The organism is Paraburkholderia sp. BR14312 (genome assembly GCF_040948675.1).
GTDB lineage: Bacteria > Pseudomonadota > Gammaproteobacteria > Burkholderiales > Burkholderiaceae > Paraburkholderia > Paraburkholderia nodosa_A.
The window spans coordinates 1-112173 of sequence record NZ_JBFPKI010000017.1; the positions used below are offsets into that span (position 1 = coordinate 1).

The 112173-nt window shown below is 65.8% G+C and carries 105 protein-coding genes, 1 tRNA gene, 3 pseudogenes and 1 riboswitch (1 of these 110 only partly in view); of the genes and pseudogenes, 41 read left to right on the plus strand and 68 right to left on the minus strand.

The genetic code is table 11. From position 1 onward, the window contains the following. Positions 1-227 (plus strand): hypothetical protein (locus tag AB3X98_RS36325; protein ID WP_368610402.1); only part of this gene is annotated, 227 nt, incomplete at its 5' end. Between the two features lie 116 nt (positions 228-343). Here the strand turns inward: AB3X98_RS36325 and AB3X98_RS36330 are convergent. Continuing rightward, entirely contained in the window at positions 344-1120 is a 777-nt protein-coding gene (locus AB3X98_RS36330; RefSeq protein ID WP_069269161.1) for an enoyl-CoA hydratase, read from the minus strand. 138 nt (positions 1121-1258) lie between these two features. On the opposite strand from AB3X98_RS36330, the gene paaN reads away from it, so the two are divergent. The 5 genes from paaN to paaK all read left to right on the plus strand — a co-directional run bounded on the left by paaN (position 1259) and on the right by paaK (position 6971). Further along, positions 1259-2959, plus strand: a complete 1701-nt coding sequence (gene paaN / locus AB3X98_RS36335) for a phenylacetic acid degradation protein PaaN (protein WP_368606814.1) — start codon at positions 1259-1261, stop codon at positions 2957-2959. 97 nt (positions 2960-3056) lie between these two features. Next, a complete protein-coding gene (gene pcaF / locus AB3X98_RS36340) occupies positions 3057-4265 on the plus strand; it encodes a 3-oxoadipyl-CoA thiolase (protein WP_368606813.1) in 1209 nt (402 codons plus the stop codon). A 78-nt stretch (positions 4266-4343) separates the two neighbouring features. Beyond that, positions 4344-5135, plus strand: a complete 792-nt coding sequence (gene paaG, locus AB3X98_RS36345) for a 2-(1,2-epoxy-1,2-dihydrophenyl)acetyl-CoA isomerase PaaG (protein ID WP_342949880.1) — start codon at positions 4344-4346, stop codon at positions 5133-5135. A gap of 1 nt (position 5136) precedes the next feature. Next, positions 5137-5607 carry a hydroxyphenylacetyl-CoA thioesterase PaaI gene (gene paaI / locus AB3X98_RS36350; RefSeq protein ID WP_069269165.1) on the plus strand — a complete coding sequence of 157 codons (471 nt, stop codon included), beginning with the start codon at positions 5137-5139 and terminating at the stop codon, positions 5605-5607. Positions 5608-5672: 65 nt separating this feature from the next. After that, on the plus strand, positions 5673-6971 hold the full coding sequence (gene paaK / locus AB3X98_RS36355; protein ID WP_069269166.1) for a phenylacetate--CoA ligase PaaK: 1299 nt from the start codon (positions 5673-5675) through the stop codon (positions 6969-6971). Between the two features lie 85 nt (positions 6972-7056). Here the strand turns inward: paaK and AB3X98_RS36360 are convergent, their stop codons facing one another. After that, positions 7057-8304, minus strand: a complete 1248-nt coding sequence (locus tag AB3X98_RS36360) for a murein transglycosylase A (RefSeq protein WP_368606812.1) — start codon at positions 8302-8304, stop codon at positions 7057-7059. Here AB3X98_RS36360 and AB3X98_RS36365 point away from each other — a divergent pair. After that, the gene (locus AB3X98_RS36365; RefSeq protein WP_233271586.1) at positions 8303-8446 is read left to right on the plus strand and encodes a hypothetical protein; all 144 of its coding nucleotides are present in this window, start codon (positions 8303-8305) and stop codon (positions 8444-8446) included. The two genes, AB3X98_RS36360 and AB3X98_RS36365, sit on opposite strands and share 2 nt — an antisense overlap. A gap of 24 nt (positions 8447-8470) precedes the next feature. On the opposite strand, the gene apaG is transcribed toward AB3X98_RS36365, so the two are convergent. Next, the gene (gene apaG / locus AB3X98_RS36370; RefSeq protein ID WP_028208771.1) at positions 8471-8845 is read right to left on the minus strand and encodes a Co2+/Mg2+ efflux protein ApaG; all 375 of its coding nucleotides are present in this window, start codon (positions 8843-8845) and stop codon (positions 8471-8473) included. A 218-nt stretch (positions 8846-9063) separates the two neighbouring features. Here apaG and rpe point away from each other — a divergent pair, with 218 nt between their 5' ends. The 8 genes from rpe to AB3X98_RS36410 all read left to right on the plus strand — a co-directional run bounded on the left by rpe (position 9064) and on the right by AB3X98_RS36410 (position 16672). Continuing rightward, entirely contained in the window at positions 9064-9762 is a 699-nt protein-coding gene (gene rpe, locus AB3X98_RS36375) for a ribulose-phosphate 3-epimerase (RefSeq protein WP_368606811.1), read from the plus strand. After that, positions 9759-10466, plus strand: coding sequence for a phosphoglycolate phosphatase (locus AB3X98_RS36380; RefSeq protein WP_069269168.1), 708 nt, complete (start codon positions 9759-9761; stop codon positions 10464-10466). The genes rpe and AB3X98_RS36380 overlap by 4 nt, the downstream gene beginning before the upstream one ends. 487 nt (positions 10467-10953) lie before the next feature. Next, positions 10954-12447, plus strand: a complete 1494-nt coding sequence (gene trpE / locus AB3X98_RS36385) for an anthranilate synthase component I (protein WP_368606810.1) — start codon at positions 10954-10956, stop codon at positions 12445-12447. 14 nt (positions 12448-12461) lie between these two features. After that, complete coding sequence (locus AB3X98_RS36390) at positions 12462-13037, plus strand: aminodeoxychorismate/anthranilate synthase component II (protein ID WP_069269170.1); 576 nt, start codon at positions 12462-12464, stop codon at positions 13035-13037. 14 nt (positions 13038-13051) lie between these two features. Further along, a complete protein-coding gene (trpD, locus tag AB3X98_RS36395) occupies positions 13052-14083 on the plus strand; it encodes an anthranilate phosphoribosyltransferase (RefSeq protein ID WP_342949886.1) in 1032 nt (343 codons plus the stop codon). Positions 14084-14112: 29 nt separating this feature from the next. Continuing rightward, complete coding sequence (gene trpC, locus AB3X98_RS36400) at positions 14113-14898, plus strand: indole-3-glycerol phosphate synthase TrpC (RefSeq protein ID WP_368606809.1); 786 nt, start codon at positions 14113-14115, stop codon at positions 14896-14898. 12 nt (positions 14899-14910) lie between these two features. Further along, positions 14911-15537 (plus strand): CYTH domain-containing protein, encoded by a 627-nt coding sequence (locus tag AB3X98_RS36405; protein ID WP_342949874.1) that lies wholly within the window; start codon positions 14911-14913, stop codon positions 15535-15537. Between the two features lie 175 nt (positions 15538-15712). After that, the gene (locus tag AB3X98_RS36410; protein WP_368606808.1) at positions 15713-16672 is read left to right on the plus strand and encodes a uracil-DNA glycosylase; all 960 of its coding nucleotides are present in this window, start codon (positions 15713-15715) and stop codon (positions 16670-16672) included. Between the two features lie 115 nt (positions 16673-16787). Here AB3X98_RS36410 and AB3X98_RS36415 read toward each other — a convergent pair whose 3' ends face one another. From AB3X98_RS36415 to AB3X98_RS36430, 4 genes are all read right to left on the minus strand, one after another. Then, positions 16788-17384: an FMN-dependent NADH-azoreductase gene (locus tag AB3X98_RS36415; RefSeq protein WP_069269174.1), complete on the minus strand. Its 597-nt coding sequence runs from the start codon at positions 17382-17384 to the stop codon at positions 16788-16790. Between the two features lie 197 nt (positions 17385-17581). Beyond that, positions 17582-19372 carry a M61 family metallopeptidase gene (locus AB3X98_RS36420; protein WP_368606807.1) on the minus strand — a complete coding sequence of 597 codons (1791 nt, stop codon included), beginning with the start codon at positions 19370-19372 and terminating at the stop codon, positions 17582-17584. A gap of 135 nt (positions 19373-19507) precedes the next feature. Then, on the minus strand, positions 19508-20239 hold the full coding sequence (locus tag AB3X98_RS36425; RefSeq protein WP_069269176.1) for a DsbC family protein: 732 nt from the start codon (positions 20237-20239) through the stop codon (positions 19508-19510). Positions 20240-20403: 164 nt separating this feature from the next. Further along, positions 20404-21576 (minus strand): UbiH/UbiF family hydroxylase, encoded by a 1173-nt coding sequence (locus AB3X98_RS36430; protein WP_368606806.1) that lies wholly within the window; start codon positions 21574-21576, stop codon positions 20404-20406. A 281-nt stretch (positions 21577-21857) separates the two neighbouring features. On the opposite strand from AB3X98_RS36430, the gene ychF reads away from it, so the two are divergent. The 3 genes from ychF (at position 21858) to AB3X98_RS36445 (ending at position 25963) form a co-directional block, all read left to right on the plus strand. Next, a complete protein-coding gene (ychF, locus tag AB3X98_RS36435) occupies positions 21858-22952 on the plus strand; it encodes a redox-regulated ATPase YchF (RefSeq protein WP_368606805.1) in 1095 nt (364 codons plus the stop codon). 38 nt (positions 22953-22990) lie between these two features. After that, positions 22991-24655: an energy-dependent translational throttle protein EttA gene (ettA, locus tag AB3X98_RS36440; protein WP_368606804.1), complete on the plus strand. Its 1665-nt coding sequence runs from the start codon at positions 22991-22993 to the stop codon at positions 24653-24655. Positions 24656-24808: 153 nt separating this feature from the next. Beyond that, the gene (locus AB3X98_RS36445; RefSeq protein WP_069269179.1) at positions 24809-25963 is read left to right on the plus strand and encodes a DUF748 domain-containing protein; all 1155 of its coding nucleotides are present in this window, start codon (positions 24809-24811) and stop codon (positions 25961-25963) included. 37 nt (positions 25964-26000) lie between these two features. Here AB3X98_RS36445 and AB3X98_RS36450 read toward each other — a convergent pair whose 3' ends face one another. The 3 genes from AB3X98_RS36450 to AB3X98_RS36460 form a co-directional block, all read right to left on the minus strand. After that, complete coding sequence (locus AB3X98_RS36450; RefSeq protein ID WP_069269180.1) at positions 26001-26624, minus strand: HAD family hydrolase; 624 nt, start codon at positions 26622-26624, stop codon at positions 26001-26003. A 76-nt stretch (positions 26625-26700) separates the two neighbouring features. Next, positions 26701-28515: an aminopeptidase P family protein gene (locus tag AB3X98_RS36455; RefSeq protein ID WP_069269181.1), complete on the minus strand. Its 1815-nt coding sequence runs from the start codon at positions 28513-28515 to the stop codon at positions 26701-26703. A 79-nt stretch (positions 28516-28594) separates the two neighbouring features. Next, positions 28595-28852, minus strand: a complete 258-nt coding sequence (locus AB3X98_RS36460; protein WP_069269182.1) for a hypothetical protein — start codon at positions 28850-28852, stop codon at positions 28595-28597. Between the two features lie 195 nt (positions 28853-29047). Here AB3X98_RS36460 and AB3X98_RS36465 point away from each other — a divergent pair, with 195 nt between their 5' ends. The 7 genes and pseudogenes from AB3X98_RS36465 (at position 29048) to AB3X98_RS36495 (ending at position 35387) form a co-directional block, all read left to right on the plus strand. Continuing rightward, a complete protein-coding gene (locus AB3X98_RS36465) occupies positions 29048-29794 on the plus strand; it encodes a response regulator transcription factor (protein WP_368606803.1) in 747 nt (248 codons plus the stop codon). Between the two features lie 27 nt (positions 29795-29821). Continuing rightward, a pseudogene (hemA, locus tag AB3X98_RS36470) lies at positions 29822-31087 on the plus strand (glutamyl-tRNA reductase); the annotation flags it as partial. A 228-nt stretch (positions 31088-31315) separates the two neighbouring features. After that, positions 31316-32398, plus strand: a complete 1083-nt coding sequence (gene prfA / locus AB3X98_RS36475) for a peptide chain release factor 1 (RefSeq protein WP_069269184.1) — start codon at positions 31316-31318, stop codon at positions 32396-32398. Positions 32399-32411: 13 nt separating this feature from the next. After that, a complete protein-coding gene (gene prmC / locus AB3X98_RS36480) occupies positions 32412-33254 on the plus strand; it encodes a peptide chain release factor N(5)-glutamine methyltransferase (protein WP_368606802.1) in 843 nt (280 codons plus the stop codon). A 111-nt stretch (positions 33255-33365) separates the two neighbouring features. After that, a complete protein-coding gene (gene grxD, locus AB3X98_RS36485) occupies positions 33366-33677 on the plus strand; it encodes a Grx4 family monothiol glutaredoxin (RefSeq protein WP_028214777.1) in 312 nt (103 codons plus the stop codon). A gap of 138 nt (positions 33678-33815) precedes the next feature. Further along, positions 33816-34439 (plus strand): UbiX family flavin prenyltransferase, encoded by a 624-nt coding sequence (locus tag AB3X98_RS36490; RefSeq protein WP_368606801.1) that lies wholly within the window; start codon positions 33816-33818, stop codon positions 34437-34439. A 150-nt stretch (positions 34440-34589) separates the two neighbouring features. Next, a complete protein-coding gene (locus AB3X98_RS36495; RefSeq protein ID WP_342949865.1) occupies positions 34590-35387 on the plus strand; it encodes a class III extradiol ring-cleavage dioxygenase in 798 nt (265 codons plus the stop codon). A 107-nt stretch (positions 35388-35494) separates the two neighbouring features. Here AB3X98_RS36495 and AB3X98_RS36500 read toward each other — a convergent pair whose 3' ends face one another. Beyond that, positions 35495-37090 carry an APC family permease gene (locus AB3X98_RS36500; protein ID WP_342949864.1) on the minus strand — a complete coding sequence of 532 codons (1596 nt, stop codon included), beginning with the start codon at positions 37088-37090 and terminating at the stop codon, positions 35495-35497. A 433-nt stretch (positions 37091-37523) separates the two neighbouring features. Here AB3X98_RS36500 and AB3X98_RS36505 point away from each other — a divergent pair, with 433 nt between their 5' ends. Then, a complete protein-coding gene (locus AB3X98_RS36505; protein WP_027797379.1) occupies positions 37524-37727 on the plus strand; it encodes a cold-shock protein in 204 nt (67 codons plus the stop codon). Between the two features lie 157 nt (positions 37728-37884). Here the strand turns inward: AB3X98_RS36505 and AB3X98_RS36510 are convergent, their stop codons facing one another. The 3 genes from AB3X98_RS36510 to AB3X98_RS36520 form a co-directional block, all read right to left on the minus strand. Further along, on the minus strand, positions 37885-39144 hold the full coding sequence (locus AB3X98_RS36510; RefSeq protein ID WP_368606654.1) for an Hsp70 family protein: 1260 nt from the start codon (positions 39142-39144) through the stop codon (positions 37885-37887). Between the two features lie 190 nt (positions 39145-39334). After that, positions 39335-39937, minus strand: a complete 603-nt coding sequence (locus AB3X98_RS36515; RefSeq protein WP_069268276.1) for a nitroreductase family protein — start codon at positions 39935-39937, stop codon at positions 39335-39337. Positions 39938-40094: 157 nt separating this feature from the next. Continuing rightward, complete coding sequence (locus AB3X98_RS36520; protein WP_069268275.1) at positions 40095-41378, minus strand: MFS transporter; 1284 nt, start codon at positions 41376-41378, stop codon at positions 40095-40097. Between the two features lie 174 nt (positions 41379-41552). Here AB3X98_RS36520 and AB3X98_RS36525 point away from each other — a divergent pair, with 174 nt between their 5' ends. Continuing rightward, complete coding sequence (locus AB3X98_RS36525; protein ID WP_368606653.1) at positions 41553-42194, plus strand: TetR/AcrR family transcriptional regulator; 642 nt, start codon at positions 41553-41555, stop codon at positions 42192-42194. 19 nt (positions 42195-42213) lie between these two features. Further along, positions 42214-42783 (plus strand): DUF1415 domain-containing protein, encoded by a 570-nt coding sequence (locus AB3X98_RS36530; RefSeq protein ID WP_368606652.1) that lies wholly within the window; start codon positions 42214-42216, stop codon positions 42781-42783. Between the two features lie 19 nt (positions 42784-42802). Here AB3X98_RS36530 and AB3X98_RS36535 read toward each other — a convergent pair whose 3' ends face one another. Continuing rightward, positions 42803-43666 (minus strand): SAM-dependent methyltransferase, encoded by an 864-nt coding sequence (locus AB3X98_RS36535; protein ID WP_368606651.1) that lies wholly within the window; start codon positions 43664-43666, stop codon positions 42803-42805. A gap of 377 nt (positions 43667-44043) precedes the next feature. Here AB3X98_RS36535 and AB3X98_RS36540 point away from each other — a divergent pair, with 377 nt between their 5' ends. Next, entirely contained in the window at positions 44044-44364 is a 321-nt protein-coding gene (locus AB3X98_RS36540) for a DNA-binding protein (RefSeq protein ID WP_368606650.1), read from the plus strand. 123 nt (positions 44365-44487) lie between these two features. Here AB3X98_RS36540 and AB3X98_RS36545 read toward each other — a convergent pair whose 3' ends face one another. Continuing rightward, positions 44488-45636 carry a methyltransferase gene (locus AB3X98_RS36545; RefSeq protein ID WP_368606649.1) on the minus strand — a complete coding sequence of 383 codons (1149 nt, stop codon included), beginning with the start codon at positions 45634-45636 and terminating at the stop codon, positions 44488-44490. 244 nt (positions 45637-45880) lie between these two features. Between AB3X98_RS36545 and AB3X98_RS36550 the strand changes: the two genes are divergently transcribed. Continuing rightward, positions 45881-48673, plus strand: coding sequence for an N-6 DNA methylase (locus tag AB3X98_RS36550; protein ID WP_368606648.1), 2793 nt, complete (start codon positions 45881-45883; stop codon positions 48671-48673). A 69-nt stretch (positions 48674-48742) separates the two neighbouring features. Beyond that, positions 48743-49693, plus strand: a complete 951-nt coding sequence (locus AB3X98_RS36555; RefSeq protein WP_069268269.1) for a cation diffusion facilitator family transporter — start codon at positions 48743-48745, stop codon at positions 49691-49693. Between the two features lie 85 nt (positions 49694-49778). On the opposite strand, the gene AB3X98_RS36560 is transcribed toward AB3X98_RS36555, so the two are convergent. From AB3X98_RS36560 to AB3X98_RS36590, 7 genes are all read right to left on the minus strand, one after another. Continuing rightward, positions 49779-49854 (minus strand) — tRNA-Thr (locus tag AB3X98_RS36560). A gap of 18 nt (positions 49855-49872) precedes the next feature. Continuing rightward, positions 49873-50379 carry a ClpXP protease specificity-enhancing factor gene (locus AB3X98_RS36565; RefSeq protein ID WP_069268268.1) on the minus strand — a complete coding sequence of 169 codons (507 nt, stop codon included), beginning with the start codon at positions 50377-50379 and terminating at the stop codon, positions 49873-49875. 79 nt (positions 50380-50458) lie between these two features. Beyond that, on the minus strand, positions 50459-51070 hold the full coding sequence (locus tag AB3X98_RS36570; protein ID WP_027797364.1) for a glutathione S-transferase N-terminal domain-containing protein: 612 nt from the start codon (positions 51068-51070) through the stop codon (positions 50459-50461). A gap of 114 nt (positions 51071-51184) precedes the next feature. Then, positions 51185-51985 carry a cytochrome c1 gene (locus AB3X98_RS36575; protein WP_083245573.1) on the minus strand — a complete coding sequence of 267 codons (801 nt, stop codon included), beginning with the start codon at positions 51983-51985 and terminating at the stop codon, positions 51185-51187. An 18-nt stretch (positions 51986-52003) separates the two neighbouring features. Beyond that, on the minus strand, positions 52004-53404 hold the full coding sequence (locus tag AB3X98_RS36580) for a cytochrome bc complex cytochrome b subunit (RefSeq protein WP_342949839.1): 1401 nt from the start codon (positions 53402-53404) through the stop codon (positions 52004-52006). Next, positions 53404-54024 (minus strand): ubiquinol-cytochrome c reductase iron-sulfur subunit, encoded by a 621-nt coding sequence (gene petA, locus AB3X98_RS36585; protein ID WP_069268266.1) that lies wholly within the window; start codon positions 54022-54024, stop codon positions 53404-53406. Before petA ends, AB3X98_RS36580 begins: the two co-directional genes overlap by 1 nt. 237 nt (positions 54025-54261) lie before the next feature. Then, complete coding sequence (locus tag AB3X98_RS36590; protein WP_069268265.1) at positions 54262-55008, minus strand: Nif3-like dinuclear metal center hexameric protein; 747 nt, start codon at positions 55006-55008, stop codon at positions 54262-54264. Between the two features lie 19 nt (positions 55009-55027). Here AB3X98_RS36590 and AB3X98_RS36595 point away from each other — a divergent pair, with 19 nt between their 5' ends. Next, entirely contained in the window at positions 55028-56242 is a 1215-nt protein-coding gene (locus tag AB3X98_RS36595) for a Do family serine endopeptidase (protein WP_069268264.1), read from the plus strand. 128 nt (positions 56243-56370) lie between these two features. Here AB3X98_RS36595 and tatC read toward each other — a convergent pair whose 3' ends face one another. The 28 genes from tatC to AB3X98_RS36735 all read right to left on the minus strand — a co-directional run bounded on the left by tatC (position 56371) and on the right by AB3X98_RS36735 (position 78262). Further along, complete coding sequence (tatC, locus tag AB3X98_RS36600) at positions 56371-57153, minus strand: twin-arginine translocase subunit TatC (RefSeq protein ID WP_069268263.1); 783 nt, start codon at positions 57151-57153, stop codon at positions 56371-56373. A gap of 45 nt (positions 57154-57198) precedes the next feature. Beyond that, positions 57199-57759 (minus strand): Sec-independent protein translocase protein TatB, encoded by a 561-nt coding sequence (tatB, locus tag AB3X98_RS36605; RefSeq protein ID WP_368606647.1) that lies wholly within the window; start codon positions 57757-57759, stop codon positions 57199-57201. Between the two features lie 97 nt (positions 57760-57856). Continuing rightward, a complete protein-coding gene (tatA, locus tag AB3X98_RS36610) occupies positions 57857-58099 on the minus strand; it encodes a Sec-independent protein translocase subunit TatA (protein WP_069268261.1) in 243 nt (80 codons plus the stop codon). 160 nt (positions 58100-58259) lie between these two features. Beyond that, complete coding sequence (locus AB3X98_RS36615) at positions 58260-58628, minus strand: histidine triad nucleotide-binding protein (RefSeq protein ID WP_069268260.1); 369 nt, start codon at positions 58626-58628, stop codon at positions 58260-58262. A gap of 42 nt (positions 58629-58670) precedes the next feature. Beyond that, positions 58671-59063 carry a hypothetical protein gene (locus AB3X98_RS36620; protein WP_069268283.1) on the minus strand — a complete coding sequence of 131 codons (393 nt, stop codon included), beginning with the start codon at positions 59061-59063 and terminating at the stop codon, positions 58671-58673. A 44-nt stretch (positions 59064-59107) separates the two neighbouring features. Next, positions 59108-59476, minus strand: coding sequence for a phosphoribosyl-ATP diphosphatase (locus tag AB3X98_RS36625; protein ID WP_069268259.1), 369 nt, complete (start codon positions 59474-59476; stop codon positions 59108-59110). After that, positions 59473-59910 carry a phosphoribosyl-AMP cyclohydrolase gene (gene hisI / locus AB3X98_RS36630; RefSeq protein WP_069268258.1) on the minus strand — a complete coding sequence of 146 codons (438 nt, stop codon included), beginning with the start codon at positions 59908-59910 and terminating at the stop codon, positions 59473-59475. Before hisI ends, AB3X98_RS36625 begins: the two co-directional genes overlap by 4 nt. A 4-nt stretch (positions 59911-59914) precedes the next feature. Next, positions 59915-60688, minus strand: coding sequence for an imidazole glycerol phosphate synthase subunit HisF (gene hisF, locus AB3X98_RS36635; protein WP_368606646.1), 774 nt, complete (start codon positions 60686-60688; stop codon positions 59915-59917). Positions 60689-60910: 222 nt separating this feature from the next. Continuing rightward, on the minus strand, positions 60911-61663 hold the full coding sequence (gene hisA, locus AB3X98_RS36640) for a 1-(5-phosphoribosyl)-5-[(5-phosphoribosylamino)methylideneamino]imidazole-4-carboxamide isomerase (RefSeq protein WP_069268257.1): 753 nt from the start codon (positions 61661-61663) through the stop codon (positions 60911-60913). Between the two features lie 174 nt (positions 61664-61837). After that, on the minus strand, positions 61838-62479 hold the full coding sequence (hisH, locus tag AB3X98_RS36645; RefSeq protein ID WP_069268256.1) for an imidazole glycerol phosphate synthase subunit HisH: 642 nt from the start codon (positions 62477-62479) through the stop codon (positions 61838-61840). Positions 62480-62736: 257 nt separating this feature from the next. Continuing rightward, on the minus strand, positions 62737-63324 hold the full coding sequence (hisB, locus tag AB3X98_RS36650; RefSeq protein ID WP_028218451.1) for an imidazoleglycerol-phosphate dehydratase HisB: 588 nt from the start codon (positions 63322-63324) through the stop codon (positions 62737-62739). Positions 63325-63378: 54 nt separating this feature from the next. Then, positions 63379-64455: a histidinol-phosphate transaminase gene (gene hisC / locus AB3X98_RS36655; RefSeq protein WP_368606645.1), complete on the minus strand. Its 1077-nt coding sequence runs from the start codon at positions 64453-64455 to the stop codon at positions 63379-63381. Positions 64456-64664: 209 nt separating this feature from the next. Next, entirely contained in the window at positions 64665-65984 is a 1320-nt protein-coding gene (hisD, locus tag AB3X98_RS36660; protein ID WP_368606644.1) for a histidinol dehydrogenase, read from the minus strand. A 95-nt stretch (positions 65985-66079) separates the two neighbouring features. Beyond that, positions 66080-66778: an ATP phosphoribosyltransferase gene (gene hisG / locus AB3X98_RS36665; protein WP_069268253.1), complete on the minus strand. Its 699-nt coding sequence runs from the start codon at positions 66776-66778 to the stop codon at positions 66080-66082. Next, on the minus strand, positions 66775-68037 hold the full coding sequence (gene murA / locus AB3X98_RS36670; RefSeq protein WP_342949835.1) for a UDP-N-acetylglucosamine 1-carboxyvinyltransferase: 1263 nt from the start codon (positions 68035-68037) through the stop codon (positions 66775-66777). The genes hisG and murA overlap by 4 nt, the downstream gene beginning before the upstream one ends. 108 nt (positions 68038-68145) lie before the next feature. Beyond that, on the minus strand, positions 68146-68385 hold the full coding sequence (locus tag AB3X98_RS36675) for a BolA family protein (RefSeq protein WP_028206568.1): 240 nt from the start codon (positions 68383-68385) through the stop codon (positions 68146-68148). 15 nt (positions 68386-68400) lie between these two features. Continuing rightward, positions 68401-69156, minus strand: a complete 756-nt coding sequence (locus AB3X98_RS36680) for an ABC transporter permease (RefSeq protein WP_042269663.1) — start codon at positions 69154-69156, stop codon at positions 68401-68403. Further along, on the minus strand, positions 69153-70079 hold the full coding sequence (locus AB3X98_RS36685) for an ABC transporter ATP-binding protein (RefSeq protein ID WP_368606643.1): 927 nt from the start codon (positions 70077-70079) through the stop codon (positions 69153-69155). Before AB3X98_RS36685 ends, AB3X98_RS36680 begins: the two co-directional genes overlap by 4 nt. A 277-nt stretch (positions 70080-70356) precedes the next feature. Then, positions 70357-70629 (minus strand): lipid asymmetry maintenance protein MlaB, encoded by a 273-nt coding sequence (locus AB3X98_RS36690; RefSeq protein WP_069268249.1) that lies wholly within the window; start codon positions 70627-70629, stop codon positions 70357-70359. Continuing rightward, positions 70626-71258, minus strand: a complete 633-nt coding sequence (locus AB3X98_RS36695; RefSeq protein WP_069268248.1) for a phospholipid-binding protein MlaC — start codon at positions 71256-71258, stop codon at positions 70626-70628. The genes AB3X98_RS36690 and AB3X98_RS36695 overlap by 4 nt, the downstream gene beginning before the upstream one ends. Before the next feature lie 177 nt (positions 71259-71435). Then, the gene (locus AB3X98_RS36700) at positions 71436-72446 is read right to left on the minus strand and encodes a VacJ family lipoprotein (protein ID WP_368606642.1); all 1011 of its coding nucleotides are present in this window, start codon (positions 72444-72446) and stop codon (positions 71436-71438) included. Between the two features lie 14 nt (positions 72447-72460). Continuing rightward, positions 72461-73030 (minus strand): outer membrane lipid asymmetry maintenance protein MlaD, encoded by a 570-nt coding sequence (gene mlaD, locus AB3X98_RS36705; protein WP_342949831.1) that lies wholly within the window; start codon positions 73028-73030, stop codon positions 72461-72463. Between the two features lie 73 nt (positions 73031-73103). After that, positions 73104-73880 carry a lipid asymmetry maintenance ABC transporter permease subunit MlaE gene (mlaE, locus tag AB3X98_RS36710; protein ID WP_342949830.1) on the minus strand — a complete coding sequence of 259 codons (777 nt, stop codon included), beginning with the start codon at positions 73878-73880 and terminating at the stop codon, positions 73104-73106. After that, a complete protein-coding gene (locus AB3X98_RS36715; RefSeq protein WP_028206560.1) occupies positions 73877-74698 on the minus strand; it encodes an ABC transporter ATP-binding protein in 822 nt (273 codons plus the stop codon). Before AB3X98_RS36715 ends, mlaE begins: the two co-directional genes overlap by 4 nt. A gap of 170 nt (positions 74699-74868) precedes the next feature. Continuing rightward, positions 74869-75981: a thiamine phosphate synthase gene (gene thiE / locus AB3X98_RS36720; protein ID WP_368606641.1), complete on the minus strand. Its 1113-nt coding sequence runs from the start codon at positions 75979-75981 to the stop codon at positions 74869-74871. Then, the gene (locus tag AB3X98_RS36725) at positions 75978-76793 is read right to left on the minus strand and encodes a thiazole synthase (RefSeq protein WP_069268246.1); all 816 of its coding nucleotides are present in this window, start codon (positions 76791-76793) and stop codon (positions 75978-75980) included. The genes thiE and AB3X98_RS36725 overlap by 4 nt, the downstream gene beginning before the upstream one ends. Before the next feature lie 80 nt (positions 76794-76873). Further along, positions 76874-77071 carry a sulfur carrier protein ThiS gene (gene thiS / locus AB3X98_RS36730; RefSeq protein WP_069268245.1) on the minus strand — a complete coding sequence of 66 codons (198 nt, stop codon included), beginning with the start codon at positions 77069-77071 and terminating at the stop codon, positions 76874-76876. Between the two features lie 42 nt (positions 77072-77113). Then, positions 77114-78262, minus strand: coding sequence for an FAD-dependent oxidoreductase (locus tag AB3X98_RS36735; RefSeq protein WP_069268244.1), 1149 nt, complete (start codon positions 78260-78262; stop codon positions 77114-77116). Positions 78263-78526: 264 nt separating this feature from the next. Then, positions 78527-78641, minus strand: a riboswitch (TPP riboswitch). A 311-nt stretch (positions 78642-78952) separates the two neighbouring features. Between AB3X98_RS36735 and AB3X98_RS36740 the strand changes: the two genes are divergently transcribed. The 4 genes from AB3X98_RS36740 (at position 78953) to AB3X98_RS36755 (ending at position 84474) form a co-directional block, all read left to right on the plus strand. Beyond that, complete coding sequence (locus tag AB3X98_RS36740; protein ID WP_342949825.1) at positions 78953-80710, plus strand: ABC transporter ATP-binding protein/permease; 1758 nt, start codon at positions 78953-78955, stop codon at positions 80708-80710. Continuing rightward, positions 80707-81474 carry an SDR family NAD(P)-dependent oxidoreductase gene (locus tag AB3X98_RS36745; protein ID WP_368606640.1) on the plus strand — a complete coding sequence of 256 codons (768 nt, stop codon included), beginning with the start codon at positions 80707-80709 and terminating at the stop codon, positions 81472-81474. The genes AB3X98_RS36740 and AB3X98_RS36745 overlap by 4 nt, the downstream gene beginning before the upstream one ends. A 290-nt stretch (positions 81475-81764) precedes the next feature. After that, positions 81765-83060 carry an MFS transporter gene (locus AB3X98_RS36750; RefSeq protein ID WP_368606639.1) on the plus strand — a complete coding sequence of 432 codons (1296 nt, stop codon included), beginning with the start codon at positions 81765-81767 and terminating at the stop codon, positions 83058-83060. Between the two features lie 49 nt (positions 83061-83109). Next, complete coding sequence (locus AB3X98_RS36755; protein WP_368610403.1) at positions 83110-84474, plus strand: D-amino acid dehydrogenase; 1365 nt, start codon at positions 83110-83112, stop codon at positions 84472-84474. 33 nt (positions 84475-84507) lie between these two features. On the opposite strand, the gene thpR is transcribed toward AB3X98_RS36755, so the two are convergent. The 4 genes and pseudogenes from thpR to AB3X98_RS36775 all read right to left on the minus strand — a co-directional run. Beyond that, positions 84508-85068 (minus strand): RNA 2',3'-cyclic phosphodiesterase, encoded by a 561-nt coding sequence (thpR, locus tag AB3X98_RS36760; protein WP_368607184.1) that lies wholly within the window; start codon positions 85066-85068, stop codon positions 84508-84510. 157 nt (positions 85069-85225) lie between these two features. Next, positions 85226-86692 (minus strand): glutamate synthase subunit beta, encoded by a 1467-nt coding sequence (locus AB3X98_RS36765; RefSeq protein WP_069268240.1) that lies wholly within the window; start codon positions 86690-86692, stop codon positions 85226-85228. Between the two features lie 104 nt (positions 86693-86796). Beyond that, a complete protein-coding gene (locus AB3X98_RS36770; RefSeq protein ID WP_368610404.1) occupies positions 86797-91497 on the minus strand; it encodes a glutamate synthase-related protein in 4701 nt (1566 codons plus the stop codon). Positions 91498-92147: 650 nt separating this feature from the next. Next, positions 92148-92837, minus strand: a pseudogene (locus AB3X98_RS36775) (transposase); the annotation flags it as partial. 189 nt (positions 92838-93026) lie between these two features. On the opposite strand from AB3X98_RS36775, the gene AB3X98_RS36780 reads away from it, so the two are divergent. Both AB3X98_RS36780 and AB3X98_RS36785 read left to right on the plus strand, forming a co-directional pair. Beyond that, positions 93027-93746: an OmpW family protein gene (locus AB3X98_RS36780; RefSeq protein ID WP_133186264.1), complete on the plus strand. Its 720-nt coding sequence runs from the start codon at positions 93027-93029 to the stop codon at positions 93744-93746. 374 nt (positions 93747-94120) lie between these two features. Further along, positions 94121-94495: a YqjD family protein gene (locus AB3X98_RS36785; protein ID WP_069268237.1), complete on the plus strand. Its 375-nt coding sequence runs from the start codon at positions 94121-94123 to the stop codon at positions 94493-94495. A gap of 36 nt (positions 94496-94531) precedes the next feature. Here AB3X98_RS36785 and ugpQ read toward each other — a convergent pair whose 3' ends face one another. From ugpQ to pilM, 8 genes and pseudogenes are all read right to left on the minus strand, one after another. Beyond that, on the minus strand, positions 94532-95290 hold the full coding sequence (ugpQ, locus tag AB3X98_RS36790; protein ID WP_368606217.1) for a glycerophosphodiester phosphodiesterase: 759 nt from the start codon (positions 95288-95290) through the stop codon (positions 94532-94534). 49 nt (positions 95291-95339) lie between these two features. Further along, positions 95340-96473: pseudogene (locus AB3X98_RS36795) on the minus strand (deoxyguanosinetriphosphate triphosphohydrolase); the annotation flags it as partial. A gap of 127 nt (positions 96474-96600) precedes the next feature. Next, a complete protein-coding gene (gene aroB / locus AB3X98_RS36800; RefSeq protein WP_368606219.1) occupies positions 96601-97692 on the minus strand; it encodes a 3-dehydroquinate synthase in 1092 nt (363 codons plus the stop codon). A 66-nt stretch (positions 97693-97758) separates the two neighbouring features. Continuing rightward, positions 97759-98313 (minus strand): shikimate kinase AroK, encoded by a 555-nt coding sequence (aroK, locus tag AB3X98_RS36805; protein WP_069268233.1) that lies wholly within the window; start codon positions 98311-98313, stop codon positions 97759-97761. Positions 98314-98444: 131 nt separating this feature from the next. Beyond that, positions 98445-100055, minus strand: a complete 1611-nt coding sequence (locus tag AB3X98_RS36810; RefSeq protein ID WP_368606216.1) for a type IV pilus secretin PilQ — start codon at positions 100053-100055, stop codon at positions 98445-98447. Then, entirely contained in the window at positions 100052-100924 is an 873-nt protein-coding gene (locus AB3X98_RS36815) for a hypothetical protein (RefSeq protein WP_368606215.1), read from the minus strand. The genes AB3X98_RS36810 and AB3X98_RS36815 overlap by 4 nt, the downstream gene beginning before the upstream one ends. Beyond that, positions 100921-101610: a fimbrial assembly protein gene (locus AB3X98_RS36820; protein ID WP_342949814.1), complete on the minus strand. Its 690-nt coding sequence runs from the start codon at positions 101608-101610 to the stop codon at positions 100921-100923. Before AB3X98_RS36820 ends, AB3X98_RS36815 begins: the two co-directional genes overlap by 4 nt. Further along, positions 101607-102587, minus strand: coding sequence for a type IV pilus biogenesis protein PilM (gene pilM, locus AB3X98_RS36825; RefSeq protein ID WP_368610405.1), 981 nt, complete (start codon positions 102585-102587; stop codon positions 101607-101609). Before pilM ends, AB3X98_RS36820 begins: the two co-directional genes overlap by 4 nt. 288 nt (positions 102588-102875) lie before the next feature. Between pilM and AB3X98_RS36830 the strand changes: the two genes are divergently transcribed. After that, the gene (locus AB3X98_RS36830) at positions 102876-105311 is read left to right on the plus strand and encodes a penicillin-binding protein 1A (RefSeq protein ID WP_368606213.1); all 2436 of its coding nucleotides are present in this window, start codon (positions 102876-102878) and stop codon (positions 105309-105311) included. Positions 105312-105432: 121 nt separating this feature from the next. Here AB3X98_RS36830 and cyaY read toward each other — a convergent pair whose 3' ends face one another. Next, entirely contained in the window at positions 105433-105750 is a 318-nt protein-coding gene (gene cyaY, locus AB3X98_RS36835; protein ID WP_342949811.1) for an iron donor protein CyaY, read from the minus strand. Between the two features lie 35 nt (positions 105751-105785). Between cyaY and AB3X98_RS36840 the strand changes: the two genes are divergently transcribed. Then, on the plus strand, positions 105786-106145 hold the full coding sequence (locus AB3X98_RS36840; protein WP_368606212.1) for a lipoprotein: 360 nt from the start codon (positions 105786-105788) through the stop codon (positions 106143-106145). Positions 106146-106155: 10 nt separating this feature from the next. Continuing rightward, positions 106156-107427: a diaminopimelate decarboxylase gene (lysA, locus tag AB3X98_RS36845; protein ID WP_069268226.1), complete on the plus strand. Its 1272-nt coding sequence runs from the start codon at positions 106156-106158 to the stop codon at positions 107425-107427. 76 nt (positions 107428-107503) lie between these two features. Here the strand turns inward: lysA and msrQ are convergent, their stop codons facing one another. From msrQ to AB3X98_RS36865, 4 genes are all read right to left on the minus strand, one after another. Next, positions 107504-108229 carry a protein-methionine-sulfoxide reductase heme-binding subunit MsrQ gene (msrQ, locus tag AB3X98_RS36850; RefSeq protein WP_368606211.1) on the minus strand — a complete coding sequence of 242 codons (726 nt, stop codon included), beginning with the start codon at positions 108227-108229 and terminating at the stop codon, positions 107504-107506. A gap of 12 nt (positions 108230-108241) precedes the next feature. After that, positions 108242-109243: a protein-methionine-sulfoxide reductase catalytic subunit MsrP gene (gene msrP / locus AB3X98_RS36855; protein ID WP_368606210.1), complete on the minus strand. Its 1002-nt coding sequence runs from the start codon at positions 109241-109243 to the stop codon at positions 108242-108244. Between the two features lie 206 nt (positions 109244-109449). Next, positions 109450-110694, minus strand: coding sequence for a c-type cytochrome biogenesis protein CcsB (gene ccsB, locus AB3X98_RS36860; protein WP_069268224.1), 1245 nt, complete (start codon positions 110692-110694; stop codon positions 109450-109452). A gap of 46 nt (positions 110695-110740) precedes the next feature. Beyond that, positions 110741-112173, minus strand: the 3' portion of a protein-coding gene (locus tag AB3X98_RS36865) for a cytochrome c biogenesis protein ResB (RefSeq protein WP_368606209.1). Its footprint extends 805 nt past the window's final position; the window shows 1433 of its 2238 coding nt (coding positions 806-2238); the start codon falls outside the window, past its right edge; the stop codon is at positions 110741-110743.

Below are 112173 nucleotides of genomic sequence, written 5' to 3' on the forward strand. Positions count from 1 at the left end.
ATCAAGCGCCCACACTTATCGGCTGTAAATTTTTAAAGATCGATCGCGAAAGCGCCGTTAAAACTGCTCAACTACCGGCTTCTTTCTGCGTTGCTGCGTCAGCAGCAGAGAAACGAGATTATGAAGAATCTTTTCCGCTTCGTCAACCCCTTTTTTTCGCTCACCGCTTGAAAAAGCTTGCTGACTCCTGCGTCCGCCGGTTTCCGCGGCGGCCTTCGCTGCCCTGACGTCGGAGACATCGAACTGCGAAGGGGGCGAATCTTATCGCCCCCGCCGGCCCTGTGCAAGGGGGTGGCGAAAATAATTTCGATCGCCGCTCGCGGCGATCGAATCTCCCGGGCATTTACTTGTTCTTGAACACAGGCTTGCGCTTCTCGACGAACGCAGCCATCCCTTCCTTTTGGTCTTCCGAAGCGAAGAGCGAATGGAATAGACGGCGCTCGAAGTGCACGCCTTCAGCAAGCGTCGTCTCGTAGGCGCGGTTCACCGACTCCTTCGCCATCATCACGGCGGGCAACGAGAATTCGCAGATGGTCGTAGCCGCCGCCAGCGTTTCGTTCAGCAATTCCGCAGCCGGAATCACGCGCGATACGAGACCGGCGCGCTCCGCCTCCTCCGCACCCATCATCCGGGCGGTCAGGCACAGGTCCATCGCCTTCGCTTTCGACACCGCGCGCGGCAGACGCTGCGTACCGCCCGCCCCCGGAATCACGCCCAGCTTGATCTCTGGCTGGCCGAACTTCGCCGTATCGGCCGCGAAGATCATGTCGCACATCATGGCCAGTTCGCAGCCACCGCCGAGCGCGAAGCCCGCGACCGCCGCGATGATCGGCTTGCGAATCGAGCGGATCGTTTCCCAGTTGCGCGTGATGTAGTCGCCTTTGTACACATCCATGAAGGTGTAGCTCGCCATCATCCCGATGTCGGCGCCCGCGGCGAACGCCTTTTCGCTACCCGTGATGACGATCGCGCCAACGCCCTCATCGGCGTCGAACGCCTTTAGTGCCGCGCCCAGTTCGTCCATGAGCGCATCGTTTAGCGCGTTGAGCGCTTTTGGCCGGTTCAGCGTGATCAATCCGACCTTGCCACGCGTCTCGACCAGGATGTTTTCGTACCCCATAACTCCTCCTTCCATCAAAAGAAAGTCCCCGAAAAAATTTTTTACGCCGAACTTTGACTAATGCTAACATTGGCCAACCAACCGGTCGGTCAATTAATTGGCGCGGGCCCTGTCCAACCTCTCAATCAACGTTGAGCCATGACACATTCGCTGTTTGCCAAGCATGAGGGCGCGCTTCAAAAAGCGCTTGCCGCCATCGAGACCCGCGGCTACTGGAGCCCGTTCGCCGAAATGCCCAGCCCCAAAGTGTACGGGGAAACCGCCAGCGCAGATGGCGAAGGCGCGTTCAAGGCTCACCTGAATCGCGCCTTCGAACTCGACCAGCCGTCGACGGGCGAAACCGTCGGCAGCGAGGCCTCGCCGTTCGGCTTCGCGCTCGGCGCGCGCTATCCGAAGTCGACGCCCGACCAGTTGATCGAAGCCGCGCAGCAAGCCCAGCGCGACTGGCGCGCAGCCGGCCCGCAGGCATGGGCGGGCGTGAGCCTCGAAATCCTCGGGCGCCTGAACCGCGCGAGCTTCGAGATCGCCTTTAGCGTGATGCACACGACCGGCCAGGCATTCATGATGGCCTTCCAGGCCGGCGGCCCGCACGCTCAGGATCGCGCGCTCGAAGCCGTCGCCTACGCCTACGACCAGCTGCGCCGCATTCCCGCCGACGCCCACTGGGAAAAGCCGCAGGGCAAGAACCCGCCCCTGGCGATGCAAAAGCGCTTCACGATCGTGCCGCGCGGCACCGGCCTCGTGCTCGGCTGCTGCACGTTCCCGACCTGGAACGGCTACCCCGGCCTCTTCGCAGATCTCGCGACGGGCAACACGGTCATCGTCAAGCCGCACCCGGGCGCGATCCTGCCGCTCGCGATCACCGTGCGCATTGCGCGTGAGGTGCTGCGCGAAGCCGGCTTCGATCCGAACGTCGTGACGCTGCTCGCCACCGACCCCAACGACGGCGCACTCGTTCAGCAGCTCGCACTGCGCCCCGAGATCAAGCTGATCGACTTCACGGGCAGCACGCAAAACGGCGACTGGCTCGAGCGCAATGCGCATCAGGCGCAGGTCTACACGGAAAAGGCCGGCGTGAACCAGATCGTGATCGACTCCGCGGACGACCTGAAGGCCGTCGCCCGCAACATCGCGTTCTCGCTCTCGCTTTACTCGGGCCAGATGTGCACGGCGCCGCAGAACATCTATGTGCCGCGCGACGGCATCCGCACCGCTGAAGGCCAGCTGAGCTTCGAGGCCGTCGCCCAGGCGATTGCCGGCGCCGTGCAGAAGTTCGTCGCCGATCCGGTGCGCGCCGTCGAAGTGCTCGGCGCGATCCAGAACGAAGGCGTGACGGCTCGCATCGACGAAGCCCGCAAGCTCGGTACCGTGCTCGCCGACAGCCAGACGCTCGAACACCCGCAGTTCGCCGGCGCACGCGTGCGCACGCCGCTCGTGCTCTCGCTCGACGCAGCGCGCGACGCCGCCCAGTTCACGCGCGAATGGTTCGGCCCGATCTCGTTCGTGATCGCCACGGATTCGACTGCGCAGTCGCTCAAGCTGGCCGGCGAGACCGCGCGCGACCACGGCGCGCTCACGCTTTCCGTCTACAGCACGGACGACGCCGTGATCGAAGCCGCACATGAAGCCGCCATCACCGGCGGCGTGGCGCTCTCGATCAACCTCACGGGCGGCGTGTTCGTGAACCAGTCGGCTGCATTCTCGGACTTCCACGGCACCGGCGCGAACCCCGCGGCGAACGCCGCGCTCGCCGACGCCGCCTTCGTGGCGAACCGCTTCCGCGTGGTTCAGAGCCGCGTTCACGTCGAACCGAAAGCGGCCCCCGCCGTCGCCAGCTGATCGGCCCACGCCGCTCAGCCGAATGGCGCCCGATTGCCCATCCCTCTAGCATGCAAGGCGTGAGCGCACTTCTGCGCTCGCGCCCCAGGAACCCGAGATGACCGAAGCCTATATCTGCGACGCGATTCGCACCCCGTTCGGCCGCTATGGCGGCGCCCTCAAGGACGTCCGCGCGGACGACCTCGCCGCGGTGCCGATCCGCGCCCTCGTCGAGCGCAATCCCGGCGTGGACTGGAGCGCGCTCGACGACGTGCTCTACGGCTGCGCCAACCAGGCCGGCGAAGACAACCGCAACGTCGCGCGCATGGCCGCGCTGCTCGCGGGCCTGCCGACCGACGCGCCGGGCGGCACGCTCAACCGCCTGTGCGGCTCGGGCCTCGACGCTGTCGGCAGTGCGGCGCGCGCGATCAAGGCGGGCGAAGCGCGCCTCATGATCGCGGGCGGCGTGGAAAGCATGACGCGCGCGCCGTTCGTCATGGGCAAGGCGGCTTCGGCGTTTTCGCGCGAAGCGGCCATCTACGACACGACCATCGGCTGGCGTTTCGTCAACAAGCTGATGAAGCAGCAGTACGGTGTCGATTCGATGCCGGAGACGGCGGAAAACGTCGCGGAAGAATTCGGCATCAATCGCGCCGATCAGGACGCGTTCGCGTTGCGCAGCCAGCAGAAAGCGGCCCGCGCGCAGAAGGACGGCACGCTCGCGCAGGAAATCGTCGCGGTCGAGATCGCGCAAAAGAAGGGCGACCCCGTGCGTGTGACGCTCGACGAGCACCCGCGCGAAACTTCGCTCGAATCGCTCGGCAAGCTCAAGGGCGTCGTGAAGCCGGACGGCACGGTCACGGCGGGCAACGCCTCGGGCGTCAACGACGGCGCCTGCGCCCTGCTGCTCGCCAACGAGGCGGCCGCCAAACAGTTTGGCCTGCGTCGCCGCGCGCGCGTGCTCGGCATGGCGACCGCCGGCGTCGCGCCGCGCATCATGGGGATCGGCCCGGCGCCCGCTACGCAAAAACTGCTCAAGCAGCTCGGCATGACGCTGGACCAGTTCGACGTGATCGAACTCAACGAGGCGTTCGCCTCGCAAGGCCTCGCCGTGCTGCGCGCACTCGGCATTGCCGACGACGATCCGCGCGTGAACCCGAATGGCGGCGCGATTGCACTGGGCCACCCGCTCGGCGCTTCGGGCGCACGTCTCGTGACGACGGCGCTCCATCAGCTGGAGCGCACGAACGGACGCTTCGCACTTTGTACGATGTGCATCGGCGTCGGCCAGGGCATCGCCCTCGCGATCGAACGCATCGAGCCATAACGCGCGCAGTATCGACCGGCCGCCGGGCGATGCATTCGGCGGTCTCAGACAGCTTTGCATGGGACCAGGAGACAACCGATGCCCTACGATGCGATCCGCGTCGAAATCGACGCATCCACCCGCGTGGCCACGATCACGCTGAACCGCCCGGACAAGCTCAACAGCTTTACGCGCGCCATGCACCGCGAGCTCGTCGCAGCGCTCGACGAGGTCGCCGCGGCCGGCGCGCGCGCCCTTGTGCTGACGGGCGCGGGCCGCGGCTTCTGCGCGGGCCAGGATCTCGCCGATCTCGACTTCACGCCGGGTGCGATGACCGATCTCGGCGACCTCATCGATGAGCATTTCAATCCGCTGATCAAGCGCCTGCAGGCGCTGCCGATGCCCGTGATCGCCGCCGTCAACGGCACCGCGGCCGGCGCCGGCGCCAATCTCGCCCTCGCCTGCGACCTCGTGCTTGCAGCGCGTTCCGCAAGCTTCATCCAGGCGTTCGTGAAGATCGGCCTCGTGCCCGATTCCGGCGGCACGTGGTTCCTGCCCAAACGCGTGGGCTTGGCGCGCGCGCTCGGACTCGCCATGACCGGCGAAAAACTCAGCGCGGAAAAGGCGGAAAGCTGGGGCGTCGTCTGGCAAGTGATCGACGACGCGGAACTTGCGCAAACGGCCGGCGCGCTCGCCGCACGTCTCGCGCAGCAACCGACGCGCGCCATCGTCGCCACGCGCGAAGCGCTGCGCGCATCGGCCACGAACACGCTCGACCAGCAACTGGATCTCGAACGCGACCTGCAGCGCGAGCTGGGCGCGTCGCATGACTACGCAGAAGGCGTGCAAGCCTTCATCGAAAAACGCGCACCGCACTTCGAGGGCCGCTGAGATGTCCACGCAAGCCTCGCAACTGCCTGACGACGACGGCCTGTCGCCCGACGAACTCGCTCGCGCCGCCGCGCAGGCGATGTACGAAGCCGACGGCTGCACGCGCGCGCTCGGCATGGAACTCCTCGAAGTGCGCGCCGGTTACGCGCGCCTGTCCATGGCCGTGCGGCCCGAGTTTCTCAACGGCCATCAGACCTGCCACGGCGGGATGATTTTCTCGCTCGCGGATTCGGCGTTCGCCTTCGCGTGCAATTCGTACAACATCAACACCGTCGCGGCCGGCTGCTCGATCGAGTTCCTGCGTCCGGTGCTGCGCGACGAGGTGTTGACCGCCGAAGCCGTCGAACAGGTGCTATCGGGACGCAACGGGGTCTACGACATCCGCGTGACGAATCGGGCAGGCGAAACCGTCGCGCTCTTCCGAGGCAAGTCCGCGCAGATTCGCGGCAATGTCATTCCCGTCGCAACGTGAAGCGGGTTTCCCCTTCTCGATTCCCTACGCGTCACGAGTAAAGTTCTTAGATCCAGGAGACACCCATGAGTACCACGCTGCCGCTCGAACCCATCGAAAAGGCGAGCCGCGACGAGCTTGCTGCGCTGCAGCTCGAGCGCCTGAAATGGTCGCTGAACCACGCTTACGAGAATTCGCCGGTCTATCGCCGCAAATTCGACGAAGCCGGCGTACATCCGTCCCAGGTGCAGTCGCTCGCCGATCTCGCGCGCTTCCCGTTCACCACGAAGAAGGATCTGCGCGACAACTATCCCTTCGGCATGTTCGCAGTGCCGCAAGACCAGATTTCGCGCATCCATGCGTCGTCGGGCACGACCGGCAAGCCGACCGTGGTGGCCTACACGGCGCGCGACATCGACACGTGGGCGAACGTCGTCGCGCGTTCGGTGCGCGCAGCGGGCGCCAGGCGCGGCGACAAGGTGCACATCAGCTACGGCTACGGACTCTTTACGGGCGGCCTTGGCGCGCACTACGGCGCGGAACGTGCGGGCCTCACCGTCATTCCGTTCGGCGGGGGCCAGACCGAGAAGCAGGTCCAGTTGATCCAGGACTTCCGTCCCGACATCATCATGGTCACGCCGAGCTACATGCTCGCGATCGCCGACGAAATGGAGCGCCAGGGCATCGATCCGGCCACCTGTTCGCTGCGCATCGGCATCTTCGGCGCGGAGCCGTGGACCAACGACATGCGCCGGGCCATCGAGCAGCGCATGGGCATCACGGCCGTCGACATCTACGGTCTTTCGGAAGTGATGGGCCCGGGCGTCGCCTCGGAATGCGCGGAGACGAAAGACGGCCCGACGATCTGGGAAGATCACTTCTACCCCGAGATCATCGACCCGGAAACCGGCGAAGTGCTGCCCGACGGCGAATTGGGCGAGCTCGTCTTCACCTCGCTCACGAAGGAAGCGCTGCCCATCGTCCGTTACCGTACTCGCGACCTCACGCGTCTGTTGCCCGGTACGGCGCGCACCATGCGCCGCATGGAAAAGATCACGGGCCGTTCGGACGACATGTTGATCATCCGCGGCGTGAACGTGTTCCCCACGCAGATCGAGGAACTGCTGCTCAAGCAGCCGGCTCTCGCACCGCACTATCAGATCGTCCTGACGAAGGAAGGTCCGATGGACGTGATGTCGCTCAACTGCGAACCGTGCCCGGAAACCGCGCCCGACTACGGTGCGCTCGACGCGGCCAGCAAGGCACTCGCTTACGACATCAAGGCGCTGATCGGCGTGACGTGCAAGGTGAACGTGCTGGAAGTGAACGGCATCGAGCGCTCGGTTGGCAAAGCCCGGCGAGTCATCGACAAGCGGCCGAAGTAACCGCGGCCCGCAACGCGCAGTAAAAGAAAAAGCCGGCGCTCGCCGGCTTTTTCGCTTCACGAGTGCGGCGCAAGCGCCACCGCGATCACGAGTTCGGGAACAGCAGCCACATGCGGCCGCCCTGCTTCATCTTGCCGGCCAGGTCGCCGGCGTCGTCGCCCAAGCCCCAGAAGTAGTCTGCGCGCACGCCGCCCTTGATTGCCGTGCCCGTGTCCTGCGCGAACACGAGCCGGTTGAGCGGCGTATTCGTGAGCGGGCGCGTGGTCTGGAGAAACACCGGCGTGCCAAGCGGAATCGACGACGGATCGACGGCGATCGAGCGTTCCGGCGTGAGCGGCACGCCGAGCGCACCGATCGGACCGTCGGCTCCGCCCTGCGCGTCGCCCTCGGAGCCGCCCATCTCGCGGAAGAACACGAAGCGCGGATTGGTGTCGAGAAGCGCGTCCACGCGCGTCGGGTTCGCGCGTGCCCATGCCTTGATGCCCTGCATGGTCGCCTGCGCGGGCGTGAGTTCGCCGTGGTCGAGCAGCCAGCGCCCGATCGACTTGTACGGCTGGTTGTTGGTGCCGCCGAAGCCCACGCGCATCACGCTGCCATCTTCCATCACGACGCGCCCGGAGCCCTGCACCTGCAGGAAGAACGCTTCGATCGGATCGTCCACCCAGACGAGTTCGTTGCCGCCCAGCGCGCCAGAACGTTCGAGCTGCGCACGCGGCGGCATCGCGGCGCCCGGACGATAGCCGGACGGCCAGCGATACAGCGCGGTCTGGTAGATGCCGTGACGCGTGCGCGAACCGTGCAGCAGCGGCTCGTAGTAGCCGGTCACGAGGCCGTCGAGCGTGCCGTCGTTGTTGGCGAACTGATAGGGCGTGAAATACGTTTCGAAGAATGCACGTGCGCTCGAGGCGTCCAGGTCATCGAGCTGCGAGGCCGCAGTGCACGCGCGCTGCCAGCGAGGATCGCGCGCAAGACGCGTGCAGTTCGCGCGCAGCGCCGCGGTCACGCCGATCAGCGAGTCGTCCTGCCAGCCCGGCACCTGCTGCCAGGCGACCGGCGTGAGACGTTGCGCGGCGAGCTGCGAGGGCAGCGTGGGCGTGCCTTTGGGCGGCACGTTGTGCACGTAGCTCGGGCCGCCGCATGCGGCAAGCAAAGCCGCGAGCGAAGCCGCGCCCAACCAGCCGCCTAACCGCAGACCCAGGCGGCTCCCGCCACGCCGAAGCGCCGACCCCACGCAATATCGCACCTGTGTGAATCCCGGCATCACCGGGACATCGAGACCGGAATCGACGTCAAAATCACGCCTACAATACTGGCTCTCGATGGATGCCGCCATGTCAGAACTGCTCGACGAATACCCGATGCTCATGTTTGGTCTGGAAGCGCTCCTTGCGCTGTTCCTGCTGATTTTCATCGTTGTGTGGACCGCGTCGGGCAGGAAGAAGCAAGCCTCGCGCGACGATCGGCGTCAGAACTAGCAGACCCCGATTTCTCGCGGCGGTTCAATGCAACGTGCGCGGCATGCGCAGCACGAACTCGGGCACGGGCGCCTCGAAGCGCTCGGCGTCCTCGGCCACACAGAAGTACTCCCCGCGCATGGTGCCCACCGGGGTAGCGATCACGGCCCAGCTCGTGTACTCGAACTGCTCGCCCGGCTTCAGAAGCGGTTGATGGCCGACCACGCCCAGCCCCTTCACTTCCTGCACGTGATTTTCGCTGTCGGTGATCACCCAGTGGCGCGCGATCAGCTGGGCGCTTACCTGACCGGTATTGCGAATGGTCAGCGTGTACGCGAAGGCATATTGCCGGCGCTCCGGGTCCGATTCTTCGGGCAGGTAGCGCACCTGCGACGTCACGCTGAATTCGTACTGGCTCATCGTTGTTCCATTCGCTTTGGCGCGGCTGCTGAGTCCGTTGACTGAGACGCCCGCGCGGCAAGGCGCTCGCGGGCGCGCCGCGAGGCGCGGCACATGGTTTGGCATTCTGCTTGATGCAACGGGCACCCGCAACCCGGCGCCGCCCGCGGCGTCCGCCGGGAAACGCTTTGCCACTGACGGTAAAATACGGTTTTTCCGACAGTTTTCCGATTGCCGCCATGACGCAATTCCGCATCGCCCCCAGCATTCTCTCCGCCGACTTCGCGCGTCTTGGCGAAGAGGTCCGCAACGTCGTCGCTGCCGGCGCCGACTGGATCCACTTCGACGTGATGGATAACCATTACGTGCCGAACCTCACCATCGGTCCGCTGGTGTGCGAGGCGATCCGCCCGCACGTGAGCGTGCCCATCGACGTGCACCTGATGGTGCGCCCGGTCGACCGCATCGTGCCCGACTTCGCCAAGGCCGGCGCGAACCTCATCAGCTTCCACCCGGAAGGCTCGGACCATATCGACCGCACGCTCTCGCTGATCCGCGACCACGGCTGCAAGGCGGGCCTCGTGTTCAACCCGGCCACGCCGCTGAACTACCTCGACCACGTGATGGACAAGCTCGACCTCGTGCTCATCATGTCGGTGAATCCCGGCTTCGGCGGTCAGTCGTTCATTCCGGAGGCGCTCAACAAGCTGCGCGAGGCGCGCGCGAAGATCGACGCCTACACGGCCCGCACGGGCCGCGAAATCCACCTCGAAGTGGACGGCGGCGTGAAGGTCGACAACATCGCCGAAATCGCGGCGGCAGGCGCGGACACCTTCGTGGCGGGCTCGGCGATCTTCGGCAAGCCGGACTACAAGACCGTGATCGACGAGATGCGCGCGCAGCTCGCGAGCGCAGCAAGCGCTGCAAACGCAAAATGAACGCGCCCGTCAAGTTCACCGCGCCGCGCATCGAAGCGGCGCTGATCGACCTCGACGGCACGATGGTCGACACCGCCGACGACTTCGCCGCCGGCCTGAACGGCATGCTCGCGCAGCTCGACGCCGATGAAACCACGCGCGAGGAAGTGATGGGCTACGTGGGCAAGGGCTCGGAGCACCTGATCCGCAGCGTGCTCGCGCCGCGCTTTGCCGCGGACAACGTCGAGGCGCGCTTCGACGAAGCGCTCGCGCTCTACCAGGACGAGTACGCGAAGATCAACGGCCGCCACACGCATCTGTACCCGGACGTCGAAGCAGGCCTCGCGGCGCTGCGCGACCAGGGCATCAAGCTCGCGTGCGTGACCAACAAGCCACACCGCTTCGCCGTCGAGCTGTTGCAGCAATACGGCCTCGCGCAGTACTTCGACGTGGTGCTCGGCGGCGACAGCCTCGCGAAGAAGAAGCCCGACCCGCTGCCGATGCTCACCGCCTGCGAGCGCCTGGGCGTCAAGCCCGCGGCGGCGGTGGCGATCGGCGATTCGGAGAACGATGCGATTGCGGGCCGCGCGGCCGGCATGGCCACGCTCACGGTGCCCTACGGCTATAACCACGGCCAACCTGTACAAAAAATTGAATCGGATGGTATAGTTGCCTCGCTGCTCGACGCAGCCAAGGCGGTCGCAGCGCACAATGACCTGACTTAAGTTCTCCACTGAACGTCAACTATCCTCATGTTTCTGAATAAAAAACGGAGTCTGAGCACGATCGACCGGGGAGCCTGGCCCTGGCGTCGCTGGTCGCGCTAACCTCATCCGAGGTTCGCTGAAGTTGCGTATTCGTCCTTCTTCAGCACCGTTTTTTACTTCGCTGCGCACTCGCGCGTGTCTCGACTCTAAACTGTTGCGGTAACCCGTCGGCTGGTCTGGCCGTTGGCTTTCGTGGTCCTTGCGTGTCGTTTCGCCGTTCGCGGCGAGTTGCGCCGGGCGCGAGCGGCTACGCCCTACCTTCCGTCGATGTACCGCACGCCGGCCCGGCAAGCGCTGCCTCATCAGCGCGATCCTGGGCCGCACGAGTGAGCGCCAGCGGCCATCAAGCACTCTAAAACAAACGCCTCGCGCTCACCGCGCGCCCCGTTTTGAGCCGCACTGGGCCCGCACCCGCCGCGACCGGCAGCACGAACAGGATCGGAACATGACCGAACTCGAATTTCAGTCCCTCGCCAACGAGGGCTACAACCGCATCCCGCTGATCGCCGAAGCGCTCGCCGATCTCGAAACGCCGCTCTCGCTGTACCTGAAGCTCGCGCAGCCCGAGCGCGGCGGCGCCAATTCTTTCCTGCTGGAGTCCGTGGTGGGCGGCGAGCGCTTCGGGCGCTACTCGTTCATCGGTCTGCCGGCGCGCTCGCTGATCCGCACGCGCAACGGCATTTCGGAGGTCGTGCGCGACGGCCAGGTCATCGAGACGCATAACGAAGATCCGCTCGAATTCATCGCGAACTACCAGGCGCGCTTCAAGGTCGCGCAGCGTCCGGGTCTGCCACGCTTCTGCGGCGGTCTCGCGGGCTACTTCGGCTACGACGCGGTGCGCTACATCGAGAAGAAGCTCGCCGATACCTGCCCGACCGACGATCTCGGCCTGCCCGACATCCAGCTGCTGCTGACCGAAGAAGTCGCGGTCATCGACAATCTCGCGGGCAAGCTCTATCTCATCGTCTACGCCGATCCGCAAACGCCCGAGGCCTACACCAAGGCGAAGCACCGCCTGCGCGAACTCAAGCAGCGCCTGCGCACCACGGTACAGCCGCCGGTGACTTCGGCGAGCGTGCGTACCGAAACGTTCCGCGAATTCAAGAAAGACGATTACCTCGCCGCCGTGCGCAAGGCGAAGGAATACATCGCCGCGGGGGAGCTGATGCAGGTGCAAGTGGGCCAGCGCATCACGAAGCCGTATCGCGACAATCCGCTGTCGCTGTACCGTGCGCTGCGCTCGCTGAACCCGTCACCGTACATGTACTACTACAACTTCGGCGAATTCCACGTGGTGGGCGCGTCGCCGGAAATTCTCGTGCGCCAGGAAAAGCGCGGCGAGGACCGCATCGTGACGATTCGCCCGCTCGCGGGCACGCGGCCGCGCGGCAACACGCCCGAGCGCGACGCCGAACTCGCGACCGAACTGCTCAACGACCCGAAGGAAATCGCCGAGCACGTCATGCTGATCGACCTCGCGCGCAACGACGTGGGCCGCATCGCCGAGATCGGTTCGGTGGCCGTCACCGACAAGATGATCATCGAGAAGTACTCGCACGTGCAGCACATCGTGAGTTCGGTGGAAGGCAAGCTCAAACCCGGCATGAACAATTTCGACGTCCTGCGCGCCACGTTCCCGGCCGGCACGCTATCGGGCGCGCCGAAGGTTCGCGCGATGGAATTGATCGACGAACTGGAGCCGGTGAAGCGCGGGCTCTACGGCGGCGCGGTCGGCTATCTCTCGTTCAACGGCGAGATGGACCTGGCCATCGCGATCCGCACCGGCCTCATCCACAACGGCAATCTGTATGTGCAGGCCGCCGCGGGCGTGGTTGCCGATTCGGTGCCCGAGTCCGAATGGCAGGAAACCGAGAACAAGGCGCGCGCCGTGCTGCGCGCCGCCGAGCAGGTGCAGGACGGCCTCGACAGCGACTTCTGAGCGGAGAAAAGACCATGTTGCTCATGATCGACAACTACGATTCGTTTACCTACAACATCGTCCAGTACTTCGGCGAGCTCGGCGAAGACGTTCACACGTACCGCAACGACGAAATTACCATCGACGAAATCGCGAAGCTCAACCCCGCGCGCATTTGCCTCTCGCCCGGGCCGAGCAACCCGCAGCACGCGGGCATCACGCTCGACGTGCTGCGCGAATTCGCAGGCAAGACGCCGATTCTCGGTGTGTGTCTCGGCCATCAGGCGATTGGCGAAGCGTTCGGCGGCCGCGTCGTGCGCGCGAAGACCATCATGCACGGCAAGGTGAGCCAGATCGAAACCGACTGCAAAGGCGTGTTCGCCGACCTGCCGAAGCACTTCAACGTCACGCGTTATCACTCGCTCGCCATCGAGCGCGAGTCGCTGCCCGACTGCCTCGAAGTGTCGGCCTGGACCGACGACGGCGAAATCATGGGCGTGCGTCACCGCGAGCTTGCGGTGGAAGGCGTGCAGTTTCATCCGGAATCGATCCTCTCGGAGCACGGCCATGCCCTCTTCGAGAATTTCCTGAAGCAAACCAAGAGCGCTTGACCCGGAGGCGACTAATCATGATTACCCCGCAGGAAGCGCTCCAGCGCACGATCGAGCATCGCGAGATTTTTCACGACGAGATGCTCCACCTCATGCGCCTCATCATGCGCGGCGAGCTTTCGCCCGTGCAATCGGCGGCCATCCTCACCGGCCTGCGCGTGAAGAAGGAAACCATCGGCGAGATCACGGCCGCCGCGACGGTCATGCGCGAGTTCGCGAATCACGTCGAGGTGAAGGACAACTCGAACTTCATCGACATCGTCGGCACCGGCGGCGATGGCTCGCATACTTTCAATATCTCCACGGCCTCGATGTTCGTGGTCGCGGCAGCGGGCGCAAAGGTCGCGAAGCACGGCAACCGGGGCGTCTCCAGCAAGTCGGGCAGCGCGGACGTGCTCGAAGCGCTCGGCGTGAACATCGACCTGCAGCCGGACCAGGTGGCCGCCTCGATCGCCGAAACGGGCATGGGCTTCATGTTCGCGCCCAACCACCATCCCGCGATGAAGAACATCGCCGCCGTGCGCCGCGAACTGGGCGTGCGCACGATCTTCAACATCCTCGGGCCGCTCACGAATCCGGCCGGCGCGCCCAATCAGTTGATGGGCGTGTTCCATCCGGACCTCGTCGGCATTCAGGTGCGCGTGATGGAGCGTCTTGGCGCAAAACACGTTTGCGTCGTCTACGGCAAGGACGGCATGGACGAAGTCTCGCTCGGTGCGGCCACGCTCGTCGGCGAACTCAAGGACGGCCAGATTCGCGAGTACGAGATCCATCCCGAAGACTTCGGTATGCAGATGGTCTCGAATCGTTCGCTCAAGGTCGAGAACGCCGAAGAATCGAAGGCGATGCTGCTCGGCGCGCTCTCGAACGAGGCTGGCACGGCGCGCGAAATCGTCGCGCTGAACGCGGGCACGGCGCTCTATTCGGCGAACTTGGTGGACTCGATCGCAGAAGGCATCACGCTTGCGCGCGAAACGCTCGCCAGCGGCCGCGCGCGCGCCAAAGTCGACGAACTGGTACGCTTCACGCAACAGTTCAAACGCTGATCCAGCACCGTTTTTTGCCTCCGAATATCATGAGTGACATCCTCGAAAAGATCATCTCGGTCAAGCGCGAAGAAGTGCGCGCCGCCGAGCAGAGCGCCCCGCTCGAAGAATTGCGTCTGCAGGCAAGCACGCGCGATCTGCGCGATTTCGTCGGCGCCTTGCGCGCGAAGCACGACAACGGCCAGGCCGCCGTGATCGCCGAAGTGAAGAAGGCAAGTCCGTCGAAGGGCGTGCTGCGCGAAAACTTCCAGCCCGCCGAAATCGCGCGCTCGTACGCCGAGGGCGGCGCGGCCTGCCTCTCCGTGCTGACCGACGTACAGTTCTTCCAGGGCAGCGCCGCGTACCTCGAAGCTGCGCGCGCCGCCTGCAACCTGCCGGTGCTGCGCAAGGACTTCATCGTCGATCCGTATCAGGTCGTCGAAGCCCGCGCGATGGGCGCCGACGCGATCCTGCTGATCGCCGCGGCGCTCCAGCCAGGTGAAATGCGCGATCTCGAAGCGCTTGCGCATTCGCTCGGTCTCGCGGTGCTCGTCGAAGTGCACGACCGCGCAGAACTCACGCACGCGCTCACGCTGAAGACACCGCTCATCGGCATCAACAATCGCAATCTGCGCACGTTCGAAACCACGCTGGATACGACCGTCGGCATGCTCGACGACGTGCCTGAAGACCGCATCGTCGTGACCGAGTCGGGCATTCTCTCGCGTGCGGACGTCGAGAAAATGCGCGCGCTTTCCGTGCACACGTTCCTCGTGGGCGAGGCGTTCATGCGTGCCGAACAGCCGGGCGCGGAACTCGCCCGCATGTTCTTCTGATCGCGCAGCGCCATGGGTATCGAACGCGAAATCAAGCTAGCGCTGCCCCGCGACCAGGTGGACGCGGCGCGGCGTCTGTTCGAGACGCGCGCGGGCAAGCCGGGTCGCGCCATCCGGCTCGAAAACATCTACTTCGACACGCCGGCGCTTGCGCTCGCGCGCGCAAAGAGCGCGCTGCGCCTGCGCCGCGCGCCCGAGGGCTGGCTGCAGACGTTCAAGACCGTGGGTGTGGCGCAAAACGGGCTGCACGCGCGGCACGAGTGGGAAATGCCGGTGGCGGGCGAAGCGCTCGAAATCGACCGGTTGCTGCACGAGTGCGATGAAGCCGGAGTTTCGACGGCGCTCTCGGATGCCGCCGCGAACCTGATCCCGCTCTTTCGCACCGACTTCCAGCGCACGCTGTGGACGCTCGAAGTCGACGGCGCGCAAGTTGAAGCGGCCATCGATCAGGGCGAAGTCACCGCGGACGTGAACGGCGAAACGCGGCGCACGCCGATCTGCGAAATCGAACTCGAACTGAAGTCGGGCGACGAAGCGGCATTGCACACGCTCGCGGCGGAACTCGCGCGGGCGCTGCCAGGCCTTGCGCCGGACGACATCAGCAAGGCCCAACGCGGGTACAAGCTGCGCGAAGGCTGAGAACGGTGCGGCGCGGCTTCAGCGCGCCGCGCAACGCGCTCAATCACCTGTAGATAGCGGATAGCGCCGAAACAGGGCTGTTAGTTGCAATACCAGCGCCGATGCCGCAAGAGGGCACCCGGCCGCGCTCGCGCCGGATTGAATCGCCGCGCAATTGCTGCGACACTTGCCGCCCATGACCTCCACGAAACGCCCGCGCGTCGCGATGCCGGTGCAAGCTTCGCTGTTCGACGACTTTCTGGCCGACGCAGCACAAGCCACGCTCGACGAGCCGCCGCTGCCCGAAATCGACCCGCGCCAGATCACGATCTTCTCGCTGTTCGGCGCCGACGAATTCCCGGCGCCCGAACGCACGCACGCCGTTATGCCCGCCCCCGCCATGCCCCACGACCCCACCGCGCCGCAGGCCGCCATCGACACCACGCGCCTCGAAGACCAGTTCGACGCGCTGCCCGCCGCCTGGCGCGAGCTGCTTGCGCCGTTCATCACGAGCGACGCCTACGCGCCGTTGTGCCGCTTCGTCGATGACGAGCGCGCCGCCGGCAAGACCGTCTATCCCGCCGACGTGTTCCGCGCGCTGCGCCTCACCTCGCCCGACGACGTGAAGGTCGTGATCCTCGGCCAGGACCCGTATCACGGCGACGATCGCGGCACGCCGCAGGCGCACGGCCTGGCGTTCTCGGTGCCGCCTTCGGTGCGCCCGCCGCCTTCGCTGCGCAACATCTTCAAGGAAATCGCGGCGAGCCTCGGCATTCAGGCGCCGACGCACGGCTGTCTCGACGCCTGGGCGCGCCAGGGCGTGCTGCTGCTGAACACGGTGCTCACCGTCGAGCGCGCGAGCGCCGCGAGCCATGCGAAGCGCGGCTGGGAGCGCTGCACCGACACGCTGATCCAGCAACTCGCCGCGCGCCACGAAAACCTCGTGTTCATGCTGTGGGGCGCGCACGCGCAGAACAAGCGCGCGTTGCTCTCTGGTGCGCATTGCGTGCTCGAAGCGCCGCATCCGTCGCCGCTTTCCGCGCATCGCGGCTTTCTCGGCTGCGGGCATTTCGCGCAGGCCAACGAGTATCTGCAGGCGCACGGCCGCCAGCCGATCGACTGGCGTTTGCCGGAGGAAGGCCTCGTGCTCGCCTGAGCCGCTTGAGCCGCTTGGGCCTCGCAACGCGACGACGCGCAATGAAAAACGCCACGAGATCGTTCTCGTGGCGTTTTTGCTTTTACAGCCGTCAAACAGGCAACAAGCGCGAACGTTACGCTGCAGCGATCGCCTCACGCGCGCCTGCGAGCGCGGCGCTTGCTGCGTCCGGGCCCATGTTCAGGCCTTCGGCGAAGATGAAGTTCACGTCGGTCATGCCGAGGAAGCCGAGGAACGACTTCAGGTACGGCGTCTGGCTGTCGTGCGCGGTGCCTTGATACTTGCCGCCGCGTGCCGAAACGACATGGACCTTCTTGCCGTTCACGAGGCCTTCGGGACCGTTCGCGGTGTAGCGGAACGTGATGCCGGCGCGCGCGATCCAGTCGAAGTACGTCTTGAGCTGCGACGAGACGCCGAAGTTATACATCGGCGCACCGATCACGATGATGTCCGCTGCCTGCAGTTCCGCGATCAGCGCTTCGCTGCGTGCGGCGATGGCCTGCTGCTCCGGCGTACGCTGCTCGGCCGGCGTGAAGAACGCGCCGAGCACGGCGTCGTCGAGGTGCGGCAGCGGATCGGCTTGCAGGTTGCGCGTGACGACTTGCGCGCCCGGATTCGATTGTTGCAGCCTGGCCGTCAATTCGTTGACGAGCAGCGTCGACTGGGCGCCTTGCGAGCGGGCGGCGGAATTGATTTGCAGGATCGTGGTCATGGTGGCTCCTTCGGGTCTCAGTTGCGCAACGTTGCGCGAGTGAAGGCATTGTGTTTTTTTACCGCGCTCCGAAAAAGTAGTCCGCCGATGACGGATTGTTGCAACGATAGAACAATCGCGGGCATGAAAAAACGGCGTGGGATCCGTTACCCACGCCGCTTATGGCGCCGCGTGCCGCCGCACCCTGTCCCAGCGGCTTACGCCGCCAGCCAGCGCTCGCGCAATGCGCGCGCGGGCGCACGCTTGTCCGAGGCGGCGAGCTTGTAGCGCGCGACCTCGGGCGCATCGAGGGTCAGACGCGCCACGCGAAGCTCGTCGCGGCGGAACGCGTGGATGTCGACCTTCGTGCCCGGCTGGTAGCGCGAGAGCAGCGCGTCGAGATTCGAACCCGTCACACGCAGGCCGTCGAGCGCTACGAGCGCGTCGCCAGCCGAAAGCCCCGCCTTCTGGGCCGCGCCGCCTTCGTAGACGACGGCAAGCGTCGCTTCGGCGCCGCCACGCAGCCGCGCGCCGAGCGACGGTTTCGCGCCGCGTTCGGGCTCCCCTTCGAGCGTCACGCCGAACGGTTCGAACAGCGCCGCGAGCGGCAGGTCGCGCGTGCCGCGCACGGCGTCGCTAAAGAGCGCGCCCAGTTCCACGCCGGTCGCCTCGGCGATCAGCGCCTCGACATCGTCTTCGCCCACGCCCACCGGCTTGCCGCGATAGAAGTCGCGCCCATAGCGCTGCCACAAGAGGCGCATGACGTCGTCGAGCGATTTGCGGCCGTTCGTCTGCGCGCGAATCGCGAGATCGAACGACAGCGCCACGAGCGAACCCTTGGTGTAGTAGCTCACGATCGCATTCGACGCGTTCTCGTCCTGGCGGTAATACTTCACCCACGCGTCGAACGAGCTTTCCGCGACGCTCTGCTTCAGTCGCCCCGCCCCGCGCAGCACGCCGGCGATCGTCTTGCCGAGCAGGCCGAAGTATTCGTCTGCGGAAATGAGGCCGCTACGCACGAGCATGAGGTCGTCGTAGTACGACGTGAAGCCCTCGAACAGCCACAGCAGCGACGTGTAGTCCTCGCGCGTGAGGTCGTACGGCACGAACGCCGCAGGCTTGATGCGCTTCACGTTCCACGTGTGGAAATATTCATGGCTGCACAGGCCGAGGTAGGTGCGATAGCCGTCCGACGTCTCGGGCTTGCCCTTCACCGGCAGGTCGGTGCGATTGCAGATGAGCGCCGTCGAGGCGCGATGCTCGAGGCCGCCGTAACCGTCGCTCACGGCCTGCGTCATGAACACGTAGCGCTCCATCGGCGCGCGCTTCGTGCGCGGCTCGAACAGCGCGATCTGCGCCTCGCAGATCTTCTTGAGGTCGGCGGCGAGACGCTCGATGTCGAGCGCGACCACACGGCCCGCGATCACGATGTCGTGCGGCACGCCGTGCGCCTTGAAGCTCGCGAGCGTGAACTCGCCGAGCGTGACCGGATGATCGATCAGCTCGTCGTAATTCGTGGCCGTGTACTCGCCGAAGCCGTAACGCTTGGTGCCGCGCGCTTCCGTGAGCGCCGTGCCCACGCGCCAGTGGCGGTAGGCGTGCCCGTCCGGACGCTGAATATCGACGGCGTGCTGCGCCTCCTCATGGCCGAGCGCCGCGAGAAACACGCTCGTGCCGTTGAAGAAGCCCACCGTGTCGTCGAGATGCGCCGCGCGCACGGACAGGTCCCACGCGTAGACCTCGTAGCGCAGCGTGAGCGCGCCCTTCACGGGCGCGGCCTGCCACGAATGCTTGTCGGTCTTCGTCACGCGCACCTTGCGGCCCGCGTCGTTGAAGGCGCGCAGCGTGACGATGTTGCGCGCGAACTCCCGCACCATGTAGCTGCCCGGAATCCACACGGGCAGCATGAAGCATTGGCCGTCCGGCGCGGGGTCTTCCACGGTGAGCGTCACCTCGAACAGATGCGCGGCGGGATTCTTCGGGACGATGGTGTATCGGATCGGCTTCATCGGCGGGATCGGTGAGAGATTCGGTCAGCAGACGCTGCAGTGCAAATTCAGTATGCCCGGCAGACAAAAACGGACAAAAAGCGCCGGGCAAAAAAGTACCGGCCGCGAAAGCGGCCGGCGGGTTCAGGCGAGGCGTCAGTGCGCGCCGTTCAGACCGCGCTCGAGCCGGTCGGCGCTGACGGCGCCCGGCAGGCGCGTGCCGTCCGCGAGGATCACGGTGGGCGTGCCGGTCACGTTCATCTTCTGGCCGAGCGCGAGATTGCTGTCGATGGCGGCCGTGTCGCACGTGCCGGCTGCCGTGGGCGCCTTGCGGTCGACCATCCACGATTCCCACGCCTTGCCACGGTCGGCCGAGCACCAGATCTGCTTGGCCTTCGCCGTCGAATCCGGCGAGAGCACCGGATACAGGAAGGTGTAGACCGTCACGTTGTCGACGGACCTGAGCGTGCTTTCGAGCTGATGGCAGTACGGGCAGTTCGGGTCGGAGAACACGGCCATCTTGCGCTTGCCGTCGCCCTTCACGACCTTGACCGCGTTCTCGAGCGGCAGCTTCGAGAAATCGACCTTGTTGATTTCGTTCAGGCGCGCCTCGGTGAGATTGCGGTGCGCCTTGGTGTCGATGAGTTCACCGGTGAGCACGTAATCGCCGCTGGCGTCGCTATAGACGATCTGCGTGCCGAGGTTGATCTCGTAAAGGCCCGGCATGGGCGCCTTGGTGATGCCCTTGATGTCGCTGGCGTCGATGCCGAGACGCGTCTGCAGCGCCGACTTGATCTTGTCGGTGGTCTGGTCGGCCTGGGCCGAGCAGCCGAGCGCCGAGGTGGCTACCGCGATCACGAGCGCGGCAAATCGAATACGCGTTTGCATGGGATGCATTCCTGATTCAGGCGCGCCGCGCAGGGGCGACGCGCGCAGAGTTCCGTTGAACGGCCGGGGCGGCATGTGCTGCGGGCGCGGCCAATATGTCCATTCTAAGCCGCACTGGCTTCGAGCAACCGAAATGCCTGCTTGCGCAGGCGAGCCCGTCGATACTAGCCGAGCGCCGAGGCCACGAGCCAGCGCTTGAGCAACGGCTGCGCCCCCACGAATGCCATGCCCGTATTGCGCACCGCGCGCGCGAGCGTGCCCGGGAACGAGAAAAGCCGCTGCAGGCCGTCGGTGGCCACGACGAGCTTCTGGATGTCCTCACGGCGGCCGCGTTCGTAGCGGCGCAGCAGCACGATGTCGCCGAGATCGCGAAATGCCTCCTTCTTCGTGACCACGTCGACGAGCGCGGCGACGTCGCGCAAACCGAGGTTCACGCCCTGGCCCGCCAGCGGGTGAATCAGATGCGCGGCGTCGCCGACCAGGGCGACGCGCGGCGCCACGAGCCGGTCGACGGTTTGCAGAGACAGCGGAAAACCGCGCGCGGGCGTGACGCATTCGAGCGCGCCCAGCTGGCTTTGCGAGACGCGCTCGACTTCGGCGGCAAGCTGCGCCGGTTCGAGCTTGAGGAGTTCTTCGGCATGTTCGGTCTGCGCCGACCAGACGAGCGATACGTGCCGATCGGGCAGCGGCAGCAAGGCGACGATCTCACCCTCGCGGAACCACTGGTACGCCGTTTCGCCGTGTGGCTTTTCCGCGCGGAAGTTGGCGACCACGCCGGTTTGCCGGTAATCGCGCCGCTCGACCGTCGAGCCGATCTGCGCGCGCACCCACGAATGCGCACCGTCCGCGCCGATCGCGAGGTCGGCTTCGATCGTGCGGCCATTGGCGAGGCCGATCACGGCCGCGTCGGGTTTCACGTCGAGCGTCTGCGCACGCGTGTCGATCCACGCGAGATTGGGCTGGAAGTGCAGCGCGGCGTCGAGCGCACGCTCGACGATCGACGACTCGGCAATCCAGGCGAGCTGCGCAACCGAGGCCTGATATGCCGAGAAGTGCAACTCCGCCGCGGCGTCGCCGAACACGCGCATGTCGTAGACGGGCGTGAGGCGCGCGGCGTCGGCGGCCTGCCAGACCCGCAGCCGCTCGAACAGCCCCTGCGAACTGCGCGAAAAGGCATACACGCGCGCGTCGAACACGGCTCCCGCAGGCAGCGGCGCGCACGGCTGCGCGAGCAGCGCCACGCGCAGGCCGCTCTGGGTCAGCGCGAGCGCCGCCGACTTGCCGACGAGGCCGCCGCCGATCACGGCGACATCAAAGGTCTGGTTGCTTGCAGTCATGCGCGCATTATAGCCGCGGGCGCTTGTGTGGCCGGGCGGGACGGGCGCGGTGTTGCGGCGCAGCAAGACGTTGCGGGAAGACGGCCCGCCAGCGCGGCGACACCCGCGGCTAACCCTCACCCGGACGAGGTTACAATTACGGTTTTCGTGACTCCCCGTCACGTCCCCCGACGTGCCACCTGCGCCGCCCCGCCCGCCGCTTCCGCTTTCGCGAGACGCCCGGCCCCGGGCCTTCGCGCGCGGCGAGCCACACGTCACCACCCTGACATGCAGAGATTTACATGAGCCTCCAATGCGGCATCGTCGGCTTGCCTAACGTCGGCAAGTCCACCCTCTTCAACGCGCTGACCAAGGCGGGCATCGCGGCCGAGAACTATCCGTTCTGCACGATCGAGCCCAACGTCGGCGTGGTAGAAGTGCCGGATCAGCGCCTGAAGGCGCTCGCCGAAATCGTCAAGCCCGAGCGCGTCGTGCCGGCCGTGGTCGAATTCGTCGACATCGCGGGTCTGGTCGCGGGCGCGAGCAAGGGCGAAGGCCTCGGCAACCAGTTCCTCGCGAACATCCGCGAAACCGATGCGATCACGCACGTCGTGCGCTGCTTCGAAGATGAAAACGTGATCCACGTGGCGGGCAAGATCGATCCGCTCGCCGACATCGAAGTCATCAACACCGAACTGGCGCTCGCCGACCTCGCCACCGTCGAGAAGGCGCTCACGCGCTACTCGAAGGCCGCGAAATCGGGCAACGACAAGGAAGCCGCGAAGCTCGTGGCCGTGCTCGAAAAGGTGCGCGCGCAACTCGATCAGGCAAAGCCCGTGCGCGGGCTCGCACTGAGCGACGACGAGCAGGCGCTGATCAAGCCCTTCTGCCTCATCACCGCGAAGAAGACCATGTACGTCGCGAACGTGAAGGAAGACGGGTTCGAGAACAACCCGCATCTGGAAGCCGTGCGCAAGTACGCCGAAGGCGAGAATTCGCCGGTCGTGGCCGTGTGCGCCGCGATCGAAGCGGAAATCGCCGACCTCGAAGACGAAGACAAGATCGCGTTCCTCGCCGATATGGGCATGGAAGAGCCGGGCCTCGACCGCGTGATCCGCGCGGGCTTCAAGCTGCTCGGCCTGCAGACCTACTTTACGGCGGGCGTGAAGGAAGTGCGCGCGTGGACGATCCATGTCGGCGATACGGCCCCGCAAGCCGCGGGCGTGATCCACACCGACTTCGAGCGCGGCTTCATCCGCGCGCAGACCATCGCGTTCGACGACTACGTCCAGTACAAGGGCGAAACCGGCGCGAAGGAAGCCGGCAAGATGCGCGCCGAAGGCAAGGAATATGTCGTGCACGACGGCGACGTAATGAACTTCCTGTTCAACGTATAAGCGACACCTTTTTCTACCCGTTTCCAAAAGACACTCTCATGGCCCAATACGTCTTCACCATGAACCGGGTCGGCAAGATCGTGCCGCCCAAGCGCCAGATCCTGAAGGACATCTCGCTGTCGTTCTTCCCCGGCGCCAAGATCGGTCTGCTCGGCCTGAACGGCTCGGGCAAGTCCACGCTCATCAAGATCATGGCCGGCGTCGACAAGGACATCGAAGGCGAAGCCACGCCGATGCCCAACCTGAACATCGGCTACCTGCCGCAGGAACCGCAGCTCGATCCGGAAAAGACCGTGCGCGAAGCGGTCGAGGAAGGTCTGGGCGACGTGTTCAACGCGCAGAAGAAGCTCGACGAGATCTATGCCGCCTACGCCGAACCGGACGCCGACTTCGACGCGCTGGCCGCCGAGCAGGCGAAGTACGAAGCGATCCTCGCGACGACCGACGGCAGCGCGGAACAGCAGATCGAAATCGCCGCCGACGCGCTGCGCCTGCCGGCCTGGGACGCGAAGATCGGCAACCTCTCGGGCGGTGAAAAGCGCCGCGTCGCGCTGTGCAAGCTGCTGCTCGAAAAGCCCGACATGCTGCTGCTCGACGAGCCGACCAACCACCTCGACGCCGAATCGGTCGAGTGGCTCGAACAGTTCCTCACGCGCTTCCCGGGCACCGTGGTCGCCGTGACCCACGACCGCTACTTCCTCGACAACGCCGCCGAGTGGATTCTCGAACTCGACCGCGGCCACGGCATTCCCTGGAAGGGCAACTACTCCAGCTGGCTCGACCAGAAGGAAGAGCGCCTGAAGCAGGAAGAAGCGTCGGAATCGGCGCGCCAGAAGGCGATCAAGAAGGAGCTGGAGTGGGTGCGCCAGAACCCGAAGGGCCGCCAGGCGAAGTCGAAGGCGCGTATCGCGCGTTTCGAGGAACTGTCGAGCTCGGAATACCAGAAGCGCAACGAAACGCAGGAAATCTTCATTCCGGCGGGCGAGCGTCTGGGCAACGAAGTCATCGAGTTCAAGAACGTCAGCAAGTCTTATGGCGACCGTCTGCTCATCGACAACCTGAGCTTCAAGATTCCCGCGGGCGCGATCGTCGGCATCATCGGGCCGAACGGCGCCGGTAAATCGACGCTGTTCCGCATGCTCACGGGCAAGGAGCAGCCGGATTCGGGCGAAATCGTGCAAGGCCCGACCGTCAAGCTCGCCTACGTCGATCAGACCCGCGACGCGCTGGCCGCCAACAAGACCGTGTTCGAGGAAATCTCGGGCGGCGCGGACGTGCTCACGGTGGGCAAGTACGAAACGCCGTCGCGCGCGTACATCGGCCGCTTCAACTTCAAGGGCGGCGATCAGCAGAAGATCGTCGGCAACCTCTCGGGTGGTGAGCGCGGCCGTCTGCACCTGGCCAAGACGCTGATCTCGGGCGGCAACGTCCTGCTGCTCGACGAACCGTCGAACGATCTGGACGTCGAAACGCTGCGCGCGCTCGAAGACGCCCTGCTCGAATTCGCGGGCTCGGTGATGGTGATTTCGCACGATCGCTGGTTCCTCGACCGTATCGCCACGCACATCCTCGCGTTCGAAGGCGACTCGCAGGTCACGTTCTTCGACGGCAACTACCAGGAGTACGAGGCCGACAAGATCAAGCGCCTCGGTGAAGAAGCCGCACGTCCGAAGCGTCTGCGCTACAAGCCGATCAGCCGCTAAGCAGGCGCGATCGATAGCAAACAACGGCGGCCCGCGGGCCGCCGTTGTCGTTCTGGCAGGTTCAAGCACACACGGCATGGCGGTTGCTCGAAAGCCGCTACGCTTAGGCTCACTTGGGGCTTGATCATGCCCAGCTCCCGCGAGGAATTCCGTATGGCGACGCCGCTGCGCAACCGTGTTGTCCTTATCGTGGCGATCGTCGTCGCGCTGCTCGTGCTCGCGGCGCTGGGCACGCTCTACGCGCTGCAGCGCGAGGCAAAGGCGTACGTGGAGCGCGCGCTCGCGCCCGTCGGCACGGCCGCGAGCGTGAACGTGGCGTTCAATCTCTCATCCGTCGAGCTCACCGACGTGCGCCTGAAGCCGCCCCCGAACTGGCCGACTGCCGACACGCTGCGCGCCGCCCGCATCACCATCACGCCCGACTTGCGCGCGCTGATCTCGCACCGCGTGCATATTCGCGACGTCACGGTGAGCGATTTCACGATGACGGTGCTGCGCCGGGAAAGCGGTTCGATCCTGATCCTGCCGAATCTGCGCGAAGCGATGGCGCAAAGCGCCACGCCCTCGAACGGCGCGCAGGGCGAAAGCAGCCTGCCGCAGCAAAAGGTCATCGACCATATCGGCTTCGAGAACGGCACATTCGACTTCTACGACCGTTCGGTGAGCAATCCGCCGTGGCGCGTCACCGTGAACCGCGCGCAGGCGAGCGTCGACAATGTCCAGTTGCCGGCGCTTACGGAGCCCACCCGCGTTTCGGTCGTGGGCAATGTCGTCGGCCCGGCGCACACAGGACGCGTCACTTTCGACGGCTGGATGCAAATCGCGAACAAGGACTCGCAACTCCGCACGACGCTGCGTGGCGTGGATGTGCGCACGATCGATCCCTATCTGCTTAAAAAGGCCGGCGCGAAGGCCAATGTGACGGGCGGTACACTCGACCTCGATCTCAACTCGACCGTGCGCGGCTATCACCTGCACGCGCCGGGCATCGTCACGCTGCACAACCTGCAACTCTCGGATAGCGGCGACGCGGTGGACACCTTCCTGTCGATCCCGACGCGCGCCGCCGTGGCCGCATTGAAGGCACACAAGGGGGAAATCACGCTGCATTTCGTGCTCGACGGCAACCTGCGCGACCCTAAATTCAAGCTGAACGAAAACCTGATGACGGAGTTGCGCGCAGGGTTTGCGCAGGCGCTCGGGGTGAGCGCGGAAGGGGTGGCGAAGGGCGCCGGGCAAACCGCAAAGGGTATCGCTGACGCGCTGCGCAGTCTGCTGCAGCCGGTGCCGGCGCCCGCTTCGAAATAGCGCGGGACGCCGGCTTTAGCCTGCCTGGATGAGCTGCTTAGACCGGCAAGCCGAGTTCGCGCAGCTTCGCGTCGGTGGTGGCGTTGCTCGTATGGTGCACGCCGTGCCAGCCGAGCGCCGTGGCCGCCGCGGCGTTGTGCGCGTTGTCGTCGATGAAAACGAGTTCCTCGGGCTTCACGCCCGGCAACTGTGCCTCGATGCGGCGGAACATCTCGTGGAAGATCGCCGGATCGGGCTTCACGAGCTTCACGTGGCCCGATACGACGATATCGCGGCAGCGCCGCAGGATGCCAAAACGCTCCCACGCCCACGGAAACGTCTCGGCCGACCAGTTCGTGAGACCGAAGATCGGCATGCCCGCAGCCTCGAGGCGCTCGAACGTCGCGACGCCGCCGGCGAGCAAGCCGCCGATCATCTCGTGCCAGCGCTCGTAGAACGCGCGAATGAGCGCTTCATGCTCGGGAAACGCCGCGACCAGTTCCTCCGTGCCCACGGCAATGGGCTCGCCGCCGTCCTGGCGGACCACCCAGTCCATCTTGCAGACGTGCGTGAGAAACCAGCGGCGCTCGTCGTCGTTGGGAATCAGCTTGCGATAGAGATACTCGGGACTCCAGTCCACGAGCACCCCGCCGAAATCGAACACCACGGCCTTGATCGTCATGCGCTTCTCGCTCCACTTGATCGTTATCCGATCGTTATCCGATCGTTATCTGATCGTTGTCGGGATGACAGGGAAATCAGATCGGCTGCGTGCGCTTTTCGAGCCACGCGAGCGCATCGCCGCTCACGTGCGGCGCCACGCGCACGCGCACCGTCTGGTGATACGCATTGAGCCACTCGCGCTCGTCCGCACGCAGGAGCGCGAGATCGATGCATCGCGTGTCGATCGGGCAGAGCGTAAGCGTCTCGAAGCTCAGGAACTCGCCGAACCCGGTAGTTTCGGCGCGCTGGTTGAGCACGAGATTCTCGATACGCACGCCCCATTTGCCCGGCCGGTAGATGCCCGGCTCGACCGAGGTGATCATGCCTTCTTCCATCGCGGTCCAGGGCTCGGCCGGCGCGTAGTGCGAAATGACCTGCGGACCTTCGTGCACGTTCAGGAAGTAGCCCACGCCGTGGCCCGTGCCGTGGCCGTAGTCCGCGCCCGCTTCCCAGATCGGCGCGCGCGCAATCGCGTCGAGCATCGGCGAACGAATGCCGCGCGGGAACTTCGCGCGCGAGAGCGCCATCATGCCCTTGAGCACGAGCGTGAAATCGCGCTTTTGCTCCGCACTCGGCGAGCCCACGGGCACGACGCGCGTGATGTCGGTGGTGCCGTCGAGGTACTGGCCCCCCGAGTCGATGAGCAGCAGGCCATCGCCTTCGATCACGCTGTGCGACTCGGGCGTGGCGCGATAGTGCGGCATCGCGCCGTTCGCGTTGAAGCCCGCAATGGTCGCGAACGAGAGCGACTTGAAGCCCGCGCGGCGCGCACGCGCGGCGGAAAGCTTTTCGTCGATGGTCAGCTCGGTGATTCGCTCGTGGCCAAGCGCCGCCTCGAACCACGCGAAGAACTCGGCAAGCGCCGCACCGTCGTGCTCCATGGTCGCGCGCACGTGGTCGGCTTCGGCGGCGGTCTTGCGCGACTTGAAGAACGTGCTCGGATTGACCGATTCCACGAGCTTCACCGCCGACGACACCGCCTGCAGCAAGCCATACGTCACGCGGCGCGGATCGACGAGCAGCGCGGCCTTCGCGGGCAGCGCCGCGAGCGCGGCGGCGGCTTCGGCATACGGCGCGACGCGCACCTTGTCTTTCGCGAGCGACTGCACGAGCGCCTCGCTCACCTTGCCGTCGGCGACGAAGAGCGTCGCGTCGTCCGGCCCGATCAGCGCGTGCGCGACGAACACCGGGTTGTAGTTCACGTCCGCGCCGCGCAGGTTGAAGAGCCAGGCGAGGTCGTCGAGCGTCGAGATGAAGTGCCACTGCGCGCCCTTCTCCTGCATCGCGCGGCGCACCTGATCGAGCTTGCCGGCGCGGCTCGTGTCGGCGTGCGGCGCGACGTGCTCGTACACGGGCTCGAGCGGCAGCGACGGGCGGCCTTGCCAGACATCGTCGAGCAGATCGAGGTCCGTGCGCAGCGCGACGTCACGCGCGTTGAGTGCCTCGGCCAGCGCGCGCGCCGAGGCGACCCCGAGCACCGCGCCATCGACGGCGACCGCGCCGCCCGCACTCACGTTCTGCGCGAGCCAGTCGATGTGGGGCGCGCTCTGCTGGCCGCCCATCATCTTCATGAGCTCGATGCCGGTGCCGGCCAGTTGCTGCTCGGCCTGCACCCAGTAGCGGCTGTCCACCCAGACGCCCGCGAAGTCCTTCGTCACCACGAGCGTGCCCACCGAGCCGGTGAAGCCCGACAGCCACTCGCGCCCCTGCCAGCGGCGCGGCAGGTATTCGGACAGATGGGGATCGGCGGAGGGCACGAGGGCGGCATCGACGCCCGCGCGCGTCATCGCGGCGCGCAGGGCGGCAATGCGTTCGGGAATCGAGGAGGTTTCGGGGAGTCGGGCGTTCATGTTTTCACCTGCGAAGAATTCGAAGCGGAAGATGGGAATCTAGCCAAAGGCGGCGCGTTTGAGGACCGGCTGCGCGCGACTAGCTGCGCCGGGCGCGCAATGCTACGCACACGCCCACGAAAACGAGCGCGAGCGCCGTGCAAAGCGGCCACTGGAGCAATTCGCCATCGTAGAAAAGGCCGGTCGCACTGCCCGCCGCGTTCGCGAGCGCCGCGCCGAGCGCGCCGGCCACAGCCGCCAGCGCGAGTCCGTGACGTGCGGCGCGGCGCAAGGGATGGAGCCACCACCCCGCACAGCCCACCGCCAGACCAAGAATAACGATACCGGGCCAGCCCATTAAGGACTTGTCCTATAGGTTTTCGGATAAGTCCGATAGGACCGCCGAAGCACGAGAGCTAGCATTTATAGCCTGATTAGACTCTATTGAAACTGGAAAACGGTCGGCTCGGCGCGTCCCGCGTAGCGGTTGAGTGTAGGGGGCGGGATTGCGCAAGGCAAGCGCGTCCGGGCCGCCCTAGCCGCACTCTCTCGTATGCGAATCGCCCTCGTCGAACCGGACACCCGTCAGGCCGAAACCCTCATCCGCCTGCTCATTGCGGGCGGGCACGCGTGCCACCACTTCCCGCTTGGCGCACAACTCTTCGAAACTCTCGAACAGGAAACCTTCGATCTGCTGATCACAGCATGGTGGTGCGGCGACGCCGGCGCAGACGACCTCATCCCCCAGGCGCGCAAGCTGCTGCCGGGTTTGCCCGCGATCGCGCTGATGCTCGCGCCGCATGAAAGCGAAATCGTCGCGAGTTTGCAGGCCGGCGCGGATGACTGCATCGCCAAGCCGGTGCGCGGCCCTGAAATGCTCGCGCGCATCGACGCGCTCCTGCGCCGCGCCGGCGTGCGCCGGCCGCGCAACCGCGCCCGCCACGGCTTTGGCGACTATCTTTTCGATTCCGGGCGCTACGAGGTGTCGTTTCGGGGTCACACCGTCACGCTCACGCCCAAGGAATACCGTTTCGCGCTGCTGCTCTTCACCAATGCATCGCGCCCCGTTTCGCGGGCGCGCATTCTCGAAACCGTCTGGAATCTGAACCGCGACGTTCGGTCGCGCACGCTCGACACGCACGCCTCCCGACTGCGCAGCAAATTGCAGCTCGGGCCCGAGCACGGCTGGCGTTTGACCACTTTGTACGGCTATGGCTACCAGCTCGAAAGGCTCCCCCTATCACCTACCGGAGTGTCGAACTCTGTCGGCGCGAATGTCGGAAGCGAGGAAAAGTTATAATATCCGCCTAAATCTCGCCCCCATTGTATGCAGCTTCTAACGATCGGAATCAATCACCACACCGCGCCCGTCGCCTTGCGCGAACGCGTGGCGTTTCCGCTCGAACAGATCAAGCCCGCACTCGCCCTGTTCAAGGAAGCGTGGTCCGGGAAGCGTTCGCTGAGCGCGCCGGAAGCCGCCATTCTCTCCACCTGCAACCGCACCGAGCTCTACTGCGCGACCGACGCGCACGGCTCGCGCGACCAGGCCGTGAGCTGGCTCTCCCAGTACCATGGCATCCGCGAAGAGGAACTTGCGCCGCACGTCTATACGCTGCCGCAGTCCGAAGCGGTACGTCATGCATTCCGGGTGGCTTCGGGGCTCGATTCGATGGTGCTGGGCGAGACGCAGATCGTCGGCCAGATGAAGACCGCGGTACGCACCGCGACCGAGGCCGGCGCGCTCGGCACCTATTTGAACCAGTTGTTCCAGCGCACCTTCGCCGTGGCGAAGGAAGTGCGCAGCACGACCGAAATCGGCGCGCAGTCGGTGTCGATGGCCGCCGCCGCCGTACGCCTCGCGCAGCGTATCTTCGACAAGATCGCCAACCAGCGCGTGCTCTTCATCGGCGCGGGCGAGATGATCGAGCTGTGCGCCGCGCACTTCGCCGCGCAGCAGCCGCGCGAACTCGTGATCGCAAACCGTACCGCCGAGCGCGGGCGCTATGTTGCGGAGCGCTTCGGCGGCCGTTCCATTCCGCTCTCCGATCTGCCAGCACGCATGCACGAGTTCGACATCATCGTCTCGTGCACGGCGTCCACGCTGCCCATCATCGGACTCGGCGCAGTGGAGCGTGCCGTGAAGGCGCGCCGTCACCGCCCCATTTTCATGGTCGACCTCGCGGTGCCCCGCGACATCGAGCCCGAAGTCGCCCAGCTCGAAGACGTCTTCCTCTATACCGTCGACGATCTCGGCACGATCGTGCGCGAAGGCAATGCCTCGCGCCAGGCTGCTGTCGCGCAGGCCGAGACCATCATCGAGTCGCGCGTGGCGAACTTCATGCAGTGGCTCGACTCGCGCAGCATCGTGCCGGTCATCCGCCACATGCACACCCAGGCCGACGCGCTGCGTCGCGCCGAGCTCGAACGCGCCCGCAAGATGCTTGCGCGCGGCGACGATCCGTCGGCCGTGCTCGAAGCGCTGTCGCAGGCGCTCACCAACAAGCTGATCCACGGTCCGACGCACGCGCTCAACACGTCGAGCGGCGATCAGCGCGATTCGCTCATCGAGCTGATGGGCGGCTTTTACCGCCACGGCCAGCCGGCCCGGACAGACGACGTCCCGCAGCCCGCGGCGGAGGTCGGCGCCTCGCCGCGCTCCGCCGGCTCTTCTGATTCGTCCAATTCGTCCGATTCCTCCGGTAGTTCGGACCGTTAGCGACGTTCGCGGTCGGGCGCGCGCCATGCGTGCCCTGCACGACCGGGCCGCGCGCCCGCCTCTTCTCTCTCGCAGTCCTATCCGGAGCCCGCTCCGCACCGCCCGATGAAAACGAGCATGCAATCGAAGCTCGACCAGCTGACTACGCGCCTGGCCGAGCTGAACGACCTGTTGAGCCGTCCCGACGTGACCTCGAACCGCGATCAGTACCGCAAGCTCACACGCGAGCACTCGGAACTGGGGCCCGTGGTCGAACACTACGGACAGTGGCGTCAGGCCAAAGACGACGAGGCCGCGGCGAAGGATCTGCTCTCCGACGCCTCGATGCGCGACTTCGCCGAAGAAGAGGTGAAAGCGTCGCGCGAGCGCATGGCGCAACTCCAGCACGAATTGCAGATGATGCTGCTGCCGAAGGACCCCAACGACGACCGCAACGTGTTCCTCGAAATCCGCGCGGGCACGGGCGGCGACGAGTCGGCCCTGTTCGCGGGCGACCTGCTGCGCATGTACCTGCGCTACGCGGAGCGCAACCGCTGGCAGATCGAGATGATGTCGGCGAGCGAGTCGGATCTGGGCGGCTACAAGGAAGTGATCGTGCGCATTGCGGGCGAGGCGGCGTACTCGAAGCTCAAGTTCGAGTCGGGCGGCCACCGCGTGCAACGCGTGCCCGCCACCGAAACGCAGGGCCGCATCCACACGTCGGCCTGTACGGTCGCGGTGATGCCGGAAGCCGACGAAATCGGCGAAGTCGAGATCAATCCCGCCGACCTGCGCATCGACACCTTCCGTGCCTCGGGCGCGGGCGGCCAGCACATCAACAAGACCGATTCGGCCGTGCGCGTGACGCACCTTCCGACCGGCATCGTCGTGGAGTGCCAGGACGACCGCTCGCAGCACAAGAACAAGGACCGCGCGCTCAAGGTCCTCGCCGCGCGCATCAAGGACAAGCAGTACCAGGAGCAGCACGCCAAGGAAGCGGCGACGCGCAAGAGCCTCGTAGGCTCGGGCGACCGCTCGGAGCGCATCCGCACCTACAACTTCCCGCAGGGGCGGCTCACCGATCACCGCATCAATCTCACGCTCTATCGCCTCGAAGCGATCATGGACGGCGACCTCGACGAACTGATCGGCGCGCTCGTCTCCGAGCATCAGGCAGAGCAGCTCGCGTCGCTCGGCGACGCGGATTGAGCGCGCAAGAGACATGAGCGAAGCCGTTACCGCCGAGGCGTTGCTGCGCGCCACGCCGCTGCCCGCGCTAGAAGCGCGCATTCTGCTGATGCACGTACTCGGCTGGCGCCGCACGGAACTCATCACGCGCGGCGATCAGGCGCTCGACGCGGCCCGCGTGGACGCGTACAGCGCGCTAGAAGCGCGCCGCGTACAAGGCGAGCCGATCGCGCAGCTCGTGGGGGCGCGCGAGTTCTACGGCCTCGACTTCGACGTAACGCCCGACGTGCTGATTCCGCGCCCCGATACCGAGCTGCTCGTGGAAACGGCGCTCGCGGCGCTCGAAGGCATTGCTCTGCCGCGCGTGCTCGACCTCGGCACCGGCAGCGGCGCGATTGCCGTGGCGCTCGCCTCGTCACGCCCCGATGCGCGTGTCTGGGCCGTCGATCGTTCGGCGGCCGCGCTCGAGGTGGCGGCGCGCAACGCCGCGAAGCTACTCGACGCCCAGCGTCCCGGCGGCCCGCTCGCGTTCGTGCCGGGCAGCTGGTACGACACGCTCGATGCGGCACTGCGATTCGACGCGATCGTGAGCAATCCACCGTATATCGCGAGCGGCGATCCCCATCTGGAACGAGGCGACCTGCGCTTCGAGCCGCGCGGCGCGCTCACCGACGAAGCCGACGGCCTCACCGCCCTGCGCGCGATCGTCGCGGGCGCACCTGCCCGGCTCGCGCCGGGCGGCGTGCTCTGGATGGAGCACGGCTACGACCAGGCGGCCGCCGTTCGGGCGTTGCTGGAAGACGCCGGTTTCAAGGACGTGCGCTCCGAGCGCGATCTGGCCGGCATCGAGCGCATCAGCGGGGGCCGTCTACCGTAGCCGCCCGACCAGGCACGCTCCCGGCGACGCCGGGCTTGTACGGGCGAAATCCGCTATCATTTCATCCTGCATTCCAACGTATTCAGCATCAATTCAATCGCAAGGTCAGTCATGGACACCCAACAACGCATCAAGCAGATCGTCGACGAAAACGCCGTCGTCCTCTTCATGAAGGGCAACGCGCAGTTCCCGATGTGCGGCTTCTCCGGTCGCGCGGTGCAGATCCTGAAAGCCTGCGGCGTCGATCAGTTCAAGACCGTCAACGTGCTCGAGGACGACGAAGTCCGCCAGGGCATCAAGGAATTCTCGAACTGGCCGACCATCCCGCAACTCTACGTGAAGGGTGAGTTCATCGGCGGCTCGGACATCATGATGGAGATGTACCAGAACGGCGAGCTGCAGCAGCTTTTCGCCGCGGCGTAAGCGCCAGACACGGGGCGGCATCGGGCGCACGACGTTGCGCCTGTTCCGTCCCGAGCGCCCGGTGTGCAACGCCGGCACTTTTTCACGAGGCGCCTTCGCCTCGAACCCGCTTCGCCTTCGCTTCGACTCCCGCCTGACGTGAATACCGCCGCCCCTGCCTCGTCCGCTATCGCACAACTGCCGCAACGCCGGCTGATCGTCGCGATCACGGGGGCCACGGGCGCGATCTACGGCGTGCGCACGCTCGACATGCTGCGACGGCTCGGCGGCGTCGAAACGCATCTGCTCGTTTCGGCGGCAGGCTGGCTCAACATCCAGCACGAACTGCAACTCAGCAAGGACGATCTGCACGCACGCGCCGATGTCGTGCATTCCGTGCGCGACGTCGGCGCGACCATCGCGTCGGGCTCGTTCGCGACCGACGGCATGATCGTCGCGCCCTGCTCGATGAAGACGCTCGCGAGCGTCGCCCACGGTCTCTCAGACAACCTGATCGCGCGCGCCGCCGACGTCACGCTGAAGGAACGCCGCCGTCTCGTGCTGCTCGTGCGCGAAACGCCGTTCAACCTCGCGCATCTGCGCAACATGACGGCCGTGACCGAAATGGGCGGCGTGATCTTCCCGCCGTTGCCGGCCTTCTACAACCAGCCGGCTTCGATCGACGAGATGATCGATCACACGGTCGCGCGCGTGCTCGATCTGTTCGCACTCGGGCCCGCGCTCTCGCCCGCCTGGCCGGGGCTGCGCGGCACCGACGAATAAGTGCCGGGCGCACATTTGCGCAGTGCGCCGATTATCAATACCGGCGACACAATCAATTCCCTTTCCCCCGGTTTAATTCGCGACGGTACGGTCTTATATTGATCGCAATACGATACTTTCGGACCGCCTTGGCGCGGTCAACCCGCGATCATGACCACCCGCACGCCTACCCTCTTCCTCTCGCACGGCGCTCCTACGCTGCCGATCGACCCGTCGCTGCCTTCTGGCGGCTTCACCGTGCTATCGGAGCATTTGCCGCGTCCGCAGTCGGTGCTCATGCTCTCGGCCCATTGGGGCACGATGCGCCCCGTGGTCAGCACCGCCACGCAGCCTGAGACGATCCACGACTTCTACGGCTTTCCGCGCGCGCTCTACGAGATCCAGTACCCGGCGCCCGGAGCGCCCGAGATGGCGCAGCGCGCAGCGGCGCTGCTGCGCGATCAAGGCGTGCCTGTCGACGAGGAAGCGCACGGCCTCGACCATGGCGCGTGGGTGCCCATGCTGCTGATGTTCCCCGACGCGAACGTGCCCGTCGCCCAGCTTTCGATTCAGCCGCGCGCCGACGCCGCCCATCACTTCTCGCTTGGCCGTGCGCTGCGCTCGCTGCGCGACGAAGGCGTGATGGTGATCGGCTCGGGCCAGATCACCCACAACCTGCGCGAGGCGGACTTCTCGGCGCGGCCGGAAGACGCCGATCCGCGCGTGGCCGAGTTCACGCAATGGTTCGAAAATCACCTCGCCGCGCGCGACATCGACGCGTTGCTCGATTACCGCCAGCGCGCCCCGCACGCGGTGCTCATGCACCCGACCGACGAGCACCTGCTGCCCGTCTTCGCGGCACTTGGCGCCGCCGACGACGACTACACGCTCGGCGTGCAGTCGCTTGGCACATACCAGCGCGCGCTCGCGATGACGAACTACGTATTCGGCAGCGCCGCCGTGCAATAAGGCCGCCGCGAGCCGCCACGCCGGCTCCGCTTGCGCTCCAAAAGCAAAAAAGCCCGCCTGAATCGCTTCAGGCGGGCTTTTTGTATTGCGCGACGTTTAGATGATGCTTAGTGCGCGCCGATGCCCTCGAGGACTTCGTCGTGCTCCTGGCGTTCCGCGAGGTACGGCGAGCGATAGCCCGAATTCACGCCCCAGTAATAGAACACGAGCGAGACCAGCGCGACGACCAGCATGTCCCAGCCGTACGGAAGCAGACCGGCGCCGCCGAACTGCTTGCTGCCGACGAGCGAGAGCAGCGCCATGATCGGCAGGTACGCGCACAGCCACCATGCGGCCTTCAGATCCTGGCCCCAGCCGTCAAAACCCTGCTTGCTCTGGAAGTAGAAGTACACCGGCAGCGCGACGACCATCAGCAGAATGATTTCGCCGGTCAGCGGCCACTTCGCCCAGTACAGGATCATCGATGCGCAGACGAATGCGAACGGCGCGATCACTTTCATGAACGGCACGGAGAGCGGGCGCTCGATGTCCGTGGCGGCGCGCTTGAGCGCCATCAGGCTGATCGGACCCGTGAGGTACGAAATCACCGTTGCCACCGAGATCACCGCCGCGAGCGAACTCCAGCCGCGGAAGAAGAACATGAAGATGAACGACACGAGCAGGTTGAACCACATCGCGTTGCGCGGCACGCCGTAGAACGGGTGCACGTTGCCGAACATCTTCGGCATCGTGTTGTTGCGCTCCATCGCGTAGATCATGCGCGAGGTCGTCGCCATGTAGGTCGTACCGGTGCCGCTCGGGCTCACGAACGCGTCGACGTAGAGCAGGATCGCGAGCCAGTTCAGGTTCAGCGCGATCGCGAGTTCCGCGAACGGCGACTTGAAGTTGAACGTGTTCCAGCCCTTCGCGACGTCGGCCGGATTGACCGCGCCGATATAGGCGACCTGCAGCAGCACGTAGATCACGAGCGCGCAGAGAATCGAGCCGATCACTGCGAACGGCACGCTCTTCGCCGGATTGCGCGCTTCACCCGCGAGGTTGATCGGGCTCTGGAAGCCGTTGAACGCGAACACGATGCCGCTCGTGGCAACCGCCGTGAACACCGCCGACCAGCCATACGGGGCGAACGAGGTCGTCTGGCCGAAGTTTTCCTGGTGAAAGCTTCCCGCCATCAGGCCGATGATCGTCAGACCCGGGATGATGAACTTGAAGATCGTGATCGCGCTGTTGGCACGCGCGAACAGTTTCACGCCCCAATAGTTGAGCATGAAGTAGATGATCACGAGAATCGCGGAGAGCCCGAGCCCTGAATGCGTCAACGACCCGTCGACGAAGAGCGCGTGCGCCCAGGCATAGGGCCAGGTGCTCATGTACTGGATCGAGGCTTCGGCTTCGATCGGGATCACCGAGACAATGGCGATCCAGTTCGCCCACGCGCTGATGAAGCCCACCAGTGCGCCGTGCGAGTAGCGGGCGTAGCGGACCATACCGCCCGACTCCGGGAACATCGCACCGAGTTCGGCGTAGGTGAGCGCGATGGCCAGAATGACCACGGCGCCGATGATCCAGGCGCAAACCGCCGCCGGACCTGCAATTTTCGCCGCCTTCCACGCGCCGAACAGCCAGCCCGAACCGATGATCGACCCGAGGCCGGTGAACATCAGCGCGAACGGGCCGATGTTCCGTTGAATAGAACTTTTCACGTCTTCTCCTGTTTCGAGAGCAGCTCGACACCGCGTTTATCCCGTCTGTTGTGCGGGCGGGTTTGCTGCGGTTGTCGTACCTCCGCACAAAAGATTGCGCCTGTAGGCGCAACTTCTGCGCGGCGCGTAGTTTAACCGGTTGCACCATGGAAGGGCGTCGAAAACGACGGCCTAATACAAAAAAGTCATTTGCTTATCAAGCTTTGTAAGGGTTCGTTTCGACCCTGTGGCAAAAAAATACGAACTTTCCCGGGGACCTAGTTGACCTTCCTGCCATTTAGCCGTATAAAGTTCGGGCAGGATTTCAAGCGGCGAGTGTGAATTGGTCTTTCGTAGTTCGCCCATCAACGGTACTCCGGCTGGTCCCATACCCCTTCCTTGATTTTCGTGCACCTCTCGGGCTTCGGCCTTCATTCATTTTTAGGAAAGTAATATGGAAACCGGTACCGTCAAGTGGTTCAATGACGCTAAGGGCTTTGGCTTTATCACTCCGGACGGCGGCGGCGAAGACCTGTTCGCGCACTTCTCGGAAATCAAGGTTGACGGCTTCAAGACGCTGCAAGAGAACCAAAAGGTTCAATTCGAAGTGCGCACGGGCCCGAAGGGCAAGCAAGCTGCCAACATCAAGCCGGTCTAAGTACTGCGCTCATCGGTCTGCTACGGCTTTAGGATCTGAACGCAACTTCTGCGCAGTTCCTCGCTAGCAAGCTTACCGAAAAACCCCATGCTTCTTCCGGAAGGTGGGGTTTTTTCTTGCCTGGCGCTCTAGCGCGAGGTTTAGGCGCCTGGTGCGTTTAGCCGAAAAGGCGCTGCGCGTGAATGCCGAGACCCGTCGCCACGCTGGCGAGACGATCGCCGAACACGGCCTGTGACTGCGGAAACGCCTCGGCCAGCGCCTGCGTCAGGAACGCGAGGCCGGTCGAGCCGCCCGTGAAGTAAAGCGCACTCACCTGAGCCGGCGCGACCCCCGCTGCCTGCACCGTTTCGCGCGCGGCTTGCACGATACGCCGCGTCTCCTCGCGCCCCGCCTCGACGAGTTGCGTGTCGCCGAACGCCAGACGCAAGTCTGCCTCTACAGCCTCGAGGTCGATCATCGTCTCCCCGCCGGCCGAAACGCCGATCTTCGCCTCCTCCGCGCGCGCCGTGAGCGCGTGACCCAGACGTTCGTCGACCACCCGCATCAGCCGGTCGTGATGGCGCGTATCGGTGTACAGGTGGCGCATGAGCTTCAGCTCGGTCGCCCGCCTCGGTGTGTAGATCGTGTTGATGAGATGCCACGTCGCCAGATCGAAATAGATGCGGTTCGGCACCTCGCGGCCTTCGGGGTCGAGCGACTGGTAGCCCAGTTCGCGCAGGATGGTCGCGAGTTCGACGCGGCGGTCGAAGTCGGTGCCCGCCACGTGCACGCCGTGGTGCGCGAGTACGTCGTCTTTGCGTTCGAGCCGCGTCATGCGATCGGGCCCCACGCGCACGAGCGAGAAGTCCGACGTGCCGCCGCCAATGTCGGCGACGAGCACGAGCCCCTCTTGCGCGAGACGCGACTCGTAGTCGAACGCCGCCGCGATCGGCTCGTACTGGAACTCGATCTCGCGAAAGCCCACCCGGCGCGCCGCGGCTTCGAGCTGGTCCTGGGCGAGCTGATCGGCGCGCGGGTCTTCATCGACGAAGAACACCGGACGGCCGAGCACCGCGCGCGAGATCGGCGTGCCCGAGCAACGTTCGGCGCTGCGTTTCAGGTGCTCCAGAAAGATCGTGATGATCTCGGTATAGCGCATCGCGCTGCCGTCGCCGAGGTCGGTCGTGCTCTCGGCGAGCGGCGAGCCGAGGATGCTTTTCATCGAGCGCATCAGCCGGCCGTCGAAGCCGTCGATATAGGACGCGAGCGCCGCACGGCCGAATTCGCGCGTGTGTTCGTCGACGTTGAAGAACACCGCCGTGGGCAACGTGGTGTGTGCGCCTTCCACGGGCGCGAGGCGCATTGCGCCGTCGGCCGCTGCCGGGAGCGCCACCGCCGAATTGGAGGTTCCGAAGTCAATCGCGCAGAAGCTGGTCATGGCAAGAGCGCGCCGCAGCGAATGCGCGCGCAAGAGAGGAAAGGTCGGGGGGATCGGCTTTGTAGCACGAAAGCGCCGCGCGGGGCAACCGCGGGCCCACGATGCGACCCCGCAAGAAAAAACGCGCGGGCCATGCCGCGCGTTTTCGCTAAAGCTCGCAACCTCTCATAAGCGCGGGGTTTCTCCCGGCTCAGCCCTTGAACGGCTGCTTCCAGGCGTTCGCGTAGGCGATGTCGCCCATCGCCGAGCGCGTACGTTCCGCCTTTTCACGGTCGCGCAGGACAGGCTCCAGCTTCTCGGCTTCGCCGTAGTGGCCGATCGAAATGATCGAGAGCGGCTCCACGTCGTTGGGCAGCGCGAATTCCGTGCGGAACGCCTGCACGTCGAAACCGCTCATCTGGTGCGCCGCGAGACCCAGCGCATGCGCCTGGAGCACGAGCGACATGGCTGCGGCGCCCGCATCGTATTGCGCCGTGCGATTGACTTCGCCCTTCGCGTTGAGCGTGTGTGCCGTCACCGCGATCAGCACCGACGCCGGCGCGTTCCACTGCTGGTTGAACGGCACGAGCGTCGCGAATGCGCGCTTGAACGCGACTTCGTCGGCGCTGCGGTCGAACACGATAAAGCGCCACGGCTGCAGGTTGTAGCCCGAGGGCGCCCAGCGCGCCGCCTCGATCACCGCGTGCAGCGCCTCGCGGCTCACCGGCTCGCTCGAATAGGCGCGCGGGCTCCAGCGGCCGGCGATGAGTTCGTGAATGGGCACGGCTGTCGGTGCGGGTTTGTGCTTCGTCATGCCTTGTGTGTCCTTGGGGTGACGGGCGGCTTGCCCGGGGGTCATTAGAATAACCGCAGCGCGTGAAATCCGCTCAAACGCAACAGGCGACGCTGATGCGTCGCCTGTCGGCGTGCGCCGAAGCGCGAACCGGCGCTGCAAAGTCGCTATCGCCGCGTCAGGCCGTTTGCACGCCCACGGCGCGCGGCCCGCGGTTGATGCGCAGCACGAGGAACGACGCCACGAGGCACAGGCCGCCCGAAATCATCGACGCCACCGTATAGGTGCCGAGGCTCGAGCGCAGCAGCCCTGCGCCGAACGCCGCGAACGCCGCGCCGAGCTGATGGCCCGCCACGACCCAGCCGAACACGATCGGCGCGCGCTCCTTGCCGAACACATCGGTGGCGAGCCGCACGGTCGGCGGCACCGTCGCGATCCAGTCGAGGCCGTAGAACACCGCGAAGATCGGCAGCCCGAAGAAGTCGATGCCGAACGCGTGCGGCAAATAGATCAGCGAAAGTCCGCGCAGCCCGTAGTACCAGAACAGCAGCAAGCGGCTATTGAAACGGTCCGAGAGCCAGCCCGAGAGCGTCGTGCCGAACAGGTCGAAAATACCCATCGTCGCGAGCAGCGATGCACCCTGCACTTCGGTCATGCCGTAGTCGCCGCACATGGCGATGAGGTGCGTGCCCACGTAGCCGTTCGTGCTGGCGCCGCAGATGAAGAAGCTGAAGAACAGCAGCCAGAAGTCGCGCGTGCGGCTCGCCGAGAAGAGCGCGTCGAACGCGATCTTCAGCGGATTCTGATGCGGCGCGGGCGGCGCGACGGGGGTGCTCTCGTCCTCGCCGAACGGGCGCAGATTCACGCTCGCGGGCCGCTCGGGCAGCAGGAACAGCACGAGCGGCAGCACCGCGGCGGCGGCCACCGCGACCACGAGCACCACCGACTGCCAGCCGTGCTTCTCCACGATCGCCGCGAGGAGCGGCAGGAACACGAGCTGGCCCGTGGCCGAACTCGCGGTGAGGATGCCCATGGCCAGCCCGCGGTGCGAGTGGAACCAGCGCGTCACGACGGTCGCCGAGAGCGAGAGCGCCGCGACGCCGGTGGCGCCGCCCACCATCACGCCCCAGATCAGGATCATCTGCCACGGATGCGTCATTAGCGCGGAAAGCGCCACGCCCGCTGCCATGGTGCCGAGCGCCGCGAGCAGCGTGGGACGCACGCCGAAGCGCTGCATGGCCGCCGCCGCAAACGGGCCCATGAGGCCGTAGAGCGCGATATTCACCGAGATGGCGAGCGAGATCGTCGCCCGGCTCCAGCCGAACTGATGCTCGAGCGGCACCATCATCACGCTGGGCGTCGCACGCGTGCCGGCCGCCGCCAGCAGCACCAGAAACACCACCGCCACGACGAGCCATCCGTAGTGGAAACGTCCGCCTATTCGCCTCGCTGCCCAGTCCATTGGTGCTCCTGTCGCGGCGCGCCGGATTCGACATGCCGATGTTTTCGTTGGCATGACCGCTCGCCGCGACGTTCGCCATCGCTTTGATTGTTACCGATCGGTCACAAGTGTGTTGCGATACTAGTTACCGCTCGGTAACATGTCAAGCAATCACCCTGATCGCGAGATGCCCTCATGAAACACGAAGGCCACGAGGAAGCCGCTAGCGCCGCTGCCCGCACGCCCCGCCCCCGCGCGCAGACGGCTGGTGCACGCGCGCACGAGCACCTGTTGCGCGCCGCCGATGAGCTGTTCTATCGCGAAGGCGTGCGCGCGGTCGGCATCGAGGCCGTAGTCGAGCGCGCCGGCGTCAACAAGATGAGCCTGTACCGGCAGTTTTCGTCGAAGGACGATCTTGTCGTCGCCTACCTGCAGCGCTGCGACGTGCGCTTTTTCGAGCGCTTCGACGAAAGTCTCGCGAAGCATCCGGGTGAACCGGCAAAGCAGTTGGTGCAGTATTTCGAGGACCTCGCGCGCCGCGCCTCGGTGCCGGATTATCGCGGCTGCCCGTTCGTCAATGTCGCGACCGAATTTCCCGACGCCACCCACCCCGCGCGGCGCAGCGTCGACAACAACAAGACGCGGCTCATGGCGCGGCTCACCGCGCTCGCACAGGAAGCCGGAGCCAAAGACCCGGTCGCGCTCGCCGAGGAACTCGCGCTGCTCGTCGAAGGCATCTATGCCGCAAGCCAGACTTACGGCCCCGGGTGCGGCGCGATTCTCGCTGCGCCGCGCATGGCAAAGCTGTTGATCGAGGCGGCATGTCCCGGGCGCTAGCCGCCCGTAAAATGTCACGATGAACGAAACCGCTGCTCTGTCCCCCGACCACGCCGCCATTCTCGAAGCGACCCGCCACTGGCTCACGCGCGCCGTGATCGGGCTGAACCTCTGCCCATTTGCGAAAAGCGTGCACGTGAAGAACCAGATTCGCTACGTGATCAGCGACGCGACCGATCTGGAAGGTGTCCTCACCGATCTCGAACGCGAGTTGCAAACGCTGGCCCAGGCCGATGCCACCGAGATCGACACGACGCTCCTGATCCTGCCCCACACGCTTGCCGACTTCGCCGATTTCAATGACGCGACCTGGTTTGCCGAGCGCCTCGTGCAGCAGTTGCGGCTCGAAGGTACGCTTCAGGTCGCGAGCTTTCACCCGCAATTCCAGTTCGAGGGCGCCGAGCCCGACGACATCGAGAACTACACGAACCGCGCGCCTTACCCCATCCTGCATCTGCTGCGGGAAGCGAGCATCGAACGCGCAGTCGAGGCATTCCCCGACGCCGCCGACATCTACGAACGCAACCAGGAAACGCTGCGCAAGCTCGGCTTCGCAGGTTGGCAAGACTGGATGAGCAAGGGCGACTGACGCCGCGCTGCCCGCAGGTTCAGCCTTCGATTGCCGCTTCAGGGGCCGCTTCGCCCTCGTCGGCGAAAAAGCGCTCGCGCAGGTCCGCCAGCCCGAACGTCTCGAGAATCTCGTTGAGCCGCTCCGCCGCACGGCGCCGCGGCAAATCCTTGTACTGGGCGATGATGAGTTCGTTCTTCATCGAGTGCTCCCAGCCCACCAGTTCCGTCACGCTCACCTGATAGCCGTGCGCCTCGAGTTGCAGACAGCGCAGCACGTTGGTGATCTGGCTGCCGAATTCGCGCGTATGCAGCGGATGGCGCCAGATCTCCGTGAGTGCCTGGCCGAGCGACTTGCCCTTGTTGCGGCGCAGTACTCCCGCCACCTCGGCCTGGCAGCACGGCACGACCACGATGTAGCGCGCGTGCTTCTTGAGTGCGAAGCGCAGGGCGTCGTCGGTGGCGGTGTCGCAGGCATGCAGCGCCGTCACGATATCGACCGTTGGCGGCAGCTGCGGCGAGGTGATCGAATCGGCGACCGACAGGTTCAGGAACGACATCCCGCCAAAGCCCAGCCGTTTGGCCAGTTCCTGCGAGTGCTGCACGAGCTCGTCGCGCGTCTCGATACCATAAATGTGTGACCTGTCGCGCTGATCCTTGAAGAACAGGTCGTAGAGAATAAAGCCCAGATAGGACTTGCCCGCCCCGTGATCGACGAGGGTCACGTCGCGGCCATCCTGCTTGAGGTCCTTGAGCAGCGGCTCGATGAACTGGAACAGGTGATAGACCTGCTTCAGCTTGCGGCGGCTGTCCTGGTTCATCTTGCCGTCGCGCGTCAGGATGTGGAGCTCCTTGAGGAGTTCGACAGACTGGTTCGGACGGACTTCGTAAGTCTTGCTGGACATCGGCGTGATCGGATGAAAGGCGTGGTATGTCGCGAAACGTGCGACAGGCGACAGAAGGGTTGCAGTAATTCTGTCATTTTACGAAAAAAGCGAGTCCAGGCTGCCGAACCCATGAGAGCGGCCAGTGTCGTAATAGCGTCCCGGCACGCTGACCCACGTGCGGACAGCAGGGAGGGGTTGAATAGAAGAGACACGAGGATTTTTTCGTCCCCGATGCCCAAAAAAAGGACCAAAACGCAGCGCGACCGGTCGGCAACGAATCGACAGGCGCGCATTGGGAGGTCGCACCGGGAGTGCCGGTTGCGATGAATCAGGCTGGCGCAGTCCTCGCTGCGCAAAGAGCGCGCGACGCTGTGCGGCCTTGCATGGGGCATGCAATGAATACGATACCTGACGGAAACGCAGAGCAAAAATTCCAGGAACTGCTTACGAAACTCGTCACGGTTCCCGACTGGACGGAAAAGCAGCAACTGGAGCTGGAAATGGCGCGCGACATCTCGGTGGAGATGTTGCGGGTCGCGGAATGCATGCGCGACGGCCCTTCGGATCTCGAGACCTGCCTGATTCTGCTGAAGTACGCGAAGGTGCTCGATTTCGTGATGTCGGCACTGGCGTCGCGCCGCGATATCAAGCCACAAACGCTGCGCGTGATTTTCAAGCTGGCAGGCCTCAAGGTCGACGAGGCCTATCCGGGCTGAAGCCGATGTAAATCTGACGCACACCCGGCGTGGCAGCCAGGCCGCCGACGCCGATACTCGATACCCGCACGGGCCGTGAGCGGCCCGGCCTCTTCTTTTTTGCCAACGCTTTTTCCGTCCGGCTCACTCTGCGCGCACCTTGAGGCGCCACAGCGACGTCAGTTCGGCCGCGCGCGCACGATAGAGCGGATCGGTCGGATCCGACGCTTTCGGGTGCCGCGGGCGAATGTCCTCCCGGCCCACCACTTCGAGCCCCGCCTCCACGATCATCTCGATGAGCGATTCGCGCGTGCGCAACCCGAGATGCTCCGCGAAGTCGGACAAAATCAACCACCCCTCGCCACCCGTCTCGAGATGATCCTTGAGGCCGCCGAGAAAGCCGCGCAGCATGCGGCTCTCGGGATCGAACACGGCGTACTCGATGGGCGACGCGGGCCGCGCCGGCACCCATGGCGGATTGCAGACGATGAGCGGCGCGCGCCCCGGCGGGAACAGATCCGCCTCGACGACCTCGACCTGCGCGGCGTAGCCGAGGCGGTCAAGGTTCTCGTTCGCGCAAGCCAGCGCGCGGGCATCCTGATCAGTCGCGACCACGTTCTTCACGCCGCGCGAGGCGAGCACGGCGGCGAGCACGCCCGTGCCCGTGCCGATGTCGAAGGCCTTTTCGAGCGACGGCAGCGCCGTGCGCGCGACGAGATCGACGTATTCGCCGCGCACCGGCGAGAACACACCGTAGTACGGATGAATGCGCGCGCCGTTCAGCGCCGCGATCTCGACACCCTTCTTGCGCCATTCGTGGGCGCCGACCAGACCCAGAATTTCGCGCAGCGACGCCGCGGAAGCTTCGCCATCGGCCGCGCCCCACGCCTCTTCGCACGCGACCCGGACGTCGGGTGCGCGGCGCAGGTTGATGCTGTAGTCGCCTTCGAGCGGAATCAGCACCATGCCGAGCGTGCGGGCACGCTGCGCCTGCGCCTGGCGATGCAGATGAAACGCTTCGAGCGGTGAAGCCGGCGCCTTGGGCGGCGCAGCCTTGCGGGGTTTGCGCTCCCCACGGCGCGCCATGGCCTGCAGCAGCTGACGCGCGTTCTGATAGTCGCCGCGCCACAGGAGGGCGGTGCCTTCGCAGGCAAGGCGGTACGCAGCGTCCGCAGTCGTGCGATCGTCGGCGATGACCACGCGTTTGGGCGCCGGCACGCCAGCCTCGGAGCGCCAGCGCACCGTGCGCGGGCCTTCGGTGTCGGGCCAGGTAAGAGTGGGATGTTCGGTCATAGTCGGATATTCGGTGCGGCGGGCCAGTTCGTCGATTCGTACCTGGCCCGCGGGTTGCCGCCGCGGGGCGCCATCATATAGCAGAGCGACGCGGCGCGTTCCGCCACGTCGCCTTCGCAACGATGATCGCTCAGACGGGCGGGCGCGTCGACCAGGCCAGACGACGTAGGACGAAACGCACGCGCCCGGCAGTAAAATGGGCGCCGACCGCGCCCCGTCAGGCCAGGCCCACCCGCACGAGACCATGCCAGCAACCACCCAGCAGACACGCCGCGCGCGCAAACCGCGCACGCGCCGCGCCAGCGCCGGTGCTGGGCTCGACGAAGGCTTTTACGCCGAACTGCTGCATATCGTCGGGTTGCGGGAGAGCGTTTCCGGCATGAGGCGCACCGTCGCGCGACCCGCGCCGCACGAGCGTTTGCCCGGCGCGCTGATCGAACTCGCGCTGTCGCGCCTCGCCGCCTGCGACGGAGAGAGCCCAGGCGAGCGGCCGAAGGCCGACCATTTCGAACTCGCGCTCCGGCTTTGCATCGCCTGGATCAGCCGCCTCGTTTTTCTCAAGGTGCTCGAAACGCGTCTGCTGACGCTCCATGGCGACGATGCGGCCTACGCGTTCCTGAACGCCCAGCGCATCCGCTCGTTCAGCGATCTCGACGCGCTGTGCGACACCGTCCTCGGCGCCGGTGACCACACGCCGCCAGCCCGCTTCGCTCACCTTCCCCGCTTCGACGGTTCGCGGTTCGCGCCGCAAGACCTGGACCGTAGCCTGCTCGGCATAAGCATGCTCGACGATCGCGCCACGCTGCCGCCGTACGAGGCGACCGTGCTCCCCGATGCGAGCGGCGAGCGGCACACGCTTGCCTATCTGCTCGATTTTCTCGCCACCTTCGACTTCTCCGCCGGTCTGGTGGCGCGAGAGCCAACCGTGGCGAACAGGCGTTGCCTCGATGCCTCCTCGCTCGGGCTCGTCTTCGAAAAGCTCAACGGATACCGCGACGGCGCCTGGTACACGCCCGGCAGCGTCGCGATGCAACTCGCCCGTCCCGCCATCACGCATGCGGCGCTCAATCGGCTGAATCGCGCCAAAGGCTGGCACTGCACGAACATCGATCAGCTATCCGAACTGATCGGTGAATCAAGCGGCGCATCGATCGGAAGCCGCGACGAGGCGCGCGCGATTCTGGACTCGCTGCGCATCTGCGATCCCGCCGTAGGCTCGGGGCATCTGCTCGTTTCAGCGCTCAACGAGTTGCTGGCGCTGAAAGTGCGCCTCGGCTTGCTGAACGCGCAGGACCGCGAAGCACTCAGCGCTTGCCGCATCGACGTCACCGCGGACCGGCTTTGCGTGACGCATGCGAACGGCGAACCGCTCACCCGCGAGCGCGATGGCACGACCATCCGCAAGATCGAAGCCGCGCTCTTCAGTGTCAAGCGGGACATCGTCGAGCACTCGCTTTTCGGTGTGGATATCAACCCGGATTCGGTCGGCATGGCGCGCCTGCGGCTGTGGATCGAACTGCTCGAACACGCCGATTTCACCACTTCTCTGCCGAACCTCGAGACCAACCTCAAAGCCGGCAATGCGACGCTCAGCCGTTTCGACTTCGATACGCCGCTGCGCGGCTACGCTGAGCCAGTGGCGAACTATCGTGCCAGCGCGGCTAGACTGCGGGCGACGGCTACAGCCGCGGCGAGGCGCGCCGAAATCGCCCGATGCGCGCAACTGCGCGAAGCGTTGCGCCACGCCCTCGCGAACCACCAGGCCGACACGCCGCCCGAAAACGCCGCGGCGTTCGAATGGCGCATCGAATTCGCCGACCTCCTCACCGACGAAGGCGACTTCGAGCGCTTCGACGCCGTAATAGCGAACCCGCCCTATATCGACTCCGAGCGCATGATCAATCAGGGCCAGCGCGCGTTGCGCGAGCGGCTGGCGCAGCGCTGGCCGAGCGCGCGGGGCAACTGGGACCTCTACATCGTGTTCATCGAGCTCGGCCTCGCGCTCCTGAGGCCAGGCGGCGCGATGGCGTATCTCACGCCCGACAAGTGGCTCTCGAAGCCCTTCGGCAATGCGTTGCGCGCACGGCATCTGGACAAGATCGAACGCATCGTCAGGCTCGGCCGCGACGTATTCGAGCAGGCGCGTGTGGATTCGATCATCACGCTCTTTCGCGAGTCGGGCACGCCTGCCATCGCGACCGCGCGCATCGACCGCGAGACGCTCACCGAGCTTGCGCAAACCGACAAACGCTCGCTCGAGGCGCCATGGCCGCTCGACGCATTGCTCTCGCCGCACGCCGCGTTCGTGCAGCGGTTCGCCGGTGCGCACCCCACACTCGGTTCGCTGCTGCCCTGCGAGAACGCCTGTGCGACGTCGGACGCCTACCGGCTCGCGCCCCTCGTCGAAGCGGCCGACGGCCGATTCCAGCCGGACCAACACTACCGCGTGGTGAACACCGGCACGCTCGGGCGCTACGTCTCGCGCTGGGGCAGCAAGCCGATGACCTATCTCGGGCGACGCTACGAGGCACCCGTGGTCGAGCGCGAGCGCTTCGCGTCGACGTTCGGGAACGGCTACGGCGCGAAAGCCAACGCGAAAAAGGTGATCGTGAAAGGCCTCACACGGCTCGATGCGACGCTCGATCTCGCAGGCGACACGATCCCCGGCAAGACCACACTGATCCTGCGCTCGGACGACGAGAGCCTGCTGAAGTTCGCGGCGGCGTTGCTCAACTGCCCGCTCTCGGTGTTCCTGATCCGCGCGAAGTACGGCGCGTCGAGCTACAACGGCGGCGTGGCGTTCACGACATCGATGATCGACGCCTTGCCCGTGCCGGGCGGCGCTTCGGTGCGCAGCGAAGTCGCCGACTGCGTGACCCGCTTGCTGCGCGCCGGGCAGTCCGCATGCGACGCCGCTGAAGCGGACGGCATCGCGCGCGAGATCGATCGACGCCTCTATGCGGCATTCGGCCTGTCGCAACAGGAGATCGACCTCGTGGAAGGCCGCGCCGACTCGATGGCGCGCGAAGCAAGCTGACCGCGCAACGCCGAGACGGCGTCCCGGCGAGTCGGCTAGTCTTGCTCATCCTCGCGCAGGGCAGACATCATGGAACGGCTTCGCTTCTTCAGTGCTTCCGACGAGAGCAGCGTGCTGACGCTATCGATCGCCACGACGTTGGTGATCGCCCTCATCGGCATTCTGTTCGGCCTGATCTCCGGCTCGTTTTCGATTGTGTTCGACGGAGTCTATTCGCTCGTCGACGCGAGCATGAGCGCGCTCGCACTCGCCGTCGTGCGACTGATCACCTCGTACGCGGTCAACGTCGACCTGCCGCGCAAATGGCGCGAGCGCTTCACCATGGGCTTCTGGCATCTCGAACCCATGGTGCTCGGGCTCAACAGCACGCTGCTCGTGGGCGTGGCCGTCTACGCGCTAATCAACGGCATCACCAACCTGCTCTCCGGCGGCCACGAACTGCACTTCGGTCCCGCACTCGTCTACGCCGTCCTCACCGTGAGTGCCTGCGCGGCGATGGCGGTATTCGAATCGCGCGCGAACCGCCGGATCCACTCGGATTTCGTGCGCCTCGATATCAAGTCATGGATCATGTCCGCGGGCATTACAGCGGCGCTGCTGGTCGCCTTCAGCGTCGGCTATGCAATTCAGGGAACGACATGGGAGCGCTTCACCCCCTATGTCGACCCGGCGGCGCTCGTGGTGGTATGCGTCGTGATCATCCCGATTCCGCTCGCGGAGATCCGCCAGGCCCTGCTGGATGTGCTGCTCGTGGCGCCCCCGGATCTCAAGCAGCATGTCGATGCGGTCGCGAAACGCTTCGTCGAGCGCTACGCCTTCGAGTATTACCGGGCTTATGTCGCGAAAGTGGGCCGCTCCCGCGAGATCGAGCTGTATTTCGTCGTGCCGCCCGACATGCCGGCGAAGCGCATCGCCGAATGGGACGCGATCCGAGACGAAATCGGCCGGGCCATCGGCGGCGACGAGTCGCACCGCTGGCTCACGATCATGTTCACGAGCGATCCGCAATGGGCGGAGTGAGGAATCTGGTGCGGGCGGGTGCAGAAAGCACAAAGGGTCACGTGAATTTCACGTAACCCTTTGTCTTGACGCATTGCTTCGAATATGGTGCCGGCTGCAGGACTCGAACCCGCCACCTGATGATTACAAATCAACTGCTCTACCAGATGAGCTAAGCCGGCGTAGCCCGCTATTCTACTTCATTTAACGATCTTGAGGTGGCCCTTGCCGCCCTTGTTGCCGCCATCGTCATCTTTGTCGGCGGCGCGCGTCGCGACCGGCGCGAGCGGCGCGGCGGGTTCCTCGGCAGGTTCGTCGCGCACTGCAGGCGCCTCATGTGCTTCGGCTTCTTCGTGGTCCTCGGAGGACAGCACGTCGTCGGCGTCGCCGGGCGGCGACTCGACCGGGAACGCCATGCCCTGACCGTTCTCGCGGGCGTAGATCGCGAGCACGTTCGACACCGGCACCTCGATCTTGTGCGATTTGCCCGAGAAGCGCGCGTGGAACTCGATCATCTCGTTGCCCATCTGCAGCTGGCTCGTCGCCTCGAAGCTGATGTTCAGCACGATCTCGCCGTCACGCACGAACTGGCGCGGCACGCGTGTGCGGTTATCGACCCGCACCGCGATGTGCGGCGTGAAGCCGTTGTCCGTGCACCACTCGTACAGCGCGCGCAGCAAATACGGCTTGGTGGAAATCTCTTGCATCAACAATCCTTTCACGAGGCGGCGTCCACACCCACGCTGTGTACGCCGCCTCTGTTACCTGCAACTGCCAGGATACTGCTTAACGGCGCATGACCTTTTCAGACGGCGTCAGCGCTTCGATATACGCCGGACGGCTGAAAATGCGCTCGGCATACTTCATGAGCGGCGCGGCATTCTTCGACAGCTCGATGCCGTAGTGGTCGAGGCGCCACAGCAGCGGCGCGATGGCGACGTCGAGCATCGAGAACTCTTCGCCCAGCATGTACTTGTTCTTCAGGAAGATCGGCGCGAGCTGCGTGAGGCGGTCGCGGATCGCGAGGCGCGCCTTCTCGTGGTTCTTCTCGGCGGCCTTGCCCTTCTCGTTTTCGAGCGTGCTCACGTGCACGAACAGCTCCTTCTCGAAGTTGAGCAGGAACAGACGCGCGCGGGCGCGCTGGACCGGGTCGGCCGGCATCAGCTGCGGATGCGGGAAGCGCTCGTCGATATACTCGTTGATGATGTTCGACTCGTACAGAATCAGGTCGCGCTCGACCAGAATCGGCACCTGACCGTACGGATTCATCACGGCGATGTCTTCCGGTTTGTTGAACAGGTCGACGTCGCGGATTTCGAAGTCCATGCCCTTTTCGAACAACACCAGCCGGCAGCGCTGGGAGAACGGGCAGGTAGTGCCGGAGTACAGAACCATCATGATTTACATTTCCTCAATAAACCCAAAAGGCCAGCGGGCGAAAAAACCGTCTGACGGTCCCTGAACCGTCAGACGGCATCTCGTCGCACCGGCCCCACGTCGGTCAGGACGTGCCTATTTGATATCTTTCCAGTACGCGGCGTTCAATCGCCACGCGAAAAAGCTCAAGACGCCGAGGAACAAGAGCACCCACACGCCAAGCTGCCTGCGGGTTTTCTGCTCGGGTTCGGCCATCCAGCCGAGGTAGGCCACCAGGTCGGCCACGTCGGCATCATAATCCACCGGCGAGAGCGTTCCCGGCGTGACCTGCTGGAACCCGGCAAAGCGACGGACCTTTTCCCCGGTTTCCTCGTCCGTCGTGTCCTCGAACTTCGCCGTGCGGATGCCCTGCAACTGCCACAGCACGTGCGGCATGCTCACGTTTTCGAACACCAGATTGTTCCAGCCAGTCGGCCGCGTATCGTCGCGGTAGAAGCTGCGCAGGTACGTGTACAGCCAGTCGCGCCCTTTCGCCCGCGCTTCCACGGAGAGGTCCGGCGGCGCTACGCCGAACCACGCCTTCGCGTCGTCCGGGCGCATCGCGATGGACATCGTGTTGCCGACCTTGTCGGTCGTAAACAACAGATTATCTTCGATTTGCTTCTGCGGAATGCCGAGAACCTGCAACCGGCTATAGCGCATCAAGTTCGCACTATGGCAATTCAGACAATAGTTTACAAACAATTTGGCGCCGTGTTGCAGCGAAGCAAGATTTTCGCCGTTATCGGGAGCGCGGTCGAGCGGAATGTTTTCCTGCGCCGCGACAGATCCGACCCCAAAGACGCATGAGAACGCCAGCGCGGCCAAGCCGGCCCGGACGCCGGCAGCCCGTATGCTCACCTTCGCGAGCGTCGAAAAAAGAGAACGTTTCGTCATATCTTCCTCGCTCGTCAGTTAATGGGGCTTGAACCGCACGCGCTCGGGCGGCTGCTTGAAAGTGCCAAGCGGCGTCCAGAACGGCATGCCGAGGAAGAAAGCGAAGTAGACGAGCGCGCAGATCTGGGCGATCAGCGTGGCCGCCGGCGATGGCGGCTTCGTGCCGAGGAACGCGAGCGTCAGGAACGCCAGCACGAAGATGCCGAGAAATACCTTGTGGAAGAACGGCCGGTAACGGATCGACTTCACCGGCGAGCGGTCGAGCCACGGCAGGAAGAAGAGCGAGATCACCGCCGTGCCCATCACCACCACGCCCCAGAACTTCGACTCGGTGAAGTACATGGCGAGGATCACGAGCACCGCCAGCACCGGCAGCCCGGCGCGCCATTTGCCGCGGGCGCGCACGAGCGCGAGTAGCCCGAGCAGCGCGATCACGACCATCAGCACGATCTTGAATGGGTCGGTCGTGGCGCGCAGCATCGCGTAGAACGCCGTGAAGTACCAGACCGGCGCGATTTCGGGCGGCGTTTGCAGCGGGTTGGCCGGCACGAAGTTGTTCGACTCGAGGAAGTAGCCGCCCATCTCCGGCGCGAAGAACACGATCGCCGCGAAAATCATCAGGAAGATGCACACGCCCATGAAGTCGTGCACCGAGTAATACGGATGGAACGGGATGCCGTCGAGCGGAACGCCGTTCGCGTCCTTCTTCGCCTTGATCTCGATGCCGTCGGGGTTGTTCGAGCCCACTTCGTGCAACGCGATGATGTGACAGATCACGAGCCCGACGAGCACCAGTGGAATGGCGATCACGTGGAACGCGAAGAAGCGGTTGAGCGTGACGTCCGACACCACGTAGTCGCCGCGAATCCACAGCGAGAGGTCCGGGCCGATGAAGGGAATCGCCGAGAACAGGTTCACGATCACCTGCGCGCCCCAGAACGACATCTGGCCCCAGGGCAGCAGGTAGCCGAAGAACGCCTCGGCCATCAGGCACAGGAAGATCGCGCAGCCGAAGATCCACACGAGTTCGCGCGGCTTGCGGTACGAGCCGTAAAGCAGCCCGCGGAACATGTGCAGGTACACGACCACGAAGAACATCGAAGCGCCCGTGGAGTGCATGTAGCGGATGAGCCAGCCCCACGGCACCTCGCGCATGATGTACTCGACCGATGCGAACGCGAGCGTCGCATCGGGCTTGTAATTCATGGTGAGGAAAATACCGGTGATGATCTGGTTCACCAGCACGAGCAGCGCGAGCGAGCCGAAGAAGTACCAGAAGTTGAAGTTCTTGGGCGCGTAGTACTCAGAAGCGTGAGCGCGCCAGCTCGCCGTCATCGGAAAACGCTTATCGATCCAGCCCTGCAGGCCGGAAGATGCGCCGGTCGTTTCCACCACGTCCTTTTCGGTTCCCGTCGCCATCACGCTTCTCCTTTTTCGTCCTTGCCGATCACGATCTGCGTCGGGGACGCGAACATGTAGCGGGGAATGTCGAGGTTTTGCGGCGCCGGCTTGTTCTTGAACACGCGACCGGAGAGATCGTAGGTGGAGCCGTGGCACGGGCACAGGAAGCCGCCCGGCCAGCTGTCGGGCAGGTTCGGCTGCGGGCCTTCCTGGAAGCGCGCCGTCGGCGTGCAGCCCAGATGGGTGCAGACAGCCACCGCCACGAGAATGTTCTGATGCTCGGCGCGCGAACGGAATTCGTTCATGCAGTACTCCGGCATCGGCATCGAGAACGGGTGCTCGGAGTTCGGGTCGGCCAGATCGGGATCGGCCTTCTTCACGTCGGCCATCATGCGATCCGTGCGATTCAGGATCCACACGGGCTTGCCGCGCCAGGCGACGGTCATCATCGAGCCGGGCTGCAGATTCGTGATATCGGCTTCGACGGGCGCGCCGGCGGCGCGGGCTTTTTCGGATGGTGCAAAGGAACCTACGAAAGGTACGACAGTGGCCACGCCTCCAATGCCACCTGCTACGGACGTCGCAATCAGCCAGGTTCGGCGGCTGCCATCGACGCGGTCATTCTCGTTGTCTCGCATCACATCGCCCCACTTCTGAGTTGGATTTTTCCGTCACGCCAGCTTACCCGCGGTGCTGCCGAACGCTAGTTTGCTCGAATGGAGTTGGCATTTACAAGGGGCGCTCTCGAAAAAGCCTCGGAAGTCCTTGATATCTCGGGGTTTTCCCGCAGAAAAGAGGGCCACTTTCTTTTCAGTTTGTAAATGCCTCATGAATAAAACGATGCTGCGCCACGGCAATTTGCGCCGAATACGCAATCAAACGGGATTGTCGATATCGATGAATAGATGCTCGATGTTGAAGGCTTCCGAGAGGTGCGCGCCCACCGCCTGCACGCCGAAGCGCTCGGTCGCGTGGTGGCCTGCGGCGAGGAACGCCACACCGCTTTCCGCGGAGGTGTGCGTGGTCGGCTCGGAGATCTCGCCGGTGAGGAAGACGTCGGCGCCAGCGTCGATCGCCGCGTCGAAAAGACTTTGCGCCGCGCCCGTGCACCAGGCCACGCGGCGCAGTTGCCAGTCGGGGTCGCCGAGCACGAGCGGCGTGCGGCCGAGCGTCTGCTCGACCTCGGCGGTAAAGTGCGCGAGCGTGATGGGCATGGGCAGCGTGGCCATCCAGCCAAGATCCTGGTCGCCGAAGCGTTGTTCGCCGATCCAGCCGAACCGGGCGCCCAACTGCGCGTTGTTGCCGAGTTCGGGATGGCTGTCGAGCGGCAGATGGTAGGCGAACAGGTTGATGTCGTTCGCGAGCAGCGTCTTCAGGCGACGGTACTTGCGGCCCGTAATTTGCGGGGCTTCGTTCTTCCAGAAGTAACCGTGATGTACGAGCACCGCGTCGGCGCCCCACTCGAGCGCGGCTTCGAGAAACGCGAGCGAGGCGGTCACGCCCGTGGCGATCTTCTCCACGCGCCGCCGCCCTTCGACCTGCAGGCCATTGGGGCAGTAGTCCTTGAACCGCGCGGATTCCAGAAGATTGTTCAGATACAATTCCAGTTCGATCCGATCCATATAATCCTCTAATCTTCAGATGCTTAGACGCTTTTGGCTGTTCTTCGCCCAGGCGGTGACGGTCCTGCTGGCGTTGATGTTCATCATCGCCACGCTCAAACCGCAGTGGCTGCAGCACCAGGGGCAGTTCGGCAAGCAGCTTGCCGAACCGATCGTCGCACTGCGGGAAGTGGCGCCAGGCATCGGTGGAGGCGCCGCCCAGGGCTCCTATGCGGACGCCGCCCAGAAGGCCATGCCCGCCGTTGTCAACGTGTTCTCGAGCAAGGATGGGTCGCTGCCGCCCGACCCTCGCCAGAACGATCCGCTATTTCGCTATTTCTTCGGCGATCGCAACAAAAACCAGAAGCAGCAGGAGCAGCCTGCCGCCAACCTCGGTTCGGGCGTCATTGTCAGTCCGGACGGTTACATTCTAACGAACCAGCACGTAATCGACGGCGCGGACCAGATCGAAATCGCGCTTTCCGACGGCCGCACCACCAACGCCAAGGTGATCGGCATCGACCCGGAAACGGATCTCGCGGTGCTCAAGATCAATCTGCCGAACCTGCCCACCATCACGCTCGGCCGCATGGATCAGACGCGCGTGGGCGACGTCGTGCTCGCCATCGGCAATCCGTTCGGCGTGGGCCAGACGGTCACGATGGGCATCATCAGCGCGCTGGGCCGCAATCATCTCGGCATCAACACGTTCGAGAATTTCATTCAGACCGATGCGCCGATCAATCCGGGCAACTCGGGCGGCGCGCTCGTCGACGTGAACGGCAACCTGCTCGGCATCAACACCGCCATCTACTCGCGCTCGGGCGGCTCGCTCGGCATCGGCTTCGCGATTCCCGTTTCCACGGCGCGCAGCGTACTGGAGAGCATCATCACCTCGGGCTCGGTCACGCGCGGCTGGATCGGCGTGGAGCCACAGGACGTGACGCCGGAGATCGCCGACTCGTTCGGGCTGAAGGAGAAGTCGGGCGCAATCGTCGCGGGCGTGCTGCAGGGCGGCCCCGCCGACAAGGCCGGCATCAAGCCGGGCGACGTCCTGACCTCGGTGAACGGTGAGGCCATCACCGACACCACGCGCCTTTTGAACGTCATCGCGCAAATCAAACCGGGCAGCGACGCGAAGGTCCACCTCGTGCGCAAGAACAAGGACATGGATCTCGACGTACTGATCGGCAAGCGCCCGCCGCCGCCGAAGCAGCCGGCTCAGGAAGACGGCGAAGGCGACGACGGCGGTTGATATCCCACCGCAGGCGGGGCATCGCGCCCTGCCCGCGTCCGGACTCGCAACCGGAAAACGAAAAGGCCGCGAACGTGGGTTCGCGGCCTTTTGCTTTCCTGCGGCTTTCCTCCGCCAGGCCCGCGGGGCTAGCCCGCCGCCTGACTCTCGTCCGCGGGCTTCTTCTCGCCCGTGCCGATGAAGATGCGCGCCGCGATGATGCCCGCCTCGTAGAGGAGGATGAGCGGCAGCGCGAGGATGAGCTGCGAGAACACGTCCGGCGGCGTCACCACGGCTGCGACGATGAACGCGCCGACGATCACGTAGGGCCGGATCTGCTTGAGCTTCTTCACGGTGACCACGCCCATGCGCACGAGCAGCACGACGATGATCGGCACCTCGAAGGTCACGCCGAACGCAATGAACATGGTGAGCACGAAGCTCAGGTAATTGTCGATGTCGGTCGTCATCTCCGCGCCGAGCGGCGCGTTGTAGTGCGCCATCACGCGGAAGATGGTCGGGAACACCACGAAATACGCGAACGCCATGCCGCACAGGAAGAGCGTGTAGCTGCTTGCCACGAGCGGCGCGACGAGCTTCTTTTCGTGCTGGTAGAGGCCTGGGGCGACGAACGCCCAAATCTGGTAGAGCACGACCGGCAGCGCGATCACGAACGCCACGAGCATCGTGACCTTCATGGGCACGAAGAACGAGCCGGTCACGTCGGTGACGATCATCTTGCCGTCACGCGGCAGGTTCTGCATGAGCGGACGCGCGAGCAGCCGGAATATGTCGGGCGCCCAGTAGACGAGCCCGACGAATACGACGATCACGGCAACGCCTGCGCGAATGATGCGGTCGCGCAGTTCGACGAGATGGGAAATGAAGGTCTCTTCGGAGCCTTCTTCCAGTTTTTGCTGGGGGTCGCTCACACCGGCCCTCTGTTGGAAATGGTCGTGCGCAAAGGCGGATCCGCGTCAGAAGAACCGCGTGGGCCGGCGCAGGCTCGCCGGCGTGTGCTGCGCCACGCGTGCAGCACCCGATTGCACCCGCGTGCGGCGCAGCGTGGCGCGTTTGTACCAGACCGGCGCGGCGCTCTGCTTCATGCGCCAGTTCTTGCGTTTCGCGCCGCTTGCGCCCGCGTTGCCGGAGCGCCATCCCGATTGCGTGGCGACGGCATCCGCGGCATTGGCGGCAACGCCTTCCAGGCTGGCAGGATCCGCGCCGCCTGCGATGCTCGGCGACACCGAGGTGCCCGCGTTCCACGCGTCGTTCAACTCGGTTTCATGCTTGCGCAGATTGTCCTGAACGTTCTTCTCGACGTTCTGCGCCGCCGTTTCGAACTCGGTCTTCATGCGGCGCAACTCGTCGAGTTCGATCTCGCGCGTGACTTCCGCCTTGACATCGTTGATATAGCGCTGCGCGCGACCGAACAGCGCGCCGGCCGTGCGTGCGACCCGCGGCAGCCGCTCCGGCCCGAGAACGACCAGCGCGACGACGCCGATCAGCGCCATCTTGGTTAAACCGAGATCGAGCATGAATGGAGTTTTCCGTCAGCCTTGGCTGCCTTAATGGAAACGAACGGGAAACATGCGGAAAAACCTGTGGCGGCGAAAAAGGCGGCCGCCACGCGTTTTAGCGGAAGTCGTTCGAGCGCTGCGTCTTGTCCTTGGCTTCGACGTCGACTGCACCGCCGTCGGCCGGGAGTTCGCGCTTTTGCGTGTCGGCGCCAGCGCCTTCGTTCTCGCGCATGCCTTCCTTGAAACCCTTCACCGCACCGCCCAGATCGCTACCGATATTGCGCAGCTTCTTGGTGCCGAAGACGAGCGCAACGATCAACAAGACGATCAGCCAGTGCCAGATGCTCAACGAACCCATGATTGACTCTCTCCTTAACCCCGCCGCCGCGCGAGGTGCGCGACGCGATAAATTGTGCCTGTTCGATGTTGCATGGTCGTGGCGTGCGACCCTTTAGCGCGACGCTTTAGTGAGAACCACGCCATCCGTCATTTATACCGACTTTCCCCGCCGCCGGCACTCAGCCCATGCGGTGCCACGGACGCGGCCCAGCCAGCAAATGCGCGTGCAGATGGTAGACCTCCTGCCCGCCGCCCGGCCCCGTATTCACCACCGTGCGAAACCCGGTTTCGCCACCCGTGTACGAGACGCCCAGCTCTTTGGCCAGCCGTGCGACCAATACAAACATTCTACCAAGCAGCGGTGCGTCGTTTTCACCGCAATCGGCAAGGGTGGAAATATGTTGGCGCGGAATCACGAGGACGTGAGTTTCGGCTGCAGGCCGGATGTCGCGGAAGGCGACGAACTCTTCGTCCTCGTACACGCGCGTGCTGGGAATGTGGCCGTCGGCGATCTTGCAGAAGAGACAGGTGCTGCGGTCGTGACTCATGGCGCTCCTGGTGAGCAAAACCGCACGCGCGCCCGAAAGCCCTCAGAACCAGGCGCGCGGGTTGTGCAGCGGCTTGTTGTCGTACAAGTAAAGCCAGCCTTTGATGATACGGTACAACGTCCAGATTGCGACAGCCCACAAAATTGGAATGCCGACCAGCACGAAGATGAGCACACCGCCGATCAGATGGCCGGCCAGCCCGAGCCAGAACGTGCGGATTTGCCACGTGAAGTGCTGCTCATAAGGCGTGCCGAGCGATTCGTCGCGTTTGAGGTAATTCAGGATGATGGCCACCAGCACCGAAATGCCGCCGGTCAGCCAGTAGACCGCGTAGAGCGCGTACAGCACGTGCGTGAAAGTCCGCAGGCTGCGCAAACGGTCCGCGTCGACGCCGTTGCGGTACGAAGGGGGCGGGTAATCGCCGGACGTGGACATGTCGTTCATCTCCCTCTGTGGAGCGCTATGCGCAGCGTTGAGCCTCAGTCGCCGTTCTCTTCGCGCTCGCGGCTTTTGCGCAGCGCTTTTTCCTCGAGACCCGAAAGGCCTTCGCGGCGTTCGAGTTCCGCGAGCACGTCGGCAGGACTCAGATCGAAGTGCGAGAGCGTGACGAGGCAATGGAACCACAGGTCGGCCATCTCGCCGACCAGCGCCTTGCGTGCACCGCCCTGGCGCACGTCCTTCGCGGCAAGCACGACCTCGGTCGCCTCTTCGCCGACCTTCTTGAGCACCGCGTCGTCGCCCTTGTGAAAGAGGCGTGCGACGTAGGAGGCGTCCGGGTCGCCGCCCTTGCGGCTGTCGATCACCGCCGCGAGGCGCAGCAAGGTGTCGTTGGTATTCAGTTGCGTCATTTGTAGATGTGTTCGGGGTCTTTCAGCACCGGGTCGACGGCGACCCAGCGGCCTTCGTCGACGGTGCCTTCGAATTGCTGGAAAAAGCACGAGTGGCGGCCCGTGTGGCACGCAATGCCCGAGACCTGCTCGATCTTGAGCAGCACGACGTCTTCGTCGCAGTCGAGGCGGATGTCGCTCACGTGCTGCACATGGCCGGACTCCTCGCCCTTGAACCAAAGGCGCTGGCGCGAGCGGGAGAAGTACACGGCGCGGCGCAGCTCGACCGTCCTGGCGAGCGCTTCGCGGTTCATCCACGCGAACATCAGCACGTCGCCGGTGGTCGCTTCCTGCGCGATCACGGGCACGAGGCCGTTGGCGTCCCAGTTGACCTTGTCGAGCCAGTTGGCGTTGGCAAGGTCGTTGTCGGGTTTGCCGGTTTGAGTGTGGCTCATCGCGTTACATCCTCACCGAAATGCCCTGGTCGGCCATGAAGCGCTTTGCCTCGCCCACCGTGTGCTGGCCATAGTGGAAAATGCTCGCGGCCAGCACGGCGTCGGCACGGCCCTTGACGATACCGTCCGCGAGATCCTGCAGGCCGCCCACGCCGCCCGAGGCGATCACGGGAATCGGCACCGCGTCGGACACCGCACACGTGAGGTCGAGGTCGAAGCCGCTCTTCGTGCCGTCGCGGTCCATGCTCGTGAGCAGGATTTCGCCCGCGCCCAGTTCCGCCATCTTGCGCGCCCATTCCACGGCATCGATGCCCGTGGCCTTGCGCCCGCCGTGCGTGAACACTTCCCAGCGCGCGGGTTCGCCCGGCGCCGACGTTCGCTTCGCGTCGATGGCGACGACGATGCACTGCGAGCCGTATTTGTCGGCGGAATCGCGCACGAGCTGCGGATTGGCGACCGCCGACGAGTTCATGCTGACCTTGTCGGCACCGGCGTTGAGCAGGCGCCGCACGTCCGCCACGGCGCGCACGCCGCCGCCCACGGTGAGCGGAATGAAGACCTGCGAAGCCACCGCCTCGATGATCGGCAGGATCAGGTCGCGCTGGTCGGAGGTCGCGGTGATGTCGAGGAACGTGAGTTCGTCGGCGCCCTGGTCGTCGTAGCGGCGCGCGATTTCGACGGGGTCGCCCGCGTCGCGCAGTTCGACAAAATTGACGCCCTTGACGACGCGCCCGGCGGTCACGTCGAGGCAGGGGATGATGCGTTTGGGTAGAGCCATGATCTTGCCGAAGTTGCCAGTCGGTGTGTGTGCGGCGAGCACCTTTCGCGAGAAGGCTGCCGGCCCCGGTTCGGGCGTGGCGCGCAGCCCATTGTCGCGCGCTTTGCACCGTGCCTTGCGCCCTGAGGCGAAATTATCCCGCGCGAGCGCCAGTCCCCTTGGAGATGGCGGCGCAGCGCCAAAACAAAAGGCCTCCAGTGACGGAGGCCGGCATTCGACGCTTTACGCGTCGTCCGATTCGCGCAGGCTGTCTGCGCGCGTTTGCGCGGCAGCGAAATCGAGGTCGCCCGAGTAGATCGCGCGGCCGCAGATCACGCCTTCCACGCCTTCGTCCTCGACTTCGCACAGTGCGTCGATATCGCCGAGGTTGGAAAGCCCGCCACTCGCGATGATCGGAATCTTCACCGCGCGCGCGAGGCGCACCGTCGCTTCGATGTTGATGCCCTGGAGCATGCCGTCCCGGCCGATGTCGGTGTAGATGATCGACTCGACGCCGTAGTCCTCGAACTTGCGCGCGAGATCGACGACTTCGTGACCGGTGAGCTTGCTCCAGCCGTCGGTCGCGACCTTGCCGTCTTTCGCGTCGAGGCCCACGATGATATGGCCCCCGAATGCGGTGCACGCTTCCTGGAGAAAGCCCGGATTCTTGACGGCGGCGGTGCCGATGATCACATAGGACAGGCCGTCGTCGAGGTAACGCTCGATGGTGTCGAGGTCGCGGATGCCGCCGCCGAGCTGCACGGGAATCTCGTCGCCGACTTCGCGGATGATCTCGCGAATTGCGTCTTCGTTCTTCGGCTTGCCGGCGAACGCGCCGTTGAGGTCGACGAGGTGCAGGCGCCGCGCGCCGCGCTCGACCCAGTGTCGGGCCATAGCCGCCGGTTCCTCGGAGAAAATCGTCGCCTGGTCCATATCGCCTTGTTTGAGGCGCACGCAGTGACCGTCTTTGAGATCGATGGCCGGAATCAGCAGCATAGCTTCGGGTGTGTCTGGGAATGGGGTTGAAGTCTGCAGCGCCGGCGGAAAAAAGGCCCGATCCGACGCCGTTTCGCTAGTTTAGTACAACTCTTTCGGCAGCCTTGCTAACGCAAATCTAATGCCGCGGCGCGCGTGCGCGAAGGCGGCTGTGAGCGTCAGCGCCGCAGGAAATCAGGGGTTCCAGTGGACGAAGTTGCGGTAGACGCGCAAACCCGCAGCGGCGCTCTTTTCCGGGTGGAATTGGGTGGCGAAGATGTTATCCCGCGCCACTGCCGAGGTAAAGGCCGCGCCGTACGGCGTTTCGCCTACGGTGTGCGACGCATCCGCCGGAACCACATAGTAGCTGTGCACGAAGTAGAAGAAGCTTTCGTCGGGCACACCGTCCCACAGGGCGTGCGCGCGTGCCTGACGCACGCGGTTCCAGCCCATTTGCGGGACCTTGAAGCGCGAGCCGTCGTCCTGCAGCTGGCCTTCCAGATCGAAGCGCACGACCTTGCCGGGCAGCAGGCCCAGGCCCTTCGTGCCGCCTTCCGCGCTCCAGTCGAACAGCATCTGCTCGCCCACGCACACGCCCATGAGCGGCTTCGTGCGCGAGGCTTCGAGCACCGCGTCCTGCAGGCCCGACTCGGCGAGGCTGCGCATGCAGTCGGGCATCGCGCCCTGCCCCGGCAGCACCACGCGGTCGGCAGCACGGATCGCCTCGGGACGCTCGACGATGGCCACGTCGGCTTCCGGCGCGGCCTGCCTCAGCGCCTGGGCCACCGAACGCAGGTTGCCCATTCCATAATCAACAATCGCAATTGAAGTTTTCATCTCGAATCCGGCCTGCTCAAAAGGCCTTGCCCTTGGCTGTGTGGACGCATGTGCGCCGCGATGTGCCCTGATCTGCCTTCGAAGCCGTCAATGTACGCCAGTCGGCGCGTGCGAGCCCATAAGCCGAATGGCTAATGTGGCGCGCACGCCGCATGTGGGCGACGGCCCCGGCGCGGCGCGCTCGAAGTCCTGCCCAGGCATGCGCCCGGCACAGTGCACGTAGCGCGGCCGGCCTTCTGGTCGGTGAAAGGCGTCGCCTAGAGGCTGCCCTTCGTCGACGGAATCTTGCCCGCCTGACGTTCGTCCAGTTCGGCGGCCTGGCGCAGCGCGCGGCCGAATGCCTTGAACACGGTTTCCATCTGATGGTGCGCGTTGAGGCCGCGCAGATTGTCGATGTGCAGCGTCACGCCTGCGTGGTTCACGAAGCCGCGGAAAAATTCGATCGACAGGTCGACGTCGAACGTGCCGATGCGCGCGCGCGTGAACGGCACGTGGAATTCGAGGCCCGGTCGGCCCGAGAAGTCGATCACGACGCGCGAGAGCGCTTCGTCGAGCGGCACATAGGCGTGGCCGTAACGGCGAATGCCCTTCTTGTCGCCGATGGCCTGCGCCACCGCCTGGCCGAGCGTGATGCCGACGTCTTCCACCGTATGGTGGTCGTCGATATGCGTGTCGCCATGCGCCTCGACCTCGAGATCGATCAGACCGTGTCGTGCGATCTGGTCGAGCATGTGGTCGAGAAACGGCACACCGGTCGCGAGCTTTTGCTCGCCGGTGCCGTCCAGATTGAGTTTCACGCGGATTTGCGTTTCGCTGGTGTTGCGAACGACTTGCGCGACGCGCATGGCAATATCCTTCAAACAGCCCGTAACAGGAGAGTGGGAGAACGAAGCATCGGCCTAACGGAGCACGAGCTTCAGGGCGGCGAGCAATTGCGCGTTTTCGTCGGGGGTGCCAACGGTCAGGCGCACGCAGTTCGCAAGCAATGGGTGCATTTTACCCACGTTTTTGATCAGAATCCGGGCAGACAGCAGCGTGTCGAAAACTGCCGCCGCGTCGGGCACGCGCACGAGCAGGAAATTGCCCGCGCTTTCGAACACCTCGGCGCCCGGCAGCTTCGCGACTTCGGCGGCCAGCGTCGCACGTTGCGCGCGCAATTCGGCGGCCTGCGCATCGAGCACGTCGACATGATCGAGCAGCAGATCTGCCGCCGCCTGCGTGAGCACGTTCACGTTGTAGGGCGGACGCACCTTGTCGAACTCGTTGAGCCATGACGGCCGCCCGGCCAGATAGCCGAGGCGGATGCCCGCGAGCCCGAGCTTCGACATCGTGCGCATTACGACCACGTTGTCGAACTCGCCCGCGCGCGGCATCCAGCTTTGCATCGCGAACGGCTGGTAGGCCTCGTCGATCACCACGAGGCTCTTCGCTTCTTGCGCCGCCGCGATCAGGCGCTCGATGTCGGCGTCGTCGAACAGCGTGCCCGTGGGGTTGTTCGGGTAGGCCAGCCAGATCACCGCAGGCGTGTGCTCAGCAATGGCCGCGAGCGTCGCTTCGAGGTCGAGCGTGAAGTCGCTCTTGAGCGGCACGCCGACGAATTCCAGCTGCGCGAACTTCGCCGACATCGCGTACATGACGAAGCCCGGCACCGGCGCGAGCACCTTCGCGCCCGGCTTCGCGCACGCCATGGTGATCATGCTGATGATCTCGTCCGAGCCGTTGCCGAGCAGCACGTCGCAGTCCGCGGGCACGCGCATCGTCTCTTTGAGCTTCGCGATCAGCGCCTCGGGGCGCGGCGCGGGATAGCGGTTGAGCGCGACCGCCGCGAGGCGTTCGCCCAGAAGCGCTGCGAGGTCGGCGGGCAGGGCAAACGGGTTCTCCATGGCGTCGAGCTTCACGAAACCGGAAGCGTCGGGCACGGGGTAACTCGTCATCGCGAGCACGTCGCGACGGATGATGTCTTGTGGTGTCGTCATGTCGAAAGGCGGCTCGCGAAAGCGGGGCCGCCGGCACGGGCAGCTCGGCAAGCCGGCTGCCCTGGTTATCGTCGTGGTCTCTGCTGCGTGCGGGTCAAACTGAAGGCCAACTGCTGCGCCCCGCGCACTCGCGGGACTTGCTGCCGCGCAACGTCTCCATGCTGCGCGGCGGCGCATTCAACCGGCTTCCGCCAGTTGCGAGGCGTGCCTTACACCTGCTTCATGCGGAATTCGGCACTGCGCGCGTGGGCTTGCAGGCCTTCGCCGTAGGCCAGCTCGGCCGCGATCTCGCCGAGCGTTTGTGCGCCTTCCGCGCTCACCTCGATGAGGCTCGAACGCTTGATGAAATCATAGACGCCAAGCGGCGACGAGAAACGTGCGGTACGAGACGTAGGCAGCACGTGATTCGGCCCCGCGCAGTAGTCGCCGAGGCTCTCGCTCGTGTAGCGGCCAAGGAAAATCGCGCCCGCGTGGCGGATTTCGGCGCCCCACTTCTGCGGCTCCAGCGCCGAGATCTCGAGGTGCTCCGGCGCGATCTCGTTGGCGATGGCGCAGGCCTCGGCCATGTCGCGCACCTTCACGAGCGCGCCGCGATCCGTGAGCGACGTGGCGATGACTTCGGCGCGCGGCATGGCGGGCAGCAGCTCGTCGATGGCGTCTTCCACGCGCTTGATGAAGCTCTCGTCCGGGCACAGCAGGATGGATTGCGCGAGCTCGTCGTGCTCGGCCTGCGAGAACAGGTCCATCGCCACCCAGCGCGGATCGGTCGTGCCGTCGCAAATCACGAGGATTTCCGAGGGGCCCGCGATCATGTCGATGCCGACCGTGCCGAACACGCGGCGCTTGGCCGACGCGACATAGGCGTTGCCCGGTCCGCAGATCTTGTCGACGGCGGGGATCGTATCCGTGCCGTACGCGAGCGCCGCCACGGCCTGCGCACCGCCGATCGTGAACACGCGATCGACGCCGCCGAGCAGCGCCGCCGCCAGCACGAGCGGGTTCTTCACGCCGTCCGGCGTGGGCACGACCATGATGATTTCGCGTACGCCCGCGACCCGCGCGGGAATGGCGTTCATCAGCACGGACGACGGATACGCGGCCTTGCCGCCGGGCACATAAAGGCCCACGCGGTCGAGCGGCGTGACCTTCTGGCCGAGCACCGTGCCGTCGGATTCGGTGTACTGCCAGCTATGCGAGCCGCACTCGATGCGCTGCTTCTCGTGGTAGCCGCGCACGCGCGCCGCCGCGGCTTCGAGCGCCGCGCGCTGCTTGGGCTCGAGGCTTTCCAGCGCCGCTTCGAGTTCGCTGAACGGCAGTTCGAGCGCCGCGACGCTCGGGGCGGCAAGGCGGTCGAAGCGGTTCGTGTAGTCGAGCACGGCGGCGTCGCCGCGCGCCTTGACGTCGGCGAGAATCTGCGCGACGGAGCGCTCGATGGCCTCGTCCTCGCTCGCCTCGAAGGCGAGCACCGCGTGCAGCGCCTTTTTGAAGCCTTCGGCGCCGGAATCGAGTTTGCGCATCGTGATAGCCATGCTGGTATCCATCCGTTACGTTGTGCGCGCCGCGCCTTTTGAGGCGCACTGCGCGCGAGGCGGCGCGTCATTGCGCCTGCCCTTTGCTCTTGGTGTCAGCTCGCCTGCGTGCCGCGCGATGCGCGTTCGAACGCGTCGATGATCGGCCGCAGCGCGGCGCGCTTGAGCTTGAGCGCCGCCTGATTCACGACGAGGCGCGAGGAGATCTCCATGATCTCCTCGACCTCGACCAGATTATTCGCGCGCAGCGTGCCGCCCGTGCTGACGAGGTCGACGATCGCGTCGGCGAGGCCCACGAGCGGCGCGAGTTCCATCGAGCCGTACAGCTTGATGAGGTCGACGTGCACGCCCTTGGCCGCGAAGTGCTGGCGCGCGGCTTCCGTGTACTTGGTCGCCACGCGCAGGCGCGCGCCCTGGCGCACCGCGTTCGCGTAGTCGAAGCCGCCCTTCACGGCCACCGAAAGACGGCAGCGCGCGATGTCGAGATCGATCGGCTGATACAGGCCGCCGCCGCCGTGCTCGTTGAGCACGTCCTTGCCCGCCACGCCGAAGTCCGCGGCGCCGTACTCCACGTAGGTGGGCACGTCGGTCGCGCGCACGATGATCACGCGCAGGTTCGGGTCGGTCGTCGGCAGAATGAGCTTGCGCGAGGTTTCCGGGTCTTCCGTCACATGCACGCCGGCCGCCGCGAGCAGCGGCATCGTCTCTTCGAAGATGCGGCCCTTCGAGAGCGCAAGCGTGAGCGGCGCGCTGGCCGCGGCCGCCGGCGTGGGCCTCGACTCGACCGTGCTCATTGCGCGCTCCCCTTGATCCGCTTCACGTTCGCGCCGATCTTCGTGAGCTTCTCTTCCATGCGGTCGTAGCCGCGGTCGAGGTGATAGATGCGGTCGATCAGCGTTTCGCCGTCCGCGCACAGGCCCGCGATCACGAGGCTCGCCGAGGCGCGCAGGTCGGTTGCCATCACCTTCGCGCCCGAGAGCTTCTCGACACCGGCGACGAGCGCCGTCTTGCCGTCGATCGTGATGTGGGCGCCCAGGCGATTGAGTTCCTGCACGTGCATGAAGCGGTTTTCGAAGATGTTTTCGACCACTTGCGAGGTGCCGTCCGCGATCGTGTTGAGCGCCATGAACTGCGCCTGCATGTCGGTCGGGAACGCCGGATATTCGGAGGTGCGCACGTTCACGGCGCGCGCGCGCTCGTGCATGCGCACGCGCATCCAGTCGTCGCCCTCTTCGATCGTCACGCCCGCTTCGCGCAGCTTGTCGGTGACGGCGTCGAGGATGTGCGGACGCACGTGGCGCAGCGTGACGTCGCCGCCCGCGGCCGCGACCGCGCACAGGAACGTGCCCGCTTCGATACGGTCCGGAACGACGGTGTGGTGCGCGCCGTGGAGCTTGTCCACGCCCTGGATCACGAGGCGGTCGGTGCCGATGCCTTCGATCTTCGCGCCCATCGCCACGAGCAGGTGCGCGAGGTCGCCCACTTCGGGCTCGCGCGCGGCGTTCTCGATCACCGTTTCGCCATCGGCGAGTACGGCAGCCATCAGCAGGTTTTCCGTGCCGGTGACCGTGATCATGTCGGTGACGATGCGCGCGCCCTTCAGGCGCTTCGCGCGCGCCTCGATGAAGCCGTGCTCGATGTTGATCTCGGCGCCCATCGCCTGCAGGCCCTTGATGTGCTGATCCACGGGGCGCGCGCCGATCGCGCAGCCGCCCGGCAGCGACACCTTCGCCTCGCCGAAGCGCGCGACGAGCGGCCCGAGCACGAGGATCGACGCGCGCATGGTCTTCACGAGCTCGTACGGCGCCACGAGATTGTTGACCTTCGAGGCGTCGAGCTGCACGCGCGCGCCGTTCTGCTCGGTACGCACGCCCATCTGGCCAAGCAGCTTGAGCGTGGTGCGCACGTCCTGAAGGTCGGGCACGTTGTCCAGATGAACGGGTTCCGCGCTCAGAAGGCCCGCGCAGAGAATGGGCAGCGCCGCATTCTTTGCACCGGAAACAGCCACTTCCCCTGCGAGCTTCTGCCCGCCGACGATGACGAGTTTATCCATGCCTGAGGTTTCCTGATCGGTGCGGCCGGTTTGCAGGGTCGCTTGGTGTTGAGCTGCGCCGCTCGCGGCGGCGTCTTTGTCCTGGGTAATTCGCACTGAGATTCCAGATTATGCGTTCTGCCATTCGGCGGGCGTGAGCGTCTTCATGCTGAGCGCGTGGATTTCCTCGCGCATGCGGTCGCCGAGCGCCGCGTAGACGAGTTGATGGCGCTGGATCAGGCGCTTGCCGTCGAATGCTGAGGAGACGATCGTCGCGAAGAAGTGCTGGCCATCGCCTTCGACTTCGAGGTGCTCGCACGCGAGCCCTGCCGAGATGTACTGCTTGATCTGTTCCGGAGTCGGCAACATGAGTATGGCTCCTGCTTAGTGACGCAGCTTGTACCCGCTCGCGAGCAAACGCATGGCGAGCGTGGCCAGCGCCACGAAAAACACGAAAACGATCGACAGGCTCACGAGCGGGTTGATGTCGGACAGGCCGAAGAACCCGAAGCGGAAGCCATCGATCATGTAAAAGAACGGATTGAGCCGCGACACTTCGCGCCACAGGGGCGGCAGCGTATGCGTCGAATAAAACACGCCCGAAAGAAACGTGAGCGGCATGATGAGAAAGTTCTGAAACGCCGCGAGCTGGTCGAACTTCTCCGCCCAGATCCCGGCGATCAGGCCGAGCGTGCCGAGGATCGCCGAGCCGAGCACCGCGAACGCGAGGATGTAGAACGGCGCGGCGAAGCTCATCGGAATGAACCAGATCGTCACGACGAACACGCCCGCGCCAACGGCGAGGCCGCGCACGATCGAGGCGAGCACGTAGGCGCCGAACATCTCCCATGCAGCGAGCGGCGGCAACAGCACGAACACAAGATTGCCCGTGATCTTCGACTGGATCAACGACGACGAGCTGTTCGCGAAGGCATTCTGCAGCACGCTCATCATCACGAGGCCGGGAATCAGGAAGCTCGTGTATTCCACGCCCGGATACACCTCGACATGGCCGCGCAGCGCATGGCCGAAGATCGTGAGATAGAGCAGCGCGGTAATGACGGGCGCGAGCACGGTCTGGAAAGCGACTTTCCAGAAACGCAACACTTCCTTGTAGAACAGCGTACGGAAACCGCTCATGCGAGACCCTCGACCACTTCAGGACCGTTCATCACCTGCACGAAGACATCCTCCAGATCGGCCTTGCGCACTTCCACTTCTTCGAGCTTGCAGCCGTTCGCGCGGCACTTGGCCAGGATGCGCTCCACGTCGTCGTAGCTCGCGAGGCGCAGCAGATGCTGGTGCGGGCTGGCGTTGGAAAGATCGACTTCGAGCGCGCGCAAATCGCTCGGCAGCACGCCTTCCGAGAAGCGCAGGAACAACTGCGTGCCCGCGAAGCGCTGCAGCAGCGCGCTCGTGCGCTCCAGCGCGACCATCTCGCCGCGCCGGAGCATGGCGATGCGGTCGCACAACTGCTCGGCTTCTTCGAGATAGTGCGTGGTGAGCACGATGGTGTGCCCTTCGCGGTTCAGGCGCGCGATGAACTTCCAGAGCGTCTGGCGCAGTTCCACGTCCACGCCGGCGGTCGGTTCGTCGAGCACGATCACGGGCGGCCGGTGCACGAGCGCCTGCGCCACGAGCACGCGGCGCTTCATGCCGCCGGACAGCGCGCGCATGTTCACGTCGGCTTTCTCGGTGAGATCGAGATTGGCCATGACTTCGTCGATCCACGCGTCGTTGTTGCGCAGGCCGAAGTAGCCGGACTGGATGCGCAGCGTCTCGCGCACCGTAAAGAACGGATCGAACACCAGTTCCTGCGGCACGACGCCCAGGTTGCGGCGCGCGTTGCGGTAGTCGGCGACGACATCGTGGCCGCGGACGGCGATCGAGCCCTCGTCCGCGCGCGCGAGGCCGGCAAGAATGCTGATGAGCGTCGTCTTGCCCGCGCCGTTCGGGCCGAGCAGCCCGAAGAACTCGCCGTCTTCGACCGTGAAGCTGACGCCCTTGAGCGCCTGAAGCGACCTGTAGCGCTTCTTGACGTTACGGATTTCTATGGCTGGCATGACTAATACGCCGCCCGTTTGCGAACGGCGCGGCTCAAGAGTGCATCAATGCTGCGGGGAAGACCGGAATTGGGGACGGCTTATCAGGCCGGCTTTGCTGTCTCACTGCACGCTTATTACGTACCAGGCGGCACTTTTTGCGCCGAGGCAGCGCCCAAAAAACGGTTGATTATAGGCCAAGTCGGGAAGCGCGGCCTGGCCCTGGAGGGGAACGGCGTCGGCCCGGCAGTGCGGTGTGATCCCGCTTGAACGCTAGCGTCCGGCCAGGCGACGCGGGTCAATGTCGCTCGTTGAGAAGCGAATCGACGCCGTAGGCGCGCGCGAGAGAGGCGAGCGCGGGGGGCATGTTGAGCACGGCAAGGGAAGCGCCGCGCTCACGCGCGGCACGCTGCCACGCGATCAGCACAGCGAGCGCCGATGAATCGAACTGGGTGAGCGCCGCGCAGTCCACGGCGGTTGCGCCCGCCGAGATCTGCGCGAACCCGGCCGAGAGCGCGGCCTTCGCGCTCTCGTGGGTCAGGTTGGCGCCGGTGGCGAAACGCTCGCTCACGAGGTCGCCTTGCCCGATGCGAGTTGCTGGTTACGCTGCGTGAGGAACTGGATCAGGCCGTCCACGCCGCCTTGCTGGATCTTTTCCTGGAACTGCTGCTGGTACGCCTGGATGAGCCACGCGCCGAGCACGTTGATGTCATACACGCGCCAGCCTTGCTGCGTCTTGTAGAGGCGATAGTCGAGCTCGATCGGCTGGCCGCCGTTCATGACCGTCGAACGGACCACGACGTCGGTGTCGTCCGGGTTCGCGCGGAACGGCTTGTACTGGATCTGCTGGTCGCGCACCTGGGCGAGCGCGCCCGAGTACGTGCGGATCAGCAGCGTCTTGAACTGTTCGATGACCTGTTGCTGCTGCTCCGGCGTGGCCGTGCGCCAGTTGCGGCCCATCGCGAGTTGCGTGGTGCGGCGGAAATCGGTGTACGGCAGGATCTTTTCGTTCACGAGCTGCGTGATCTTGCTGATGTCGCCGGACTGGATGGACTTGTCACCCTTGATCTGGCTCATGACCTGCTGCGTGACCGTCTGGACCATCGCGTCGGGATTGCTGGTGTCTACCGTCTGGGCAAATGCGCCGCCGGCAAACGAAAGAAACATGGCGAAAAACGGGTACAGAAAGAATTTTTTCATCTCGAGCCCTGCTAGTTGGGGGACATCGCCCCGTTGGAACCAACGATATCACGCGAGATCTATCGCGCTGTGTCAAAACCGCCAGCAAAGTGCGACAAGCGTTTCTGCTTGTTACGTCAGACGTATACGTCGGACGAACGCTCCGGCGAGGCGTTCCAGCACGCCGGAGCGCAGCGCTCAGTGCAGCCGCAGCATGCTCGGGAAGCCGATGCGCGCGGGCGGAATCATCTGGTCGCCTGGCACCGTGGTTTCCGACGCGCCCACGGGCGCCGCGGCGCCGGCCGGGCCTTCCAGCGTGGCCGGGGCGGTCGTTGCGCCGTTGGGGTTGGCGGGTGCCATGCTGGCCGCATTCGGGGTGGCCGCAGGCGCAGTGCCCGAAGCGGGCACTGCCGCACCGGCAGCCGCACCCGAAGCGGGGGCCGCCGCGCCCTCGTCGGTGTCGTCGTACTTCGGCAGCGGCGCGCCATCGCCGTAATCCGGCAGATTGCTGTTGCCCGACGACGCGCGGCCGTCCGACAGCAGATAGCGGCGGCGCTGCAGATAGGCGTTGCGGATGAACGAGTACCTGTCGATCGCCGCGCCTTCGAGCAGGTCGCTCGCGCCAAGCAGGTTGGCGCGCGTGCTCACCACGTTCAGCCCGTAAAGGCCCCAAGACAGCGCGGCCGGATCCACATAGGTGAGCGGGTTGATGAAGTAGTTCGGCACGAGGCCCACGCCGTCACGCACCGTGCTCGGACCGAACAGCGGCAGCACGAGGTATGGGCCGGGCGGCACGCCATAGTGACCGAGCGTGAGACCGAAGTCCTGGTTGTGCTTGGGCAGCTTTGCGAGCGTCGCGACGTCGAACAGACCGCCGAGGCCGAAGACCGTGTTGATCACGATCCGCATGATGTCCTCGACGCCATCGGTGATCTTCAGCTGCAGGAAGTTGTTCGCGGCGTTGTACACGTCGCCGATGTTCGCGAAGAAGTTCGTCACGCTGTCGCGCACGGGCTGCGGCGTCACCTTCACGTAGCCCTGCGCCACCGGCTTGAGCGCGTACGTGTCAACCTTGTCGTTGAACGTGTACACCGTGCGGTTGAACCCTTCCCATGGATCTTCCTTCGCTGGCGTCTGCACCGTCGAACAACCCCCGAGTGCAAGCGCTGCGACGCCAAGCGTAATGGCGCGCATGCGTATGGTCGTCATTCTTTTTCTCCTTCTTATTGGGCCGCCGAAGCCGCCGGTGCAGGCGCCGGGGCCTGAGCCGGTGCGGGCGCGGGTGCTGCAGCAGGCGCCGCATCCGTGCTCGCGCCGCTGGACGGCTTCGCGGCGCCCGAATCGGCCGCCTTGCTATAGAGGAACTGGCCGATCAGGTTCTCGAGCACGATGGCCGACTGCGTCATCGAAATGGTGTCGCCGGCCTTGAGCATTTCCGAATCGCCGCCCGGTTCGAGGCCGATGTACTGCTCGCCGAGCAGACCCGACGTCAGGATCTTCGCCGACGTGTCCTTCGGAAACTGGTACTGCTGGTCGAGGTTGATCGTCACCAGCGCCTGATAGGTGTTGGAGTCGAAGCCGATCGAGGCCACCCGGCCCACGGTCACGCCCGCGCTCTTCACGGGCGCGCGCGGCTTGAGGCCGCCGATATTGTCGAACTTGAGCTTCACCGGGTAGGTGGCCTGGAACGACAGGGAACTCATGTTGCCGGCCTTCAGCGCGAGAAACAGCAGCGCGATAAAGCCCAGCACCACGAACAGGCCGACCCAGAAGTCGAGAGCATTCTTTTTCATCGTCATCCCAATGAGAATCCGTTGCAGCGTCGCTCATATGCGCGCCGCGCGGCCGGGTCGCAGCCCGGCCTCTTTAGCTGAACATCAGCGCGGTGAGCAGGAAGTCGAGGCCGAGCACCGCGAGCGACGCGTACACGACCGTCCTGGTAGTCGCGCGCGACACGCCCTCGGGCGTGGGCTTCGCCTCATAGCCCTGATAGAGCGCGGTAAACGTCACAGCGAAGCCGAACACGATGCTCTTCATCACGCCGTTGCCCACGTCTGCCCAGACATCCACGCCGCCCTGCATTTGCGACCAGAACGCGCCGGCGTCTACGCCGATCAGCAGCACGCCCACCACGTAGCCGCCCAGAATGCCGACCGCGCTGAAGATGGCCGCGAGAATCGGCATGGCGATCACGCCCGCCCACATGCGCGGCGCGACCACCACGCGCACGGGGTCCACCGCCATCATCTCCATGGCCGTGAGTTGCTCGCCCGCCTTCATGAGGCCGATCTCGGCCGTGAGCGAGGTGCCCGCGCGGCCCGCGAACAACAGCGCGGTGACGACGGGCCCGAGCTCACGCACGAGCGAGAGCGCGACCAGCAGCCCGAGCGCCTGCTCGGAGCCGTAGCGGTTGAGCGTGTAATACCCTTGCAGACCGAGCACGAAGCCCACGAACAGGCCCGACACGGCAATGATCAAGAGCGAATAATTACCGACGAAGTGGATCTGCTTCGTGACAAGACGCGGCCGGCGCAGCAGCGGGAAGAATTCGAGGACGAGGCGCACGAAAAAGCGCGTGGCATGCCCCGCGCGCGCGATCGTTTCGAGCACGGTGCGCCCGATCGAGCTGATGGCGCCGGTCATGAGCGGCCTCCGCCAATGCCGAAGTCCGCTTCGAGCGGCAGGTTCGACGGGTAATGGAACCGGAACGGGCCGTCCGGCGCGCCGTCGATGAACTGGCGCACGATCGGGTCGGTCGAGGCGCGCAGCTCGGCGGGCGTGCCCTGCGCCTGCACCCGCCCGTTCGCCATGAAGTACACGTAGTCGGCGATCGCGAACGACTCGGGCACGTCGTGCGTGACGAGGATCGAGGTTGCGCCGAGCGCGTCGTTGAGCGTGCGGATGAGGTTCGCGGTGATGCCGAGCGAAATCGGGTCGAGACCCGCGAACGGCTCGTCGTACATCATGAGTTCGGGGTCGAGCGCGATGGCGCGCGCAAGCGCCACGCGCCGCGCCATGCCGCCGGAAATTTCCGAAGGCGCGAGGTCGCGCGCGCCACGCAGGCCGACGGCGTTGAGCTTCATGAGCACGAGGTCGCGGATCAGCTCTTCAGGCAGGTCGGTGTGCTCGCGCAGGGCGAAAGCGACGTTCTCGAACACCGACATGTCGGTGAAGAGCGCGCCGAACTGGAAGAGCATGCCCATCTTGCGGCGCAGGGCGTAGAGGCCGTCGCGCGATTGCGCGCCGACGTCCTGGCCGCCGAACAGCACCTGGCCGCGCTGGGCGCGAACGAGGCCGCCGATCAAGCGCAGCACTGTCGTTTTTCCGCCACCGGAACCGCCCATGACTGCCACGACCCGACCGCGCGGGAAGCGCATGTTCAGGCCGGACAGGACGAGCCGGTCGCCGTAGCCGAAGTCGACGTCGCGCAGCTCCAGTAGGGTCTCAGAGGTTGAGGGCACGTGGTCTGACAGTCCATTTACACGAAGGCGGGATTATAGGGCCATCGTGGAAAACCTGCCGTGACGCCCCCGGACCCGCCGATGTAAGCCGCAAGCGCCCGCTGCTGCGGGTTGCGGCCCCCTTGGCCCCGGGTCGCGCACGCGGCGCAGCCCGAAGCCAGGGCGGACCATTATTGCGTAAACGCGTTGCGCAATGCAGCAACCGCGGCAGCCGGGTCGGCCGCCTCGGTCACGGCGCGCACCACCGCCGCGCTGCCGGCGCCCGTGGCGAGCACCTCGGGCAGCACATTGCCGTCGATGCCGCCGATCGCCACCATCGGCACGACGCCGTCCAGCAGCTTCACGTAGCGGGCAAGACGCGCGAGGCCCTGGGGCGCCGTGGGCATGGCCTTGGTCGTGGTGGCGAACACGGCGCCGCACGCGAGATAGCTGGGACGGAAGTGAAGCGCCGTGAGCATCTCGAAGTAGCCGTGCGTCGAGAGGCCAAGACGTGCGCCCGCCGCCGCGATCGCGCCGAGATCGGCTTCGCGCAGGTCTTCCTGGCCGAGGTGCACGCCATATGCGCCGGCCGCGACGGCCTCCTGCCAGTGATCGTTGATGAAGAGCTGCGCGTCGTGCTTGCGGCCCGCCGCGACGCAGCGCTCGATTTCGTTCGTGAGCGCCGGCGACTTCGGCTGCTTGCTGCGCAACTGCACCGTCTTCACGCCGTAGTCGAGCACGCGCTCGACCCAGTCGGCCGTGGGCAGTACGGGATACAAGCCAAGCTTCGCGGGACACGGCGCAAACGGCTGTGCGGGCGCGTCGGGCAGGCCCAACACCCGCGGAAAACGCTCGATGTCGACGGGCCAGGCGTCAGCCTGCTGCTCGTCGCCGTCGCGCCAGGCGAGCGCGAGCACGAGCGCGTCGTGCGGATCGAAACCGCAGTCGAGGAACGCCGCCAGCGCCGGGATCCAGTCTTCCGCCAGCTCGCCTTCGAGCGCGTAGCGCTCGCCGCCCAGATGCAGCGTGGCGCGCGCCGCCTTCGGGTTTTCGCCCGCGGCTTCGATCACGCCCGCGCCGTCGGTCATCCAGCGCGCGATGTTGGCCAAATGCGGCGCCGCGTCGGTCACGATGATCAGATCGCCGCCGTTGGGCGCGTCGGGCGGCGTGAGACAGATGCGCCACGGCGCATGCGTGGGCTGCCAGTCGCCCAGGCGCGCGCGGATGCGCTCCGCCGTTTCGGTGAGTTCGTCGGCGGGCGGCCAGAACAGTTCGCGGTCTTGCAGGCGCAGCGTTTCAGTCATCGCTTGTCTCCATCCTGGTGCCAGAAAGGCATGCCGACCACGGGCGTGCTCGCGACCGCCGCTTCGCGCTCGGCCATCGGTCCGGCGAGAAACGCGGCGCGCCCCGCCTCGACACCCAGCGCGAACGCGCGCGCCATCGCCTCGGGGTGCGTGGCCTGCGAAACGGCCGTGTTGAGCAGCACGCCGTCGAAGCCCCACTCCATTACCTGGCACGCGTGCGAAGGCACGCCCAGGCCCGCATCGACGATGAGCGGCACATCGGGCAAGCGCTCGCGCAGCACGCGCAAGCCGTAGGGGTTGATCACGCCCTTGCCGGTGCCGATCGGCGCGCCCCACGGCATGAGCGCCTCGCAGCCGGCGTCGAGCAGACGCCGGCCGATCACGAGGTCCTCGGTGCAATACGGCAGCACCTTGAAGCCGTCCTTCACGAGGCGCGACGCGGCCTCGATCAGGCCGACCGGGTCGGGCTGCAGCGTGTAGTCGTCGCCGATCAGTTCGAGCTTGATCCAGTCGGTTTCGAAGACTTCGCGCGCCATGTGCGCCGTCGTCACCGCCTCGTTGACGGTGAGGCAGCCGGCCGTGTTCGGCAGGAGCGGCACGCCGTGTCGCTTGAGCAGATCGAAGAAGCCGGCCTCGGCGGTGCCCTCGTTCATCTGGCGGCGCAGCGCGACGGTGATCATGCCGGGGCGCGCGGCAGCCATCGAGTCGGCGAGCGATTGCAGCGACGGATAGCGTGACGTGCCGAGCAGCACGCGGCTCGCGAAGGTTTCGCCGTAGAGCGTGAGCGCGTCGGCAGTGGTTGTGGTGGTCATGGGTTGGAATCCTTGGCGGTGTCGTGAACGCGCTCGCCGTCTATGCGATGCGCGCGACCGGTGGCCTGGGCGAGCGAGGCTCAGCCGCCGGCCACGGGGCTCACGACGTCGAGGCGGTCGCCCGCCTGGAGCGAGCGCGCGCCATGCTGGGTACGCGCCACGAAATCGCCGTTCAGCGCGACGGCGAACGGCGGACGCGCGCCGAATGCGGTGAGCGCATCGGCGACAGTCGCGCCCTCGGGCAGCGTGATCGGCTTCTGGTTGATTTGAATGTCCATGGCAAATACGTTCTCAAACTGCGGATTATTTCTGGTGAGGCGTCAGGCCGGCTCGTGCGCGCCCTGCGCGTGCAGCATGTCGCCCCAGCGCGACGCGCGGCGCAGCGACTCGAAGGATTCGGCATCGCTCACACGGGCATCGAGCAGCGCCTGGGCGAAGCGCGCGGCTTCGTCGGCGACTTCCGGCGCGATCATGAAGCCGTGCCGATAGAGACCGTTCACACGCAACGTGGTCTTGCCGTCCCAGATGAGCGCCGGGCGGTGGTCGGGCAACGTCGGGCGGCACTGCGTGTTCAACTCGAGGATGCGCGCTTCGCCGAACGCCGGATGCACCGCGAACGCCGCGCTCAGCAGTTCGAGCGCCGAGCGCACGCTCACCGGCGAGCGGTCCTCGCCTTCGATCTCGGTCGCGCCGATCACGAAGACATCGTGTTCCTTGGGCGCGATATAGAGCGGATAGCGCGGATGCAGGAGCCGCACCGGGCGCGTGAGCGTGATGCCCGGCGCGTGCACGCGCGCGACTTCGCCGCGAATGCCGCGCAACCCCGGCAGCGCAGGTTTGGCGCCCAGCCCGCGGCAATCGATCGTCACGCGCGCGGGCGGCGGATTGGCCTCGTCGACCGTGGTATGCCAGTGGGTTTCCACGCCGCGCGCAGCGAGCCCCGCCGCCAGAGCGGCCAGGGCCTGGCGATTGTCGAGCTGGCCCTCGCCTTCGAGCAGCCAGCCGCGCGCGAAGCGCCCCGCGAGCGCCGGTTCGGCGGCGTCGAGCTGTGCACCGGCGAGCGCGACGAAGTTGGCATCGGCGAGAGAACGCGGCGCGTTGGCGCGCACGCGGCGCTCGAAGAGCGGCGCTTCGGTGCGATCGGCGCTATGCCAGACCACGAGCGTGCCGTTGCGCTGGAAGAACACGGGCTCCGGCAACTCGGCCAGAATGCGCGGCCAGGTTTCGAGCGATGCGACGCCCAGCTCGGTAATGAGCATTTCGGCGACGGCAGCCTCCGCGAGCGGCGCGAGCATGGCCGCCGCGACCCAGGCTGCGGCTTCGCCGCCTTCGGGGCCGCCGCGCTCGTAAAGCGCGACGCGATGGCCCTCGCCGGCCAGACGCCATGCGACGAGCCGGCCGCTCAGGCCGCCGCCGAGCACGGCGAAGTCGGGCACGCTGCCCACGTCAGGGTTGCGGGCGCGGCTCATGACGACGCTCCGTCACGCAAGGCGAACTGCAAGGCGAACGCGATAAGAATCGGGGAACAAAGAGAATAGGCGGTCATCGTATCCTTTCCGTACGGCAGCAGCAGACGTACCCAAGGACGAAACCGGCTGGCAAGGCCGACCGTGGAGGCTATACGGCGCAGACGGCCCGATACGGAATGCGTATACGAACCCAGGCGCCCAAAGCGCAGCCCGGCGGGAATCCTGGCGCCCCCGCCTTTTCAAAACCCAGGCTGGGCGCTCCGGTAAGACTTTCTGGAAACTTCCCGCGCCGGTATTACCCGGATCGGGTGCAAAGGGTTTCTCTCAGCCTCACTGGCGGCATGCCCGGCATACCGGTGAAGCACCCCTGTTTCGTCAACGACGATTAGACCACAAAACGCGCGCGGCCCGCAAACCTCGGCGGAACCGGGGGGCGTGGTCTGGCACAATGCCCTGAACCCGCCTCTTTCGCCTCGCGAGCCCGCGCGGTGAGACAATGAGCGCCACGCTACGGCGGCGCCAGCGTGCGCTTTTGTCTCCACGCCTCGCGCCGGTTTTGGCTCCGCCTGTGGCCCGTTAAGACTCACTTAAGCGCCCGACGACAGAATCGCTGCAAAAATCGCTGCAACGCTGCCGCCGTGCGGCGCGCGGCGCATGCCCCCAGCGGGCCGCCACACCTTCAGGACGCACATGACCAACCAACCTGCCCGCGCCACGCCCGATCAGAACGAGCATCAGAAGATCACCGCGTGGAGCCTGATCAAGCCCTACTGGGTCTCCGAGGAACGCTGGATCGCCTGGGGCCTGCTCGTCGCGATCATCGTGATGAACCTGCTCGTCGTGTGGATCAACGTGCGCCTGAACGGCTGGAGCGCGGAGTTCTACAACGCGTTGCAGGCCAAGGACGTCAAGCGCTTCCCGCCGCTGTTGATGACCTTCACCGAACTGGCGTTCGGCTTCATCATCCTCGCGGTGTATGGCCGCTATCTGCGCCAGATGCTCGGCTTTCGCTGGCGTCAGTGGCTCACCACGCGGTTCCTGAACGAGTGGCTCGGCAAGGGCGCGTTCTACCGCATCGAGCGCGACCGCCTCGCCGACAACCCCGACCAGCGGATCAGCGACGACCTCCAGTCGTTCGCCACGACCACGCTCTCGCTCACGCTCGACCTGCTCTCGACGGTCGTCACGCTCATCTCGTTCATCACGATCCTGTGGACGCTCGCGGGCGCGCTCACCGTCACGCTGGGCGGGCAGCCGCTCGCGATTCCGGGCTACATGGTGTGGGCCGCGGCGCTCTATGCCGTGTTCGGCTCGCTCGTGATCCAGAAGGTCGGCCACCCGCTCGTGTCGATCAACTACCAGCAACAAAAGGTGGAAGCGGACTTCCGCTTCGGCCTGATCCGCCTGCGCGAAAACGCCGAGCAGATCGCCCTCTACGACGGCATGGACACCGAGCGCAGCAACGCGCAGGGCCTCTTCGCGCACATCAAGGACAACTGGTGGCGCGTGATGAAATACACGAAGCGCCTCACCTTCGTGCTGAGCTTCTACGGCCAGATCGCCATCATCTTCCCGCTCGTGGTGGCCGCGCCGCGCTACTTCGCGGGCGCCTTCACGTTCGGCGTGCTGATGCAGATCTCGCAGGCGTTCGGCACCGTGAGCGACTCGTTCTCGTGGTTCATCAACAGTTACTCCACGCTGGTCGAATGGCGCGCTACCGTGAATCGTCTGCGCGAATTCGTGCGTGTGGTGCACTCGCCGCGTCTGAAGGAATCGGTCTCGCCCGCCACCGAGCACGGCGGCATCAACCTGCACTTCATCGACAACAACGAGCTCGCCACCGAGCATCTCAAGCTCTCGCTGCCCAACGGCACGCCGCTCTCGGAAGTGCGCGACATCGCCATCAAGCCGGGCTCGCGCTGGCTCGTGCGCGGCCCGTCGGGCGCAGGCAAGAGCACGCTGATGCGCGCGCTCGCGGGCCTCTGGCCCTTCGGCGAAGGCTCGATCGACGCGCCTGTCGATGCGCGCATGATGTTCATCCCGCAGCAGAGCTATCTGCCCATCGGCACGCTCAAGGCGGCGCTCACCTACCCCTCGCCCGCCGACGACTACAGCGACGAAGACTGCCGCGAAGCGCTGCGCGCCTGCCGCCTCGAAGAGTACGTGGATCGTCTCGCCGAGTCGGCGCACTGGACGCGCGTGCTCTCGCCGGGCGAGCAGCAACGCCTTGCGGGCGCGCGCGTGCTGCTGCACAAGCCCGACTATCTGTTCCTCGACGAAGCGACGAGCGCGCTCGACCCCGACAACGAAAGCCGTCTCTACAAGCTGTTCATGGAACGTCTGCCCAAGGCAGCGATCGTGAGCGTCGCGCACCGTGAGTCGCTCGCGGCGTACCACCACGAAACGCTCGAGATCGAGCGCATGCCCGAAGAGCGGGTTGCCGCGTGAGCGCAAGCGCGCTGCGCGTCGTGCTGATCACGGGCGCGGGCTCGGGCATCGGCGCGGCGCTCGCGCGTCGCCTCGCGGCGCCGGGTGTAGCGTTGATGCTGCACACGCGCGGCGCGGATGAGGCATCGCGCGCCCGGCTCGCCGCCGTTGCCGCCGGGTGCGAACAGCGCGGCTCGACCTGCGCCACCTCGTACAGCGATCTCGCGCTGGCCGGCCAGGCGAGCGCGCTCGTGGACGCCACGCTCGCGCGCTTCGGCTCGCTCGACCAGCTCGTCGCCAACGCCGGGCACGCGCAGCGCCAGACGCTCGCCGCGCTCGACGCCGCGTCGCTCGAAGGCGCTTTCGCGGCCATGCCTGCCGCGTTCGCCGGGCTCGTGCAACGCGCGCAGCCGGCGCTGGAACGCTCGGCGCGCGCCCGCGTGGTCGCGCTGAGCTCGTTCGTCGCGCACCGCTACCGCGCCGGCGCGCCCTTCGCGGCCACCGCCGCCGCGAAGGCCGCGCTCGAATCGCTGGCGAAAACCGCCGCGGCAGAACTGGCGCCGCACGGCGTGACCGTGAACTGCGTCGCGCCCGACTATACGCGCAAGGACAAGGGCCCTGCGCCGGAAAACGCGCCGGCGTGGGAGCGTGCGGCACAGGAAACGCCGCTCGGCCACGTGGCCGATCCCGCCGATGTCGCCGAACTGATCGCCTTCCTGCTCTCGGATGCCGCGCGCCACATCACCGGCCAGGTGATTCATGTCGATGGCGGGCTCACGCTCTAGCGCCTTGCGGTTCCCGCGCGCCGTCGTTCGTTCGCTATCGAACTAAACCCGAACTAAATATCGGAATACAACGATAGCGGGCGCCCCCAAATTGCCCCTCGCCTCAGCGCGGTTTCGCACCGTAAAATACCCCTCCAGCACACCGGAGACGGGCGGCGTCGCACCGCGCAGCCCGCCAGCGTCAAGCGCACACGCCACCCAACGCGTTTGCGCCAGCCGGGTCGCTTGCGCAGCACGGGCCGCTCAGCCCGGTTCGTTGCGCGCACAACAAATATGGGGGAAGACACGCGATGGGCTACTTTCACTGGTTCACCGAATTGAACGCGCGCGAGCGGCGCACGCTTTATGCGGGATTCGGCGGCTACGCCGTCGACGCGTTCGACTTCATGATCTACTCGTTCCTGATCCCGACGCTCATCGCGACCTGGGGCATGACCAGGAGCGAGGCCGGCATGATCGCGACCAGCTCGCTGATCTCCTCGGCGGTCGGCGGCTGGCTCGCCGGCATCCTCGCCGACCGCTACGGCCGCGTGCGCGTGCTGCAGTGGACCATCGCCACCTTCGCGCTCTTCACCTGCCTCTCCGGCTTCACGCATTCATTCTGGCAACTGCTCGCCACGCGCACGCTGCAGGGCATCGGCTTTGGCGGCGAATGGACGGTCGTCACGATGATGATGGCCGAAACAATCCGCTCGCCGCAGCATCGCGCGAAAGCCGTGGGCGCGGTGCAGAGCAGCTGGTCGTTCGGCTGGGGCGCGGCTGCCATCCTGTACTGGGCCTTCTTCGCCCTGCTACCCGAGGAATACGCGTGGCGCGCGTGCTTCTGGATCGGCATCGTGCCTGCGCTCTGGATTCTCTATGTGCGCCGCAACGTGAGCGATCCCGACGTGTTCGTCGCCACGCGCCGGGCGCGCGAAAGCGGCGCGGTGCAAAGCCACTTCATGCAGATCTTCGCGCCCGCGCATCTGGTCACCACCCTGCTCGGCAGCGCGCTGTGCACCGGCATGCTCGGCGGTTACTACGCGATCACCACCTGGCTGCCCACCTACCTCAAGACGGTGCGCCATCTCTCGGTGTTCAACACGAGCGGCTATCTGATCGTGCTGATCGTCGACTCGTTCACGGGCTACATCGTCGGCGCGATCCTGTGCGACAGGATCGGCCGGCGCGCGTCGTTCATCCTGTTCGCCATCGGCTCGTTTGCGCTCGGCATGGCCTACACCATGCTGCCCATCACCGACACCGCCATGCTCCTGCTCGGCTTTCCGCTCGGCATCGTCGTGCAAGGTATTTTCGCGGGCGTGGGTGCGTACCTCTCGGAGCTTTACCCCAACGCGATCCGCGGCTCGGGCCAGGGCTTCTGCTACAACCTCGGACGCGGGCTCGGCTCGTTTTTCCCCATTCTCGTAGGCACATTCGCGCAAACCACCTCGCTCGTGAAGGCGATCGGCGTGGTGGCCGGCGCGGGCTATCTGCTCGTGATCGTCGCGGCGCTGTGCCTGCCGGAGACGAAGGGCAAGACGCTGACCGAGGAAGTGCCTGCTGCCGGGAGCGAGCGAGCGTCTGCGGAGTCCACTGCACGATGAGCGCGAACATGCTGCAATACCGACCGTCCCTCCCTGTTGTGCGACCGGCATGAAAACGATCGTCCTCGGCGCCGGTGTGATCGGCGTCGCTACTGCGTACTATCTGAGCGAACGAGGCTGCGACGTCACAGTCGTCGAACGGGAACCCGGCGTCGCGCTCGGCACGAGCTTCGGCAACGCCGGCGTCATGGCGCCCGGCTATGTCACGCCGTGGGCCGCGCCCGGCATGCCCGCGAAGCTCATCAAGTATCTGCTCAAGCCGACCTCGCCGCTCATCTTCCGTCCCACGCTCGATGCCGCGCAGTGGCGCTGGATCGCGCGCTGGCTGCGCGAATGCGATCTCGCGCGCTTTCGCGTGAACAAGCAGCGCATGCAGCGCATCGCCTATTACAGCCGTGAATGCCTGCACGCGTTTCGCGCCACGCACGCGTTCGAGTACGGGCGCAGCCAGGGCTATCTGCAGCTCTTTCGCAGCGACTACGACCTCGAGCTCGCGCAACCGGCGCTCGGCGTGCTGCGCGATGCGGGCATCGTCTATCGCGAACTCGATGCCGCCGCTTGCGCGCAGGTCGAGCCGGGGCTTGCGTGGTCACGTGTGAAACCGGTGGCGGGCGTCTATCTGCCGGAAGACGAGGCCGGCGACTGCGCACGCTTCACGCGCGAGCTGCGCTCCGTCTGCGAATCACGCGGCGTCACGTTTTTGTTCGATACCGAAGTGCTCGCGCTCGAAGCCGCGGGCGGCAAGGTGAACGGCGTGCGCGTGCGCGCCGTGCCCGGGCGGCGCACGGCCAACAACCGCAAGGACCGGCGCGAGCAGCGCCGCGCGCCGGCCGAGGTGCTGCGCCCGGCCGAGCGCAGCGAGCCCACCGACGACACGCCCCACACGCTCGCCGCCGACGCCGTGGTGGTCGCCCTGGGCGTGGAGAGCGCGGCGCTCGTCGCGCCGCTTGGCGTGCGCGTGCCGTTGTATCCGGTGAAAGGCTATTCGGCCACGCTGCCCGTGGTCGACGAGCAGAAGGCCCCGCGCGCCGCGCTCATGGACGAGTCGCTCAAGACGGCGATCACGCGCTTCGGCCCGTATCTGCGTGTGGCGGGGACGGCGGAACTGGGCGACCACCGCGCGACGCTGCGCGAGCAGGCGCTGCAAACGCTCATGAAGGTGCTCGACGACTGGTTCCCGCACGCCGCGACGCCTTCGTCGGCGCAATTCTGGGTGGGGCGCCGGCCGATGGTGCCGGACGGCGCGCCGCTGCTCGGCACGTCGGGCGTGGATGGCCTGTGGCTGAACGTCGGGCACGGCTCGACGGGCTGGGCGATGTCGATGGGTTCGGGCCGCGTGCTCGCGGACCTCGTCACGCAGCGCGCGCCGGAAATCGATCTCGATGGATTGACGCTGGCGCGGTATCGCCACTAAGCGTCGGTCGAGACTCCAACGCAGGGCGACACCTCAATCGAGCGCGACGCTCGCCAACGCCTCGTAGCGCGCGCCCTGCCTCGCCAGCGTGCTCGAATACAGCACCAGCGACTCGAAGCACAACGGCGGCAGCGCTTCGCCGCCGCTTGGCGCCGGCGCGCCCACGGCGTCGCGCGCGAAGCGCGCGAGCGTCACATGCGGGCGGAACGCTCGTGCGTCGAGCGGCAATCCCACGTCTCCCATGAGTGAGCGCACGTGCCAGTCGAGCGCCGCGAACGCATCCGACATCGCGAGCACGGCCACCATGAGGCGTGGATGCGCGCGTCCCGGCCAGCATTCGATATGCGTGACCGGCGCAGGTGGGAGGAGCGGCGCGTGCTCGGCGAGCCGCTGCGAGAGCACGTGTCCCTGGTCGAACGACATTGCGCCGATGAAGGTCACTGTCAGATGGAGTTGCGCATAGGGCACGCGCCGCGCATTGGGCGGCACGTCCAGCGCGGCGAGCGCATCGCGCGACGCCGCAGTGGGCGAAAGCGCGATGAAGCAGCGCCGCCATTGCTGCGTGTCACGATCGGTCTCGCGGGCTTCGGACATGATCGGCGGGCCTCGTTCGGTCGGGCAATCGCGTCATGGTAATCCTCTCGCGCGCAGACGTAAAAAAGCCGGGTCATCCTTGCGGATGCCCGGCTTTCTGGCTTCGTGTCTCCTGCCGTCTCCCGTGCGTCCCAGCGAATAGCGGGACACACCGGATTTAACGCGGCAACTCCGAGCTGCCCATCAGATACGCATCGACGGAGCGCGCGCATTGACGGCCCTCACGGATCGCCCATACCACGAGCGACTGGCCGCGGCGCATGTCGCCGGCGGTGAAGACCTTGTCGACCGACGTGTAGTACGCCTTCTCGCCCTCGGTCGAGGCACGCACGTTGCCGCGCGCATCCTTCTCGACGCCGAATGCTTCGAGCACCGGCGAAACCGGCTGCGTGAAGCCCATGGCGAGCAGCACGAGATCGGCCTTCATTTCGAATTCCGAGCCTGGCACTTCGACCATCTTGCCGTCCTTCCACTCCACACGTGCGGCGATCAGCTTCTCGATCTTGCCGTTCTTGCCTTCGAGGCGCTTGGTGGCGACCGACCAGTCGCGCGAGCAGCCTTCGTCATGCGACGACGACGTGCGCAGCTTGATCGGCCAGTACGGCCACACGAGCGGCTTGTTCTCTTCCTCGGGCGGCTGCGGCAGCAGTTCGAACTGCGTGACGCTCTTCGCGCCGTGACGGTTCGAGGTGCCCACGCAGTCGGAACCCGTATCGCCGCCGCCGATCACGACCACATGCTTGCCCTTGGCGAGCAGCTGGTTCGGCAGCTTGTCGCCGGCGTTGACCTTGTTCTGCTGCGGCAGGAACTCCATGGCGTAGTAGATGCCTTCGAGTTCACGGCCCGGCACCGGCAGGTCACGCGGCGTTTCCGAACCGCCTGCGATCACCACGGCGTCGAACTGGTCCTTCAGTTCGTCCGGCGAGATCGTTTCCTTCGCCGTGTTGCCGATGTACGCAGGCAACTCGCCACGGCCGATGAACACGTTGGTGCGGAACGTCACGCCTTCGGCCTCCATCTGCCGCATGCGGCGGTCGATCAGCCACTTCTCCAGCTTGAAGTCGGGGATGCCGTAGCGCAGCAGGCCGCCGATACGGTCGTTCTTCTCGAACACCGTCACGTCGTGACCGGCGCGCGCGAGCTGCTGTGCGGCGGCGAGGCCCGCGGGGCCCGAACCGACCACGGCAACCTTCTTGCCCGTCTTGTGCTTCGCGACTTGCGGCGCGACCCAGCCTTCGGCCCAGGCCTTGTCGATGATCGCGTGCTCGATCGACTTGATGCCGACCGGGTCGTCGTTGATGCCGAGCGTGCACGCCGCTTCGCAGGGCGCCGGGCAGATGCGGCCCGTGAACTCGGGGAAATTGTTCGTGGAATGCAGGACGTCGATCGCGCTCTTCCAGTCCTGGCGGAACACGAGGTCGTTGAAGTCCGGAATGATGTTGTTGACCGGGCAGCCGTTGTTGCAGAACGGGATGCCGCAGTCCATGCAGCGTGCGCCCTGGATCTTCGCGTCGGCGTCGGAGAGCGCCGCCACGAATTCCTTGTAATGCTTCACGCGCGTGAGCGGTGCTTCGTACGCCTCATGCTGGCGCTCGAACTCGAGAAAACCGGTTGCCTTACCCATAGGGTTCTCGTCTATCTCTATCTATTCGGTGAGGGGACCGCGCCCGCCGCCGCTTCAGTGAGCGCGGCGGGCGCTTCGTCTTCGTTCAGTCGTCGTCTTGCGGATCAGGCGGCCAGTTCTTCCTGGTTCGCCTTCTTCGCGCCGAGTTCGCCCAGTGCGCGCTTGTATTCCGTCGGGAACACCTTCACGAACTGGCGGCGCGCCGCATCCCAGTTCTCGAGCAGCGCCTTGGCGCGCGTCGAGCCCGTGAACTGGAAGTGACGCTCGACGAGTCCCTTGAGCAGCGCTTCGTCGGTCTGGCCCGTGTGCCACAGTGCGCGGTCCACAGTGCGCTCCTGTTCGGCCTGCTGCAGGACCGGGTCGAGCGCGACCATCGACTTGTTGCACTTGCCGGCGAAGGTGCCGTCCGGGTCGTACACGTAGGCGATACCGCCCGACATGCCCGCCGCGAAGTTACGGCCCGTTTCGCCGAGCACGACCACCGTGCCGCCCGTCATGTATTCACAGCCGTGGTCGCCCGTGCCCTCGACGATCGCCGTCGCGCCCGAATTACGCACCGCGAAACGCTCGCCCGCCACGCCGCGCAGGAAGGCTTCGCCTTCGAGTGCGCCGTACATCACCGTGTTGCCGCAGATGATGTTTTCTTCGGACTTGCCGCGGAAGTCGTTGGTCGGACGGATGATGATGCGGCCGCCCGAGAGGCCCTTGCCGACGTAGTCGTTGCCGTCGCCCACGAGGTCCAGCGTGATGCCGCGTGCGAGGAACGCGCCGAAGCTCTGACCCGCCGTGCCCTTCAACTGGATGTGGATCGTGTCTTCCGGCAGACCGTCGTGGCCGTACTTCTTCGCGACGACGCCCGAGAGCATCGCGCCAACCGTGCGGTTCACGTTGCGCACCGGCTGGATGAACGAGACGTGCTCGCCCGTTTCGATCGCCGCCTTCGCCTTCTCGATCAGCGTGTGATCGAGCGCGCGGTCCAGACCGTGGTCTTGCGTGTCGACGTGCTTCTTCGCGACTTCAGCGCCGACCGACGGCTGGTAGAACACGCGCGAGAAGTCGAGACCCTTCGCCTTCCAGTGCTCCACGCCACGGCGCGTGTCGAGCAGATCCGCGCGGCCGACCAGATCGTCGAACTTGCGGATACCCAGTTGCGCCATGATTTCGCGGACTTCTTCAGCGATGAAGAAGAAGAAGTTGACGACGTGCTCGGGCTGGCCCGAGAACTTCGCGCGCAGCACCGGATCTTGCGTCGCCACGCCGACCGGGCAGGTGTTCAGGTGGCACTTGCGCATCATGATGCAGCCCTGGACGACGAGCGGCGCCGTCGCAAAGCCGAATTCATCCGCGCCGAGCAGCGCGCCGATCACCACGTCGCGGCCCGTCTTCATCTGACCGTCGGCTTGCACGCGGATACGGCCGCGCAGCTGGTTCAGCACCAGCGTCTGCTGCGTTTCCGCCAGACCGAGTTCCCACGGCGTGCCGGCGTGCTTGAGCGACGAGAGCGGCGAGGCGCCCGTGCCGCCGTCGTGACCCGCGATCACGACGTGGTCGGCCTTGGCCTTCGCCACGCCGGCTGCCACCGTGCCCACGCCCACTTCCGACACCAGCTTCACCGAGATCGACGAAACCGGGTTCACGTTCTTCAGGTCGTGAATCAGCTGCGCCAGGTCTTCGATCGAGTAGATGTCGTGGTGCGGCGGCGGCGAAATGAGGCCCACGCCCGGCACCGAATAACGCAGCTTGCCGATGTACTCCGAAACCTTGTGGCCCGGCAGCTGACCGCCTTCGCCCGGCTTCGCGCCCTGCGCCATCTTGATCTGGATCTGGTCCGCCGACGACAGGTACTCCGCCGACACGCCGAAGCGGCCCGACGCCACCTGCTTGATCTTCGAACGCAGCGAGTCGCCATCCTTGAGCGGGATGTCCTTGACGACTTCCGGCCCAATGATCGACTGCATCGTGTCGCCGTTCTTGATCGGAATGCCGCGCAGTTCGTTGCGGTAGCGCTTCTCGTCTTCGCCGCCTTCACCCGTGTTCGACTTGCCGCCGATGCGGTTCATCGCAACGGCCAGCGTGGCGTGCGCTTCCGTCGAGATCGAGCCGAGCGACATCGCGCCAGTCGCAAAGCGCTTGACGATTTCCTTGGCCGGCTCGACGTCGTCGATCGAGATCGCGCGCGCCGGGTCGAGGCGGAATTCGAACAGACCGCGGAACGTCATGTGTCGCCTGGTCTGATCGTTGATCAGGTGCGCGTATTCCTTGTACGTCTGGTACGAGTTGCTGCGCGCCGAGTGCTGCAGCTTGGCGATCGCGTCCGGCGTCCACATGTGGTCTTCGCCGCGCACGCGGTAGGCGTACTCGCCGCCCGCGTCGAGCATGTTGGCGAGAACCGGGTTGTCGCCGAAGGCGTCGCGGTGCAGACGGATCGCTTCTTCGGCCACTTCGAACAGGCCAATGCCGCCCACCTTCGAGGCCGTACCCTTGAAGTACTTGGCGATCAGATCGTCAGCCAGACCGACGGCTTCGAAAATCTGCGCGCCCGTGTACGACATGTACGTGGAGATGCCCATCTTCGACATCACCTTGAGCAGGCCCTTGCCCACTGCCTTGGTGAAGTTGTAGACGGCCTTCTCGCCCGACAGGTCGCCCTTGAGGCCCTGCGCCATTTGCGCGAGCGTTTCCATCGCGAGGTACGGGTGCACGGCTTCCGCGCCGAAACCGGCGAGCAGCGCGAAGTGGTGCGTTTCACGCGCCGAACCCGTTTCCACGACGAGACCCGTGCTCGTGCGCAGGCCGTGCTGCACGAGGTGCGAGTGGATCGCCGAGGTGGCGAGCAGCGCGGGAATCGCGACGTTGTCGCGGTCCGCGCGGCGGTCCGACACGATCAGGATGTTGTAGCCCGACTTGACCGCATCGACGGCTTCCGCGCACAGCGACGCGAGACGCGCTTCGATGCCTTCCTTGCCCCAGGCCACCGGATAGCAGATGTTCAGCTCGTAGCTGCTGAACTTGCCGCCCGTGTACTGCTCGATCGCGCGGATCTTCGCGATGTCCTTGAAGTCGAGCACCGGCTGCGACACTTCGAGACGCATCGGCGGGTTGATGTTGTTGGTGTCGAGCAGGTTCGGCTTCGGGCCGATGAACGACACGAGCGACATCACCATGTTTTCACGGATCGGGTCGATCGGCGGGTTCGTGACCTGCGCGAACAGCTGCTTGAAGTAGTTGTAGAGCGTCTTGTTCTTGTTGGACATGACCGCCAGCGGCGAGTCGTTGCCCATCGAACCGACCGCCTCTTCGCCCGACATCGCCATCGGCGCCATCAGGAACTTGAGGTCTTCCTGCGTGTAGCCGAACGCCTGCTGACGGTCGAGCAGCGCGGCGGCTTCGGCGCGCGCGGTTGCGACGTCTTCCGCCTTCGGCTCGATCTCGTCGAGCTTGATGCGCACGGCGTCGATCCAGCTCTTGTACGGCTTGGCGTTGGCGAGGTTGTCCTTGAGTTCCTTGTCGTCGATGATGCGGCCGTGTTCCATGTCGATCAGGAACATCTTGCCCGGCTGCAGACGCCACTTCTTGACGATCTTCGACTCGGGGATCGGCAGCGTGCCGGCTTCCGACGCCATGATGACCAGGTCGTCGTCCGTGACGATGTAGCGCGCCGGACGCAGACCGTTACGGTCGAGCGTCGCGCCGATCTGGCGGCCGTCGGTGAATGCGATCGCGGCGGGGCCGTCCCACGGTTCCATCATCGCAGCGTGGTATTCGTAGAACGCCTTGCGGTTCTCGTCCATCAGCGTGTGCTGTTCCCAGGCTTCCGGGATCATCATCATCATCGCGTGGACGAGCGGGTAGCCCGCCATCACCAGCAGTTCGAGACAGTTGTCGAACGATGCGGTGTCGGACTGGCCCGGATAGATCAGCGGCCAGAGCTTGGGCAGGTCGTCGCCGAGCACGTGCGAGGCGATCGCGCCGGTACGGGCGTTCAGCCAGTTCACGTTGCCCTTCACGGTGTTGATTTCACCGTTGTGGGCGATCATGCGGTACGGGTGAGCCAGTTCCCACGCCGGGAACGTGTTGGTCGAGAAGCGCTGGTGCACGAGCGCCAGTGCCGACACCACGCGCTCGTCCTGCAGGTCGCGGTAATACACGCCAACCTGGCCGGCGAGCAGCAGGCCCTTGTAGACGACCGTGCGCGCCGAGCACGACGGCACGAAGTATTCCTTGCCGTGCTTGAGCTTGAGCGCCTGGATGCGGTGGCTCGCGGTCTTGCGGATGATGTACAGCTTGCGCTCGAGCGCGTCCGTAACCATCACGTCCTTGCCGCGGCCGATGAAGATCTGGCGGATCAGCGGCTCGCTAGCCTTCACCGTGGGCGAGATCGGCATGGCGTGATCGACCGGTACGTCGCGCCAGCCCAGCACGACCTGGCCTTCTGCGCGCACCGTGCGCTCGAGTTCCTGCTCGCAGGCGAGACGCGAGGCGTGTTCCTTCGGCAGGAAGATCATGCCGACGCCGTACTCGCCGAACGGCGGCAGCGTCACGCCCTGCTTGGCCATCTCTTCGCGGTAGAACGCGTCCGGAATCTGGATCAGGATGCCCGCGCCGTCGCCCATCAGCGGATCGGCGCCCACAGCGCCCCGGTGGTCGAGGTTCTCGAGAATCTTCAGGCCTTGCTGAATGATTTCGTGGCTCTTCTTGCCCTTGATATGGGCGACGAAACCGACGCCACAGGCGTCGTGTTCGTTTTGCGGGTCATAGAGACCTTGCGCGGCGGGCACCGCGGCGCGCTGCTGGTGATCGTTCATGGGGACACCGTCAGAGTGGGGCCGTTGCCAGCCGTTGAATCCGTTTTCTTGATTTACGCCGCTTACGTGACCGCTGTACGGCGTTGCGCGGGTACTACGTGCTTCCCGCGTTATGCGCCCAGGAGAGCCGAAAGGCGAATATACGCGACGAATCAAGGGGATGCAAATAAAACGTGATGTTCGAACCCCAATTATCGAGTTGGTGCATTCGCACATTTTTTTATTGGGGTCACATTAAATTGGAGCAAAAGAAAACGGCATCCGGGGATGCCGTTTATTTCGTAAACACTTGATTCGAAAAGCAATCAGTGAGTGCCGGTGCCCGGCTTGCGCTCGTCGTGTTCCGAACTCGAACCGGAGGAGCCTCCGCTGCCGGAACCCTGCGAACCACCGGAATGGCCGCCCGCGCCACCCGGATTTCCACCCGATGTTGTAGCCGAACCACTCCCAGGGTGACCTCCTCCCTGCGTCGAGGTCGGGCCAGCCGGGTTGGCGCCGGCGTGCGAGGTAGAATGGGGGCCAGATTGTGTCGCGCCATGGCTCGCCGGCTGACCACCGGCCCCGCCCGATCCGGCCGCAGGCGTCGAAGCCGGGCTCGCGGTGGCCGCGGCGCCAACGGCGCCCGCCGTCGCCGCAGGCGTGCCTGGCGCCTCGCGCACCTTGCGCGGGCGCCCACGCGGCAGCGGCGAGACGCGCCGGTTCGCCGTGCGCGACGCCCAATCGCGGTACGTGTCGCTGCCGAGCACCCAGCCCTTGAGCGTGGCCTGCATGAGCTGTGTCGTTTCGCGTTCGTCGAGCACCTGCTCGCAGAGTTCGCGATACGCGCGCTGACGCTCGAAAGGCGTATTGCCGAGCGCCCAGTACAGCGGATGGTCGGTGATGAGGCTGTCGACGGTGAGGCCGATGTGATGCCGGTAGCTCGACCATCGATAGTCTTCGGGCGCCGTCACGAGGTGGCTGCGCACCGGTGCGAGCTCGACGACGCGGCTCGCCAGCAGGAAGAAGCGCTCGCCCTCGATGACCGTCGCGCGGTAGCGCCCCTCCCAGAGCGTGCCGCGACGCGCATAGCGCCGGTTGAAATGCGCCACGTAGCGCCGGCCGACCGCCTGCATTGCCTTGGGCAGGCTGGATTCGTCGGAAGGCGTGACGAGCAGTTGCACCGCGCCGGGCATCAAAACCCACGCATGCACCGCCAGATGATGATCGCGCGCCGCGGCCTTCAGGCAGTCGATGAACAGTTCGTAGTCCTGGTCATCGACGAACGCGGGCTGCTGATCGAGTCCGCGCAGGATCACATGCTGTGGCTGATCGGGAACATAAAGACGTGCAAGCCGTGCCATGCTCGATTTTCCTGGTTCCGTTGGTGAATACCCGCAGACCCGCCAGGCCCCACCAGCGCTAGTTCTCGCTGGCATGCGGCTTCGGCGGAAAGCTCGCGGCGCTTAGTAAAAAAGCTCTAACGGTCGCGTCTGGTTTGTTGCAAACGTTGTGTTCATAATGAGCGGGCCTTTCATGGAGGAGCAATTAATATGAAATTAAAACAGGCGCTGGCAGGGGTCGCCGCGCTCGCCAGTTTCACGGCGGCACACGCACAATCCGCAAACACGTTCTACGTCACCACCGGCTGGTTCCGCTTCATGCCGCAGGACACCAGCGATCCGCTCAAGATCGACAGTGTCGGCGGCACGCCCGTCAACATGGCCATTCCGAACACCGGCGCCAGCGTCGGCTCGGCCGACACCGTGGGCTTCTCCCTCGGCTACTACATCACCGACCACTTCGCGACTGAAGCCGAACTCGGCATTCCGCCGAAGTTCGATATTTCCGGCGGCGGCAGCTTCAGCAGCTTCGGCAAAGTCGGCTCGGCGAAACTGTGGAGCCCCGCGCTGCTGTTCAAGTACTACTTCAACAGCCCGGAAGCCAAATTCCGTCCTTACCTCGGCATCGGCGTGACCTACGCCTGGTTCACCGACGCGAAGATAACCAACGGCTCCTTCGAAAACGGTGTGCTTGGGGGTCCGACCAGTGTTTCGACGGATCGTTCCTGGGCCCCCGTGTTTAACCTGGGCTTCAACTACAACTTCACGAAGCACTGGTTCGCCGGTTTCTCGCTCTCGTACATTCCGATCAACGTGACGGCTACGTACAACACGACGCTGAACAACCAGTTCGGGACGCAGCGCGTTGCGGAATCGAAGATTCACCTGAACCCGCTCGTGACGTACCTGAAGGTCGGCTACAACTTCTAACGCGCTGCAGCGCCACGCAGTACCTCGCGCCGGCCCTTCGCCTCGCCCTTGCGGCGTCTGGCGGAGGGCGGCGTTTCCCGCCCGGCCGTGCCCTTCCCGTCTGCGCGTCTCCATCGATTCTCCCCGCCTTCGCATGGGCTTATCCTGATTCTATGCCTCTGCGAAAAAGCGTGCTGTCCCCGTAATCACCTGTTTTGTCACCAGAGAAGGAAGCCCCGCCTGGCGGGCGTTTGCGCCCGGCTCGCTGCGCGCGTTCAAGGCTCGGGCACTGGAATTGCGCAATACTTGCACTCCGGTCCTCGCCCTCCCGCGCCCTTTTTCGTGCGCGCCGCGGCGAGCCTTTTACCTGTGACTTTTCAACGACGGAGCCATACATGAGCGCCTTTCCGAACACGCGAGAAGCCCTCGGAGATTCCTGGACGCGCACGAGCCGACACGCGCGGCGCATTGCACGCCGCGGCCGCAGCGCCGCCGCCGATATCACCGACGAGTTGCGTGATCTGCTCGCCGAGCTGGAAAACACGCTGGGCGAAGGAACCCAGGCCGATGCAGCTGCGCTGCGCGCCGACATCCGCAAGCGTCTGGACGCCGCCCGCGAGCGGCTCGAAGTCGCGCGTGCAGCCGCGCGCGACCACACTGACGCGGCCATCGCCGGCGCCGACGACTACGTACACCGCAATCCCTGGCAGGCCGTAGCGATTGCCGGCGGCGTCGCGCTGGTACTGGGCGCGCTGCTCTCGCGCCGCTGAAGGAGGAGCCGGGCACCGGCCGCCCGGCCCGGGCCCTCAGGCGTCGAGCGCGTGCGGCCCGATCAGGTCGATACGGTCGGTGCAGACCGTATCGACGCCCCAGCTCACGAGTTGGCGAGCGCGGTCGAGTTCGTTCACCGTATAGGCGAGGATGAAAAGCCCCGCCGACTTGATGCGCTCGACGAGCGCCTCGTCCAGATGGCGATGGCTCGCATGCAGCGACACACACTCGAGCGCCGCCGTCTGCTCGCGCCAGTCGGCGGGCACCCGCTCGAATAGCAGCCCGCGCGGCAGTTCCGGCGCGCTCTCGCGCGCCGCCTCGAGCGCCGCATAAGAGAACGACGACAGCAAAGGCGGCGTGCCTGCCCGCGCTTCGCTCTCCCATAGGCGCGCCGTTTCGGCGCCGACAATGCGCCCTGTCTCCACGTCGCGACCCGCGCAGGGCTTGATCTCGACATTCGCCGCAAGCCCCAGTTCGCGACAACACGCTGCGACTTGAGCGAGCGTCGGCATTGGCTCGCCCGCAAAACGCGCGTCCCGCCAGCTGCCCGCGTCCAACGCGGCAAGTTCCGCATAGCGCATGGACGCGGCCGCGCCGTGCCCGCTCGACGTGCGATTCACCGAGTCGTCATGGAGCAGGAACGCGACGTTGTCGACGGACAGCTTGGCGTCGAACTCGACCATCTTATGGCCGAGGCTCGCGCCGGTGTGCAGACCCGCCAGGGTGTTCTCGGGCGCGAGCGTGCCGCCCCCTCGGTGCGCGGCAACGCGCGGATACGGCCAGGACTTGATCAAATCGGCTCCCGGAATCGGCAGGGGCGGTGAGAGGGGGCGAGCCGCGCCCTCAAACGTCATCGGCGACGACGAAGAGGCGGCGGTACTCCTTCAGGGCATAGCGGTCGGTCATGCCCGCGATGTAATGCGCGATCAGCCGCGGCTGCACGGCGGCGTCCTGCGTCTGGTACGGCGGCGGCAGCAGGCGCGAGTCTTCGCTGAACGCCTCGAACAGCCCCTTCACCACGCGCCGCGCTTTGTTGGCCATGCGCATCACGCGATAGTGGCGGTACAGGTTGCGGTACAGGAAGCGCTTGAGCGCCGCCGCCTGCGCGGCCACGTGCTCGCTGTGCGCGACGAGCGCAGGCGCCGCGCGCACGTCGTCGAGCGACTGCGGCGCGCACTCGGCGAGATTGCGTCGCGTCTGCCCGATCAGATCGACGATCAGCGTGTTGATGATGCGCCGCACCGTCTCGTGAATCAGCCGACGGCCCTCGATCTGCGGATATTCCGCGCGCGCGGCGTCGTAGTGCGTTTGCCAGAGCTCGACCTCGGCGAGTTGCTCGATGGTGAGCAGGCCCGAGCGCAAGCCGTCGTCGACGTCGTGGTTGTTATAGGCGATTTCGTCGGCGATGTTGGCGATCTGCGCTTCGATGGACGGTTGCCGGCCGAGCAGAAAACGCTCACCCAGATCGCCCAGATGCCTCGCATGCTCACGCGAGCAGTGCTTGAGAATGCCTTCGCGCGTCTCGAAGCACAGGTTCAGGCCGTCGAACGCGCCGTAGTGCTCTTCGAGCTCGTCCACGACCGCGAGACTCTGGAGATTGTGCTCGAAGCCACCGTGCTCGCGCATGCACTCGTTGAGCGCGTCCTGGCCCGCATGGCCGAACGGCGTATGGCCGAGGTCGTGGGCGAGCGAGATCGCCTCGACCAGATCCTCGTTCACGCGCAGGTTACGGGCGACCGAGCGGGCGATCTGCGCGACTTCCAGGCTGTGCGTGAGCCGAGTGCGAAAGAGATCGCCCTCGTGATTCACGAACACCTGGGTCTTGTACTCGAGGCGGCGAAACGCCGTCGAATGGACAATGCGGTCGCGATCGCGCTGGAACTCGCTGCGCGCGGCGGGCGGCGGCTCGGGATAGCGCCGCCCGCGCGTGCGCGAGGCGTGCGCCGCGTAAGGCGCGATGCCCGCCTCGAATGACGCGATCAGCGCGGCGCTGGCGTCGCCGCCATGCGCGTCGCTACCTTCCTGAACACTACGGGGATCACTACGGTTGTCGCTGCGGGTGTCGCTCACCGTTCCTCCGCAAGGGGTTGTCGCCGGCGCCGCCTCAGCTCTGCGTCGCGGCGGCGAGCGTGGCCTGCACGGCTTCGTCGGGCGCGCGGCCGATGTGCGTCTCGCCGAAGCGCTTGAGCAGGATGAACTTGATCGCCCCGCCCTCGGCCTTCTTGTCGACCTGCATCAGCTCGACATAGCGGTCCGCGCCGAGCGCGGGCGCACGCACCGGCAGCTTCGCGGTCTCGACCACGCGCACGAGGCGCGTGCGCGAAGCTTCGTCCAGCATGCCCATGCGCACCGAAAGGTCCGCCGCCATCACCATGCCGCAGCCCACCGCCTCGCCGTGCAGCCACTCGCCGTAGCCGAGCCCGGCCTCGATCGCGTGGCCGAACGTATGGCCGAAGTTGAGGATGGCGCGCAGGCCGCCCTCGCGCTCGTCGGCGGCCACGACCGATGCCTTGATCTCGCACGAGCGCTTGACGGCGTGCGCGAGCGCTTCGGGCTCGCAACGGTTGAGCGATTCGACGTTGGCTTCGATCCAGTCGAAGAATTCGGCATCGGCGATTGCGCCGGTCTTGATGACCTCGGCGATGCCCGCCGCCAGCTCGCGCCCCGGCAGCGTGGCGAGCGCGCCGATGTCGGCGATCACGGCCTGCGGCTGGTAGAACGCGCCGATCATGTTCTTGCCGAGCGGATGATTGATGCCCGTCTTGCCGCCCACCGACGAATCGACCTGCGAAAGCAGCGTGGTCGGCACCTGGATGAACGGCACGCCGCGCATGTAGCAGGCGGCCGCGAAACCCGTCATGTCGCCCGTCACGCCGCCGCCCAGCGCGATGAGCGTGGTCTTGCGGTCGGCGCGCGAGGTGAGCAGCGCGTCGAAGATCTCGTTGAGCGTTTCCCAGTTCTTGTGCGCCTCGCCATCGGGCAGCACCACCGTATTGACGTCCTTGCCGAGCGGCGCGAGCGCGGTGCGCAGCGTCTCGCCGTAGAGCGGATCGACGACGGTGTTCGTCACGATCGTGACCGACTTGCCGGCGATATGAGGCGCGAAGAGCGCCGTCTGACCGATCAGGCCGGAGCCGATATGGATGGGGTAGGCGCGCTCGCCCAGTTCGACGTTGACGGTAATCATGCTCTGAATCTTTTGGGTTTCCGATGCACTGCCTGCTTCACGACTCACTGCGCGACTCACTGCGCCACCTGCGCCCTACTCGCGCGCAGTGGCCCGCACGACGCCGGCCATGTCGAGCTGCATCAGCACCATGTTGACGAGTCCGTTGACGGAAGGCCGGCCGGTTTCGATCACGAAGTCCGCGACTTCGCGATACAGCGGGTCGCGCACTTCGTAGAGCGCTTCGAGCCGCGCCTTGGGGTCTTCGGTTTGCAGGAGCGGACGATTCTTGTCGCGCCGCGTGCGCAGCCACAGGTCGTGCGGATGCGCGCGCAGATACACGACGAAGCCGCGCGCCTTGAGCGCCGCGCGATTCTCGGGCCGCAGCACCGCGCCGCCGCCGGTCGCGAGGACGATGCCTTCACGCCCCGTGAGCTCTTCGATCATCTGGGCCTCGCGGTCGCGAAAGCCCGCTTCGCCTTCGAGTTCGAAGATCACCGGGATGCGCGCGCCCGTGCGCGCCTCGATCTCGTGATCGGAGTCGAAGAACGGACGCTCCAACCGGCGCGCGACCGCCCGGCCCACGGTCGTCTTGCCGGCGCCCATGAGCCCTACGAAAAATACATTGGCGTTTGCGTCCCGCACTTGCAGCGTTTCCTACGAAAGGTTGGTGCCGCAGCTTACTGGCAAAGCGGCGGCATTGTCGAGCCTGCGGCCTCGGTGTTCCGGCCCCGCAAGCATGCGGCTTCGCGCTTGCGGCCGGGTCGCCCGATCAATCAGGGTCAATTCGGCTCCACGACGCGCGGCGTGATGAATACCACCAGCTCGCTGCGTTGATCCCGGTGCGCGCGATGCGAAAAAAGCGCGCCCAGAACCGGTATTTTGCCCAGGAGTGGCACGCGCGTCACATCATCGCGGTCATCCGTCGCGTCGATGCCGCCAATTGAGACCGTCCCGCCGTCCTCGATTTCCACGCGCGTCTGCACGTGTTTGGTGTTAATTGCAGGCCCGGCGGCCGTTTGCTCGCCGACACTGTCCTTCGCCACATCGAGGTCGAGTATCACGCGGCCATCGGGTGTGATCTGCGGCTCGACTTCGAGTTTCAGGCTTGCGCGCCGGAACTGCACGCCCGAAACGCCCTGCCCGACCTTGGCCTGATAAGGCAGCTCGGTGCCCTGCTCGACGACGGCCTTCGTGCGGTCGGCGGTGACGACGCGCGGACTCGACACCACGCGCCCGCGCCCTTCGGCCTCGAGCGCGCTCAACTGGATGTCGAGCAGGCGCGTGGCGCGCGCGGCCAGCAGCGTGAGCCCAAGGGCTGCAGGCTCGAAGCCGGAAATCGGGCCCGCCGCGAGGTCGTACACCGTGCCGTCGGCTCGGGCGGTCAAGCCGCGGGCCGTCGAGCCGTCCACACTCACCGGCGTTACGCCAAGACGCACGCCCAGCTCGCGCGACAGCCCCTCGTCTCCTTCGACGATGCGCGCCTCGATCAGCACCTGACGCGCGGGCGCGTCGAGCCGCCACACGAGCTCGCTGATCTGGTCGAGTCGCGCCGGCAGGTCGGTGACGAAAAGGAGGTTCGTGCGCGCGTCCGCCACCGCCGTGCCGCGCTTCGAGAGTGCGCGCTGTGACCCCGTGCCTGTCAGGAAACGCCGCAATTCCTCGGCGCGCGCGTAATGCAGCTCGAACGAGCGGCTGGCGAGCGGCTCCAGCTCCGCGGCCCGGGCGTGCGCCTCGTAACGCTGCCGCTCGCGCGCCGCCAGCTCCGCGGCGGGCGCGACCCAGATCACATCGCCGATGCGCGACATCGCCAGGCCGTTCGCCTCGAGCAGCAGGTCGAACGCGGTACGCCACGGCACGCGGTCGAGGCGCAACGTCACCTGGCCGCGCGCTCGTTCGCTTGCGACGATATTGAGCTTCGTGAACTGGGCGAACGCTTGCAGAACGGCGATGATTTCAGCGCGCTGGAAGTTGAGCGTGATCGGCCGGTTTGGCGGCAAACCGTCGTTGTCTGCCGCCGCGTCGCCAAGGCGCATCGGCGCGCGCAGCGGTACGGGCGGCCCTTCGAGCGGCCCGGCTGCCGACGCGTCGCCGGGTTCGCGCGAAGGTTCGCCTGCGGGTTGGGATACGTGAGCGCCGCCGTCTGCGAGTGCCTGCGAAACGTCTTCGGGCATCGGGGCATCGCTGCCTCCTACGAACGGATTGGCGGTCCACTGTTTCGCTGCGGGCTCCGCCGCACCATCGGGCAACGGCGGCACTTCGTAGTGCGCGAGCGCCGCCGGCGAATGTGCCCACCCAGGTCGAGGCTGAGGCACCGCGGCCCATGCAGCGCACGCGGCAACACTCACCATCAACGGGGCGAGGACGGCAACGGTCCGCTTCAGCGCGCTCATTTCACCGGCTCCGCCCAGCCGAGCGCGCGCGTCGTCCCACCCGCCGCGACGACAACCCCCGCCGGCCTGATTTCCAGCACGCGAGCGTCGCCGATCGCCTCTCCCGCCTGCGCGGTCACGACGCCATCAGGCGTTTCCACCAGCGCGACGATGCGCTGCCGATCCTGGAGGATGCCGGCAAGGCGCCACCCGTCTTCCGCCGTACCGGCCGCAGCCGCATGCGTGAAGGGATCGCGAGCCGCCGCTCCCGGAGCCACCGCCAGCGGCACGGCGGGAAGCGCATCGTACACACGCAACGTTGCCGAGACCGACAAACCGGTTCCCATGCGCCGGACTGCAAGCTCGGATGGCACCGTGAGCGCCGGCTCGCGCGCCAACCCTTCGAGCAGTCCACGCAGTTGCGCGAAGCTGCCTTGCGCGACCAGCTTGATCGACCGGAACGCCTCGGCTTGTGCGCCGCCCGCAACGCCAGGCTCCAGCGCATGCAGCACGAGGCCCGATTGCGCGGCGAGCTGCGAGATGCGGCGAATATCGTCGGCGGAATTGCCAGCACGCGGCGCACGCGAAGCCGTTCGCGCCGCAGCGTCGCGCAGCGCGGGCAGGCGCGCCAGGACTTGCTGGGCATCGCCGTAGCGCTTTTGAGCGGTTTGCAGCTCGGCGCGAGCTGCATTCACACCGAGTGGATCTCCGACGATGCAGGCGACGCCCGCGGCGGCGAGAGCCAGCACGGCAATCATCGACGCGACAGCCCGGCGGCGGCGCGTGCTCCACGCGTGAAGCGGCGGCCATCCGCGCAATGCGCTGCCCCTGCCTGACTGCGGCGAAACAAGCCCCCGCTCCTGTCCAGCGCGCGCAGGCATCGTGCTCATGTCGCCTCCTTCGCGGCGGCGCCGCTCGACGCTCGGGACGCCTCGCGCACTCGCGGTGCGCCGCCCTGCGGCACAGTGCTCGCGCCTTGCCAGACGAGATGAGCTGCCACGCGAATCGGTTCGCCATCGGGCACACGCTCGCGTGCAGCGCCAGCCGGCACGCCGCGCTTGAGTTCGCGCACGCTCAAGGCCTCGACGTCGGGCAGCGAGCGCAGGCGTCCGAGCCAAGCCGCAGCCGCCGATTCGTCCGCCGCGCTCGCCTGCAGATCGGTTTCATCGGCGGACTGCGCAAGCTGCTGCAAGCCGACGCCTGGAGCAGGCTCACTCGCCAACGCGTCCGCAAGGGCGAAAAAGCGCGCCGTCGCCTGCGCGTGCTGTCGGGCGAGTCGATCGCCGATGCGGCGCGCTTCGATCTCCCGCGTGAGGCGCTGCGCCTCGGCGAGCGGTGCCCGCCACTGCGCCAGTGGCCGCTCCAGCGCCTCGCGCCGAGCCTCGAGCGTGCTGCATTCGATGCGCTGCCAAAGCACGACACCCAGCGCACACGCGCATCCGCCAAGCGCCGCGGCGCCCCATTCGAGCAGGCGCCAGCGGAGCCTCCTGCGGATGGCGCGGCGCCGCCACGGCAGCAAGTTGAAACCGCCGACGGCCCGGCCCGGAAAGCCGCGCACAGCGCGCGCGAGCGTCATTCCGCCACCCCGCGCAGCGCGAGCCCGAAGGCCACCGCGCACGCCGGATCGTGCAACAGCGTCGCCGCGAGCGGCCACTCGACGTCGGCCAGCGGTGCGCATTCGAACGGCAGCACTGGCGCACCCAGCGCGTCGCCGATGTCGGCCATCGTGAAGTTTGCGCCGCGAAGCATGGCAAGCTCGCCCGAGACCTGCACGCAGCCGGCCTGCTCGCCGTCGACGAGGTCGTGCAGCGCCTCCACGAGATCGGCATGTTCGAGCGCGGGAAAGCGCATGTGCCGGATGACCGAGTCGTCGACGAGCAACCAGCCGTGCACGCCTTCCGGGCCGACCCAGATCGCCACCCAGGGTTCGTGCGGCGGCAACTCGTACACCGCCGCGTGCCGCATGGCGCGCAACGCGGCGTGCGCCTCGCCGTCCACGGCGCACAGCGTGATGCCCGCCATAGCCGCGCATTCGATGCGCGATTCGAGATGCTGCCGCGGCGTCGCCGCGATCGTCACCTGTGCTTCGCGGCTGCGCGGGGTGGCCGGCAGCACGCGCCAGTCGACCGCCAGCTCGCCGCGCTCCACGCCCGCCGTGCGCTCCGCCTCCGCCAGCACGAGCGGCTCCAGCGCTGCGTGAATACCCGATTCGTCCGTCGCGCCCGCCGGCGCCAGACGCGCAAGCGGCACGGTCGCGACGAGCGTCGCGCTCGTGGGCAGCGCCATGGCGCAACGCAGCGACGCCGCCGCGCTGGCGCGCGGCAACTCGCCAAACACGCAGCGAAGCGCCGCGACGATGGCCGCCCGGTCGACGATCTCCGCGCCGGCGAGCGCCTCGCGCGCGAGCGGCGCGCTCGCCAGCCATTCGAGGCGGACCGGCCCCGCCCCGACAATGCGCTGGCTCAACACCACCAGCGTGACCCCGCGCACGCTTAAATCCACACCCGCGGCAAACCGGCGAGCGCCCAACAACAGCGGATTCCCGAAACCCATCGCATCCCTCCCGTACGTCCGCGCGCCGCAAACCGTTCGCAGCGCGTCGATGGAGAAATTGTGCGAATCGCGGTGGCGCACGAATACTCGGCCGAACGGCCAACGGTCGCCGCCAGCGCTATCCACGCGCGAGGGGCGCGTCTACAGTGCGAATATCAGCAGAGGCGTCAGCAGACGCATCGACAGAAACAGCGGATCGCGTGCTCGCCCGCGCCGTCCATGTAAGCATCTCGAAAGCCCGCGGGCGAGCGGCGGCTATAATCGCGGGACTGTTTTTCTGGTGTTCGTATGCAAGATCAGCTTCCTTCGTCCGTACCGCCTTCCACGCCGCCCGAGCCGCCCCGGCGGCGCAAGCGCCCGTGGTGGGCCACGCTGCTGATCGCCTTTTTCGGCCTCATTTTCGCCGGCGTGGTGTGTGTGGCGCTCGTACTCGGCTACGCGCTCGTCGTGGCGACACCGAACCTGCCGTCGCTCGAGGCGCTCACCGACTATCGCCCGAAGGTGCCGCTGCGCATCTACACGCGCGACCATGTGCTGATCGGCGAATTCGGCGAGGAGCGGCGCGACATCGTCCATTTCAAGGACGTGCCGGACAACCTCAAGAAGGCCATTCTCGCCATCGAAGACGCGCGCTTCTACGATCACGGCGGCGTCGACCTCGCCGGCATTGCGCGCGCGGGCTTCGTCGCGCTCACCAATGGCCATGCCACCCAGGGCGCCAGCACGATCACCATGCAGGTGGCGCGCAACTTCTTCCTTTCGAGCGAAAAGACCTACACGCGCAAGATTTACGAGATGCTGCTCGCCTATAAGATCGAGTCGAAGCTCTCGAAGGATCAGATTCTCGAGGTGTACATGAATCAGATCTATCTGGGCCAGCGCGCATATGGCTTCGCGAGCGCCGCGCGCGTGTACTTCGGAAAGGATCTGAAAGATCTCACACTCGCCGAGTGCGCGATGCTGGCCGGGCTGCCCAAGGCGCCGTCGGCCTACAACCCGGTCGTCAATCCGAAGCGGGCGAAGGTGCGCCAGGAGTACATTCTCCAGCGCATGCTCGAGCTGCATTACATCACCCAGCAGCAGTACGACGAGGCCGCGGCGCAGCCGCTCGTCGTCAAGGGTGCGGGCAAGGAATTCAGCGTCCACGCCGAGTACGTCGCGGAAATGGTGCGCCAGATGATGTACGCGCAGTACCACGAGGAGGCGTACACGCGCGGACTGAACGTCGTCACCACCATCGACTCCGCCGATCAGGATGTCGCCTATCGCGCGCTGCGCAGGGGACTGATGGACTACGAACGGCGCCACGGCTATCGCGGGCCCGAGGCGTTCATCGACCTGCCCACGGACAGCGACGAGCGAGAGCAGGCCATCGACGACGCGCTCGTCGAGCACCCCGACAACGGCGAACTCGTGGCGGCGGTCGTCACGGCGGCGAGCCCGAAGGAAGTGCGGGTCACGTTCATGGACGGCAACACCACGAGCGTCACTGGCGACGGGCTGCGCTTCGCGCAGTTCGCGCTCTCCACGCGCGCGCAGCCGTCGCAGAAGATCCGGCCGGGCGCGATCATCCGCCTCGCGCGCAACAACGCAGGCGACTGGTCGATCACGCAGCTGCCGCAAATCGAAGGCGCATTCATCTCGATCGTGCCGCAGGACGGCGCGATCCGCGCGCTCGTGGGCGGCTTCGACTTCAACAAGAACAAGTTCAACCACGTCACCCAGGCGTGGCGTCAGCCGGGTTCGAGCTTCAAGCCGTTCATCTACTCGGCGTCGCTCGACAAGGGGCTCGGGCCGGCGACGGTCATCAACGACGCGCCGCTCTTCTTCAGCGCCGCCGAAACGGGCGGCCAGCCGTGGGAGCCGAAGAACTACGGCGGCGGCTTCGACGGCCCCATGAGCATGCGTACGGCGCTCATGAAGTCGAAGAACCTCGTGTCGATCCGTATCCTCAACCACATCGGCACGAAGTACGCGCAGCAGTACATCACGCACTTCGGCTTCGACGCCGACCGGCATCCCGCCTACCTGCCGATGGCGCTCGGCGCGGGTCTCGTCACGCCCCTGCAGATGGCCGCCGGCTACTCGGTGTTCGCCAACGGCGGGTATCGCGTGAATCCGTATCTGATCGCCGAAGTCACCGACCAGCGCGGCATGGTGGTCGCCCAGGCGCAGCCGCTCGTGGCCGAGCAGAACGCGCCGCGCGCCATCGACCCGCGCAACGCGTTCATCATGAACAGCCTCTTGCAGAGCGTCGCGCAGCGCGGCACGGGCGCGAAGTCGAACGTCCTCAAGCGCGCCGACCTGGGCGGCAAGACCGGCACGACCAACGACTCGCGCGACGCGTGGTTCGCGGGCTATCAGCACACGCTGGCCGCGATCGCCTGGATCGGCTACGACAACCCGCGCAGCCTCGGCGACAAGGAAACGGGCGGCGGTCTCGCGCTGCCGGTCTGGATCGACTACATGCAGAAGGCGCTAAGCGGCGTGCCCGAGTACAAGATGGCGATGCCGGACGGCATCGTCACGCTCGGCGACGAGCTCTACTACGCCGACGCCACGCCGGGCCACGGCTTCGTCTCGACAGTGGGCATCAGTCAGGCGGCGCTCGAGGCGTCGGCTGGCGGCGCATCGGGCGCCGACGATGCCGGTGCAGATCCGACGCCCGAGCACGTGAATGCGAAGGAGAAGGAAGACATCATGAATCTGTTCCGCGGGCACTGAGGCACACCGCAGCAATGGCCATGAAAAAACCCCAAGGGTCGGATCTATGTCCAACTCTTGGGGTTCAGTTCACAGTCTTGCGACTCGCGCCCGTTTCTTTTATGAGCTCACGCTTGCGCGCTTATGGCTCGAACCGTACCGGCTCGCCCGCCTGCTCCGTTGCATAGGCCGTGAGCGCCGAGAAGAATTCGGTGCCCGTGCGCGTGTCGCGCCATTTGTCGTCGATGAAGCGATAGTGGAAACCGCCCGCCTTCGCCGCGATCCAGATTTCGCGCATCGGCGGCTGCAGGTTCACGATGATCTTCGTGCGATTCTCGAATTCGAGCGTCAGAACGTTGCCGCTGCGCTCGAGTTCGATGTCCGCTTCGGCCTCGTCCACGGCCCGCTCTACGGCCGCCAGCACGGCCTCCGCGCGGCTCAGGTAGTCATTGTCTGGCATGCTAAACTCCACCGGTTATTCATTCAGGGACAATTATGCGTGTCATTTCCCGGACGCGCGCAGCGGCCCCCAGCGCATGGACGCCCCGCGCGATTCTAGCGGCTTTTGCGATCGGCGCCGTCGCGCTCGCAGGCTGTGGCCAGCGCGGCGCGCTCTACATGCCCACCGTGCCGCCGCTTCCGCCCAAGCCCAATTTCGAAACCACGCAGCCGGAAACCGGCGCGACGAGTGCAGGCGCGCCCGCGAGCGCTCCCGAGTCTGCATCGGCGCCCATCGGCACGATTCCGGACACCTCCGGCACGCCGCTGTCGTTGTCCCCGGACACCGAACTCGGCACCCCACCCGCGACCACCGGCAGCCCGCAGGCGGCTTCCGACGCCACGCCAACCCAGTAAAAACGCTCGCATGACCCAGTCCGCTTTTCACCGCGATAACGGCACGCTCTTCGTAGAAGGCGTCTCGGCCGCAGATCTCGCCGCACAGTACGGCACGCCGCTTTATGTGTATTCGCGCGCGGCGCTCACCGCCGCATGGCACGCCTACGCCGACGCCTGCGCCGGCCGCCGCGCCAAGGTGCACGTCGCGGTCAAGGCGAACAGCAACCTCGCCGTGCTCAACGTGTTCGCGCGCGAAGGCGCGGGCTTCGACATCGTTTCGGCGGGCGAACTCGCCCGCGTGCTCGCGGCAGGCGGCAAAGCGCAGGACGTGGTGTTCTCGGGCGTCGGCAAGACCGCCGGCGAAATGCGCGAGGCGCTCGAAGCGGGCGTGAAGTGCTTCAACGTCGAATCGATTCCCGAACTCGACCGCCTCAACGAGGTGGCGGGCAAGCTCGGCAAGAAGGCGCCGGTTTCGCTGCGCGTGAATCCGGACGTCGATCCGAAAACGCATCCGTACATTTCCACCGGCCTGAAGGCGAACAAGTTCGGCGTGGCATTCGACGAAGCGCGCGCGACCTATCGCGCGGCCGCGGCCATGGCGCACCTGGACGTGGTCGGCATCGACTGCCACATCGGCTCGCAGATCACCGAAATCGCGCCGTATCTCGACGCCATCGACAAGCTGCTCGAACTCGTCGACCAGATCGAAGCCGACGGCGTGAGCATCCGCCACATCGACGTGGGCGGCGGCCTCGGCATCACCTACGACGACGAAACGCCGCCCGACATCGGCGAGTTCGTGCGCACGGTGCTCGACCGCATCGAGGCGTATGGCGCAAAAACGGGCAAGGCGCGCGAGGTGTACTTCGAGCCGGGCCGCTCGCTCGTGGGCAATGCGGGCATCCTGCTCACCACGGTCGAGTTCCTGAAGCCAGGCTCGGAGAAGAACTTCGCGATCGTCGACGCCGCGATGAACGACCTCGCCCGTCCCGCCATGTACGACGCGTATCACGCGATGGAGCCGGTCGTTGCGCGCCAGTCGGCGCCGCAGACCTACGACGTGGTCGGCCCCGTGTGCGAAAGCGGCGACTGGCTGGGCCGCGCACGCTCGCTCGCGATCGAACCGGGTGACGTGCTCGCGATCCGCTCTGCGGGCGCCTACGGCTTCGTGATGAGCTCGAACTACAACACGCGTGCGCGCGCCGCCGAAGTGATGGTCGACGGCAAGCGCGTGCATCTCGCACGCGAGCGCGAAAACGTGGCGGAGTTGTTCGCCAGTGAGCGCGTGCTGCCGGACTGAGTCTTTCGTCCGACCGCCCATGAAAAAAGCGACGCCTCGGCGTCGCTTTTTATTTGCCTGCCTGCGTGCTCTGCACCTACGCGGCGCCCGCATCCGCGCGCGCGGCACGCCAGCGCGCAAGCAGCCACACGGCCGCGCGCCAGCCGAGCAGCGCCAGCATGATCGCGCCGTAGAGCTTGGGCAGCACGAGGTCGTGCTTGCCCGCCTTCATCCACCAGAAGTGCAGAATCGCCAGCACGCCGATCGCGTAGATGAGCCGATGCAGCGTCTGCCAGCGCCGTCCGAGCCGGCGCGCCATCGCGCGCGTGGACGTCACGGCGAGCGGAATCAGCAGCACGAACGCCGCAAAACCCACCGTGATGAATGGCCGCTTGCCCACGTCCTTGAGCATCGCGGCGACGTCGAACCACTTGTCGAACCAGATGTAGGTCGTGAAGTGCAGCGTCGCGTAGAAAAACGCGAAGAGGCCCAGCATGCGTCGAAAGCGGACCAGCGTATTCCAGCCCGTGATTCGTCGCAGCGGCGTGACCGCGAGCGTGATGCAGAGGAACACCAGCGTCCACAGGCCCGTGGAACGCGTGATGAACTCGATCGGATTCGCACCGAGCCCGTCCGTGAAGCCGAACAGCACGAGGCGCGCAAGCGGATACAACGCCGTGACGAACACCGCCATCTTCGCCCACGGCAGCCAGCGCGGGCCCGTCACGCTCGCCACACCCGCCTTTCGCGCAGGGCGCGCCTGGCCCGCCCCCACGCGCGCGGCGGCCTGTGGTGTCGTCGTCGATTCCATCTCTCGCTCCATCAAGCTCGTTGCTCAGAAGTTCTTGCGCAGATCCATGCCCTGATACATCGACGCGACGAGGTCGCCGTAGCCGTTGTACATGAGCGTCTTGCGCTTGGGCTGGAAGAAGCCGTCTTCGCCGATGCGCCGCTCCGTGGCCTGGCTCCAGCGCGGGTGATCGACGTTCGGATTCACGTTCGAATAAAAGCCGTATTCGTTCGGCGCGTACTTGTTCCAGCTCGTGGGCGGCTGGTTCTCGACGAAGCGGATCTTCACCAGCGACTTCGCGCTCTTGAAGCCGTACTTCCACGGCACCATCACACGCACGGGCGCGCCGTTCTGGTTCGGCAGCACCTGGCCGTAAAGGCCGACCGTGAGCAGCGTGAGCGGATTCATCGCTTCGTCCATGCGCAGGCCTTCGGAATACGGCCAGTCGAGAATCGGCTCGGCGAGACCCGGCATTTGCGAGGGGTCGGCGAGCGTGATGAACTGCACGTAGCGCGCGTTGCCCGTGGGCTGCGCGCGGCGGATCAGTTCGGAAAGCGAAACACCGATCCACGGCACGACAATCGACCAGCCCTCCACGCAACGATGCCGGTACACGCGCTCTTCGAGCGGCGCGAGCTTGAGAATCTCGTCGATGTCATAGACCTTCGGGTTCTTCACCTCGCCCTCGACGCTCAGCTTCCAGGGACGCGGCCGCAGCGTGTGCGCGTTTTGAGCCGGATCGCCCTTGTCGGTGCCGAACTCGTAGAAGTTGTTATAGGTCGTGATGTCCTTGTAGGGCGTGACCTTGTCGAGCGCGACGAACTTCGTGTTCGTCTGCGCGGCGAGCTTCTGCGCCTTCGGGTCGCCGGGGGCGTATTCCGCAAACGCCTCTCTTGCACCGAACGGCCCCGCAATGCTGCCGAGCGCAAGCGCGCCCGCTGCCCGCAGAATGCGCCGACGCTGTTCGTACACCTTTTGCGGCGTGATTTCGCTCGCGGGGATGTCGTCACCGTTGAGCAAGATCCTGCTGCTCCGCTTGATCCACATATCGCTGCTCCTGCTCCTTGCGTGGCGTGCGCCGCCAGCACATTGATCGTATCTCGACCCGTCCTGCCGTGCTGTGCACGACGGGGATCGACGGGATGACCTCAAGCGGGCAAACGCGCAATTCGCAGAAAACTTCCCGGCGGACGAAAAAAAACCGTCGGAGCGCGAGGCATCCGACGGTTAGTTCGTCTTGCAGGCCGATTCGGTTACAGCTTGCCGTAGCTGTGCAGGCCCGAAAGGAACATGTTCACGCCGAGGAATGCGAAGGTCGTGACGAGCAGCCCGGTAAGTGCCCACCAGGCCGCCACGCCGCCTCGCAGGCCCTTCATGAGGCGCATATGCAGCCAGGCGGCGTAGTTGAGCCACACGATCAGCGCCCAGGTTTCCTTCGGGTCCCAGCTCCAGTAGCCGCCCCAGGCCTGCGCCGCCCACAGCGCGCCGAGAATGGTCGCGATGGTGAAGAACGCGAAACCCACGGCGATCGACTTGTACATGACGTCGTCGAGCACCTCGAGCGCGGGCAGACGGTCCGCCAGCACGCCGCGCTCCTTCATGATGTACGCCACGCCCACCATGGCCGAAAGCGCGAAGCTGCCGTAGCCGATGAAGTTCGCCGGCACGTGGATCTTCATCCACCAGCTCTGCAGCGCGGGCACGAGCGGCTGGATCTGCTGCGCGTCGCGCGAGATCGAGTACCACATCAGGAAGCCCACGGCCGCGCTGATCACGAGCAGCACGAACGCGCCGAGCGCGCGCGTGTTGTAGTGCCTTTCGTAATACAGATAGAAGAGCGCGGTGATGAGACTGAACAGCACGAACACTTCGTAGAGGTTCGAGATGGGAATGTGCCCGACGTCCGCGCCGATGAGATAGGACTCGTACCAGCGCACCATCAGGCCGACGAAGCCCATGAGCACCGCCGCCCATGTGAGCTTCGAGCCGATCGAGCCGCCCGAGGGCGAGCGTGAGAGCAGGCCGATCCAGTAGAACAGCGTGGCGAGCACGAACAGCGCGCTCATCCACAGAATGGCCGACTGGCTGGAGAGGAAATACTTGAGAAAGAACGCCTGATCCGCGCGCGCGAGGTCGCCCTGGTAGATCTGGATCGCGAACAGCGCGAGCACCGCGATCCCGGCCATGAGCAGCCGCGCCGGCTTCCAGCGCCAGCCCAGCACGACGAGCGCCGGCGTCGTGCCGCACAGCACCAGCTTGTCGTAGTAGTTCATGTGCGCGTGGTAGCGCGAGAGCGCGAAGCCCGCGCCCGCCACGAGCGCCAGTGCGAACAGCCAGTCCACCACCGTCAGGCGGCGCAGGAAAGGACGTTCGTCGAACAGGACGCCGGCGAGCGGATCACGGGCAGTCGCGGCGCCGTGCGCCACAGCGGCATTGGCCACCTGCGCACGTTCGGCGCGGCGAGCCTTCGCGGAGGAGGAAACCTGAGACAAGTCCATGGGCTTACCGGTGTTGATCGTGAGTGGCTGCAATCACGTGCGTGAATCAGGGCGCACGGTCCGTGCCGCTGCCGTTCGTGTCGCCCGCATCGTCCGCGGCGCCCGTTTGCGGCGCCGCGCCTAGCGCACGGCCGACCGCATCGCGGGTACGGGCGAACTCCTTCTCGAAGTCGAGGGTACGGCGGGCGGTCGACATCGCCATGATGACGTCGACGCCGTGGTCCTGACCGTCCTGCCCCTTCCGGTCCTTCAGCCAGAACCACAGACGCCGCTCACGCACGTAGAACATCGAGAAGATGCCGAGCACGAGCAACAGGCTGCCAAGATACACGACTTTCTTGCCCGGCGCGCGCGTCAACTGAAATACCGAAGCTTGCACCTGCTTGAATGAATCGAGCTGTAGATAGACAGGAGATCCATACAGGAAGCTATCGGATATCGCGTTGATCGAGTCCTGCACGAAGCGCGCGGCGTCGGCATCGGGCTTCAGATCGGGCTCGCCGGCCTGCTCGCGCGCGAGCTGCCAGAGATCCCATGTCGCACCCTCGAGCATGCGCAGCAGGAGGCTCGCGGCCTTTTCCTGCTGCTCCTTCGGCACCGACTTGTCGATGAACGCGGCCACGGCCTGGAAGCCGCCAGCGGCGCCTGCAGCAACCGCAGCACCTGCCTGCGGCGCGTCCGGGCCCGCGAAAAGGGTCAAGACGCGCTCGGCGCTGTCTTCGAGATGCTGTTGCAACTCGCGGTTCGAATCGGGGACGGAGCGCGCGGCGAAACGCTTCGCGGCCTGCGCGCGCAAGGCGGGGTCCTCGAAAGCCGCGCGCAGCATCATCCACTCCTTCGGCGTGCCGCCGGTGTCGGCGGGAATACGCAGGTAGCGGAACGGATCGTCGGGATTCTCGCGCATGCCCGCGAGGAACATGCGGTCGCCGCCGCCCACGTCCACGGGCAGCATGTAGTTGTTGTACTCGCGCGCCTGGCCGTTCTTGTCGCGCACCTTGTACTGCACCGAGGGGCCGACGTTATGCAGATCGAGCGGCTTCGAGCTCTTCGCACCGGAGCCGAGGCGCTCGTCGAACGCTTCCGTGAGCGACTGGTGGGCCACACCGCGCGCGTCGTTCGCGCCGCTGCCGTTCGAGATGTTCTCGACGTTGATCGCCCGGAAGTCCGCGAATTCGATCGTCTGCCCATCCACGCCCGGCACCGTCTGGCCGGCGGGCACCGCGAGCGGCGCCGAATTTCCGATCGTGCCGCCGAACGGGAAGTGCTTCGCGCTCGCGCCCGACATGGGCCACGCCGTCATCGACATCTGCGAGCCGCCGTCCTGGAAGCTCGACTGATAGATCGACACGCCGTCGTACTCGAACGGCTCGTTCACCTCGATGCGCGCCGGAACGCGCTGGCCCGTCTTGTGGTCGATCACGACGATGTCGCTCGCAAAGAGCTTGGGCATGCCGGTCGAGTAGTAATCGACGATGAACT

Excerpts from the sequence above, each read along its gene's own strand:
- AB3X98_RS36330 (WP_069269161.1), bottom strand. The coding sequence starts at position 1,120 with ATGGGGTACGAAAACATCCTGGTCGAGACGCGTGGCAAGGTCGGATTG.
- paaN (WP_368606814.1), top strand. The coding sequence starts at position 1,259 with ATGACACATTCGCTGTTTGCCAAGCATGAGGGCGCGCTTCAAAAAGCG.
- pcaF (WP_368606813.1), top strand. The coding sequence starts at position 3,057 with ATGACCGAAGCCTATATCTGCGACGCGATTCGCACCCCGTTCGGCCGC.
- paaG (WP_342949880.1), top strand. The coding sequence starts at position 4,344 with ATGCCCTACGATGCGATCCGCGTCGAAATCGACGCATCCACCCGCGTG.
- paaI (WP_069269165.1), top strand. The coding sequence starts at position 5,137 with ATGTCCACGCAAGCCTCGCAACTGCCTGACGACGACGGCCTGTCGCCC.
- paaK (WP_069269166.1), top strand. The coding sequence starts at position 5,673 with ATGAGTACCACGCTGCCGCTCGAACCCATCGAAAAGGCGAGCCGCGAC.
- AB3X98_RS36365 (WP_233271586.1), top strand. The coding sequence starts at position 8,303 with ATGTCAGAACTGCTCGACGAATACCCGATGCTCATGTTTGGTCTGGAA.
- AB3X98_RS36360 (WP_368606812.1), bottom strand. The coding sequence starts at position 8,304 with ATGGCGGCATCCATCGAGAGCCAGTATTGTAGGCGTGATTTTGACGTC.
- apaG (WP_028208771.1), bottom strand. The coding sequence starts at position 8,845 with ATGAGCCAGTACGAATTCAGCGTGACGTCGCAGGTGCGCTACCTGCCC.
- rpe (WP_368606811.1), top strand. The coding sequence starts at position 9,064 with ATGACGCAATTCCGCATCGCCCCCAGCATTCTCTCCGCCGACTTCGCG.
- AB3X98_RS36380 (WP_069269168.1), top strand. The coding sequence starts at position 9,759 with ATGAACGCGCCCGTCAAGTTCACCGCGCCGCGCATCGAAGCGGCGCTG.
- trpE (WP_368606810.1), top strand. The coding sequence starts at position 10,954 with ATGACCGAACTCGAATTTCAGTCCCTCGCCAACGAGGGCTACAACCGC.
- AB3X98_RS36390 (WP_069269170.1), top strand. The coding sequence starts at position 12,462 with ATGTTGCTCATGATCGACAACTACGATTCGTTTACCTACAACATCGTC.
- trpC (WP_368606809.1), top strand. The coding sequence starts at position 14,113 with ATGAGTGACATCCTCGAAAAGATCATCTCGGTCAAGCGCGAAGAAGTG.
- AB3X98_RS36405 (WP_342949874.1), top strand. The coding sequence starts at position 14,911 with ATGGGTATCGAACGCGAAATCAAGCTAGCGCTGCCCCGCGACCAGGTG.
- AB3X98_RS36410 (WP_368606808.1), top strand. The coding sequence starts at position 15,713 with ATGACCTCCACGAAACGCCCGCGCGTCGCGATGCCGGTGCAAGCTTCG.
- AB3X98_RS36415 (WP_069269174.1), bottom strand. The coding sequence starts at position 17,384 with ATGACCACGATCCTGCAAATCAATTCCGCCGCCCGCTCGCAAGGCGCC.
- AB3X98_RS36420 (WP_368606807.1), bottom strand. The coding sequence starts at position 19,372 with ATGAAGCCGATCCGATACACCATCGTCCCGAAGAATCCCGCCGCGCAT.
- AB3X98_RS36425 (WP_069269176.1), bottom strand. The coding sequence starts at position 20,239 with ATGCAAACGCGTATTCGATTTGCCGCGCTCGTGATCGCGGTAGCCACC.
- AB3X98_RS36430 (WP_368606806.1), bottom strand. The coding sequence starts at position 21,576 with ATGACTGCAAGCAACCAGACCTTTGATGTCGCCGTGATCGGCGGCGGC.
- ychF (WP_368606805.1), top strand. The coding sequence starts at position 21,858 with ATGAGCCTCCAATGCGGCATCGTCGGCTTGCCTAACGTCGGCAAGTCC.
- ettA (WP_368606804.1), top strand. The coding sequence starts at position 22,991 with ATGGCCCAATACGTCTTCACCATGAACCGGGTCGGCAAGATCGTGCCG.
- AB3X98_RS36445 (WP_069269179.1), top strand. The coding sequence starts at position 24,809 with ATGGCGACGCCGCTGCGCAACCGTGTTGTCCTTATCGTGGCGATCGTC.
- AB3X98_RS36450 (WP_069269180.1), bottom strand. The coding sequence starts at position 26,624 with ATGACGATCAAGGCCGTGGTGTTCGATTTCGGCGGGGTGCTCGTGGAC.
- AB3X98_RS36455 (WP_069269181.1), bottom strand. The coding sequence starts at position 28,515 with ATGAACGCCCGACTCCCCGAAACCTCCTCGATTCCCGAACGCATTGCC.
- AB3X98_RS36460 (WP_069269182.1), bottom strand. The coding sequence starts at position 28,852 with ATGGGCTGGCCCGGTATCGTTATTCTTGGTCTGGCGGTGGGCTGTGCG.
- AB3X98_RS36465 (WP_368606803.1), top strand. The coding sequence starts at position 29,048 with ATGCGAATCGCCCTCGTCGAACCGGACACCCGTCAGGCCGAAACCCTC.
- prfA (WP_069269184.1), top strand. The coding sequence starts at position 31,316 with ATGAAAACGAGCATGCAATCGAAGCTCGACCAGCTGACTACGCGCCTG.
- prmC (WP_368606802.1), top strand. The coding sequence starts at position 32,412 with ATGAGCGAAGCCGTTACCGCCGAGGCGTTGCTGCGCGCCACGCCGCTG.
- grxD (WP_028214777.1), top strand. The coding sequence starts at position 33,366 with ATGGACACCCAACAACGCATCAAGCAGATCGTCGACGAAAACGCCGTC.
- AB3X98_RS36495 (WP_342949865.1), top strand. The coding sequence starts at position 34,590 with ATGACCACCCGCACGCCTACCCTCTTCCTCTCGCACGGCGCTCCTACG.
- AB3X98_RS36505 (WP_027797379.1), top strand. The coding sequence starts at position 37,524 with ATGGAAACCGGTACCGTCAAGTGGTTCAATGACGCTAAGGGCTTTGGC.
- AB3X98_RS36510 (WP_368606654.1), bottom strand. The coding sequence starts at position 39,144 with ATGACCAGCTTCTGCGCGATTGACTTCGGAACCTCCAATTCGGCGGTG.
- AB3X98_RS36515 (WP_069268276.1), bottom strand. The coding sequence starts at position 39,937 with ATGACGAAGCACAAACCCGCACCGACAGCCGTGCCCATTCACGAACTC.
- AB3X98_RS36520 (WP_069268275.1), bottom strand. The coding sequence starts at position 41,378 with ATGGACTGGGCAGCGAGGCGAATAGGCGGACGTTTCCACTACGGATGG.
- AB3X98_RS36525 (WP_368606653.1), top strand. The coding sequence starts at position 41,553 with ATGAAACACGAAGGCCACGAGGAAGCCGCTAGCGCCGCTGCCCGCACG.
- AB3X98_RS36530 (WP_368606652.1), top strand. The coding sequence starts at position 42,214 with ATGAACGAAACCGCTGCTCTGTCCCCCGACCACGCCGCCATTCTCGAA.
- AB3X98_RS36535 (WP_368606651.1), bottom strand. The coding sequence starts at position 43,666 with ATGTCCAGCAAGACTTACGAAGTCCGTCCGAACCAGTCTGTCGAACTC.
- AB3X98_RS36540 (WP_368606650.1), top strand. The coding sequence starts at position 44,044 with ATGAATACGATACCTGACGGAAACGCAGAGCAAAAATTCCAGGAACTG.
- AB3X98_RS36545 (WP_368606649.1), bottom strand. The coding sequence starts at position 45,636 with ATGACCGAACATCCCACTCTTACCTGGCCCGACACCGAAGGCCCGCGC.
- AB3X98_RS36550 (WP_368606648.1), top strand. The coding sequence starts at position 45,881 with ATGCCAGCAACCACCCAGCAGACACGCCGCGCGCGCAAACCGCGCACG.
- AB3X98_RS36555 (WP_069268269.1), top strand. The coding sequence starts at position 48,743 with ATGGAACGGCTTCGCTTCTTCAGTGCTTCCGACGAGAGCAGCGTGCTG.
- AB3X98_RS36565 (WP_069268268.1), bottom strand. The coding sequence starts at position 50,379 with ATGCAAGAGATTTCCACCAAGCCGTATTTGCTGCGCGCGCTGTACGAG.
- AB3X98_RS36570 (WP_027797364.1), bottom strand. The coding sequence starts at position 51,070 with ATGATGGTTCTGTACTCCGGCACTACCTGCCCGTTCTCCCAGCGCTGC.
- AB3X98_RS36575 (WP_083245573.1), bottom strand. The coding sequence starts at position 51,985 with ATGACGAAACGTTCTCTTTTTTCGACGCTCGCGAAGGTGAGCATACGG.
- AB3X98_RS36580 (WP_342949839.1), bottom strand. The coding sequence starts at position 53,404 with ATGGCGACGGGAACCGAAAAGGACGTGGTGGAAACGACCGGCGCATCT.
- petA (WP_069268266.1), bottom strand. The coding sequence starts at position 54,024 with ATGCGAGACAACGAGAATGACCGCGTCGATGGCAGCCGCCGAACCTGG.
- AB3X98_RS36590 (WP_069268265.1), bottom strand. The coding sequence starts at position 55,008 with ATGGATCGGATCGAACTGGAATTGTATCTGAACAATCTTCTGGAATCC.
- AB3X98_RS36595 (WP_069268264.1), top strand. The coding sequence starts at position 55,028 with ATGCTTAGACGCTTTTGGCTGTTCTTCGCCCAGGCGGTGACGGTCCTG.
- tatB (WP_368606647.1), bottom strand. The coding sequence starts at position 57,759 with ATGCTCGATCTCGGTTTAACCAAGATGGCGCTGATCGGCGTCGTCGCG.
- tatA (WP_069268261.1), bottom strand. The coding sequence starts at position 58,099 with ATGGGTTCGTTGAGCATCTGGCACTGGCTGATCGTCTTGTTGATCGTT.
- AB3X98_RS36615 (WP_069268260.1), bottom strand. The coding sequence starts at position 58,628 with ATGAGTCACGACCGCAGCACCTGTCTCTTCTGCAAGATCGCCGACGGC.
- AB3X98_RS36620 (WP_069268283.1), bottom strand. The coding sequence starts at position 59,063 with ATGTCCACGTCCGGCGATTACCCGCCCCCTTCGTACCGCAACGGCGTC.
- AB3X98_RS36625 (WP_069268259.1), bottom strand. The coding sequence starts at position 59,476 with ATGACGCAACTGAATACCAACGACACCTTGCTGCGCCTCGCGGCGGTG.
- hisI (WP_069268258.1), bottom strand. The coding sequence starts at position 59,910 with ATGAGCCACACTCAAACCGGCAAACCCGACAACGACCTTGCCAACGCC.
- hisF (WP_368606646.1), bottom strand. The coding sequence starts at position 60,688 with ATGGCTCTACCCAAACGCATCATCCCCTGCCTCGACGTGACCGCCGGG.
- hisA (WP_069268257.1), bottom strand. The coding sequence starts at position 61,663 with ATGCTGCTGATTCCGGCCATCGATCTCAAAGACGGTCACTGCGTGCGC.
- hisH (WP_069268256.1), bottom strand. The coding sequence starts at position 62,479 with ATGAAAACTTCAATTGCGATTGTTGATTATGGAATGGGCAACCTGCGT.
- hisB (WP_028218451.1), bottom strand. The coding sequence starts at position 63,324 with ATGCGCGTCGCGCAAGTCGTTCGCAACACCAGCGAAACGCAAATCCGC.
- hisC (WP_368606645.1), bottom strand. The coding sequence starts at position 64,455 with ATGACGACACCACAAGACATCATCCGTCGCGACGTGCTCGCGATGACG.
- hisD (WP_368606644.1), bottom strand. The coding sequence starts at position 65,984 with ATGGCTATCACGATGCGCAAACTCGATTCCGGCGCCGAAGGCTTCAAA.
- hisG (WP_069268253.1), bottom strand. The coding sequence starts at position 66,778 with ATGAGCACGGTCGAGTCGAGGCCCACGCCGGCGGCCGCGGCCAGCGCG.
- murA (WP_342949835.1), bottom strand. The coding sequence starts at position 68,037 with ATGGATAAACTCGTCATCGTCGGCGGGCAGAAGCTCGCAGGGGAAGTG.
- AB3X98_RS36675 (WP_028206568.1), bottom strand. The coding sequence starts at position 68,385 with ATGTTGCCGACTCCGGAACAGATCAAGCAGTACATCTCGGCAGGGCTC.
- AB3X98_RS36680 (WP_042269663.1), bottom strand. The coding sequence starts at position 69,156 with ATGAGCGGTTTCCGTACGCTGTTCTACAAGGAAGTGTTGCGTTTCTGG.
- AB3X98_RS36685 (WP_368606643.1), bottom strand. The coding sequence starts at position 70,079 with ATGCCAGCCATAGAAATCCGTAACGTCAAGAAGCGCTACAGGTCGCTT.
- AB3X98_RS36695 (WP_069268248.1), bottom strand. The coding sequence starts at position 71,258 with ATGAAAAAATTCTTTCTGTACCCGTTTTTCGCCATGTTTCTTTCGTTT.
- AB3X98_RS36700 (WP_368606642.1), bottom strand. The coding sequence starts at position 72,446 with ATGACGACCATACGCATGCGCGCCATTACGCTTGGCGTCGCAGCGCTT.
- mlaD (WP_342949831.1), bottom strand. The coding sequence starts at position 73,030 with ATGAAAAAGAATGCTCTCGACTTCTGGGTCGGCCTGTTCGTGGTGCTG.
- mlaE (WP_342949830.1), bottom strand. The coding sequence starts at position 73,880 with ATGACCGGCGCCATCAGCTCGATCGGGCGCACCGTGCTCGAAACGATC.
- thiE (WP_368606641.1), bottom strand. The coding sequence starts at position 75,981 with ATGACTGAAACGCTGCGCCTGCAAGACCGCGAACTGTTCTGGCCGCCC.
- AB3X98_RS36725 (WP_069268246.1), bottom strand. The coding sequence starts at position 76,793 with ATGACCACCACAACCACTGCCGACGCGCTCACGCTCTACGGCGAAACC.
- thiS (WP_069268245.1), bottom strand. The coding sequence starts at position 77,071 with ATGGACATTCAAATCAACCAGAAGCCGATCACGCTGCCCGAGGGCGCG.
- AB3X98_RS36735 (WP_069268244.1), bottom strand. The coding sequence starts at position 78,262 with ATGAGCCGCGCCCGCAACCCTGACGTGGGCAGCGTGCCCGACTTCGCC.
- AB3X98_RS36740 (WP_342949825.1), top strand. The coding sequence starts at position 78,953 with ATGACCAACCAACCTGCCCGCGCCACGCCCGATCAGAACGAGCATCAG.
- AB3X98_RS36750 (WP_368606639.1), top strand. The coding sequence starts at position 81,765 with ATGGGCTACTTTCACTGGTTCACCGAATTGAACGCGCGCGAGCGGCGC.
- AB3X98_RS36755 (WP_368610403.1), top strand. The coding sequence starts at position 83,110 with ATGAAAACGATCGTCCTCGGCGCCGGTGTGATCGGCGTCGCTACTGCG.
- thpR (WP_368607184.1), bottom strand. The coding sequence starts at position 85,068 with ATGTCCGAAGCCCGCGAGACCGATCGTGACACGCAGCAATGGCGGCGC.
- AB3X98_RS36765 (WP_069268240.1), bottom strand. The coding sequence starts at position 86,692 with ATGGGTAAGGCAACCGGTTTTCTCGAGTTCGAGCGCCAGCATGAGGCG.
- AB3X98_RS36770 (WP_368610404.1), bottom strand. The coding sequence starts at position 91,497 with ATGAACGATCACCAGCAGCGCGCCGCGGTGCCCGCCGCGCAAGGTCTC.
- AB3X98_RS36780 (WP_133186264.1), top strand. The coding sequence starts at position 93,027 with ATGAAATTAAAACAGGCGCTGGCAGGGGTCGCCGCGCTCGCCAGTTTC.
- AB3X98_RS36785 (WP_069268237.1), top strand. The coding sequence starts at position 94,121 with ATGAGCGCCTTTCCGAACACGCGAGAAGCCCTCGGAGATTCCTGGACG.
- AB3X98_RS36810 (WP_368606216.1), bottom strand. The coding sequence starts at position 100,055 with ATGAGCGCGCTGAAGCGGACCGTTGCCGTCCTCGCCCCGTTGATGGTG.
- AB3X98_RS36815 (WP_368606215.1), bottom strand. The coding sequence starts at position 100,924 with ATGAGCACGATGCCTGCGCGCGCTGGACAGGAGCGGGGGCTTGTTTCG.
- AB3X98_RS36820 (WP_342949814.1), bottom strand. The coding sequence starts at position 101,610 with ATGACGCTCGCGCGCGCTGTGCGCGGCTTTCCGGGCCGGGCCGTCGGC.
- pilM (WP_368610405.1), bottom strand. The coding sequence starts at position 102,587 with ATGGGTTTCGGGAATCCGCTGTTGTTGGGCGCTCGCCGGTTTGCCGCG.
- AB3X98_RS36830 (WP_368606213.1), top strand. The coding sequence starts at position 102,876 with ATGCAAGATCAGCTTCCTTCGTCCGTACCGCCTTCCACGCCGCCCGAG.
- cyaY (WP_342949811.1), bottom strand. The coding sequence starts at position 105,750 with ATGCCAGACAATGACTACCTGAGCCGCGCGGAGGCCGTGCTGGCGGCC.
- AB3X98_RS36840 (WP_368606212.1), top strand. The coding sequence starts at position 105,786 with ATGCGTGTCATTTCCCGGACGCGCGCAGCGGCCCCCAGCGCATGGACG.
- lysA (WP_069268226.1), top strand. The coding sequence starts at position 106,156 with ATGACCCAGTCCGCTTTTCACCGCGATAACGGCACGCTCTTCGTAGAA.
- msrQ (WP_368606211.1), bottom strand. The coding sequence starts at position 108,229 with ATGGAGCGAGAGATGGAATCGACGACGACACCACAGGCCGCCGCGCGC.
- msrP (WP_368606210.1), bottom strand. The coding sequence starts at position 109,243 with ATGTGGATCAAGCGGAGCAGCAGGATCTTGCTCAACGGTGACGACATC.
- ccsB (WP_069268224.1), bottom strand. The coding sequence starts at position 110,694 with ATGGACTTGTCTCAGGTTTCCTCCTCCGCGAAGGCTCGCCGCGCCGAA.